The sequence below is a fragment of the Cognataquiflexum rubidum genome (assembly GCF_022538115.1).
Classification (GTDB): Bacteria; Bacteroidota; Bacteroidia; order Cytophagales; family Cyclobacteriaceae; genus Cognataquiflexum; species Cognataquiflexum rubidum.
On record NZ_JAKZAL010000003.1, the window covers coordinates 57,672 to 173,014 of the forward strand.

The 115,343-nt window shown below is 42.0% G+C and carries 93 protein-coding genes and 1 pseudogene (2 of these 94 cut by a window edge); 39 read left to right on the forward strand and 55 right to left on the reverse strand.

Translation table 11 applies throughout. The features are described from left to right. From MMU05_RS04440 to MMU05_RS04465, 6 genes are all read right to left on the reverse strand, one after another. Nucleotides 1-597: the beginning of a murein hydrolase activator EnvC family protein gene (locus MMU05_RS04440; RefSeq protein WP_241140468.1), read on the reverse strand. Its footprint begins 648 nt before the window's first position; only the first 597 of its 1,245 coding nucleotides appear in the window; it begins with the start codon at nt 595-597; the stop codon falls past the left edge of the window. A gap of 3 nt (nt 598-600) precedes the next feature. Further along, nucleotides 601-1,338, reverse strand: a complete 738-nt coding sequence (lolB1, locus tag MMU05_RS04445) for a lipoprotein insertase outer membrane protein LolB1 (RefSeq protein WP_241140469.1) — start codon at nt 1,336-1,338, stop codon at nt 601-603. After that, entirely contained in the window at nt 1,331-3,061 is a 1,731-nt protein-coding gene (locus MMU05_RS04450) for a tetratricopeptide repeat protein (RefSeq protein WP_241140470.1), read from the reverse strand. The genes lolB1 and MMU05_RS04450 overlap by 8 nt, the downstream gene beginning before the upstream one ends. A 203-nt stretch (nt 3,062-3,264) precedes the next feature. Continuing rightward, nucleotides 3,265-3,699, reverse strand: a complete 435-nt coding sequence (gene dut, locus MMU05_RS04455) for a dUTP diphosphatase (RefSeq protein ID WP_241140471.1) — start codon at nt 3,697-3,699, stop codon at nt 3,265-3,267. Next, entirely contained in the window at nt 3,696-5,219 is a 1,524-nt protein-coding gene (locus MMU05_RS04460) for a lipopolysaccharide biosynthesis protein (RefSeq protein ID WP_241140472.1), read from the reverse strand. The genes dut and MMU05_RS04460 overlap by 4 nt, the downstream gene beginning before the upstream one ends. Before the next feature lie 21 nt (nt 5,220-5,240). Continuing rightward, complete coding sequence (locus tag MMU05_RS04465) at nt 5,241-6,026, reverse strand: enoyl-CoA hydratase/isomerase family protein (RefSeq protein ID WP_241140473.1); 786 nt, start codon at nt 6,024-6,026, stop codon at nt 5,241-5,243. 225 nt (nt 6,027-6,251) lie between these two features. Here MMU05_RS04465 and MMU05_RS04470 point away from each other — a divergent pair, with 225 nt between their 5' ends. From MMU05_RS04470 to MMU05_RS04485, 4 genes are all read left to right on the forward strand, one after another. Continuing rightward, nucleotides 6,252-7,706, forward strand: coding sequence for an NADP-dependent isocitrate dehydrogenase (locus tag MMU05_RS04470; protein ID WP_241140474.1), 1,455 nt, complete (start codon nt 6,252-6,254; stop codon nt 7,704-7,706). 594 nt (nt 7,707-8,300) lie between these two features. Continuing rightward, nucleotides 8,301-8,996 carry a hypothetical protein gene (locus MMU05_RS04475; protein WP_241140475.1) on the forward strand — a complete coding sequence of 232 codons (696 nt, stop codon included), beginning with the start codon at nt 8,301-8,303 and terminating at the stop codon, nt 8,994-8,996. Further along, a complete protein-coding gene (locus tag MMU05_RS04480; protein ID WP_241140476.1) occupies nt 8,905-9,744 on the forward strand; it encodes a hypothetical protein in 840 nt (279 codons plus the stop codon). The genes MMU05_RS04475 and MMU05_RS04480 overlap by 92 nt, the downstream gene beginning before the upstream one ends. Before the next feature lie 128 nt (nt 9,745-9,872). After that, the gene (locus MMU05_RS04485; RefSeq protein ID WP_241140477.1) at nt 9,873-11,081 is read left to right on the forward strand and encodes an ATP-binding protein; all 1,209 of its coding nucleotides are present in this window, start codon (nt 9,873-9,875) and stop codon (nt 11,079-11,081) included. Nucleotides 11,082-11,269: 188 nt separating this feature from the next. Here MMU05_RS04485 and typA read toward each other — a convergent pair whose 3' ends face one another. From typA to MMU05_RS04510, 5 genes are all read right to left on the reverse strand, one after another. Next, entirely contained in the window at nt 11,270-13,075 is a 1,806-nt protein-coding gene (gene typA, locus MMU05_RS04490) for a translational GTPase TypA (protein WP_241140478.1), read from the reverse strand. Between the two features lie 192 nt (nt 13,076-13,267). Beyond that, on the reverse strand, nt 13,268-13,972 hold the full coding sequence (locus MMU05_RS04495) for a hypothetical protein (RefSeq protein ID WP_241140479.1): 705 nt from the start codon (nt 13,970-13,972) through the stop codon (nt 13,268-13,270). Further along, nucleotides 13,969-14,592 carry a hypothetical protein gene (locus MMU05_RS04500; RefSeq protein ID WP_241140480.1) on the reverse strand — a complete coding sequence of 208 codons (624 nt, stop codon included), beginning with the start codon at nt 14,590-14,592 and terminating at the stop codon, nt 13,969-13,971. Before MMU05_RS04500 ends, MMU05_RS04495 begins: the two co-directional genes overlap by 4 nt. Further along, nucleotides 14,589-15,275 carry a hypothetical protein gene (locus MMU05_RS04505; RefSeq protein ID WP_241140481.1) on the reverse strand — a complete coding sequence of 229 codons (687 nt, stop codon included), beginning with the start codon at nt 15,273-15,275 and terminating at the stop codon, nt 14,589-14,591. The genes MMU05_RS04500 and MMU05_RS04505 overlap by 4 nt, the downstream gene beginning before the upstream one ends. A 125-nt stretch (nt 15,276-15,400) precedes the next feature. Beyond that, nucleotides 15,401-15,745 carry a PadR family transcriptional regulator gene (locus tag MMU05_RS04510; protein ID WP_241140482.1) on the reverse strand — a complete coding sequence of 115 codons (345 nt, stop codon included), beginning with the start codon at nt 15,743-15,745 and terminating at the stop codon, nt 15,401-15,403. A 197-nt stretch (nt 15,746-15,942) separates the two neighbouring features. On the opposite strand from MMU05_RS04510, the gene MMU05_RS04515 reads away from it, so the two are divergent. The 3 genes from MMU05_RS04515 to MMU05_RS04525 all read left to right on the forward strand — a co-directional run bounded on the left by MMU05_RS04515 (nt 15,943) and on the right by MMU05_RS04525 (nt 19,975). Next, on the forward strand, nt 15,943-17,343 hold the full coding sequence (locus MMU05_RS04515) for a hypothetical protein (RefSeq protein ID WP_241140483.1): 1,401 nt from the start codon (nt 15,943-15,945) through the stop codon (nt 17,341-17,343). A 108-nt stretch (nt 17,344-17,451) separates the two neighbouring features. Beyond that, nucleotides 17,452-18,915 carry a hypothetical protein gene (locus MMU05_RS04520; protein ID WP_241140484.1) on the forward strand — a complete coding sequence of 488 codons (1,464 nt, stop codon included), beginning with the start codon at nt 17,452-17,454 and terminating at the stop codon, nt 18,913-18,915. 133 nt (nt 18,916-19,048) lie between these two features. Then, the gene (locus MMU05_RS04525; RefSeq protein ID WP_241140485.1) at nt 19,049-19,975 is read left to right on the forward strand and encodes a glutaminase; all 927 of its coding nucleotides are present in this window, start codon (nt 19,049-19,051) and stop codon (nt 19,973-19,975) included. Nucleotides 19,976-20,563: 588 nt separating this feature from the next. Here MMU05_RS04525 and MMU05_RS04530 read toward each other — a convergent pair. The 4 genes from MMU05_RS04530 to MMU05_RS04545 form a co-directional block, all read right to left on the reverse strand. Next, nucleotides 20,564-22,939 carry an OmpA family protein gene (locus MMU05_RS04530; protein WP_241140486.1) on the reverse strand — a complete coding sequence of 792 codons (2,376 nt, stop codon included), beginning with the start codon at nt 22,937-22,939 and terminating at the stop codon, nt 20,564-20,566. A gap of 2 nt (nt 22,940-22,941) precedes the next feature. Further along, complete coding sequence (locus MMU05_RS04535) at nt 22,942-24,105, reverse strand: hypothetical protein (protein WP_241140487.1); 1,164 nt, start codon at nt 24,103-24,105, stop codon at nt 22,942-22,944. Nucleotides 24,106-24,263: 158 nt separating this feature from the next. Then, nucleotides 24,264-24,557 (reverse strand): thiamine-binding protein, encoded by a 294-nt coding sequence (locus tag MMU05_RS04540; protein WP_241140488.1) that lies wholly within the window; start codon nt 24,555-24,557, stop codon nt 24,264-24,266. Nucleotides 24,558-24,771: 214 nt separating this feature from the next. Further along, a complete protein-coding gene (locus MMU05_RS04545) occupies nt 24,772-25,437 on the reverse strand; it encodes a GDSL-type esterase/lipase family protein (RefSeq protein WP_241140489.1) in 666 nt (221 codons plus the stop codon). Between the two features lie 275 nt (nt 25,438-25,712). Between MMU05_RS04545 and MMU05_RS04550 the strand changes: the two genes are divergently transcribed. Then, complete coding sequence (locus MMU05_RS04550) at nt 25,713-26,744, forward strand: DUF4407 domain-containing protein (protein ID WP_241140490.1); 1,032 nt, start codon at nt 25,713-25,715, stop codon at nt 26,742-26,744. Nucleotides 26,745-26,825: 81 nt separating this feature from the next. Here the strand turns inward: MMU05_RS04550 and MMU05_RS04555 are convergent, their stop codons facing one another. The 7 genes from MMU05_RS04555 to MMU05_RS04585 all read right to left on the reverse strand — a co-directional run bounded on the left by MMU05_RS04555 (nt 26,826) and on the right by MMU05_RS04585 (nt 34,397). Next, nucleotides 26,826-27,092 carry a Txe/YoeB family addiction module toxin gene (locus MMU05_RS04555; protein WP_241140491.1) on the reverse strand — a complete coding sequence of 89 codons (267 nt, stop codon included), beginning with the start codon at nt 27,090-27,092 and terminating at the stop codon, nt 26,826-26,828. Further along, entirely contained in the window at nt 27,089-27,313 is a 225-nt protein-coding gene (locus MMU05_RS04560; RefSeq protein WP_241140492.1) for a DUF2683 family protein, read from the reverse strand. Before MMU05_RS04560 ends, MMU05_RS04555 begins: the two co-directional genes overlap by 4 nt. 145 nt (nt 27,314-27,458) lie before the next feature. Continuing rightward, a complete protein-coding gene (locus MMU05_RS04565; RefSeq protein ID WP_241140493.1) occupies nt 27,459-29,885 on the reverse strand; it encodes a DUF5686 and carboxypeptidase-like regulatory domain-containing protein in 2,427 nt (808 codons plus the stop codon). Nucleotides 29,886-30,036: 151 nt separating this feature from the next. Then, the gene (locus MMU05_RS04570; protein WP_241140749.1) at nt 30,037-30,765 is read right to left on the reverse strand and encodes a VIT1/CCC1 transporter family protein; all 729 of its coding nucleotides are present in this window, start codon (nt 30,763-30,765) and stop codon (nt 30,037-30,039) included. A 69-nt stretch (nt 30,766-30,834) separates the two neighbouring features. Next, complete coding sequence (locus tag MMU05_RS04575; protein ID WP_241140494.1) at nt 30,835-31,995, reverse strand: dipeptidase; 1,161 nt, start codon at nt 31,993-31,995, stop codon at nt 30,835-30,837. Between the two features lie 226 nt (nt 31,996-32,221). Further along, nucleotides 32,222-32,629: a DUF779 domain-containing protein gene (locus MMU05_RS04580; RefSeq protein WP_241140495.1), complete on the reverse strand. Its 408-nt coding sequence runs from the start codon at nt 32,627-32,629 to the stop codon at nt 32,222-32,224. A gap of 241 nt (nt 32,630-32,870) precedes the next feature. Then, nucleotides 32,871-34,397 (reverse strand): aldehyde dehydrogenase family protein, encoded by a 1,527-nt coding sequence (locus MMU05_RS04585; RefSeq protein ID WP_241140496.1) that lies wholly within the window; start codon nt 34,395-34,397, stop codon nt 32,871-32,873. Nucleotides 34,398-34,619: 222 nt separating this feature from the next. On the opposite strand from MMU05_RS04585, the gene MMU05_RS04590 reads away from it, so the two are divergent. Together MMU05_RS04590 and MMU05_RS04595 are read left to right on the forward strand one after the other, a co-directional pair. Beyond that, entirely contained in the window at nt 34,620-35,540 is a 921-nt protein-coding gene (locus MMU05_RS04590; RefSeq protein ID WP_241140497.1) for an AraC family transcriptional regulator, read from the forward strand. A 1,805-nt stretch (nt 35,541-37,345) separates the two neighbouring features. Next, nucleotides 37,346-39,847 carry a cation-translocating P-type ATPase gene (locus MMU05_RS04595; RefSeq protein WP_241140498.1) on the forward strand — a complete coding sequence of 834 codons (2,502 nt, stop codon included), beginning with the start codon at nt 37,346-37,348 and terminating at the stop codon, nt 39,845-39,847. A 607-nt stretch (nt 39,848-40,454) separates the two neighbouring features. Here MMU05_RS04595 and MMU05_RS04600 read toward each other — a convergent pair. The 4 genes from MMU05_RS04600 to MMU05_RS04615 form a co-directional block, all read right to left on the reverse strand. Next, nucleotides 40,455-42,101, reverse strand: coding sequence for a SulP family inorganic anion transporter (locus MMU05_RS04600; protein WP_241140499.1), 1,647 nt, complete (start codon nt 42,099-42,101; stop codon nt 40,455-40,457). Between the two features lie 9 nt (nt 42,102-42,110). Further along, nucleotides 42,111-43,991: a proton-conducting transporter transmembrane domain-containing protein gene (locus MMU05_RS04605; protein WP_241140500.1), complete on the reverse strand. Its 1,881-nt coding sequence runs from the start codon at nt 43,989-43,991 to the stop codon at nt 42,111-42,113. A gap of 2 nt (nt 43,992-43,993) precedes the next feature. Continuing rightward, on the reverse strand, nt 43,994-46,486 hold the full coding sequence (locus MMU05_RS04610; protein ID WP_241140501.1) for a YbcC family protein: 2,493 nt from the start codon (nt 46,484-46,486) through the stop codon (nt 43,994-43,996). A gap of 87 nt (nt 46,487-46,573) precedes the next feature. Then, on the reverse strand, nt 46,574-46,990 hold the full coding sequence (locus tag MMU05_RS04615; protein ID WP_241140502.1) for a hypothetical protein: 417 nt from the start codon (nt 46,988-46,990) through the stop codon (nt 46,574-46,576). Between the two features lie 325 nt (nt 46,991-47,315). Here MMU05_RS04615 and MMU05_RS04620 point away from each other — a divergent pair, with 325 nt between their 5' ends. From MMU05_RS04620 to MMU05_RS04630, 3 genes are read left to right on the forward strand one after another with little or no spacing between them, the layout of a single operon-like run. Then, on the forward strand, nt 47,316-47,963 hold the full coding sequence (locus tag MMU05_RS04620; RefSeq protein ID WP_241140503.1) for a Crp/Fnr family transcriptional regulator: 648 nt from the start codon (nt 47,316-47,318) through the stop codon (nt 47,961-47,963). 7 nt (nt 47,964-47,970) lie between these two features. Continuing rightward, nucleotides 47,971-48,882, forward strand: a complete 912-nt coding sequence (locus MMU05_RS04625) for a DnaJ C-terminal domain-containing protein (RefSeq protein ID WP_241140504.1) — start codon at nt 47,971-47,973, stop codon at nt 48,880-48,882. After that, nucleotides 48,869-49,162 (forward strand): chaperone modulator CbpM, encoded by a 294-nt coding sequence (locus tag MMU05_RS04630; protein ID WP_241140505.1) that lies wholly within the window; start codon nt 48,869-48,871, stop codon nt 49,160-49,162. Before MMU05_RS04625 ends, MMU05_RS04630 begins: the two co-directional genes overlap by 14 nt. 51 nt (nt 49,163-49,213) lie before the next feature. On the opposite strand, the gene MMU05_RS04635 is transcribed toward MMU05_RS04630, so the two are convergent. Further along, nucleotides 49,214-50,146: a sugar phosphate isomerase/epimerase family protein gene (locus tag MMU05_RS04635; protein WP_241140506.1), complete on the reverse strand. Its 933-nt coding sequence runs from the start codon at nt 50,144-50,146 to the stop codon at nt 49,214-49,216. Between the two features lie 120 nt (nt 50,147-50,266). On the opposite strand from MMU05_RS04635, the gene MMU05_RS04640 reads away from it, so the two are divergent. The 4 genes from MMU05_RS04640 (at nt 50,267) to MMU05_RS04655 (ending at nt 53,910) form a co-directional block, all read left to right on the forward strand. Then, nucleotides 50,267-51,304 (forward strand): DUF481 domain-containing protein, encoded by a 1,038-nt coding sequence (locus MMU05_RS04640; RefSeq protein WP_241140507.1) that lies wholly within the window; start codon nt 50,267-50,269, stop codon nt 51,302-51,304. A gap of 382 nt (nt 51,305-51,686) precedes the next feature. Then, complete coding sequence (locus MMU05_RS04645) at nt 51,687-52,442, forward strand: LOG family protein (protein ID WP_241140508.1); 756 nt, start codon at nt 51,687-51,689, stop codon at nt 52,440-52,442. A 63-nt stretch (nt 52,443-52,505) separates the two neighbouring features. Continuing rightward, nucleotides 52,506-52,832 (forward strand): DMT family transporter, encoded by a 327-nt coding sequence (locus MMU05_RS04650; RefSeq protein ID WP_241140509.1) that lies wholly within the window; start codon nt 52,506-52,508, stop codon nt 52,830-52,832. Between the two features lie 409 nt (nt 52,833-53,241). Beyond that, nucleotides 53,242-53,910 carry a class I SAM-dependent methyltransferase gene (locus tag MMU05_RS04655; protein ID WP_241140510.1) on the forward strand — a complete coding sequence of 223 codons (669 nt, stop codon included), beginning with the start codon at nt 53,242-53,244 and terminating at the stop codon, nt 53,908-53,910. Between the two features lie 686 nt (nt 53,911-54,596). Here the strand turns inward: MMU05_RS04655 and MMU05_RS04660 are convergent. After that, the gene (locus MMU05_RS04660) at nt 54,597-55,877 is read right to left on the reverse strand and encodes a mandelate racemase/muconate lactonizing enzyme family protein (protein WP_241140511.1); all 1,281 of its coding nucleotides are present in this window, start codon (nt 55,875-55,877) and stop codon (nt 54,597-54,599) included. 232 nt (nt 55,878-56,109) lie between these two features. Continuing rightward, nucleotides 56,110-56,946: pseudogene (locus MMU05_RS04665) on the reverse strand (alpha/beta hydrolase); the annotation flags it as partial. A 428-nt stretch (nt 56,947-57,374) separates the two neighbouring features. Here MMU05_RS04665 and MMU05_RS04670 point away from each other — a divergent pair. Then, nucleotides 57,375-59,306: an SMP-30/gluconolactonase/LRE family protein gene (locus MMU05_RS04670; RefSeq protein ID WP_241140512.1), complete on the forward strand. Its 1,932-nt coding sequence runs from the start codon at nt 57,375-57,377 to the stop codon at nt 59,304-59,306. Between the two features lie 161 nt (nt 59,307-59,467). Here MMU05_RS04670 and MMU05_RS04675 read toward each other — a convergent pair whose 3' ends face one another. The 4 genes from MMU05_RS04675 to MMU05_RS04690 form a co-directional block, all read right to left on the reverse strand. Further along, on the reverse strand, nt 59,468-60,388 hold the full coding sequence (locus MMU05_RS04675) for an RraA family protein (protein WP_241140513.1): 921 nt from the start codon (nt 60,386-60,388) through the stop codon (nt 59,468-59,470). A 40-nt stretch (nt 60,389-60,428) separates the two neighbouring features. Beyond that, entirely contained in the window at nt 60,429-61,643 is a 1,215-nt protein-coding gene (locus MMU05_RS04680; RefSeq protein WP_241140514.1) for a cupin domain-containing protein, read from the reverse strand. A gap of 222 nt (nt 61,644-61,865) precedes the next feature. Continuing rightward, nucleotides 61,866-64,115 (reverse strand): outer membrane protein assembly factor BamB family protein, encoded by a 2,250-nt coding sequence (locus MMU05_RS04685; RefSeq protein ID WP_241140515.1) that lies wholly within the window; start codon nt 64,113-64,115, stop codon nt 61,866-61,868. A gap of 440 nt (nt 64,116-64,555) precedes the next feature. Beyond that, nucleotides 64,556-65,446 carry a glycoside hydrolase family 16 protein gene (locus MMU05_RS04690; protein ID WP_241140516.1) on the reverse strand — a complete coding sequence of 297 codons (891 nt, stop codon included), beginning with the start codon at nt 65,444-65,446 and terminating at the stop codon, nt 64,556-64,558. A gap of 260 nt (nt 65,447-65,706) precedes the next feature. On the opposite strand from MMU05_RS04690, the gene MMU05_RS04695 reads away from it, so the two are divergent. Together MMU05_RS04695 and MMU05_RS04700 are read left to right on the forward strand one after the other, a co-directional pair. Continuing rightward, entirely contained in the window at nt 65,707-66,045 is a 339-nt protein-coding gene (locus MMU05_RS04695; RefSeq protein WP_241140517.1) for a hypothetical protein, read from the forward strand. Nucleotides 66,046-66,253: 208 nt separating this feature from the next. Continuing rightward, nucleotides 66,254-67,147 (forward strand): hypothetical protein, encoded by an 894-nt coding sequence (locus MMU05_RS04700; protein WP_241140518.1) that lies wholly within the window; start codon nt 66,254-66,256, stop codon nt 67,145-67,147. A gap of 284 nt (nt 67,148-67,431) precedes the next feature. Here MMU05_RS04700 and MMU05_RS04705 read toward each other — a convergent pair whose 3' ends face one another. From MMU05_RS04705 to MMU05_RS04745, 9 genes are all read right to left on the reverse strand, one after another. Continuing rightward, a complete protein-coding gene (locus MMU05_RS04705) occupies nt 67,432-69,144 on the reverse strand; it encodes a glycoside hydrolase family 43 protein (RefSeq protein ID WP_241140519.1) in 1,713 nt (570 codons plus the stop codon). Nucleotides 69,145-69,300: 156 nt separating this feature from the next. After that, complete coding sequence (gene lepB / locus MMU05_RS04710; RefSeq protein ID WP_241140520.1) at nt 69,301-70,398, reverse strand: signal peptidase I; 1,098 nt, start codon at nt 70,396-70,398, stop codon at nt 69,301-69,303. A 228-nt stretch (nt 70,399-70,626) separates the two neighbouring features. Then, nucleotides 70,627-71,454, reverse strand: a complete 828-nt coding sequence (locus MMU05_RS04715) for a ZIP family metal transporter (RefSeq protein WP_241140521.1) — start codon at nt 71,452-71,454, stop codon at nt 70,627-70,629. Nucleotides 71,455-71,671: 217 nt separating this feature from the next. Continuing rightward, nucleotides 71,672-72,091: a DsrE family protein gene (locus MMU05_RS04720; protein WP_241140522.1), complete on the reverse strand. Its 420-nt coding sequence runs from the start codon at nt 72,089-72,091 to the stop codon at nt 71,672-71,674. A gap of 73 nt (nt 72,092-72,164) precedes the next feature. Next, nucleotides 72,165-74,573 (reverse strand): TonB-dependent receptor plug domain-containing protein, encoded by a 2,409-nt coding sequence (locus MMU05_RS04725; RefSeq protein ID WP_241140523.1) that lies wholly within the window; start codon nt 74,571-74,573, stop codon nt 72,165-72,167. Nucleotides 74,574-74,707: 134 nt separating this feature from the next. Then, a complete protein-coding gene (locus tag MMU05_RS04730; protein ID WP_241140524.1) occupies nt 74,708-75,970 on the reverse strand; it encodes an NAD(P)/FAD-dependent oxidoreductase in 1,263 nt (420 codons plus the stop codon). 164 nt (nt 75,971-76,134) lie between these two features. Further along, on the reverse strand, nt 76,135-76,611 hold the full coding sequence (locus tag MMU05_RS04735; RefSeq protein WP_241140525.1) for a nucleoside deaminase: 477 nt from the start codon (nt 76,609-76,611) through the stop codon (nt 76,135-76,137). 545 nt (nt 76,612-77,156) lie between these two features. Next, nucleotides 77,157-77,897 (reverse strand): LytR/AlgR family response regulator transcription factor, encoded by a 741-nt coding sequence (locus MMU05_RS04740; RefSeq protein WP_241140526.1) that lies wholly within the window; start codon nt 77,895-77,897, stop codon nt 77,157-77,159. Next, the gene (locus MMU05_RS04745) at nt 77,894-78,970 is read right to left on the reverse strand and encodes a sensor histidine kinase (RefSeq protein WP_241140527.1); all 1,077 of its coding nucleotides are present in this window, start codon (nt 78,968-78,970) and stop codon (nt 77,894-77,896) included. Before MMU05_RS04745 ends, MMU05_RS04740 begins: the two co-directional genes overlap by 4 nt. Nucleotides 78,971-79,237: 267 nt before the next feature. On the opposite strand from MMU05_RS04745, the gene MMU05_RS04750 reads away from it, so the two are divergent. Then, nucleotides 79,238-81,748 carry a TonB-dependent receptor gene (locus MMU05_RS04750; protein WP_241140528.1) on the forward strand — a complete coding sequence of 837 codons (2,511 nt, stop codon included), beginning with the start codon at nt 79,238-79,240 and terminating at the stop codon, nt 81,746-81,748. A gap of 504 nt (nt 81,749-82,252) precedes the next feature. Here the strand turns inward: MMU05_RS04750 and MMU05_RS04755 are convergent. Continuing rightward, entirely contained in the window at nt 82,253-83,230 is a 978-nt protein-coding gene (locus MMU05_RS04755) for a pyruvate dehydrogenase complex E1 component subunit beta (RefSeq protein WP_241140529.1), read from the reverse strand. A 116-nt stretch (nt 83,231-83,346) separates the two neighbouring features. Continuing rightward, nucleotides 83,347-83,772, reverse strand: coding sequence for a rhodanese-like domain-containing protein (locus MMU05_RS04760; protein WP_241140530.1), 426 nt, complete (start codon nt 83,770-83,772; stop codon nt 83,347-83,349). A 248-nt stretch (nt 83,773-84,020) separates the two neighbouring features. On the opposite strand from MMU05_RS04760, the gene MMU05_RS04765 reads away from it, so the two are divergent. After that, entirely contained in the window at nt 84,021-84,524 is a 504-nt protein-coding gene (locus MMU05_RS04765) for a metallophosphoesterase family protein (RefSeq protein WP_241140531.1), read from the forward strand. A gap of 507 nt (nt 84,525-85,031) precedes the next feature. Further along, entirely contained in the window at nt 85,032-86,405 is a 1,374-nt protein-coding gene (hisS, locus tag MMU05_RS04770) for a histidine--tRNA ligase (RefSeq protein ID WP_241140532.1), read from the forward strand. 129 nt (nt 86,406-86,534) lie between these two features. Here hisS and MMU05_RS04775 read toward each other — a convergent pair whose 3' ends face one another. After that, entirely contained in the window at nt 86,535-86,816 is a 282-nt protein-coding gene (locus tag MMU05_RS04775; RefSeq protein WP_241140533.1) for a hypothetical protein, read from the reverse strand. A 190-nt stretch (nt 86,817-87,006) separates the two neighbouring features. Here MMU05_RS04775 and MMU05_RS04780 point away from each other — a divergent pair, with 190 nt between their 5' ends. Both MMU05_RS04780 and MMU05_RS04785 read left to right on the forward strand, forming a co-directional pair. Beyond that, nucleotides 87,007-87,339, forward strand: coding sequence for a YbaB/EbfC family nucleoid-associated protein (locus MMU05_RS04780; RefSeq protein ID WP_241140534.1), 333 nt, complete (start codon nt 87,007-87,009; stop codon nt 87,337-87,339). Then, the gene (locus MMU05_RS04785) at nt 87,339-88,343 is read left to right on the forward strand and encodes a glycosyltransferase family 2 protein (RefSeq protein ID WP_241140535.1); all 1,005 of its coding nucleotides are present in this window, start codon (nt 87,339-87,341) and stop codon (nt 88,341-88,343) included. The genes MMU05_RS04780 and MMU05_RS04785 overlap by 1 nt, the downstream gene beginning before the upstream one ends. Here the strand turns inward: MMU05_RS04785 and MMU05_RS04790 are convergent. Continuing rightward, complete coding sequence (locus MMU05_RS04790; protein WP_241140536.1) at nt 88,340-88,558, reverse strand: PspC family transcriptional regulator; 219 nt, start codon at nt 88,556-88,558, stop codon at nt 88,340-88,342. The genes MMU05_RS04785 and MMU05_RS04790 overlap by 4 nt on opposite strands. Before the next feature lie 67 nt (nt 88,559-88,625). Here MMU05_RS04790 and MMU05_RS04795 point away from each other — a divergent pair, with 67 nt between their 5' ends. The 4 genes from MMU05_RS04795 (at nt 88,626) to MMU05_RS04810 (ending at nt 99,635) form a co-directional block, all read left to right on the forward strand. Next, nucleotides 88,626-90,413, forward strand: coding sequence for a TPR end-of-group domain-containing protein (locus MMU05_RS04795; RefSeq protein ID WP_241140537.1), 1,788 nt, complete (start codon nt 88,626-88,628; stop codon nt 90,411-90,413). Between the two features lie 475 nt (nt 90,414-90,888). Beyond that, nucleotides 90,889-94,143, forward strand: coding sequence for a SusC/RagA family TonB-linked outer membrane protein (locus MMU05_RS04800; RefSeq protein ID WP_241140538.1), 3,255 nt, complete (start codon nt 90,889-90,891; stop codon nt 94,141-94,143). Nucleotides 94,144-94,202: 59 nt separating this feature from the next. Then, nucleotides 94,203-95,954, forward strand: coding sequence for a RagB/SusD family nutrient uptake outer membrane protein (locus tag MMU05_RS04805; protein ID WP_241140539.1), 1,752 nt, complete (start codon nt 94,203-94,205; stop codon nt 95,952-95,954). A 159-nt stretch (nt 95,955-96,113) separates the two neighbouring features. Beyond that, entirely contained in the window at nt 96,114-99,635 is a 3,522-nt protein-coding gene (locus MMU05_RS04810; protein ID WP_241140540.1) for a CRTAC1 family protein, read from the forward strand. Between the two features lie 1,127 nt (nt 99,636-100,762). Here MMU05_RS04810 and MMU05_RS04815 read toward each other — a convergent pair. After that, a complete protein-coding gene (locus tag MMU05_RS04815; protein ID WP_241140541.1) occupies nt 100,763-101,524 on the reverse strand; it encodes a creatininase family protein in 762 nt (253 codons plus the stop codon). A gap of 433 nt (nt 101,525-101,957) precedes the next feature. On the opposite strand from MMU05_RS04815, the gene MMU05_RS04820 reads away from it, so the two are divergent. The 5 genes from MMU05_RS04820 to MMU05_RS04840 all read left to right on the forward strand — a co-directional run bounded on the left by MMU05_RS04820 (nt 101,958) and on the right by MMU05_RS04840 (nt 105,777). Further along, the gene (locus MMU05_RS04820; protein ID WP_241140542.1) at nt 101,958-102,944 is read left to right on the forward strand and encodes an isoaspartyl peptidase/L-asparaginase family protein; all 987 of its coding nucleotides are present in this window, start codon (nt 101,958-101,960) and stop codon (nt 102,942-102,944) included. A gap of 3 nt (nt 102,945-102,947) precedes the next feature. Continuing rightward, entirely contained in the window at nt 102,948-103,694 is a 747-nt protein-coding gene (locus tag MMU05_RS04825; RefSeq protein WP_241140543.1) for a copper homeostasis protein CutC, read from the forward strand. After that, nucleotides 103,691-104,275: a sugar O-acetyltransferase gene (locus MMU05_RS04830; protein WP_241140544.1), complete on the forward strand. Its 585-nt coding sequence runs from the start codon at nt 103,691-103,693 to the stop codon at nt 104,273-104,275. Before MMU05_RS04825 ends, MMU05_RS04830 begins: the two co-directional genes overlap by 4 nt. A 166-nt stretch (nt 104,276-104,441) precedes the next feature. Beyond that, the gene (locus MMU05_RS04835) at nt 104,442-104,900 is read left to right on the forward strand and encodes a CBS domain-containing protein (protein ID WP_241140545.1); all 459 of its coding nucleotides are present in this window, start codon (nt 104,442-104,444) and stop codon (nt 104,898-104,900) included. Nucleotides 104,901-104,967: 67 nt separating this feature from the next. Beyond that, entirely contained in the window at nt 104,968-105,777 is an 810-nt protein-coding gene (locus MMU05_RS04840; RefSeq protein ID WP_241140546.1) for an endonuclease/exonuclease/phosphatase family protein, read from the forward strand. A gap of 48 nt (nt 105,778-105,825) precedes the next feature. Here the strand turns inward: MMU05_RS04840 and MMU05_RS04845 are convergent, their stop codons facing one another. Then, a complete protein-coding gene (locus MMU05_RS04845; protein WP_241140547.1) occupies nt 105,826-106,092 on the reverse strand; it encodes a UPF0175 family protein in 267 nt (88 codons plus the stop codon). 59 nt (nt 106,093-106,151) lie between these two features. Beyond that, nucleotides 106,152-106,655, reverse strand: coding sequence for a DUF6265 family protein (locus MMU05_RS04850; protein ID WP_241140548.1), 504 nt, complete (start codon nt 106,653-106,655; stop codon nt 106,152-106,154). Between the two features lie 81 nt (nt 106,656-106,736). On the opposite strand from MMU05_RS04850, the gene MMU05_RS04855 reads away from it, so the two are divergent. After that, nucleotides 106,737-107,609 carry a 3-keto-disaccharide hydrolase gene (locus MMU05_RS04855; protein ID WP_241140549.1) on the forward strand — a complete coding sequence of 291 codons (873 nt, stop codon included), beginning with the start codon at nt 106,737-106,739 and terminating at the stop codon, nt 107,607-107,609. A 190-nt stretch (nt 107,610-107,799) separates the two neighbouring features. Here the strand turns inward: MMU05_RS04855 and MMU05_RS04860 are convergent, their stop codons facing one another. From MMU05_RS04860 to MMU05_RS04885, 6 genes are all read right to left on the reverse strand, one after another. Then, the gene (locus MMU05_RS04860; protein ID WP_241140550.1) at nt 107,800-108,687 is read right to left on the reverse strand and encodes a dienelactone hydrolase family protein; all 888 of its coding nucleotides are present in this window, start codon (nt 108,685-108,687) and stop codon (nt 107,800-107,802) included. Nucleotides 108,688-108,921: 234 nt separating this feature from the next. Further along, complete coding sequence (locus MMU05_RS04865) at nt 108,922-109,857, reverse strand: DUF4097 family beta strand repeat-containing protein (protein ID WP_241140551.1); 936 nt, start codon at nt 109,855-109,857, stop codon at nt 108,922-108,924. Nucleotides 109,858-109,870: 13 nt separating this feature from the next. Further along, the gene (locus tag MMU05_RS04870) at nt 109,871-110,668 is read right to left on the reverse strand and encodes a hypothetical protein (RefSeq protein ID WP_241140552.1); all 798 of its coding nucleotides are present in this window, start codon (nt 110,666-110,668) and stop codon (nt 109,871-109,873) included. 24 nt (nt 110,669-110,692) lie between these two features. After that, nucleotides 110,693-111,718, reverse strand: coding sequence for an outer membrane beta-barrel protein (locus MMU05_RS04875; protein WP_241140553.1), 1,026 nt, complete (start codon nt 111,716-111,718; stop codon nt 110,693-110,695). A gap of 28 nt (nt 111,719-111,746) precedes the next feature. Beyond that, nucleotides 111,747-112,499 (reverse strand): hypothetical protein, encoded by a 753-nt coding sequence (locus MMU05_RS04880; protein WP_241140554.1) that lies wholly within the window; start codon nt 112,497-112,499, stop codon nt 111,747-111,749. After that, entirely contained in the window at nt 112,492-113,061 is a 570-nt protein-coding gene (locus tag MMU05_RS04885) for an RNA polymerase sigma factor (protein ID WP_113925330.1), read from the reverse strand. Before MMU05_RS04885 ends, MMU05_RS04880 begins: the two co-directional genes overlap by 8 nt. Before the next feature lie 350 nt (nt 113,062-113,411). Between MMU05_RS04885 and vapB the strand changes: the two genes are divergently transcribed. From vapB to eutH, 4 genes are all read left to right on the forward strand, one after another. After that, nucleotides 113,412-113,615, forward strand: a complete 204-nt coding sequence (vapB, locus tag MMU05_RS04890; RefSeq protein ID WP_241140555.1) for a type II toxin-antitoxin system VapB family antitoxin — start codon at nt 113,412-113,414, stop codon at nt 113,613-113,615. A gap of 135 nt (nt 113,616-113,750) precedes the next feature. Then, nucleotides 113,751-114,296 carry a pyridoxamine 5'-phosphate oxidase family protein gene (locus MMU05_RS04895; protein WP_241140556.1) on the forward strand — a complete coding sequence of 182 codons (546 nt, stop codon included), beginning with the start codon at nt 113,751-113,753 and terminating at the stop codon, nt 114,294-114,296. 73 nt (nt 114,297-114,369) lie between these two features. Then, nucleotides 114,370-114,516 carry a hypothetical protein gene (locus MMU05_RS04900; protein WP_241140557.1) on the forward strand — a complete coding sequence of 49 codons (147 nt, stop codon included), beginning with the start codon at nt 114,370-114,372 and terminating at the stop codon, nt 114,514-114,516. A 76-nt stretch (nt 114,517-114,592) separates the two neighbouring features. Then, nucleotides 114,593-115,343, forward strand: partial view of an ethanolamine utilization protein EutH gene (gene eutH / locus MMU05_RS04905; protein WP_241140558.1) — the 5' portion only. Its footprint extends 338 nt past the window's final position; 751 of the gene's 1,089 nt are visible here — the first part of the coding sequence; the start codon lies at nt 114,593-114,595; its stop codon lies off the right edge, out of view.

A 115,343-nucleotide genomic window follows, 5' to 3' on the forward strand; every position in this document is an offset into this window, starting at 1 on the left:
CAGCTTTTGCTTCTGTTCCTGTTCTTTGGTCAACACGACCTGTTTTTCCTTTTTCTTGTCTTCCAAAAGGGTTTTTTGGTAGGCAAGCTCTGTCGTTTTTTCGGTGATCAAAGCTACCTGCTTTTTTCGCGCGTCTGAATATTGTTTGAGGTATTTCAACCTCATATAAAATTGCTTGAAAGTAGTGGAGCTAAAAATAAATGCGGTCATCGTAAGGCCCGAATTCAACTTGGAAGAAGTATATACCATGCCTGCATATTCTTCCTTGAGGTTTATGAGGTCTGATTCCAAGGAACTGATTGAGCTTTCAGTTTCTTTGATTTCTTTATTGATGAGCGTGACTTCGTTGCTTAGGGTTTTTATAAAAGTGATTCTGACCTGAAGCTTTTTGTTGACGGCGTTGAGTTGGCCTACAGAGGTTTTTTTTGTCTCTGATGTTTTCTTCAAGATCTGGTCAAACTCGGAAAGTCGCTTTTGAATATCTGCTTTTTCCTTTTCCAATTGTTCCCTTGATTTTTTTGTCTGTGCCATGGCTTCCCCAAAAGGGAATCCAAGAGCGATCATAAAAATCAGGATAAATGCAATTTTAATTTTCATTGTTTAAAAATGAAATGGAAAGGAAACGGCCTCATTCAGGTAATCAATCCGGCTAAACTCCAGATGAATGATGGCGTTTTGAACGCCTTCAGGGGAGTTGAAAGAGAGTTTCAACAACATCTTGTTTGGGAAGGGCTGACCATTGACTTCCTCAAAGGTAGGATAACTTGCCATAAATGACCCCTTATCGTCCAAAGTGTTGCTGGTAAGCTCTACCACTTTACCATGGGTGGTACTGACACGTGAATGGTACCTGACGCCATCCCTAATCTGGGTAAGTTCAAAGTATTTGCCAGCCCGGAGCAACCTGTCTCTATAACTAAACTCCTGCGGAACATTGGCAAAAATGAGGTTTTGCATCAGTGGCAGGTCTAATTTTAGGCCATACCTATCGAACATTTCCACAAAACTGATATTGATATCTTCGCCGTTGATACGGTCTTTGATGCGCATTTTTTCTTCCGTCACCATGCCGCGGATAGCTTCCACACCCAGTCCCGGCGTGATGCTAAACCATACTACGCTGTCTTTTTTTGCTCTCAGGCTAATGGTTCCTTTAGTAACCTTGCCGTTTGCTTCCTCCAACACAATCCTTCCTTTGGCACTGATATACTCAAATTCAAAAATGGTAGGGCTAAACTCCTCCATAATTTCATCTGAGGTGTAGAGAATGGGTTTTTTGGCACATCCGGCAAGAAAAATTGCCGCAATAATCAAAAAAGTGATTGACGGCTTAATCATAATATTTTTTGTCCTTGATTTTTTTCAATAGAAATTCAGAGGTCTCTTCGCCACCCTCAGCTTTTTTCCAATAGGCAATGGCCTCGTTGCTGTTTCCCAAGTGGAATAGTATGTCGCCATAATGCTCCAACATCACTCCGCTTGGAGATTCTTCGTACTTCAATGCCAGTTCCATGTAAGTTTTAGCACCTTCATAATCTTTTAATTGAAACAAAACCCATGCGTGGGTGTCAAGGTAGGTGGCGTTTTTTGGGAATCTTTTGACCAATTGGCTAGACATGGATTTGGCCTTTTCAAGGTCTTTTTTTGCAAGGGAAAGGTAATAAGCATAATTGTTAAGGACATGTTCATCATCAGGTCTTACTTTCAATACGGCCTCATAGGCTTCAAAGGCCTTTTCTGATTTACCAGTCAAATGGTAAGCATCTCCCAACTGTCCATTGATCAAAAGATCCAATTGGGGGTTTTTGCCATTGTTGATTTCAAGCGCTTTATTCAAAGAAGTTTCTGCTTCTTCTCCTTTTTTGACTGCAAGCTTGGCAGTCCCGTCAAAAAACCAGAATTCAGCTCTGTCGGGAAATTCCCCCACAGCCGTCGAAGTCAGTTCTTCGATCTCGGTAAACTCTTTCCCCAATTCAAACATTGTCGTAATGACGCCTTGCAAAACCTGGGCGTTTGCGGGATTGATGGTAAGAGATTGTCGGTACAATTCCAAAGCACCTTCTCTGTCCCCTTCAAATAATTTTTTGTCTCCCAAGATCGTCAGGATGTCTGCGTCATTGGGGTGATTGGCGAGCATACTTGCCGAAAGATTTTCAATAAGATCATCCCTTCTCGCGGATTTGGGTTCCTGAAGTATGCCTGCAAATGCCTGTGCTTTTACCGGCCCTTCCAAATCAGGATTGGCAAAGGCAGATTTTATGAGTTCTTCCGCTTTGTCTATATCTCCCTTGTCCTTGTAGAGTGCATAGGCCGCCATCTGCAGGTCCGGCTGATTGGGATAAGCAGCAAGTGATTTTTCTACTTGCTGAATGGCCTCATCGGTTTTTCCATTGTTAAAAAGTATTTCGACGAGGTTGATGACATACAGTGAATTGCCCGGTTGGGAATCAATCAATTTTTCACCTTCCTGAATCGCGCTTTTGAGGTCATTTTTTCTGAGAAATATCTTTTGTTTTTGAAGCGTGATTTGTGGTGCCAGGCCATAGTAATCTTCTGCGGCAGTCAATGCTTCCAATGCTTTGTCAAATTCATTTCCTGCCAGATACAGGGATGCAAGGTCAAGGATGTAATTTTGGTTTTCGTCGGTATTTGCCATCAGCTTCTCCAAGATCGCAGCGGCCTTTTTGGGTTGGTTCTGCTTGGAATACACTTCCGCCATGACCAGGTTGTAGTATTTGTTGTCAGGATCCAATTCCACGGCCTTCATCCCAAATTCTAAAGCCTTATCTACTTGGTTGGCCCGCAACAGGATCTCTGCAATTTTAAAATTGATAGCAGGCTGTTCGGGACTTAATTCTCTTGCTTTCTGAAAATAAAAATAGGCCCTGTCAAAGTCTTCCTGCATCAAATAACGCTGACCATCAATAAAAAGTCGGGAAGCTTGGGCTTCATTTAATTGCTTTTTTCTTTCTTTTTTTGAAAGTTTTTCTTGGGAAAATGCACCGAAGCTGATCAGCAGCAACAGCGAAATACTCAATATTTTTTTGATCTGTATAGTCACAGGGAGGGTCTTATTTCGATTTTGATTTTATTGATTAAGCAGCGATTGCGAAGAAGTGATGCGGAATATTGGCAGAATTCATTCCTTTGCTCTGAGCAATCATCTACTTAACGCAAACATAGTACCTTTTTGTTCTTTTTGATAAGAGTCAAATTTTGGAACTGTGTTATTGGCTACGCTTTTAAGCCCTTTTGATATTTTTCTTAGGCCTTGCCGGTACTGCCGTATCCACCTGCGCCACGTTCGGTTTCCGACAGGTTGTCGACCGAATCCCATTGGATTTGTTCATGCTTGGCGATGACCATCTGAGCGATCCGCTCTCCATCCTGGACCACGAAAGTTTCGTTCGAAAGATTGACTAACAATACCTTGATCTCACCCCTGTAATCCGCATCAACTGTACCGGGAGTATTGAGCACCGAAAGCCCGTATTTGAATGCCAATCCACTTCTCGGTCTGATCTGAGCCTCAAAGCCCGCAGGCAACTCGATAAAGAGTCCAGTCCCAATCAGTTTTCTTTCCAAAGGACCCAAAGAAACCGGTTCATCAAGGTTTGCCCTGAGGTCAAGACCTGCAGCCAAAGGAGTCTGATATTCCGGTAAAGAGTGTTTGGATTGGTTGATTACCTTGATTTTCATGGTTTTCTTTTTTTCAAAGGATTGGAGAACTTTCGGAGTTCCTCTTTTTCAAGCCACAAAACTACGAGAACAAAACCAATCACAAGGCTATTTCTTGTAATAAATTGAAGGACAGCCTGATCTATTTCCAAGAAAAATCCCAGATAACTCAATCCAAAAGCCAAAACCAGATAAAACGAATCCTTTCCTGTCTGGTAAGGAATCGGGAAATATTTTTGACCAAAAAAGTAACATACCACGGCCATAATCAAGTAACTCAACAAAGTACTCAGCGCTGCTCCCATATAACCGAGAATCGGAACAAAAATGAACATTACGAGAACAGTCACTACAGCACCGAGGGCGGTGATGTAAAAACTGTATTTGGTCTGATCGGTGAGCTTAAACCAAATACTGAGATTGAAATATATCCCCAAGAAAAGGTACCCTAGCAATAAAATCGGGACGATATATAGCGCTTCGCTGTAGCCTTCTCCACGGAGGAAAAAACCGCCAAGAAGATCCAAATTGACGGAAACCATCACCATCAAAAGCGAACAGAAAATCACAAAAGCATGCATCACTCTGGCGAATAGAGCAGGGCTGTTTTTGTCTGTGGATTGGTTAAAAAAGAAGGGTTCGGCAGCGTATTTGAATGCCTGAATGATCAGGTTCATGAAAATGGCCAAACGGAAATTGGCCCCAAACACACCTCCTGCTTCTCTTTGGGTCAGACCTTCGTAGAAGTTTTCGGGCAATACATATTCAAACAATCCTCTCGAAAACACCTCATTGGTCACACCCGCCAAGCCCATAAACAGCAAGGGAACTGCATAATGCCACATGGGCTGCAGGATTTCTTTGTCCATCCCAAAGGTAAATTTCCCGGAGAGTCTGAACAAAACCGGAATCATTAGCGCATTTGCAAGCAAATTGGCAAGCAGAATATATTCCACACCCCATTCTGGATTGTAAATGCTATTGATAAATGGTTGCAAACCTGGAAGGAGTTCACCATTCCAAACATGAAAGCAGAATACGATGAAGAAAATGTTGAAACCCACATTCAGCAAAATATTACCCAGCTTGGTCAGTGCAAAGGGAAGTGCTTTGTTTTCCTTCCGCAACTTCGCATAGGGTAAAGCCAAGACTGCATCTATTGCCAATATCCACGCCATCCAACGGAAGAGGTATTCCTGACCTTCGTAACCCAGCCAACTCGCCAAAGCCGGTGCGCTGAAATAGATGATCGCACCCATCGAAATGGAAGTTGTGATCAAGAGTGATTGGATTTGGGCGAATACTTTTTGTGGATCGAGCCCTTTTCCGGTGGCATATCGGAAATAGGTCGTCTCCATGCCAAACGTAAAAATGATATTCAGGAAGGCGATAAAGGCATAAATTGCTGTAAATGACCCTAAAGCTTCCTTATCTAAATAAGTGGTGTAGATGGGTAGAAGCAAAAAATTAATGGTCTTGCCAAGGATGCTGCTGATGCCATAAATGGCGGTCTGTCCTGCAAGTTTTTTGAGTTGGCTCATCTGGAAAAAGAAAAAGGGGAATTAAGCCCCTTTGAATACCGGTTTTCTTTTTTCGAGAAAAGCAGAAGTGCCTTCTTTATAGTCACCTGATTTGACACAACGGGCAAAGCTGTTGGCTTCTGTTTGATAGCCGTCTTCATCGGGTACAAAGACCGAATTGACGCAGTCCACGATCATGCCGATGGCCAAAGGCGCTTTACTCATTATTTTTTTGATAATTTCTTCGGCTTTCGCCATGGCTTCTTCTTTGGTAGGAAGGACATGATTGACCAGGCCGAGGGCTTTTGCTTCATCCGCTCCGATCATATCTCCGGTCATCATGAGTTCATTGGCTTTCCCTCTTCCGATCAGGTAGGTCAGTCTTTGTGTCCCACCATATCCGGGGATGATTCCCAGATTGACTTCCGGCTGTCCGAATTTGGCAGCGGCTACCGCTATTCGCATATGACAGGCCATCGCCAATTCGCATCCACCACCCAAAGCAAAACCATTGACGACGGCGATGACAGGCTTGTGGCAATTTTCTATCATGCTAAAAATATCCTGACCGTTCTCTGCAAATTTCCTTGCATTCAACTCGTTCAGATCAGCAATCTCACTGATATCTGCTCCGGCGATAAAGGCTTTGTCGCCCGAACCTGTGATGATGACTGCCTTGATGTCTTTGTTGTCGGAAACTTCCGTGAAGATTTCCCTGATTTCGGATAACGTAGCAAAGTTGAGTGCGTTCAGTTTGGCTTCCCTGTTGATAGTCAAATACAGAACGCCAAGTTTTTCTTCAGAGAGAATATTCTTGCTGTCAGGCATGATTAAAGGTAGATGTGGGTGTCAAATATACAAGCATGGCATTCATTCCCCAAGCTTTGACCGGAAAAATACCTTGAAGACCGGTTGGTTGTCACGGAATTACAACATGGCACAGCTGCGGTTTATGGTTGGTATTATGGTATTTTATGGAAAGTCGTCCAAGCCTTTCGGCTAATTTTCCTATTTTTGCAGGGTAATTCAAAACTAAACTAACTCTTTTTATATATGTCAGCTAAAACAAAAATCACCGTAGCCTACGGTGATGGAATAGGTCCCGAGATCATGAAGGCCACGCTCGAAATCCTCGAAGCAGCAGGCGCGCAGTTGGAATATGAGGTGATTGAAATCGGTGAACAGGTTTACCTTAAGGGAATCAGTTCGGGAATGGAGCCCGGCGCTTTTGATTCTTTGAGAAAGACAAAAGTATTTTTGAAATCCCCGATCACTACCCCGCAAGGTGGAGGATTCAAGAGTCTGAATGTGACGACCAGAAAATCCTTTGGATTATTTGCCAATGTCAGGCCTTGCAAGGCGTTTTCGCCTTTTGTGAAAACCTATTTTCCAAAAACTGACCTTGTCATAATCCGTGAAAATGAGGAAGACCTTTACGCCGGAATTGAGCACAGACAGACGCAGGAGGTTTATCAATGCCTGAAGTTGATATCCAAACCAGGATCTGAAAAAATCATCCGCTATGCCTTTGAATATGCGAGGAAATACGGACGCAAGAAAGTGACCTGTATGACCAAAGACAATATCATGAAGTTGGCAGACGGCTTGTTTCATAAGACTTTTTTGGAAGTAGCGAAGGAATATCCTGAGATTCAGACTGACCACAAGATTATTGATATCGGGTGTGCTTTGATTGCAGAGAGACCGGAGATTTTTGATGTGATTGTGACGTTGAATCTATATGGAGATATCATTTCAGATGTGGCGGCCCAAGTCACAGGTTCTGTAGGATTGGGTGGTTCGGCCAATGTAGGAGAAGAAGTCGCCATGTTTGAGGCAATCCACGGTTCGGCGCCTGACATCGCAGGTATGGACATCGCCAACCCGTCAGGTTTGCTCAATGGCGCCATCATGATGCTTGTCCATATCGGACAACCGGAAATCGCGGAGAAAATCTCCAACGCTTGGATGAAGACCCTTGAGGATGGTATCCATACCGGAGATATCTTCCAACCTACCCTTTCGTCCAAAAAAGCCGGCACAAACGAATTTGCAAAAGCTATCATCGAAAGATTGGGGCAAATGCCTTCAAGCCTTATTCCAGCGGTTTTCGATAAATCTGCAACTGCACCCATGCAAATCAAATTGAGTCCAGTCACCAAATCCAAGAAAGAACTGATTGGTGTGGATGTTTTTGTGGATTGGGATATAGAGGGAAGAAACCCTGATGTCATCGGGGAGAAATTAAGAAAAGCAAACGCTGATGGACTTGTTCTTCAATTGATAACCAACAGGGGGATCAAAGTATATCCGGGAGGGATGCGGGAGACTTTCTGCACTGACCATTGGAGATGCAGGTTCCAAACTGCGGGTCAGTCGGTAATCACCCACAAGCAGGTTTTGGATTTGCTTTCTCAGGTTGAAGCATTGGGATTTGATTTTATCAAAACGGAGCATTTATATGCTTTTGACGGGGTCAGGGCTTATAGTTTGGCGCAGGGGGAGTAAGGAGATTGGAAGATTTGAAAATTGAAAGATTGGAAAATTAGGTTGTAAGGTTGAAAAGTTATAATGTTTCAAGGTTCATGAACGCTTTAAGGGGCGAGAAGCGAGAGCCGAGAAACAAGAGCCGAGAAGCGAGAGGCGAGATACGAGAGACAAGAAGCGAGAAGCAAGAGACAAGAGCCAAGAATCAGGAATAGCTTTGCCTTGTCACCTTGACGTAGGAGAGGTCTTCTAGACTAATCTTCAAAATAAGAGCCGAGAAACGAGAGCCGAGAAACGAGAAGCGAGAATCTGAAACACCTTTGCCTTGTCACCTCGATGTAGGAAGGTCTTGGGATTAATAGTCAAAAAAACCGGGCAGAGATGTTCCGGTTTTTTGATTTTTATCAATTTGACCCGGGATACTATAACAGGATCTTACATAGGTAAAAAAATAATGTCGTTGATTTTCAGAGAGTTTAGTTAAAAAATGAATTGCTAATATTAAATAGTTCGGTTTTTATCTAGGTTTGAAATCTTAAGCCAAGATTTAAGATAAAACTTAATCCCCCAAAAATAAATGTCCTGGAAATATCCAAGTACTCCGGGTAATCCGATTTGAACAAAGCTATGGTTATTGATAAAATTTTAAGAGTGATCCCAAATTTTATTGGGATTATTCTTATAGGCGTTTTGAATTCATCTTGTAAGGATGAATTCAAACCAAGTATTCCTTTGGATTTTGAAATCCCTGTAAATGTTTATCCGCAAGATGAAAAGATAAGTTTGGGAGATACTTTTATTCTAGAAACGAAATTTCCAAAGGTAATTAATGACATTTCAGGTTCTATTGATCATTTATTCAAAATAGAAGATTTTGAAATAGGAATGGGAATCTATTCCTTGACTCAAAGGGATAAATCACTGATTGAACAAAATGGTGCAACAGGTCAAATGGAGCTTTTGTCTCAAAAAGGTAAGATTACAAAGATTAGTTCAGAATTTGCTGAAATCAAATTCGTCGAACTCGACAATTCAATAGGATTTAGAACTTTAATTATTCCTCAAATTAAGGGTGTTTATACACTTACTCTCTTTCAAGTGGATGAAACTTACGGAAAGACAAAAGAACGATTTGAAAATGATAAAATGGGAGGGTATTTTATTAACAAAATCAATTATAGTGTTAATACAAATGGAAAGACCAATTATCATTTGATTTTTGAAAACACCATACCCACTGACGGAAAATGGCTTGAGACTGCTGGGTATGATTATTTTAAAAATGGTACTTTCTCTTTTATTGTTGAATAAAGGAACTCCTTTGAAGCGTAAACAAGTAAGGCAAGACAATTTAATTATCATTATGAAATCATTCAAAATTATGAAAATTGATTCAAATCATTTATTTACTATCCGCGCTATCATTTGGGTTGGAATGGTTTTCATTATGGGTTTCAGTTGTTTATCTGAAGAAAAGGAATACCTAACTGTTGATTTTGAAATTCCGATTACTGTTAGTCCTGTGAAAGAAGCTTATCATATTGGAGACACTATTCACGTAGAAGTTGAGTTTCACAAAGAGTTGACTTCGTTTAACCAAGATTTTACATACTCTTTTGAGGATTTTAATTTCTTTGCTTGGATAAGATGTACTCAATTATTGGATAAGTCAAAGGATCAACCAGACCAGCCTGGTGGATTGGGTGGATTTAATATTGTTAATACAAAAGGGGGATTGTTTCCCTTTAGTTCTGCCGGTGCTGAAATGAATTATATCTTCGAAAATGACATGTATGTAATGAAAACCTCTTTAATCCTGAGAAGACCTGGGATATATTCTATATCGTTTCATACTAACAATGGGGCATATAATTTCGAATTTCAAAAACAATTGGATGTTCCTGGCAAAGTTGTAAAAATTGGGAATTTAGTCTATAAAGTCAATAATGGAATTGGAGGTAACAATCATCTGATTTTTGAAAATACGATTAATAATTGGGAGGAAGATCCTGACAAGTTTGGATGGAATAGTTTGTTTTCATTTAAAGTGGTGGAATAGACTTAAATTTTTAAATAAGAGAAGAAAAAAACCGGGCATAGATGTTCCGGTTTTTTATTGTTGTTTGGTAAACAACAATATTATTGTTTAGTAAACAACAATATTGTATTTTTACAAAAAACACTATTATGCTTTCGCAGATAATCCTTCAGGAAACATTGGCTTCCCAAAAAACCGACCTTCAAAAAAAGGCGTTTGGCTTGGAGCGGTTTGAAGTGATTGAATTGCCTGTCCTCAGCAGTCATGCCCTGATAGTATCAGGAATACGGCGATGCGGGAAAAGTACTTTTTTGTTACAAATGCTAAGCAAAAGATTTCCTGACGCCATTTACCTGAACTTTGAAGATCCGCGGCTATATGGGTTTGATTTGTCTGATTTTCAAAAATTGGATCTGCTCATATCGGAAGACAAAGGGAAAGTGCTCTTTTTCGATGAAATCCAGGTCATAAAAGGTTGGGAAATTTTTGTGAGGCAAAAATTGGATCAAGGATTCCAGATAATAATCACAGGATCGAATGCATCGCTATTGAGTCAGGAATTGGGAACCAAATTGACTGGAAGACATATTACAAAAGAACTTTTCCCATTTTCTTTTCAGGAGTTTTGCGAGTTCAGGAATCTGCCCATAAGTATCGAAAGTGTAAGTCAATATGTAGAACTTGGCGGGTTTCCGGAATTTTTGAAATCCGAAAGACAGGAAATCTTAAACCAGCTTTTGGATGACCTCTTGGTGAGGGATATTGCCCAACGGTACGGAGTAAGGGATTTAAAATCTCTACAGCAACTCACTGTGTATCTCATCACAAATGTCGGTAAGCCTGTATCTGGTAACCAACTGAAAAAAGTCCTGGAGATCGGGGCAACAAGTACCGTTTTGGAATATTTCTCTTATTTGGAAGCTTGTTGGTTGTTTTTCTTCGTTCCCAAATTCAGCTATTCTCAAAAAAAGCAACTCATCAATCCAAAGAAAGTGTATTCCATTGATACAGGAATGGTTGCTGCAAACTCCCGGTCTTTTTCCCAAGATTTCGGTAGGAGGTTTGAAAACCTTGTATTTCTCACATTGCGAAGGAAACACAATGAGATCTATTACTTTTCTGAAAAAAAGGAATGCGATTTTGTGGTTTTTGATAGAAGAGGATTGTTGGCAGTGGTACAGGTTTGTTATAAACTATCCTCTGAAAATATGGACCGGGAATTAGAAGGGCTTTGGGAAGCTATGTCTTTTTTTAGCCTAAAAAAAGGTTATTTGGTCACTCTAGACCAAAAGGATTATTTTGAAAAAGACGACAATAGGATAGAAGTTGTTCCCTTTCACGAATATGAAATCCCATAAAAAATCCCCTAAGCTTTCGCCTAGGGGATTTTCATTTTTTTTCAAGTTTTCAGCACCTTTTACCTCTTACTTCCAACCTCAATCGAGATTCTTCACTTCGCAGAAGGTATATCTTTAAGGACAAGAATTATCAAAGCTCGTTCAGAATGACGGAAGCTTCGTACTTCATACTTCCAACTTCCCACTTCTTAAGAATCCTTCTTCGCCATTCTTCCTCTTTCATTCTCATCCAGATAGATTTTTCTCATACGGATGGATTTTGGAGTGATTTCAAGGTATTCATCCTTTTGGATATATTCCATGGCTTCTTCTAGGGAGAATTTTTTGGCAGGAACGATCCTCACGTTGTCATCCGAACCGGAAGCACGCATGTTGGTCAGTTTCTTGCCTTTCTGCACATTGACCACGATGTCGTTGTCACGGGAATGCTCTCCGATAACCTGACCCATGTAAAGTTCGTCTCCTGGATCTACAAAGAAATTTCCCCTATCCTGCAATTTGTCAATCGCGTAAGCAGTACACTGTCCACCTTCCATAGAGATCAACGAACCGTTGATACGTCCCGGGATCGGGCCTTTGAATGGCTCATAGGCAGAAAAGTTATGGTTCATGATGGCTTCGCCTTGAGTTGCGGTTAGCATGTTGTTTCTCAATCCGATCAATCCTCTTGAAGGAATTTTGAATTCAAGATGCTGCAAGTCACCCTTAGGTTCCATGATCAGGAGTTCACCTTTTCTTTGTGTAGCAAGTTCAATTACTTTTCCTGAAGTTGTTTCGGGTACATCTACCACCAATGTTTCGATTGGTTCGCATTTGACTCCGTCGATTTCTTTGAAAATCACCTGTGGCTGACCAACCTGAAGTTCGTATCCTTCTCTTCTCATGGTTTCGATCAAGATGGACAAGTGGAGGATACCACGGCCATAGACCAAAAATTTATCTTCACTATCTGTATTTTCCACGCGAAGTGCGAGGTTTTTCTCAGTTTCTTTGAACAACCTGTCTCTCAGGTGGCGTGAAGTTACAAACTTGCCTTCCTTGCCAAAAAACGGAGAGTTGTTGATCGTGAAGAGCATGTTCATGGTAGGCTCGTCAATAGAAATCCTTACCAAAGCTTCAGGATTTTCGAGATCGGCCAAAGTATCGCCGATTTCAAAATCTTCGATGCCGGTGACTGCGCAGATATCTCCCGCAAGTACCTCTGTTACTCTTACCCTTCCAAGTCCTTCAAAAACCTGCAATTCTTTTACTTTCACTTTTTTGATGACACCGTCTGCTTTGCAAAGGGATAATTGAGCGCCTTCCTTGATGGAGCCTCTTTTTACCCTGCCGATCGCGATACGTCCCACAAAGCTGGAATAATCCAGGGAAGTGATCTGCATCTGTAATGTTCCTTCGTCGATTTTCGGTTCAGGGATATGTTCGATAATCGCATCCAATAGAGGAAGGATAGAGTCAGTCGGATTTTTCCAGTCAGGACCCATCCAGTTTTGTTTTGCCGAACCATACAGCGTCTGGAATTCCAGTTGCTCTTCGGTAGCATCCAAGTTGAACATCAGGTCAAATACAGCCTCATGTACTTCGTCAGGACGGCAGTTTTCTTTGTCTACTTTGTTGACCACCACGATCGGTCTCAGTCCAAGTGCCAATGCTTTGCCCAATACAAATCGGGTCTGCGGCATCGGTCCTTCAAAAGCATCGACTAAAAGGATGACCCCATCAGCCATTTTGAGTACCCTTTCCACTTCACCGCCAAAGTCGGCGTGACCAGGGGTATCGATGATATTGATCTTGTGGTCTTTGTACCTAACGGAAACGTTTTTAGAAAGAATGGTGATTCCTCTTTCCCTTTCTAGGTCATTGCTGTCCAGGATCAGGTCGTCAAACTGTTGGTTTTCACGGAAGATTTTGGAAACGTGTATGATCTTGTCCACCAGGGTGGTTTTGCCGTGGTCAACGTGTGCGATAATCGCGATATTCCGAATATTAAGCATTGTAAAATTGAATTAGGGTGCAAAGGTAGGGAGAATATTTGGTTTACTCTTGATACACTTCAAAAAGGAAATGAAAAGTTAATGTTGGAAAGTTTGGAAGGTTAAAAAAGTTGGAAGGTTTTTCTATTTGGATTGGAAGGTTGGGAAGGTTGAAAAGTATTAAGGTTGCGGAGATTGGAAGCCATAAGGAAATCAAACCAACTTATAAACTTCCTCTAGTTTTTTTGTGTCTTCAAGGGATTTTGTGAAAACTCCGGGAAGGGCAGTCAGGATGGTCAGGCCGGCAAAGACAAATAGAACCGCAAAAACCTGCCAAAAACCCAAAGTTGATGGGTCTAGCAAATTAAAGTTCCCCACGTATTTGTATCCCTGTATCATAAACTGAAGCGGAAGATAAGTGAACATCAAGATCCCTTGATTTCCCCTCCATGAGGCATAGTTTTTGTATTTCCGGAAACCTCTGCCAAAGGAATAAAACCACCAAACCATTACAAAAGCCAAGAATAACAAACCAATCAAAAATTCGCCTCCATCACCGAAACTGAAATACTTCTCTAAAACATACGCACTTTGGAAGTAACAAAAAGTCAAAAGTAAAGGAACCAATATCTTGATGCTTAGGAGATTGGATTTCAATTCTTGCCAAAAATATTTCGTCAGGCGGGTTTCTATCAGCTTTTTATAAGACTCCTCCAATCCACTGAATCCAAAAATCCCAAATGAAGCATGTACTTTTTGAAAGGCTTCCCCGATGTTAAGTTTCGGGTTTTCTTCAAGCATTGTTTCCACCTTGCAGGCCACATGGTCCAGGATTTCATATTGGACATCGATTTCAGGATATCCTTTTTTGGAAATCAGGTTTTTGAGTTGCTCGATTTGGGGTTTGGTGAGTTTCATTGTTTGGTAAGTTTCAATTTTTCATAAGTATTGCTGACCAACCTGATCCCGATGATCAGTTGCCCGGCTAAGATTCCCATAAAGGCGGGCATGAAGATTTGCTTTGGAATGGTTGAAAATTCCAGTAACAAGTCAAAAGAAAATGACATGCACACGTACAGTAAAAACATGCTGTTGATGACGGACATAAACTCACTGCTATTGCGCATGGGCTTTGTGAAAAGCTTATAAAAAAACGGTGCCGTATTTACAGTGATCATCACAATCAGGAACGTAGAATACGTGTGGCTTGCTTCTATGGAACCAATACGGATCAGGAAATAGGTCACGCAAAATGCGAGCAGGGCCAAACCAAAATTTTCCGGATTAAGCCAACCTGCCAATAATTTTTTGAATGCGGAAGAATGATGACTGATCAAAATCTGTCTTTGGAACTTGTCTAGATTCAACTTTGCGAGCTGTTGATCCAAAGCCAATTCAAATGATACCGTACTTTCTTCCATTTCCTGCTCGACGGCTGATGCCAAGTGATCCACCAATTCAGAGCGAATGTCTTGGTAGTAAATCCCCGTTTGGATGGATTGGTTTATCTTTTCGATTTGGGGTTTGGAGAGTTTCATATCAGAGATGTTTTGGATTTGATTTTCCAGACTTCGAAAAGGGAAATCCCATAAAACATAAGACCCATAGTAAGAACCAAACTGATCTGTGGAAGGAACGCAAAAGGAATTTCATGAATGTTCAAGAATATCTTTGACATTTGAAGCAATCCATTGAGAATGAGAACCGGCAAAGTAATCCTTAAGACCAAGGCTTCGGATAAATAGGATTTGATGATGTCTTTCTGTTCTGCGAAAATGCTTTTTGCGATCCGGGTTCTTTTTCGCCAATTGAATAGCACAAAAATGGAGAAAACAGCCAATAAAATTATCGGGACATACATCATCAAAAAGTATTGATCTTCAGACCTGAGGTTCATTGAGACAGTGAACAATATCAACAAAAGTCCAAGGCTGTATATCAGTTTGGAAAAGCAGAAGTAGTTTTTTATGATAAGCCATTGGCTTTTTGAAATGTCTTTTCTGAGGTTTTTCTGAAGATTTGCCTGCAAGGCATGGCAATAACCATAAGTGAATTTTTCTTCGAGTTCTGCCATTTGACCGTCAAAATCATCCTCCTCAAATTCCTGCAAGTGGCTGACATAATGGTCATAGACTTCCATGAGGATTTCAGCCGAAGAGATTTCTTTTCGGACGATGGCACATTTGATGGCTTGTAATTCTATGGCAGTCAGGTTTCGCATGTATTTGTTTTTATCCTTTGAGGTTTCTTTTTAAACCTCGAAGGATTCGGTTTTTAGATTTACTTTTTTCATTCAAAACATTGGGTTTCACAAACAAACCTTCGAGGTTCCAAAAAACTCAAAGGTTATGTCAATCCAGGATTCCAGGTGGGATTCAGGATTCTTTGGAGGTTTTCTACAAATCCCTGTAACTCGGCCATTTTGTTGTCCACTTCCTTTTGACCACCCTTGGTCAGGCTGTAGTATTTACGGACCCGGTTATCGACCTGCTCGATTTCTGTGGTCAGCAATCCATCAGCTTCCAACTTGTGCAGGGCAGGGTAGAGGGCACCTTCCGTGATTTTGATTTCCCCGGCGGTCAATTCCTTGACTTTTTGGGTAATTTCATAGCCATACATTCTTTCATTTTCCTCGAGCAGTTTGAGGATAATGGTCTGCAGGCTTCCTTTGATCAGGTTGTTGTTTGACATGTGAGTATCGCAATCAGGATAGAAAGCGAATATAAAAGAAAATTATATACATAAGAAATTTATGCATACAATTCTTTGAGTTCCATGACTAGGGGAGTTTAACATTGATTAACTAACATTTTAACAAAATTTTGAATTTGACTTAGACAGGGTTAGTTGGAACCAACTATCTTTGGATTAATAAAATCTATCCTGTCATGAAAAAAATTTACTTTTACCTACCTATCCTGCTCCTTTTCTCCATTTTCCAAAATTCTTATGGACAAGGAAAACTAAACCTGGAGCTCTACGGTGGACCTCAAAAGTCTCATAATGCTATTTCTGTCAGTCCGCAGTCCCCGGAGTATAGCGTTTCGACCCCATTCGATTACCATCTTGGAGCTAATTTCCTTTACAGGATCAAAGGTCCATGGCAATTGTCATTACAGGCTGAATATGTTAGAAATTCTCAGAAGACAATTTTCTATCCGAATTTTCCTGACACCAATCCAATGGTCAAATGGAGGTTCTCAGATTTTTTCGGTAATTATAGTATTGGTACAAGGTACAATTGGGAAAAAGAAAAGTATGCTCTTTTTGTTCAACCCTCAATCGGGGTAACAGTCAATAATTATTATGATTTTCCCCAGCAAGGTTCCGGTTCCGGTATTGTCTTTGGTTCCGAAGAAACAGCTTTCGCAGCAAACTTCAGGCTTGAAACCGGAATAAAATTCTATACCAAAAGGATGAATTATTTTGTATTTGGTCTTAGACATCACCAAGGATTAAGTGAATTGAATTCGCTTGACAGAGAATTTCCCTCTTCAAATTACAAAACAGAAATAGGTAGGAAAGGATCCTATACAGGGCTTTTCGTAGGTTACGGGATCAATTTTGGCAATAAAAGCAGCAGGGAACAATTCCGGTCAAACCGTCCTGACCGAAAAGATGAAAAAAGAGATCTAGCCTGGAAAAGTGGTCCGTATGTGATGGTTTCAGGATTTCTCCGCTTTAGGCCAAAGTCTGAAAGAGAGCCCAATCTTGAGTTTTCACATATTTCGGGAGGAAGTATTTTTGCGGCAGGCTACAGATTCAATGCTTTGAGCGTGGAAACTGGGTATGCACTATTTAATACCCGTACTAATGTATCTGTTGCAGGAACAAATGTTAACATGAATCTCAACAAAAGCTTTGTGGTAAATACTGTTCCTTTGACTCTCAAATATGACTTTCAGGTGGGTGATAAAAATAGGCTTCGATTTGGGCCCACTTTCTCTGCATTCTACGCTTTAGGTACCAATGGAGAAAGACTCCGAGAAGGAAGTTTCGGTGGTACAGGACCTGACGGAAAATTTAACCTGGATTTTAGAACAAATCCTACTGATCCGAAAGGTGCCATATTTTTCAATGCGGGCATATTTGCCGAAGTCCCGATCTTCAATTCAAGTTTATTGAATTTTAAGGTTTCCCAGAATTTTGGCAGTCCAAAAGTAGGCCTGATGGATGTGACAGGAGAGGTGAACGGTCAGCCTGTGAACTTTGAGAGTTCAGGCACGCTGAATGGTTTTATGCTGGAATTAGGGTATAAGTTGCCTTTGAATGTGTTGTTTAAGAAATAAAATTAGCTGATTTGAGATAATCCAAGTATTTTATTTTTTAAACTTCGTAAAATATTCCAACCAATTTTTAGTTAGTACAATATGATTTAACAATTATTCCCCTTTTCTATGAAATTAAAGTTTGTTTTGTTGGGATTGATTTTGATGATTTTTGTGACTGAATCCAAAGGACAGGGCAAATTCAATTTGGAGCTTTCAGGTGGGCCTTCAAAGTCTTTTTTGAATTTTGAAAATTCTGCTTTTGAACCAGTATTTCGATCCTATACCAGACTGGCATGGCATGGTAGTCTGGCGGGGTATTATGCAATAGGCAATGGCCTGGAGTTGGGACTTCAATTGGATTTGGTCAAGAGAAATCACTGGAGATCTTTTGGTGAAAATAATCTAAGTCCATTTACCTTTTTAGGTGAGAATGTTTTTCAAAGTGGACTGTTCATAAGAAAATCATTTCTCAATCTCCAAAATCGCGGATTTTACTTGGAATCCGGTCTCAGTGTGATTTTCCCACCAGCTCCTTTCAACCTTTTAAGCAAAGGAGAATCTAATGATGGGATTGAGACAGGATTGATCACAAGCAGATTAGGTCTAGGCCTGAATGCTGAAGTAGGCTATAAAATTTTAAATAGAAGGGATAATTATTTCCTTATCGGCCTTAGATACCAACAGGGACTTTATCGGATGGAACAATACAATATCCCGATTTATAATAAATTCGACCAAATGGCTGTTCACCAGGTCAGAAGTAATGGTTCCTTTGCATCCGCATTTTTGGGTTACGGCATCAATACTTCCAATTGGAGCAAACACTATAAGAAAATCCCCCAACGCTATTACAACCAAAATAAGATGATCAAAAATGAATTGGCCAATGCTGATGGTTTTTATCTAATGGCTTATGGAGGTTTTAGGATTAAAGATCCTATAACACCAAGACAGGACATTTATTTTAATAGCAGTGGTCAGTTCAGTACCGTCTTGGGGTATAAAATGGGCAGGTATTCATTGGAGACAGGATATGGACAATTTTCTGCGGGTAATAATATTTCATTTGATTATGGACCCCATCAGCCATTCTGGACGGATTGGGTGGTTTATGGAATCAATACGCCTTTTGTACCTTTGACTTTCAAATATGATATTCCGATTTCAGATCTCAAGACGGTAAGATTTGGACCGAGTTTCAGCTCTTACTTTTTGTTAAAAGACAACACCCATCAAAACAATTACATCTATCGGACCACAAGTGGAGCTAGGATTTTTGAGGATGGCAGTAGGATTGACGTGACAGGAGTGGTTAGGCCTTTGCCCATTGAAGCACGGAAGTATATGTTTTTCAATGCAGGTATGCACTTGGAGTTTTTGGTTTTCAATTCCAGTTTCATGAGTTTGAATGTTTCGAGGAATTTCGGGTCTCCTGTCATCAGCAGATTTGAAGCGGACTATCAGGTTGAGGCCACGAATATAAAATTTGAGCAGGAAGCCACTTTAGATGGATTCAGGTTTGATTTTGGCTGGAAATTGCCATTGAATATCCTTAATAAACAAAAGAAACTGGCATTGAAACAGTGGTAAGGATAGGATACCATTTAAGTTGCTACATAATTCCCTCATATTTTTTAAAAATAAACAACTATCAAGAGATTGATCGTTGTTTTATTCAACTTGCATTTTGATAATTGAAAGAAAAATTCATCACTTTGAAAGCATGAACTACCAAGCAATCATTGACGACATCTACCATGAATTAAAGGACCAGGATTTTAGAGGAAAAGTCGCTGACTATATCCCCGAATTGGCAAAAGTCAATCCCGATTATTTTGGGATTGCCTTGGTGGATCGGGAGGGGAAAGTGTATGGAGCGGGAGATTTTGAGATTCCTTTTTCCATTCAAAGTATTTCCAAAGTCCTGACCCTGACAATGGTCGCCCATGTTTTCAAAGATAAACTTTGGTCCAGAGTCAATGTCGAACCAAGCGGTAATCCTTTCAACTCGATTGCGCAACTGGAATTCGAAAAAGGAATCCCAAGAAATCCCTTTATCAATGCCGGGGCATTGGTCATCACCGATGCGCTCAGCACATTACACCAAAATCCCTTGGAAGAAATCCATGCTTTCATCAATGAAATCGTGGGAAGAACCTGCGTCCAAATCGATGAATCGGTGATGAACTCGGAGATCGCCCACTCGGAAAGGAATACGGCTTTGGCCTATTTTTTAAAAGCTTATAACAACTTCGAAAATGACATCCAAGAAGTCATCAGGACTTATTGTGGCCAATGTGCCATCGAATTGTGTTGTGCGGACTTGGCAAGATCGTTCTCCTTTTTGGCCAATCATGGATATTCAATTTATGCCAAAAGGGAAATCCTCAGCCCGATCGATACCCAAAGGATCAACGCATTGATGCTCACTTGTGGTTTTTATGACGAGTCGGGGGAATTTGCTTTTCGTGTGGGCTTGCCCGGAAAAAGCGGTGTGGGTGGAGGAATCGTCGCCGTGATGCCAAACAAATTTTCTGTCGCCGTCTGGAGTCCGCCGCTCAATGGAAAAGGCAATTCTCCAAAAGGAGTCAAAGCCCTGCAACTGCTGAGGGAAAAATTGAAATATTCTCTATTTGAAGAAAGAAAGTAGGAAGTATCAAGATTTTAGTATCAAGTATCAAGACAGAAGCGCGAGACGAGAAACGAGAGGCGAGATTTTTGGACAAAGTATGATGTGCCAAGACCAAGCTTTGAAAATGGATTGAAAAGAATCAAAGAAAATTTTCCTTTTCTTTTCGAATCGTCAACATTTTTTAAAATGCTCAGAATACGGAATGATATTCAGACTATTCTATTTAGGCCTCGTCCACGATAGCGATCGGGATCGGCCACCGGAATCTTGTTGAAGAAGAGGTGGAGATGTGAAAAGCGGCAGAGCCGCTTTTCACATCTCCACCTAATAAACCCAATATCCCTGTTCCCCGAGCCTGCCGAGGGGTAATTTAAATTTATGTCATTTGTAAGTAAGGAGGTACGACTGGGAAATCTGTTTGAGAATCAAGATACTTGGTCCAGAAGATATTTTTAATGGCAATAAATTCGGGTATTAAAAATCAGTTAACCAGTTAATCAAATAACCATTTAAACAATCTCCCAACAACGCGCAGCAGACAACAATTAAAACAATTACAACCACTACAACATTGATAACCAAATAACCAATTAACCTTTCACCCAATCACTTCCTCTCCAACCTCACTTCCACTCTTCGGTCAAGTTCATTGGCAGTTTGGCGTGTTCCTCGGATGACCTGACCGCCGGTTTCCAGTCGGAGTTGCTCATCTTCCAACCCAAATTCATTTTTCAGAAAATCTGCCACGGAATTCACACGTTCTTCCGCCAGCCTGAGGTTGAAATTCACATTTCCGGTATTGTCTGCAAACCCTGTTACCACCAGTAGATACCCTTCATTGTTTTTCATAAACTGGCCTAAACGGCTTAATTTTTCGGTTTCTGAGGCATCAGGGATCCTTTGGTTCAGCTTAAAATAGACGATTTCCTTGGATTTGAATAGCGGTACTTTGGGTTCTTCATTGGATAGCGAGTCAACGGGGATTTCCAAAGCCATTGATGCTGAATCTCCCTCCAAAGTTATTCCGCGTAGATCCACCCCAATCATGGCGGAAGAAATTGCCAATATCGTCTCTTGGTTCTCCAGAAATGCCTGTGCAACAGCTGCAGAGTCAATAGAAGTATTGTCATTATCTCTGTTGTCTGACAAAGCCACCACCGTGGCTACTCCTCCTGCTGCAGCAAAAGGCCACCACCATCTTTTTCGTCTTTGTCCCTCATCCCTGGCTGCGACTGTGTTTTCTTTTTGGATGGTTCTGGTATTTTCAATGTACTGGGGTTTTTGCTTTTTGGGTTTATTGGCTTTTTGGTAGTCACTATACTCCCTCAAAATCCTGTCCCGCTCAGATTTCAGATATTTGTTTTCCTCTTCTATTTGGATTCTTCTTGCCTCCGAGAGAGTTTCCTGATTTGACGCGGCCATGGACATCGGGGCTGCCTGGTTATCGGTGTTTTCCCCGTTTTCTTGTGTATTGGTTATTGTGGATGAAGTAGCAAGATCCTTTTTTTCCGAACTCAAGGCTGAATCACGGAAAACAGAATCTGAAACCGCGACCTGCTTTTGAAAAACACTATCCATATTTGGGAGAACCAAAACCATTTGCTCCAGAGGAAGGTTTCTTTTGAGCTCTGCTAGCGAGTCAATTTCCTGAAAAAGTTCCCCCTGCCTGCGGTAAAGGCTGTCCATACTGTATCTGATATTGAATCTGGCTTTTTCTGAAGCAAGCAATAAATCCTGCTTTTCTTTTGGATCCAACCTTGTGTCCTTCTCCAGATTTTCATATTGGCTGTCAAAAGTCCGGGAAAGATCCAAAAGCCTTCTTTCTGTTGTTTTTCCCTCCAGGATCCGGGTTTCTCTTTTTTGGATTTCCTGCTCAAATGCCAGGATTTTTGTGGCATAAGCCAAACTGTCTAACCTTTCAGTTTCGATCAATTGGAAAGTATAATTAAAATTATTGGTGATTTTGACTTGTCTTTCAGGCAATGAATCGAGTTTGTTTTCCGGTTGAAATTTTGAGGTTTCTTTTTGGTTTATAGGACTATATGGATGATAAGAGCTCAGTCTTGGTGCTTTAAAAGTCTTTTTGCTTGCCCCGAAATTGAATTTCAAACCGATCCCATGGTAAATGATCCAATCTTTGGCACCGTCAGGATGGCCGCGATAGGGGCTTTCAGGATCAATTACATTTGTCCCCGGTTTGGCTGCATAAGCCTGAAAATCATTGTCATATTCCATCCTGTACCTGCCGCTGACATCGTCAAGGAAATCAGTGAAAGTATGCAGGAAATCAGATTGGGCAAAAAACTCAACCCTTGATCCTAATCGGACCCTGAAACCCAAACCAAAATTAGCATACCATGAATTTTGGTCATAGCCATTGACCAACTCGGTATTCCAATCCGGAAGGTTTGTCTCATAAATCCCATCATGGATTATCCCCGGCAAATTCTGGTCATAGCGTTGGCCATCACCATCCAACAGGTCGCCTTTCACCTCAAAATGGATATAACCCAAACCGATTGTAAAATAAGGGGCAATCAATGAATTGGCAGAAAGTAGCCTGTCATTGTCTGATTTGAAAACAAATGAAAGCCCAAGATCACGGGTATGGTTTTGAAAATTCAATCCCCGGGCAAAGTTGGGGTTCTCTAGGTACAGATCCCCGTCACGTTGAATATACCTGTCACTCATCCCAAAATGGTAATTACCAAAGTTCAGCATGAGTCCAATGGTCTGATTCAGCTGCTTCTCCAAAAATATCTTATAGGAAGGCCGGTCAGCATAGTTTTCATTATAGTAAAACAAATGCCTGTTTGCATCCCAATTATGCAGCCCGTCGAGCCTGTAAGGGGTGAGGTCACCATAATAATTAGTGAATCCGCCGCTTGCCCCGATCCTCCACTGAAATTCCTTTTGCTGGGAATATGCTCTCCCAAAAATGCAAATGAGGCCAAGCAATAAAAGAACGGTTCTTGTTTTCATCTTTACCGTAATTTATTGAGTCCCATCCAAAGGTTAAATTCCAAGCTGATTCCAGTAAAAAACTGCACATAATCATTGCTGATTCCGGTATTGATTTCTTCTTGGTTGACCAAAACAGCCCCAACATTGAACCTCATAATCCGGAAAAACTTATACCCTATACCGGCATACATCGGTACCCCAATAAATTGTCCGGTGATTTTGTCTCCTTGTTTTGTTTCAAAGTTTTGGATAAATACACCTGCAGAAAAGGAGGTATTCCCAAGGAACTTGGTGAATGTCCTGTTGCCCAAAGGAATGGAAACTCCCGTGTAAAATCCATGTAGATATTGGGTATCCGGCAAGTACCTTTTGAAAGGAATAGTCGCATATCCAAAATTCAACGGCAAGGTTGAAGGTTTCTTTTCAGTCGGGAAACTATCTATCCTCCTGATTTCGACCAAGGTCAGCAAGCTGTTGTCTACAAATTGATCCGATTCGTTTTGGGCTGCGGCAATGAGTTCATTGATGTATTGGTTGGCATACACCGCTTTGTCGTTGTCTTCTTTGTTTTTGCCGGTGATGTTAAACCTTGCTTTCCTGAGCTTCAGGCGGTCTCTCTGTTCCAGTTTTTGACGGAATATTCCGCTAAATCCTTTGAATTCTTTTCCTAAATAATGCCGGTAATCTTCCAAAGCATCGATCACGATCTGATCCATCTGGGCCATCATGACATGGTTTGGGTGGTTGGCCCTGATACCTCTTGAGGAAACCTCGAGATTGGCCCTGATGTAGGATTCAAGGTTGTTGTTGATGGATCTTTTTATGGCTTCAAGCTGGACAGGTTCTGCTTTTTTGAAAAAGCTGAACTCAAAGAGGTAATTTTCATTACTTCTCAATGGGTCAGAGACGAATAATTCAAATTGGGAAATTTCAAAATCAAATGGTTTTTCCCAGGAATAGGTTTTTTCTATGTTGGACGATCTTCCTCCCCTCAGCACCTTGACTTCTACGAGTTCAATATTCTTAGGCAAAGTGCCTTTTACAAAGAAAATATCCTCAGAAGGCATCGGCATGTTTCCATTGATTTCATTGGAAAGAATATCGTAATTGACTATTTTGATTTGTGCAGCTACTTCATATGAAAAGAGTATCAGGCATAGAAAACAGATAAAAATCCGGATCATTTTTCGGGCTGGTTTAGCAGTTGTTTCCACGGAATATCGGTTGATTTTTTTCTAAAATCAAAAAAATAAAAAAGTTTAAAGTTCAAGAATAAAAAGTCAAATCCGACGGTTTGCCAATATTTGATAGTGTAGGTTTCAGGTCGTAAAATCCTGCTTTCCTACTTGAATTTAGCCGTTTTTTCTTCCATGGTTACATTGGAGTTATTTCTGATTTGCATCCGGTAATATACCAATACTTCATCCGCACCGGCTGCCAATACGGCCTCTTGTGCAAGTAAAGCTATCGCCATCAGCTTGTCCTGTGGGCCTTCCATGACGGTTTCAAATGGAGTGACTTCATATTTGACGCCTGATTTTTGGATGACTTCAATGGCTTTGTCCACCAAAGCATAACTGTCAAGGGTTTTGCTTTTTGGGACGATCTGAATTCCGAGGTTGATGGTTTTGGACATGGTTTAGATTTGAGATTTGAGACGTGAGATTTGAGAAAGATGCGAGAAACGAGGGAGGTCTCCGTCACTCTGAGTGAAGCGAAGAGTCTCTATCCGAATTTGTCACTATGATAATAAGTGAGACCCTTCGTTCCTCAGGGTGACGAACCTGGTAACGCAGAGCAGACAACCCTTACAACAAATAGAACAATTACAACCAATACAACTTTTCCCCCTACCTCAAGTACTCCTTCACCGCTTTCTTCCAGATTTTGTAGCCTTTGGCATTCATGTGGAGACGGTCTTCGACAAATAATTCTTCATTTGGACTTCCTGACTTGTCAAGCATTGGTGTCCAAACATCGATGTAAGTTACCTTTTCCTTGTTTTGGGCCAGCATCCTGACTTCCTCATTAAGGGCCATCATTTGACCTCTTTTCTCCCAACGGCTTGGACTTGGCTTGGTTCCGATAAAATAAAATTCTGTCTCCGGAAATTTCGTGCTTACCCTTTCCATCAGTACCGCATATTCGCTGAGCACCTGCCTGACAGGTTTGCCGGCATTGATGTCATTCTCCCCCACATAAATAAAGATTTTTTTGGGTTCAAAATTGATGACCAGTTCATCAAGGTAAAGCAAAAGGTCATCTGTCTGTGATCCTCCAAATCCGGTATTGACGATTTTCGATTTTGGAAAGTCTTTTTCCAATGTTTTCCATAAACGGATACTTGAGCTTCCGGTAAAGACAATTCCGCCTCTATAAGTTGGAATATCTGCGTATTTGACGACCAAAGCCGCAACCTCACCTGCGAATCTATTTTCCTGTGCCTGGATATTTGCCGAACTGTAGGAAAAAAAGAAAACAAGCAGAAGGATCTTTGTGCCAAAAGGATTTTTCATATTCAATGGTTTTTCAATAATTGCTTTAAACTTATGATGTGCCAATTTCGGACAAAAAATGAACACTTTTCTAAAGTTTTCCAGATTCGGACAGAATATTGGAAGTCATTACCTCCCCGTGGTTTGAGAGATTTTTTTACCCAAATCTTGTTTCTAAACCTTATTTCCCTGATTCTATCCCATTTTTATCAAGTGAAACCAAAAACTCCATACTTTCGCAGGTTCTAGTTCGTTTTTTGTTAGCAGTTTTGTATTCCAAGCAATCCCATCCGATTATGAATAAAATCACCAAATTCTTTTGGTTCTGTTCCGGTGCGTATGCGCCCCTGTTGGCCAAAACACCGACCGAAACACACAAATATGTCGGCATCGGCGGAACTGTATTTTTTACAGGACTTTTGGCAGCGATTTCTGCGGGATATGCGCTCTATACGGTATTTGAATCTCCCTGGTACGCTATCGGATTTGGGTTGGTTTGGGGTTTGATGATTTTCAACTTGGACAGGTTTATCGTGGCAAGTATGCGCAAGCGCAACAATGCTTGGGCGGAATGGAAGATGGCTTTGCCAAGATTGGTGTTTGCAGTGCTGTTGGCCATCGTGATCTCAAGACCATTGGAACTTAAGATTTTCGAAAGGGAAATCAACAGGAAATTGGATGAGAAAAAAACTGCCATGATCGCCCAAAGCAAGGAAGCTTTGAAAGCTGGATTTTCTGAAATCAATGGATTGGAAGCCAAAAAAGACAGCCTAAAATCTGAGGTTGCTACCGCTACAGCTTTTCGGGACAAAGTCCAAAAGGAATATGATTTCGAGCGCTTCGGTACCAAAACCGACGGAACCAGCGGAATAGTCGGATTGGGAAGCAATGCCAAGAAAAAAGAACAGCAACTTGACGTAGCGCAAAAAGACTTGGAAGCACTTCGTGCCGGTCATCAGGTTAGAATGGATACTTTGGATTCTGAAATCAAAAAACTGACTGCTTTGAGAAAGGCGGAATTTGATAAGATCCAACCCAATATCGACGGATTTGATGGATTGGCAGCGAGATTGGATGCTTTGGAGATTTTGACCAAAGAGAGCAATGCCATGTTTTGGGCCAATATCATGATCATGCTGCTTTTTGTGGCAGTGGAGACCGCACCGATTTTTGTCAAATTGATATCCCCTAGAGGACTTTATGACGAATTGTTGGACTTGGCAGAATTGAGGGTTCAGGTATATGCCAATGAACAAACTGTCAAAACCCGGGAAAAGAGCGAGCAGAATATTCAGGTATTCAGAACTGCAAATGGGGTGAGGGTTTGATTTAAAAATTTGTTTGAAGTCCGAAGTTGGAAGAAAGCATTTTGGCGAAAAACCATTCGGAAAGCTGAGGTTTTAAGCAATCTAAAGATAATGTCCTTTTGCAGAATAAATAAGAACTTTCTCCTTCCCAACCTGATACACCAATCTATGTTCTCGGTTTATTCTCCTAGACCAAAATCCTGCTAATTCATACTTTAATGGTTCCGGCTTGCCTGTACCTACAAATGGATGATCAGAAAGTTCATTTAATAAAACCAAGAGTTCTTTCAAAATTGCCTTGTCCCACACCTTTTTATGGAAGGCAATATCTTCATTGGCTTGATTTGAAAAATCTAATGTGTAGCTCATTTAAGCCCTAAAAATTCCTCAAGTTGATCCTTTTCAACGCTCACAAATTCCCCATTAGCAAACTGCTTTCCGCTTTTTTCAATTTTTACCAAAAAATCTGGGTTATAATTACCATCCTTTGTAACCTCAAATTTGATTTTTAGAGCATTCATAAAAGCTTTCAATACAGTTTCTTCCTCCTTGTTTTGAGGATGTACAATGAAAATATCTTTAGATTCCATTCTCTTGATTATCTGTTTATTATCAAATTTAACGTATCTGCCCCTATTTAACAAAACCAATTCTAATCACCTTGAGATGTGATTAGGAATGTGGATGCGCAATCTGGATTTATTTTCTGTAGGATTTGTTTTGTAATTCTTCACATCAAAATGAAGCAGTAATCGACAAAGTGATGGTCAGGTTTTCTTTAAATGTCGGATTTGCATAAGGTCCATATCGGTAAAAAGCACCGAGTCCCCATCCCCGGTATTGAAGTCCTGATTTTTGTTTGAGTATATTGTTTAATTCAATGCCCGATTCGAGATAACCTTTTTCCATGGTTTTGAAATCGACAAAATCATAAAACTCTGGATTACTCAAACTACCGATAGCAAAGCTTTGGTGAAATTTGAGTTGCGGGGCAAAAATTGCTTTCCCTGCTTTTTTGTAAAACAAAGGACCTGTCTGATGGGAATAGCTCGCATGCATACTCCTGTCAGAAAGGAATTCATACAGAAACATGGTCTGTAAATATCCCGGAAACGACAGTGCAAAGTCCAAAGCGTTCCTCTGTCCGACATTGATACCATAACCTGTATTGAGGTAGGAAATCGGCAGGTTATCTCCCCATATGCCATGTGCCGAAAGGTGGAATTGATTCAGAGAATTGCCGGAACTCCATTGGTGTTGGAATTTGAACTCGGTATTCCAAAAATCCACATTTCCTCCAATCGCATCCGGAATGGCTTTGGACGCCCGCAAGCTGACGACAGGATAGGACATTGTCCATGATATCAGGTTGTTTCCGATTCTCGACACACTTTCTCCCCCAACAAAACGGAAGTCGATGCCTGTTTCCGTTGCCGTGAATACTCTCGGAAAATCATCCGAAGGAACTCCTGTAGCATAATTCAATACATTAGCCCTGTTTTCTACTGATCCGAAAAAGCCCAATCTGACGCCCTTTAAGGGCATTTGGGAAAATTCTACAGAGTAGCGTTCCACTTCATCCATGCGGTCTGCAAGGAAATTTCTGAAGATGTTACCTGTGGAACTGAACGAATTTGTTTTGGGCAACAGCATTTTTCCCGGTTCGGAGATGTCTTGGCTGTAGTAAAAAAGTAATTTGGAGTCATATTTTTTATCCAACCTGAGTTCTGTTCCTGCTCCATATTTCCAGCCTTTGTCTCTGAATCCATACCTAAAATACCCTTCAAATCTAACAACATCGGACAGGGTTTCATTGGAGGACATGCCCAACCCTAATCCCACACTTTCAAATCTATTGAATCTCAATACCCTGTTTGGAATCAGATCAACAGGGCCCAATGGAATTCTTCCCGAGCTCAGTTGGGTCAATAACTTGGAGGCCATATTGAGACGTCTTTTGTCTTTTTCGGGCATATTGTCAAACCTTACATAGGTGAGATACTCCCGGGAAGTAAGTGAATCCAAACGGAGATTACTCCAATCATAAAGGTCATTTTGAATGTCAAAATTGAGTGCAATCGGTCCGAACTTCGTACTCCGATCGAGCTCATTGATTTGTACTTCGGAGAGGAAAGTCTGGTTGGTGATTTTAAAAGCTTTCCCCTCAAATTCCATTTCCGGTGCAAGGTAAATACTGTTCAGTTGCTCAGGAAACCAATTTTTGCCATCCCAACGGTTCTTTTGTTGCAATTCAAAAAGCAGGTTTGTATCTGGGTCGGATGGTTTGATGACCATATTTTCCAAGGCATATTGCAGAGAGGAGATGTACATTAGTCCTTTACCCAATTGGTAGACTTTGCCTTCTTTGGGTTGGTAGCTGATGATGTAAGAAGTGCCGATTTCATTTTGGATACTGTCTTCGAGGAAGTAATCGTATTTTCTCAATCCGTCATTGGAAAGTGGATTGACATAAGGGACTTCCAGGATTTTGATATGGTCTGTGTAAAATGAAAAGGGTTGAAAACTGCTGGAGGCCATGGTAACCAGAGGGTTTTCTATACCCGACATTTTGGAGGCTTTGACCGTTTCGTTCCTTTTTCCCGGCTTTTTGAATACCACTTCGGAGAAGCTTTCAGTCATAAAAATGTGCCCTCCTTTTAGAAAATTTACTGTGGTATCATCCACTTCAGGCTGTTCGTTAAGTCCATCCAAAGTCATGACCATTTTATTGTAACTGGTAAATCGATATGAATCCAGCCTGTCAGGATTGTTCAGGTCTTTGTTGGCAATTGCCTTGCGGATGATGGGCAAGGCAGGGTTTTCACCTGCAAGGATTTGTACCTCGCCCAATTCAACAGTCCTTGACACCAAGAAAATATCCGGCTGGGACATTAAAGCTTGGAGGGTAATTTCTTGTGGAAAATATCCGACATGTGAAATGATCAAAACCTCATTGTCTACAAACGGATCCAGTCTAAACAAACCCCTCACATCTGTTGTCGTCCCCTTTCGTTCTTTTCCTTTGACCTGGATATTGGCAAAAGGGATCGGTTGGTTTGTTTTTTGGTCGTAAACATGACCTGAGAGCAAGGTTTGCCCAAAAATGGTTAAGGGAAATAAAAATAGCAGGTTAATCAAAATTAGTATGTGGCTGATTTTCATAGATTGAATCTCTAAACTAATTCTTATACCCGTCCTGCGTGAAAATGTTTTCCTATTTACACCAAAGCAGGTTTTAAGTGACCGAAATAGAAGTTTTGGAGGCTTTGTCCTGTTGGTCCAAGCGTAAGATTACCTGATCGATTGTTTCCATTTAAAATTTTGTGAGAAGAGATTCCAAAAAGTCACCTACAAAATATGCCACCAATGCAGCAAGAAAGCCCAATAACAAGGTTTCTGAAATACTTTTGAGAGTATTGGTCTGATTGACAAAACTCTTCAGCCAACCCACCACCAAGAATGCCAGACCCGTAAATAAACTTGTCCAGAAAAAGAGGTCAATATCAGTTTTCCAAATCAAATCATATACATAAACTATCAAAGGGATAAGCCCTATCAAAATGAAGGAAGCAAGAGTGGCCAATCCGATTTTGAAAGGGCTTTTGGAATCTTCCATCATGTTGAGTTCATCTTTCATCATCTCATTTACCCACCGGTCTTTGTCAGACACGATGACGTCGACGACTTTCTCCAGTAATTCACCCTCAAAACCTTTGGCTTGGTATATCTCGACGATTTCCTGCCTTTCTTTGTCAGGGATATTTTCGACTTCCCAATATTCAATATTCTTGTGTTTCTTGTAATTTTCTTTTTCAGACTTGGCAGAAAGGTAAGCGCCGACAGACATCGAAAATCCATCGGCAAGGAGATTGGCAAATCCCAAAATGATGATGATCGAAGTATCCAGATCCGCCCCGACGGCACCTGCGACCACCGCAAAAGTTGTCACCGCGCCATCGATTCCTCCGTAGACAAATTCACGTAGGTAATTTTGTATGTTTCCTGCAAAACTGATTTCCTTATGAATTTTGGCTTCTTGCATCATATTGTTTCAAACAACATCCATTCATTGATTTTTTCTTTCTCAGAAAGTAACCAAAGGCAATGGAAATTACAGGTTTTCCATCAAAAATCTCTTTACATTCTCTCCCATGATGGCTTTGATTTCGTCATCAGAAAAACCCTCTTTCATCAGGGCCTCGACGATGATGGGCAGGCCTGTGATATCAAAAGGAACACCCACACTGCCGTCATAATCCGACCCAAGGGCCACATGCTCGATTCCGACAAGGTTTTTGACACGCTTCATGCAGGCCACGATTCCTTTGATTTCATCTTCCCCTACAGCCATGTCAAAAAAGGCAATTCCGATAATCCCTCCCTTGGATGCCAGCCTTCGGATCTGATCATCGGAAAGGTTTCGGGGAGAATTGAGTACTGCCCGGATACCGGTATGGGAAACCATCACCGGCTTGGTAGAAAGAGCCAATATATCGTCAAACATCTTTGGCGAAGCATGTGCCAAATCAATGATCATGTTCAGTTCATTCATCCGTTTGACTACGGCTATGCCAAAATTGGTCAAGCCTTCCCCGCTCATACCATGCGCAGAGCCACCTAGTTCATTGTCAAAAAAGTGGGAAGGCCCGATAAGCCTGACTCCTGCTTCATAAGCTTTGTCCAGGTTTTCTATTTTTCCTTCAAGTGCATGACCTCCTTCGATTCCCAATAGCCCCCCAATGATGTTTTTGTCTGTTTTTCTGGATTCTGCCAGTTGCTGAACATCCTCTTGTGACTTGATGATCATGAATTGCCCATCGAAACCATCTGAAAATTCCTGTAGTAAGGCAGATTGGTATAGCGTTCGCTTCATCAGGCTAAACCAGTTGGATACAGGCCTGCCCTGGGCGATATTGAGTAGGGTGATGTTGTCAGTGGCATCGGCAGTGTTGGCTTCCATATTTTGGCCTTTGGGAGATTTGGAGACAACCGTAAATACCTGCATCGCAACATTCCCTTCCTGCATTCTCGGAAAATCCACATGTCCATGGTCAGACCTCTTGGTCAAGTCTCTTCCCCACAGCAAAGCATCGCAATGCAGGTCTGCGACAAACTCGAAGGAATTGAAAAGTGCCAAAGCTTCGGGTGAGACTTTGTATGGTGGGAGGGATTTGACAGGATTCCCATCTTTTTCTATAATTCCCGGTACGACCATCGTTGCAATCCAATAGATTAAAAAAAGGCTTATAAATGCAACAAGTGCCTGCTTCATAGGTATAGGTGGTTTGGCTATTAAGATAAGCAAAAAATGAAATATGATTATCCGCTGCTTTGCCGCTAACTCAAAATTTAATAAAAAAGCTGCGGTTAATCTGATAAGTCCACGGTTGACAGTCCATAGCCTGTGCAACGGATCTTCGATCCGTGTTTTTAGGGTTAGTAGTATGAAATCAGAATTACAAAAAGAAATTACAGGAGCAATGTATTTTTTCAGCCTGTCAGTTTTCCTCCAAAACCTCTTCCCCGGTTTTTACCGGAATCAGGTTTTCAAATTCTTCCATCGTAAAAATCCTTGACCTGATCAAAAAACGGATTCCCATCGGTATTTCAATCGAAAAACTGCTGCCTCTTCCCGGTGTCACGTCCAAGGTAAGTTCGGTATGCTTCCAGTATTCAAATTGATCTGCACTCATAAAAAAATCGCAGCCATAGACTTTTCCCATCCAAATGTCACTGGCGCCTACTTTAAAATCACCCTTTTCGAAGCACATCGGCGATGAACCGTCACAGCAGCCTCCGCTTTGGTGAAACATCAGGTCTGTTCCAAAGCGTTTTCTTAAAGTGTCAATCACCTCCATCGCAGCTTCTGAAATCAGGACTCTTGGTAAATTGGTCGCTTGTGTCATGGTTTTTTGGTTTTATTTTTAAAGCTACTTTGACCATAGACAAGGTCCACAGTCCATACCTGTCCGCCGTGGCGGAGCCGCTACAAATGCGCTTCGATCCGAGTCTTATATGGCTGGCGGCAAGGAACCACATAATTATCTATAATAATTATTTTTTGTAAAAAATGAGAAGTTTCCTCCTTTCAAAGGAAACCTCTCAAATCTCACGTCTCACGTCTCACGTCTCAAATCTGACGTCTCCTTAAAAGAAGCCGAGTTTTTTCTTATCATAAGAAATCAGCATGTTTTTGGTCTGACGGTAATGGTTGAGCATCATGAGGTGGTTTTCTCTTCCAAAACCTGATTTTTTGTACCCTCCAAATGGTGCATGGGCCGGATAGGCGTGGTAGCAATTGACCCAAACCCGTCCTGCAAGTATCGCTCTTGGTACCTGATACAATTCATGGGCATCTCGAGACCAAAGTCCTGCACCCAATCCATACATGGTGTCATTGGCTATGGCAATGGCTTCCTCCGTGGTTTTGAAAGTAGTCACGGAAACGACTGGTCCGAAAATTTCCTCCTGGAAAATCCTCATTTTGTTATGGCCCTTGAAAATCGTCGGCTGGATATAGTAGCCGTTTTCCAATCCCGAATTCAGTGACGCTTTTTCACCGCCGCAAAGTACTTCTGCACCTTCCTGCTTTCCGATATCTAGATAGGATAGGATTTTTTCGAACTGGTCATTGGAAGCCTGCGCACCCATCATGGTATCTTCAGCGAGAGGATGTCCCATTTTGATGGCTTTGGTGCGGGCGATTACCCTTTCCATAAATACATCATAGATGTCCTCATGGACCAGAATTCTGGATGGACAGGTACAGACTTCACCCTGGTTCAAGGCAAACAAAACAGCACCTTCCACGGCTTTGTCGAAGAAATCATCATCTGCATCAGCTACTGATTTCATAAAGATGTTCGGCGATTTTCCGCCAAGCTCCATGGTGACAGGGACAAGGTTTTCGGAAGCGTATTGCATGATCAATCTTCCGGTGGTCGTCTCTCCGGTAAAGGAAACTTTGGCAACCCTACTTGATGAAGCAAGAGGTTTTCCTGCCTCGACTCCAAATCCGGTTACGATATTCAGTACTCCCGGAGGAAGGATATCCCCGATCAGTTCCATAAGGACCATGATGCTTGTTGGGGTTTGTTCGGCAGGCTTCACTACAGTACAGCATCCAGCTGCTAGGGCAGGGGCGATTTTCCATGTCGCCATCAATAGAGGGAAGTTCCATGGGATAATTTGGGCTACCACGCCAAGTGGTTCGTGCAATGCAATGCTGACCGTATGCTCGTCATGCTCAGAAATGGAGCTTTCATCCGCACGGATCACACTTGCAAAGTACCGGAAGTGATCTATAACCAATGGCAAATCAGCCGCACGGGTTTCCCTAAGTGCTTTTCCGTTGTCTATTGTTTCTATTCTTGCCAACATCTCAAGATTCTCTTCGATGACATCGGCTATTTTATTCAATAATTTGCTTCTTACGGCTACTGAAGTTTTGGACCAAGAGGGAAAAGCCGCATGTGCTGCGTCCAATGCTTTTTCGATATCTGCTTTGTTTCCTCTTGCAGCTTTTGAAAAAACCTTGCCATCGATCGGGGAAATGTTGTCGAAATATTCTCCCGAGGAAGGTGCTACCCACTTTCCACCGATAAAGTGGTCATACTTTTCTTTGATGTGAGGCCGCTCTACCGGCTTTGCCTCGGATAAGGTCAATGTTGTCATGATTTAGATTATTTTGGATTTATTCAAATTTCCCCAATATTTTATCCAAAAAATCCACCAATCCAATCAAGTCATCCACCTGGATTGATCATTTTGTTTTATCTGCATAAATAGATAACCAAAATATGGGACAAGACTTATCCAATTCTGTCGTTGTATGGAATGATTGCTTTTGTAAATCATTCTTAATTACTAACTTTAACATTACCCAAAATACCCAAAATGCAAAATAACTTTATCGCCGGTGTGCCTTGGAGAAAGGAAAAAGACCTGAAAACCCTTGTGGAAAACAGGACTACCTACACTTTGGACAACTGCGAACTCAATATTTTTGAAACCCACCAAGAAGCAAAGAATGTCAACCTCAGTTTTGGCGATCTGGTATTGACTACTATGCTCAAAGGAAAAAAGGTCATGCATCTCTTCGAAAAACCGGGATTTGATTACCTGCCGGGTGAATCCGTGATTGTTCCGCCCAATGAAATGATGAAGATTGACTTTCCTGAGGCAAAATTTGACAACCCTACCCAATGTATTGCCCTGTCGATTTCCAAAGAAATGATAGAGAATACCTTCAACCTCCTCAATGAAAGGCTTCCCAACAAAGAAGTCACCAAAGATTGGGGTTTGGACCTTTCTTACTTTCACCTGATCAATACCCAAGACCTTTCAGAAATTATTAACAGATTTATCAGAATAGGGGTAAAGGAAAGGTCCAAAGAGAAAGATTTGATTGCCTCTTTTGCCCTCAAGGAATTATTGATCCGTCTTACACAGACACAAGCGAGGGACATGTTGGAAAAGACTTACAAAACACTGTCTTCCTCCAACAGAATGGCATTTGCCATTGATTTTATCAAGACCAATATCCGTGAAAATCTAAATTTGGATGAACTCAGTGCAAAGGCCTGTATGAGTAAGGCCCATTTTTCCAGAACTTTCAAAACAGAACTCGGTCTTTCCCCCATGGAGTATATCCTGAAGGAAAGACTCAAACTTGCCAAACACTATCTACAAATTGCAAATTATCAGATCCAGGAGGTCTGTTTCATGTCTGGTTTCAACAATATCACTTACTTTATCCGCGCATTCAAAAGTGAATTTGGTGTTACGCCGAAGGTTTTTCAGTTAACAAAGAAATAACCAAACATCCTTTGGAAATTCAAAAATTGTTAAAAAATATTTTATGGTTTTTATGGTCTTTTGATATGCTTTTGTTAAGTTTAAAAAATTTTGGTAGCGAAAAAACTTTAAAAGTTTGCCATTTACCAAAGTTTATACGGCTGTAGTCAGTTACAAATAAACCCACACTTGGAGTCTTTTACAGAGACTCCTTTTTTTATGCCTAAATTTTTAACCTGTTTTTTAATATTTTACAAAAAATTTCAAAAATATGGTTTAAAAATAAACCTATTTTTCATTTTCAAATATTTTTATTTATTGCCTATCGTTATAAATACCCAACATTAAGAAATTGAGATATAATTTTCTGTATTTCAGGTGAAATTTGAACTTGGTCCCACAAAATCTCTACGAAAACCAATATTTTTTAATAATAAGTGGAAAAAGAATTAAAAAGGGCTTCATTTTAAGCGTGAAATTTTAGTAATGCCAATGATTGTCTTGTAACTCGTGATTTGGACGGAATTTCAAGTAAGTCTGCCACAAAGGAGTCAAAGAGACTGGAATTAGAAATGATAAATATTGGTGGAGTCACAAATGTTGGCGGTGAAGATCGACCACATAGTGGTCAAATATGGGTAGCCCCGAGTGATCCCGGTAGCTATCGGGAGAAACCCGGGGTAAAAAACGAGACCACGATTCCGGTTTTTGGCCGAAACAATGGAAAAAGAGAAAAATTCTTCCCGCCAAAAACAAGGAAGGATTGAAGCCATCTCTCCCATTGAGAAACCTTCTTCCTGCGCGGTAAAAAATATTCCTCACGCAGAGAGGTAGAGCAAAAAAAGAAAAGAAAGGAAAATGACAAAAGAGAAGAGCTCAGAAATATTTTCCCGCTGATTTCGCAGACCTTCGCAGAAGGAACAGACAGATCAATTATTACCTGGAATATTTCACAGAATTGATCTGCGCCAGTCTGCGTGATCTGCGGGACCAAAAAACGGAAGCCGACTTTTGATGATTTTTCTCTGAGTGCGCTGTGCCCTCTGTGGTGATAAGATAGGTGCTGAAGAGATAACCTTCTCTCTTTGCGCCCCTAGCGATGCCTTCTTTTCCTTTGCGGTAAAAAATACACCTCTCCCTGGGACGCAGAACAAAAAAGGAGAAAAAAAAGAAAAATGAAAGCTAAGAAGAGCTCAGAAATATTTTCCCGCTGATTTCGCAGATCTTCGCAGAAGGAACAGAAAGATCAATTAGTCCCTAGAATTTTTCATAGAATTGATCTGCGCCAATCTGCGTGATCTGCGGGACCAAAAAATGGGAGCCAGTTATTGAAGTTTTTACTCTGAGTGCGCTGTGCCCTCTGTGGTGATAAGATAGGTGCTGAAGAGATAACCTTCTCTCTTTTAGCCCCTTGCGAAACCTCAGCGTCCCTTTCAGTAAAAAATAATATACCTCATGCAGAGACGCAGATAAAAAGGAGAAAAAAAGAAAAATGAAAGCTAAGAAGAGCTCAGAAATATTTTCCCGCTGATTTCGCAGACCTTCGCAGAAGGAACAGACAGATCAATTAGTACCTGAAATATTTCACAGAATTGATCTGCGCCAGTCTGCGTGATCTGCGGGACCAAAAAATGGGAGCCAGTTATTGAAGTTTTTTCTCTGAGTGCTCAGTGATCTCTGCGGTGATATGACACGTGTTTAAGCAATAAACTTCTCCCTTTGCACCCCTTGCGATACCTTCTTTTCCTTTTCAGTAAAAGAAAAATTACCCTGCGGTAATAGGCCATTAATGTTTAAATTAGAATTCTCATACATTTTTAGATATTATGGAATACAAAGGACTCAGTGATCATGAAGTGATCGCAAACCGAAAAGCTTTTGGAAGCAACGTTTTGGTGGATGAAACCAAAAATCCCATTTGGGGAATTTTGCTGGAAATCATCAAAGAGCCTTTGTTCGTTATTTTACTCGTTGCGGCTTCCGTGTACTTCATTCTGGGAGAAACCACGGAAGGAATCATCATGTTGGTGGCCATCGGGTTGGTTTCTGGCATTTCCATTTTTCAGGAAAACAAAAGTCGCAATGCCGTCAATGCCCTCAAGAAACTTTCAAGCCCTCAAGCCAAAGTTTACCGCAACGGGAAAGTCGTCAGCATTCCCACCGAGGAAATCGTTGTCAAAGACCTGATCCTGGTCGAAGACGGCAACTTGGTTCCTGCTGACGCCAAGATCATCGAAGCACATGATTTTTCGGTCAATGAAAGTATACTGACAGGTGAGTCTCTTTCGCTGTCCAAAGACCATCTTTCGGAATCCCCCATAATTTTTCAGGGAACAATGGTAGACACCGGCAACTGTGTCGCCGAAGTGCAGGCAATCGGGAGAAAAACAGAACTGGGAAAAATAGGCACCAGCCTAGGAGAAATCGAGCAGACCAAAACCCCGTTGCAGACGCAAATCAAGAGCTTTGTGAAGTCGATGGTCATATTTGGCGCCATTGCTTTCTTGTTGGTTTGGGGCATCAATTATTACATTTCAAGAGATATTTTGAATGCCTTACTTCAGGGGCTGACTTTGGCGATGTCGATTTTGCCGGAAGAAATTCCCGTCGCCTTTAGCACTTTTATGGCATTGGGTGCTTACCGGCTTTACAAAAGCAAAGTCATCACCCGCAGCCCGTACACAGTCGAAACCCTCGGTGCCGCTACCGTTATTTGTACCGACAAGACCGGAACGCTCACCGAAAACAGGATGGAACTCAAAGTAGTCTTTGATGTAAAATCTGGCACGCTGCAGGATTTTGCAAAAGACAGTCCGGTATTCAATGAGACATTGGAATATGCACTTTGGGCGTCCGAGATTCTTCCTTTTGATCCTATGGAAAAATCCATTCATACTTTTTATGAAAAGATGGCGCCAAAAGATGAAAGGAAAGCGGCTAAAATGCTTCATGAATACCCGCTTGGAGGAAAGCCGCCGTTCATGACGCATATTTTTCAGAAGGAAAATGGTGAAAAGATAATCGCCGTCAAAGGAAGTGTTGAGGGAGTCCTTGGGCAAAGCCACTTGTCGGAGGCGGATTCCAAGGTGGTGGCTGCACGATTAGAGGAGTTCACCCAAAAGGGTTTCCGGGTCTTGGCTGTAGGCAAAGCAGATCCTTCCATTCAGGCATATCCCAAAACCCAACAGGAATTCGAATTTGAGTTTCTGGGTTTGGTGGCATTTTATGATCCTCCAAAGAAGAATATTCAGAAGGTCCTGAATTCATTTTATAAGGCTGGAATCGAAGTGAAAATGATAACGGGAGATTATCTCCAAACCGCAGCAGCAATAGCTGTTCAGGTGGGTTTGAAATCGGATGGGTCCATCATGACCGGAGATGAAGTGATGGCGATGGAGGAATCTGGTCTTCAGCAAAAGGCCAAAGAGACCCACGTCTTTGCAAGGATGTTTCCTGAGGCCAAACTCAAAGTAGTCGAAGCTCTCAAACAAAACGGGGAGATCGTCGCCATGACCGGAGATGGTGTCAATGATGGTCCTGCACTCAAAGCCGCTCATATCGGCATTGCGATGGGCAAGCGGGGCAGTGAAGTGGCCAAATCAGCCGCGGCACTTGTGCTGATGGATGATGACCTTGGACACATGACCGAGGCGGTTGCTTTGGGAAGGAGGATCTATGAAAACCTCAAAAAAGCCATCCAATACATCATTTCCATCCATATTCCCATCATACTGATTGTCCTGTTGCCTTTGGTGTTGGGTTGGGAATTCACTTTGATCTTTACGCCTATCCATGTCATATTTCTCGAATTGATCATGGGACCGACCTGTTCTATTGTATTTGAAAATGAACCCATCGAACCTGATTCAATGACCAAATCTCCGCGCAAGATGTCCCAAACATTCTTTTCTTGGGCAGAACTTTCCATGAGTGTGGTTCAGGGATTGGCCATCACAGGGGCATGTTTGGGTTTTGGGTTTTACCTGATGGATTCCGGTCAGCCTGAAACTACAGTCCGGACCTTGATTTTCACCACTTTGGTATTCAGCAATATCTTCCTGACTTTGGTCAACAGGTCTTTCTATTTTTCGGTTTTCAAGACGCTGACTTATCCCAACAAACTTATTCCCATCGTATTGGGAATTTCATTTGGATTGTTGGTTATGATTTTGACCGTTCCGGCCTTTATGAAGGTTTTTGATTTTGAACCTGTAAGCTTCAATTTGTTGCTCTTTTCATTGCTGATTTCTTCTATCGGGGTATTTTGGATAGAAATTTGGAAATTTTTTAAAAGGAAAAAGGAAGGGAAATTAGTAATGATGAATTGAAAATTCAGAATGAGAATGTTTGTGGGGATACAAAAATCGAAGGCGCCCGACCACGTAGTGGTCATATATGGGTAGCCCCGAGTGAGGCACGAAACTCGGGGTTAGAAACGAGAATAGCGATTCCGGTTTTTGGCAGAAACAAGGAAAAGAGAGTTAATTGCTTCCGCCAAAAACAGGGAAATTCAAAATCCTTTGCGCCCCATTGCGAAACCCTCTTTTCCTTTGCGGAAAAAAATATACCTCACGCAGAAACACAGAGGAAAATGGGATTAATGTTTGTGGAGACACAAACATTGGCGGCGTCGACAGACCACGTAGTGGTCAAATATTGGTAGCCCCGAGTAAGGAACGCAACTCGGGGTAAGAAACGGGAATAGCGATTCCGGTTTTTGGCAGAAACAAGGAAAAGAGAGTTAATTGCTTCCGCCAAAAACAGGGAAGATCAATTCACAAAATTAAAATTCACACCATTTTCCCAAAACCAATTTAACCCTGCCAGTTCTTGGCGGGAATCAATGATCTCTATGGATCCTGCTGATATACATCCCACTTTTTCTCTGTGGCCTCAGGGGGCTCTGTTGTAAATCAATTTAGTCCTTTCTTTCAATCAGTGAACGGCCTTATCATAATTTTTTCTTGTTTTGAGTTTCCTGCCTGACAAGTGGTGGTCTGAATTTTTCTTCAAATGGCCCATCCCACAAAGCTGAAACTTGCCACCTTCATGTTCATAGTCATGTTGGTAGTGGTGCAGGTTTTCCAGTACAGTATGGTCTATCATATTGGCATTGGTAAAATCTATCCGGATGCTTTTTTCCCTTGGAAGTGCATCCAATGATTGTTTCAATTTGATATAATTACTGAATACCGCTGAGTGAAAAACATCCACGGTATAGACATCCTCAATGAGCGATACCGTAAACAATGGCTTGAAAATGTATTTTATCGGAAGTCCATTGATCAGGTGGATGATAAATTTGGTCAGGATACCCACCCCAATACCGATCAGTAAGTCGGTGGCAAGGGTAAATACTATCGTAATCAAAAAGACAGCAAGCTGTTCCTTACCGATTTTGTAGGTACTGTAGAATGACCGGGGAGCAGCCAATTTGAAACCGGTATAGACCAACATCGCCGCCAGGGCAGCCAATGGAATCTGATGGATCAGCATCGGGAAAAACGCAACAAAGATCAGGAGAAACATGCCGTGGAAGAAGTTTGACCAGGAAGTTTTACCTCCGTTGTTGATATTGGCCGAGCTACGGACGATTTCCGAAATCATGGGAAGGCCACCGATAAATCCTGCAAGCGTATTTCCTATTCCGACTCCCACGAGGTCTTTGTTCATGTTGGACTTTCTTTTGAATGGATCCAATCCATCAATGGCCTTAGAACTCAAAAGAGATTCAAGACTGCCCACCAAGGCAAACATGATAATGTACTTGATCGATACCATGGAAAACACTTGGGAGAAATCAGGGAAAGTGATGGCAGAAAGCAGGTTGTCCGGCAAGGTCACCAGGAACTTCGGTCCAATGGTATATTCATGTCCATCCAAAAACAGGTAACTGTGCTCATGCTCCAAGTCAAAATACCTTCCGATCGGTATGGCAATCAAAATGACGAGCAAAGGGGCCGGCACCATCTTGAGGTATTTGTTTTTGAGCAAAGGAAAAGTAAACAGGATGAGCAAACTGATGAACCCAATCAGGGCAATTTCCGGATTCAGTTCACTAAAGGCATGCGGAAGCTCTGCAAACAATTCCAAAGTTTCACTTGCCTCGGGCTTGACCCCGATCATGGTAAACAATTGCTTGGCGATAATGATAATCCCAATCGCTGCCAACATTCCGTGGACAGCGGCTGAAGGGAAGAAATCTGCAAGAACCCCGGACTTTACCCATCCGAAGATGACCTGTAATATTCCGGCGACCACTACTACTGCTAGGGTGAGTTTGTACCCAAGCATTGCATCACCCTGTCCGAGTTCGGTGACTGCACCGAGGGCAATGATGATAAGCCCTGCTGCGGGACCTTTGATCGTCAGTTGTGAACCGCCAAGAAAGGTGACCAACAAGCCGCCGATGATCGCTGTAAATATCCCAGCTACGGGAGGAAAACCGGAAGCCATCGAAATGCCGAGACAAAGGGGCAATGCGATAAGAAATACCAAGAAACCGGAAGTGAGGTCTGCCCTCCAGTTTTGTTTGAGTCCGGCGATACCGGTCAAAGGGATTTGAAATTTGTGAATTTTCATGGTAGTGACTTAAGTAGATTTGAGGGCTTTTTCGTGGTAATTTTTGATGTGTGGACCTAGGTATAGGCGGGAATATATCCGGATCAGGGCAATGCCCCCGATGATAAAACTCACCGAGTCAAAGAAGGCAAGGAAGTATTGGTCTTCATGGATATGGCTGAAGATCAAGTCTACCCCGATGAAGGTGGGTGAGATCGGAAAAGCCATCAGTCCCAAAGTGGCAAGCAGGAAGAACAGCGCTTGCCTTGGATACTCATAGACATGACCGTAGTATTGGTTCAAGTCAAAATACTTAGGCTCTTTGGTTTTGAGATATTCCAATATTCCATACCCAACAATCCCAAATACTGTTACCCCGCTGAGATAGATCAAGACTTGGGTGATGTCAAAGGTCTCGTTGAAAGACACTGCAAGGGCAATCCAAAAATGATTGGCCATGACGAGCATCCATGCCAACCTGGGATAATTCCTCTCTGAAAATGCCTTAAAAACCATCATCATTCCGATAAAGGCAAATGTCCCTGGAATAAACTCCTGAACTCCTTCTGGTAAGTATTCCTGATTGAAATAGAGGTAAATACCGATGCCATACGCGGGTAGGAAATAGATAAGGAGATTTTTTGGAGTCAGGAAATCCAATTTGCCACCGACCTTTTTGATGGGTGAAAAAACCCATTTGTTCATAAAGGAGTCCAGGTTCCATTCTTTGAGAGAAAGGATAAACAGACTGTATTCCAACCGCTTTGGAAAGGTGTCTTCCACAGTCACTTCTTTAGGTTTGAAATGGTAAAACTGATCACGGATCATGTAGCTGACCACTGATGGGGATACGAGTAGTTGATAGGTTCTCAGGAAGGCATTCCCGGCAAAGTGGATCAGCGCCAATACTTGCAGCCCCAAAGCAACTTCAATAAACATGATGCCTATCTGCGCGATGGATGCATAGGCAATCTGTGACTTGATCGAGGACTGAACCCGTGCAATAGGATATGCCACCAAGGCCGTAGCCAATCCAAGAAGCCCGATCAAGATCCTGACTGTCAATTGGTGCTCCCAAAATGGAAAGGTCCTGAGTAGTAAGAATACCCCAAAATGGACTGACAATGACCCATAGAAAATCGCACTCGAAGGGGTAGGTCCTTCCATCGCCCGGGGAAGCCAGGAAGAAAACGGAAGTTGGGCGGACTTCGCAGCTGCCGCAACGAGGATCCCCAAAGCAATGAACAAACCTATTCCGCCATGTTGGGAGAGATGCTCCAATACAAGCTGTTCATTGTTGAGCTTGAGGAAGGTGATGTTTTCATTCCATAAATGATGGCTTGCCCACATCGCCAAAATGATCCCGATATCCCCGATCCTATAAATGGAAAATACCCTCACCGCATTTCTGACTGGCAGATACCTGTTGCGGTAAAATGCAATCAACAAAAACGAAGATATTCCCAACATCTCCCAACCGATGAACAGCGTCTCGAAATTGCCCGCAAGAACAGTGAGATTGTAGGCGAGATAAAAGAAAAGGATAGAATTGAAGAAGCGCTTATATCCTTCCTCCAAGTGCAGGTAATACCTGCTATATCTGGTAATGAGGAAAGTCACAAATGCCCCTACAAATAGGTAAACAGCGGTGACTTTATCAAAGTAGAAGTCTATCAGGAACTCGTAGTCATGATGGCTGTATAAGGCAAATTCTGAGATATTGACCGGCTGTCCCCGGAGGACAATAATCCAATACCCAATGTATCCCAAGATGGACGCAAGCTGCACACTGATGGTCAGGAATGCCATCCTGGAAAGGTTGACCTCATTTTTTTCCGGAAGCAAAAGGGAAAGCAGAAATCCCAAAAAGGGAATGACCACAAAGCTGCTGATGATGATTTGGTTTTCCATAATTAGCTCAGCAGGTAGACAGGTAAATTTTCAGAAGTTGAAACCAACAGTTCGTCCAGATTTTTGATCTTTTCGATTTGCTTTGTCAATGGCTTGTAAGGAACAAATTCCCCTGATTTAAATAGAAATGCAGCTTTGGTTTCCGGATGGATAGCAACCAGTCTCACCCAATCATTGGCAAACCACTCATAGGTGGCTTCATGGGTTTTGATGGTTTTGAGCACCGTTTCGGGGTAGTGCTCTACGGTTATGAGGATGCGGAGGGGATCATGGATATTGATCATTTGCCTTGGCAATCCCGGTCTAAGGTCGCCGTCCATACCGTTGGCGACACCGATGAGCCCCATGACATTATGGGGAAGTTTGCTTCCCGCGCCTAGCCTTTGGTTGTCTACCCTTGAGAAATAATACTCCAGGTTAATCCCGCCACAAACAGGTGCCACAGCTTTGACGATATTCAACAGGTATTTTCCTTCCGGATCGATGCCATAGTCATAGGAATTGAGAAAGGCTCTTTTGTCCAAAAACAAGTGTTTGTTGGATTCCCTTTTTCCGATCACACAGAGTGCATTCGTAGCATGGTTCCATTCAGGTCTAGGCTCGAAAAGCGACAAAGCCCTGAGCTTTACCTTCTCGTGCACTTTGGCAGCTTCTTGGGTGGAATCCACCGTATCAAATCTCCTAGACCTTTCTTTGGAGTTGTAATCCAGGGCGATTTCAAAGGTTTGAAGGTTATGGGTATGGCGGAGCAGATTGGCTTCAGTCAGCACATCGGTGTCATAAAATTCCATTTCGTCCCGGGTGGTGTCATGTAGTCCTCCTACAAATTGGGTACTGTCAGGAATGAAAATCCCACGTTCTTCCAAAGCTTTTCTGACCTTGGGATGGTTGCCAAAATAGGCGCCTACTCTTGCATTGACTGAACCCGAGCGTCCGCTGCAGGCACCACAATCGTACCCTGCATAGTGGGTATTGTTGACCGAGCTGGCTCCGTGTCCAAAGATGTATACCAAGGGAGCAAAGTCTTTGACAAGTCCGATGCCTTTGAGCAGCCCTTCCAGACTGTTTGTCATTTCTTCCAGCGTAAAACCCACCTGTAGACCATGGTACTTTTGATCCGTGGATTTACATTCGATACTCAGTTTTCCTTTGGGATCCATATGGCTAAAGGATGACACCATCGCGGGTGTCGGGCCCGGCCACAGGATGTTTTTGGCCATTTTTATTGCTGACCAAAATCCCATGGTCTGGGAAATAGCCCATCCGCCAAATATCCCCTTGGTGTGCTTGCTGAAATGGGTGTCTTTCTCATGTCTGAGTTTGGCCTCTGATTCACGGATGACATGGTTGGGAGTGACTGGTGCAGGACACACTTTGGTCATAAACTTGCTGTGCTCGGGCTGGAAGAAAAACGGGATGTTGAAAAATCCCGCAGTGCCAAATGTCTGACAGTCCGGAGCAAAACGCTCGATGTACCTTCGGATGGAGCAACATCTGTCATCAATACAAAAGACTGCCTGGAAAGATGTGGCTTCTTTCCTGAAATCCTCTTCATGACTGAGTTGAAGTCCGCGGATAACCTGGTCAAAATAAGTCCATTCAAAAGCTTCCTGCCAAAGTCTGAGGACTTCGTAGTATTCTTTTTCTTCTGGTTTCTCCATAATCGGAGTCAGGTCCTCGGGCAGATGCTTGGCCAATGGATCCCAATTTTCACCCAATCTCCTGTCGAGCGCATCTATTTCCAAGAGGCACTCCACAAAGATCAGGTCATGGAGACTAATGGTTTTTTTGTCCAACAGGCTCTGTGGCTGGTGTTCCAACACCGATACCATGCCTGACCAACCCGGATGGGCAAACTGCTGGTCAAAGAGGTATTGTCTGAAATAGGCTTTGTTTCCCACCAAAAGATCAAGCAACTGATCCAAACTGGTTTTGGTGTCGAAAAGCATGTTTTTGGCCCTGTTGGTTTTGAAGATATTGGTAAAACTATTGGATTCGAGGTTTCGGATGGCAGAGACAAATCCCTTGGAGGGTACCGGAAACTTCCAGATGGCAATACCTTGATCCAGATAGCTACCCAACAACCTGAAAAGTGCGGAGTGGGTTTCCTTGTCCAGGTTGACATGGTGGTGGCTTTTCCAGACTTTTCTCAACCTGCCTACGATGGCCTCCGGCTGGTTTTTACAGTCTTTGTGGACCATTGCCTCTTTCCATTTGGCCGATTCTTTTTGGCCTTTTTGCTCAAGGATAACCCTGTCAAGAATGAGGTCATTGATTTTGTTTTTGGTATACAAGTCCCGGAAGGACTCCACGGAGAGATAGGTTTTGTATCCAAAGTTTTCTGCCGCAGTCTGCAATGCCTTGTGAAAAGGAAGGTGCTGAAAGGCATGCAGGGTATTATGATGCACAAAATCCTTCAAGGGAGCTTGTGCAGGCAAGAAATGACCCAGTTCATGAATGACATGATTGAGGTCAGATGACACGTGTGGCGTCATTTGTCTGAATTTAGATGGGTAATAAAATAGAAAGTGGGGGCAGGTATAAAGTGTTGCCCGGATAAATTGCCTAGTAGGGCGAAAAACTTATGCTAAATGTACTCGGAGACTATGGAATAATATGTAAAGCGGGGCTTTTCCTTCAAGGGAAGGGATTTTCAAAGATTGACCGGCAGCCCCTGAAATCAGAAAAAAGCTGCGCACCGAGAGAAATTTATTGCTCTCCAGGGTAAGGTCAAAGTGTGATTCAGATTCGGATTCTGTTTTTTCCTCTTTCTCTTCCTTTTCAAAAGTGGCGAGGTCTGCAAAATGTAGGTTTTGAAACGAAACAAGTGGAGTGGATACCTTGGTGTTGTTTATTTCATAAAAAGTACCTCCATTTTGTGAATGGCTGATGTCAAAGTTAACAGTTAAATGAAATCCGATTACCAGAAACATGGCAAACAGAAAAGGCTGCAATGAGCTTTTTCTGAAGGCTGAGCTAGAATTGGAGTTCTTTAACATTATTTTCAAAATCAAGCTTGAAATTTAGTCTAATCTGAAATCAAATCCATTGAAAGTTGAATAAATAATAACCAACATTATTTCAATATGTAAAACTACACCAATTGGATTTTCAGATCTGTATCAAAAATTACATTGCCGGGGATTTGCTTTTTATTTCTTTACCTTAATTTTTTGATCCTGATATCCGGGAAAAAGCTGTTTTTTTTACCAAAATCGGGCTATTTTATTGCGATGTTTCATGTTATTTTGGAATGGAAAGCGTTAAATTACATAAGGAAAAACGGAAAGATTAACGCATATCAATCTTGAAAAAATTGAAATTATGATGGGTGCAAAAGGTGACTTGAAAGGACTGTTGGCTGCCAATTTTTCTCAGTTTGAAAAAGAATTGTTTGAAGAAATTGTCAAAGAGGGACAGCTCATCCTATTTCCGGAAGGTGAATTGATGATGGATATCGGACAGCGGGTCGAGCAGATTCCCCTGATAGTGCAGGGGACAGTGAAAGTTTTCCGGGAAGATGAAGACGACCATGAGATTTTCCTTTATTACCTCAAAGAAGGCGAAGCATGCGCCATTACGCTGATATGCTCCGAGCGGGAAGGGTATTCCAAGATCAAAGCCATACCCGTTGAGGACACAATTGCCATTACCCTTCCTATCAAAAAACTTGACGAATGGATGTTCAAGTACAAATCCTGGTACTACTTTGTCATGGACAGCTATCAGGACAGGTTCGAAGAACTCCTCAAAGTCGTAGAGGAAATCGCCTTCCACCAAATGGACGAAAGACTGCTCGCTTACCTTCGAAAATGGGTCGAAGTCAACCATTCCCCCACAGTCAAAGCCACACAGCAGCAGATTGCCAATGAATTGAACACCTCCCGCGAGGTGGTGGGGAGATTGCTCAAAAAACTGGAGCAAGACGGAACAGTCAAAATCGGCAGACATCAGATTGAAGTCATAAAATAAACTAAAAATGGAATTTATAGATTATTATAAAATCTTGGAAATTGATAAAAATTCCTCTCCCGAGGATATCAAAAAAGCCTACAGGAAGCTTGCAAGGAAATATCACCCTGACCTAAATCCCAATAATAAAGAGGCTGAATCTAAATTCAAACAGGTCAACGAAGCCAATGAGGTACTCAGTGATCCTGAAAAAAGAAAGAAATACGACCAATACGGAAAGGATTGGAAGCATGCCGAGGAGTTTGAAAAAGCAGGTCAGAGACAGTCCCGCCCAAGGGGACAGGCAAGTAGCAAGGCATATTCAGGACATTATACAGAAGAAGACTTTTCGGATTTTTTCAGTTCTATGTTTGGAGGCGGTGGCTTCCAAAGTTCGGGTAGGGAAAATCTAAAATATAAGGGAGCGGATTATAAAGCCGAACTCCACCTCAGGCTCTCGGATGTCTACCAGACCCAAAAGCAAACATTGACAGTGGATGGGAAAAATATCCGCTTGACCATCCCGGCAGGAGTGGAAGACGGGCAGACGATCAAGATCCGTGGCTATGGAGGGGAGGGAATGAATGGTGGACCATCCGGGGACCTGTATGTCAAGTTTGTGATCAAGAATGACACCGGCTTTGTCCGGGAAGGGAATGATTTGTATGTAAAGGTCAATGTAGACCTGTACACAGCGATCTTGGGAGGGGAAATCACCGTGCCTACTATAACTGGCAAAGTCAAACTCAAACTGAGCGCCGGAACGCAAAACGACACCAAAGTCCGACTCAAAGGCAAGGGTTTTCCTGTTTACAAGGAAGAAGGAAAATTTGGAGACCTTTATGTGACCTACAAGGTAGAAATCCCAAAAAACATCACGGAGCAGGAAAAATCACTTTTCGAACAATTAGCCAAACTCAGAGACCATGGCACGATCTAACCACATCAGCATCCACACTTTCTGCCAATATCATGGCATAGAATCCAGGTTGATTTTCACCTTTCAAGAACTTGGCCTGGTAGAAATCGTCGAAGAGGAAGCCGGTTTTTTTCTGGAAGAGGAGGCCCTTAGCCGGATGGAACAAATCGTAAGGCTGTACAAAGACCTTGACCTCAGCCCCGAAGGAGTGGAGGTTGTGATGGGGCTTTTGGGCAAAATCGAGCAATTGCAGGAAGAAAACCTCTTCCTGATTAGAAAATTGAGGAAATGGGAGAAATAGGCATCTTCCCCTTTCAAATATTAAATCATTCCTTTCAGGGAGAAACCCAAGCTACCTGATTTCTTGCTCCACTTTCAGGATATACTCCGCCCCGGCTTTGTATTCTTCCGCAGTCTGCAGGTGCTCCATCATCAAGGGGACCTCTGGAAATTTTTTCATTTCTGTTAGAAATACCCTATAATCCATCTGTCCAAGTCCAGGCCTAACTTCATTGAATTCGGGCATAAAAGTCGGTTCCTTAAGGATCAGGTCCTTTGCATGACAACTCTTGATATTGGGACCAAGTTTTTTGAAACAGTCTTTGATCAGGTCACCGTTGCGGTAGAACACAGCAGGACTGACGACCATATTTACCGGGTCAAGGTGGACTGCAAAAGCTTTTCGGTCGATGGCTTTGATCAACCTAAGGTAAGCATCTGCTGACTCTGGGAAGACCCAAGGCATGGCTTCCAAAGTGTAAAAAGTGTTTTTTGGCTTGACCTCATCGATGATTTTTCTGGTGGTCTCCACGATCAGGTCAAAGGTATCGTCTGAAAAATTATCGGCGTGGGGCCCCGCCCAGTTCGTCACGTTTTTGGAACCGGCGATGTTGACGCAGCATTTGGCCTCGATCTGATCGGCGAGGTCCAGCGATGCGACACATTTTTCAAAGGCTTCTGTGGCGGTTTTTTTGTCAGGACTGATGGGATTGGACCAGGCACCCACTTCCGCAATGAGGATATCCGCCTTGTCGGCTGCTTTTTTGTAGGCTTTGATGTCATCCCTACCGGCATTCAATCCAACAGGGCAATAAGCCGCTCTATAGCCGGCGTTTTTCACAGCTGCCACCCAACTTTCGGGGGAGTCAAATTTTTCGAAGATCGGCCCTCCAAGCCGTAGTTTACTTTTGGCTTTGAGATCGGATCCTATAGAGGGAAAAGCAGCCAATAATCCCGATCCAAGCAGGGTCAGGGAAGTGACTTTGGAGAATTTGCGTCTGTTCATGGTTTTTTGCTTTATTTCAAATTGAAATCATGATTTATTCTCAGGAAGATTCCTTTTCAATTTTCCTTAAATTAACTTTAAATCAACTTTATTTGAATGAATTAATTTATAATTTGAAGCATGAATCGGAGGTTTTTTTTTGTTTTTATATGTTGTTATCTGTTCGCCGTCTCCTTCAAGGCCGTGGCACAGGAAAAAGACACCCTTTTTCTCCGAAATGGGCAGATCATGATCGGGAAACTGAACAGCATCAGTCTCGGCATTATCCAATTTGATGACATGGACCTTGCTGTCCAAAATGTAAAGTACCACAAAATCAAAACCATCAAGGCAGGCATGGCCACTTACCGGATTCAGACCATAGACCAAGCGGTGTATTATGGTGTGCTAAAGCCATCTAAGAACTATGGAGAAGTGATTGTGGATGACGGAGTGGTGACAAAGCCCTATCCAATCGTAAACATTTTCAACCTGGTTTCTTTAGAGAAAAAATTCATCAAAAAAATCAAGGGAACCATTGCCTACGGTTATTCCTATACCAAATCAAGTGACATCGGCAGGACGAATATTGATTGGAATTTAAATTTTACAGAGCAAAAATATCAGGTAGAGTTTGTTGGGTCCTTTATTTATACCAATAACCAGAGTGTAAAAACAAGAGACCGTGAATCTGTGGGCCTTGGCGGTTATTATAATCTCAATACGGTGCTCGTGGCCGGATTGGGATTGAATTACCAGAGAAACATAGAGTTGGGATTGGCAAGCCGTATCCAACAGGTGGTTGGGTTTGGCCGAAGGTTTTTATTTAGACCCAACCTTCAGGGGACGTTGATTTCGGGATTTGTAATCAACCAAGAAAGGAGTTTAGAGGGCAATTCATCTGGTAGTCTTTATGAGATTCCTCTCCAATTCAAGTTGGATTATTTCCATTACGCCGCACCCAACCTTTCCTTTACAGTTTTTCCTAAAGCATTTTTTGGATTGAAACAGGATGGAAGAAAAAGATTTGACGGGGAGACTAGGGTCAATTGGGAAGTAATCAGAAATTTGGATTTGGGGCTTCAGTTTTACGCCAGTTATGACAATCAGGCATTGGCAGGAAGCACTACCAATTTTGACTACGGTATTGTTTTTAATGTGGGGTATAAGTTTAAGTAAGATAACTTTTTCTTTTTTCCGTCGCCAATGTTTGTGTCTCCACAAACATTCTTAATTCTGAATTATTCATTCTTTTCGGCTAAAGCCCAAATGCCTCTTTCTATTCCATAAACCACCAGCTAAAGCAGGTGGCAATAAAAACCAATCACACGCTGCTACTTGAATTTCTCATTCATCATTCTGAATTCTTCACTTTTTCTTACTCCGCCAATGTTTTCATCACTACAAACCTTATCCTTTTTAATTCATACTGTCGAGGTATTGTCGTAAAGTCATGCTCCTAAGAGAAAAGGCATAATCCTTTTAGCATAAATTTTTTTTACTGCAAAGGGAACCATAAATTTCCCGTGTCAATTTTCACAATTGTAATTAGGTTTACCCCATGATCAAAGAAGATGTTAAAGGGTTTTCACCCTTAGTCAATCCCGAAGAAGAGGATTTTTATGCAGGACCCCAGACCAGGTGGAAAGATTTTAAATTTGTCATCAAAGTGATGTTGGAATTTATCAGGGGATTTCGGATGCTGCACTTTGTGGGGCCTTGTGTCACTGTTTTTGGGTCGGCAAGATTTGAAGAAGACGACAAATTCTACAAGCTCGCCGTCAGGGTAGGGGAAAGTGTCAGCAGATTGGGATTTACAGTCATGACAGGCGGCGGTCCCGGCATCATGGAAGCCGCTAACCGGGGTGCAAAAAATGTCGGAGGTAAATCCATCGGTTGCAATATCATCCTTCCCTTTGAGCAAAAACCGAATCCATACCTGGACAAATGGATGGATTTCAATTTCTTTTTTGTGAGAAAAGTGCTGCTTTCCAAATATAGCTTTGCCTTTGTGGTCATGCCGGGTGGATTTGGGACTTTGGATGAATTCTTTGAAGCTTTGACCTTGATCCAGACCAAGGTCATGCGCAGGTTCCCGGTGGTGCTGATGTGCAGTGACTTTCACCATGACCTGTATACCTACATACAGCACCTTGCCGAGTACGGCACGATCAATAAGGAAGATTTGGAATTATTTTTACTTACTGATTCTGTGGAGGAGATGGAGGAACATATCCGCAAATACGCCATTGTTGAATATAAACTCCGCAGAAAGGAAGTCATCAAGCCTGCCGCTATTTTGGGGGAGAAAGGGTAATAATGTTTCAAAAATAATTTTCCTGCCTTTGCATTGACCACATTTGCACAAAAACATAGACAGATGAGTTGGATCATATTAATCATAGCGGGATTGTTTGAGGTGGCATTTGCTTTCTGCTTGGGAAAAGCAAAAGGCTCCTCAGGAAATGAAATGTACTTATGGTATGGCGGTTTTGTGATTGCCCTAGGTATCAGCATGATCCTCCTGATCAAAGCCACGCAAACGCTGCCTATCGGCACCGCCTATGCGGTATGGACCGGGATTGGCGCAGTGGGAACGGTAATCGTTGGAATCTTTATTTTTAAAGAACCTGCTACTTTTCTGCGGATATTTTTTCTGATTACTTTGATCGGGTCCATTGTGGGCCTCAAAGCCGTTGCGAATTGAGGAATCTGCCAATGTTGGTGTCACTACAAATATTCTGTTATCCCGCTTCTCCTGAAGCTGGATTTAACATTGCCAATGGTTTTGTACCCACAACATTCATTAGTCATCTTTCTTTTTTTTCGCGAAAGACACTAAGGTTTCGCAAAGTGGGAAGATTGGGAACCTTTCTGTTTTTTTGTCTATCGATTATTTAATTTTTCCTGTAGACATCCCGGACTGCACAGATAAGAAATTGCTGCCCTAGGTAGATGGTTTTTTTTTGATAAATTGGCAGGCATTAAGAATCCCATCACTCTTCGAAAATAAAATGATAGATGATATTGGTAATCCTCTTTTGACGGATTTTAAGGTTGACGAATCACTTGATTGGCAAATGTCCAGGTCGGAGAAATACTGCCTTATGGGGCTAATGAAAAAGCTATCTCCGGACGTTTCTATTGAAATCGGTACCTTTAAAGGAGGAAGCTTGCAGGTGATCAGCCACTATTCCCAGAAGGTTTATTCCATAGATATCAGTGATTCATCAAGAAAATTTTTGTCTCCCAAATTCCCAAATGTAGATTTTGTGGTTGGAGATTCTGTCCAATGTATCACTGACATTTTTCAGCAGATAGAAAAAGAGGGAAGAAGACTGGATTTCATCTTGGTGGATGGTGACCATACCCGTAAAGGGGTCTACCGTGATTTAGAAGCTATTTTTAAATATCCGCACAAGCATCCCATCACCATTTTGATGCATGACAGTTTCAATCCCGAATGCCGGAAAGGAATCCGGACATTTTTGGAAAGCCATACGGAGTTTGTGACTTACGCGGAATTGGATTATGTAACCGGGTCCTATTGGCATAATGGCACTTATAGGGAAATGTGGGGAGGGTTGGCATTGATTAATTACGATCCCCAACATGCAGGTCAAAAATTACATATCAATCAAAGTCAGCGGCACCTCTTCGAAAGCACCTACCTCCATTCCGCACACCTTCTCAAAGACAGGTTGGCGTTTCTTTTTCCTTTGAAGCGAAGAATTTTCAAAACCTTGGGCCTGAAAAACAGGGACGATATATATTATGATTTTTAGCTTTGGTTTTCATGCTTATAGTTCAAAATTTTAGAGGTCTCTACTTAAGTACACTTAATTTTTTGATACGAAGAAGGATTAGCCTTCACCATTCTAGAAAACAGGTTTTGGAAAATTGTTTCTTCGAATATTGACCTTGAAACAATGTTCAGCCAAGATAGCTGCCTGCATAGCTTTTGGCGATAAAAAAATGTATTGCTCTGACTATGCCTTTTATTTGGTAAATCATTGTATGCATGGCCTTGAAGTTTTGCCTGGAATTAATTGGGACTTGTTCAATGGTAAAGCCTTTCTTTATTGGCTTGTACCCTTTCCATATTCCTGCTAAAAAATTCTAGCAGGATTCATCACTACCAAACCTAGAAGTAAACTCAAAATGATTCTTGCCTTAAAAAATTTCCACAGTAAGTCAGTATGGGTATTTAAAATATGTATAATGTATGTACACAATTATGCCAGTAGATTGGATATCCATTTAAATTTTTGTCTGCAGACTGAAATATCCGGTACATCCCTGCCCGACGACAGGCGGGGGTCTTCCGACTTCCGTCTTCCGTCCCCATGAAGAAGAAAATAGGGTTACTGGCAAAGAAGCGTATATCCATGATATGTATTTAGGTTTAACTTTAAAATCTTTTTTATTTATTGGTAAAAAATCTCCACTGAAGAAGCCTAATAAAACACCTTTATTTCCCGGCTATGGTTTCAACAATTACATCCTTGCTTTCAAATAATCCCGGTCTGAACTGAAGCCCAAGACCGGGCAATTCGGGTGGGGTAACCATACCGTTTTTGACTTGCGGTGAGTTGGCAAAGAAGTAGGAATCCCGCTCTTTCCAATATGGATAGACGCTTTCTACAAAGTACAGATTGGTGATTGCGGCAGCCAAATGTGTGGAGGCGTACCACAAGATCGGCCCACCTGCAGTATGCATCATTGTGGGGATGTAGTGAGTATTCGCCATATCTGAAATTTTCTTTCCTTCAGATAATCCCCCACACCAGGTAAGGTCATACATGGCTATTTCTGCTGCTTTGGACTCAAACATTTCCCTAAAACCAAAACGCGTGGCAAGGCGCTCACTAACGACCAAAGGAATACTTGTCTCCTGATTGAGCGCTACGGAAGCCTGAATATTATCTTGGAGCAGCATGTCCTCGAGAAAAATGACGTTGTAGGGTTCAAGGGCCTTAGCGATACGAATGGCACTCGGGAGATTCCAAATACTATGAAATTCGCAGCCTATTTCAAGATCATTACCCACCGTATCCTGCACCCGCTTGATCCAGGTCAAAGATTGATCTATTTCTTTTTGAGATATATACTCACCTTTATTTCTAATTCCAACTATATCGAAAGGACAATATTTGATGGCAGGGATACCTTGGTCCACGAGAAACCGGGCGATTTTTTCCATATCAGTTTCGAGTTTCCAACCGTTTATGTTTCTCGAATCGGTGTAGGTGTTATATACCCGTATTTTTTTATTTTTTGAGCCCCCAAGCAATTGATACAGTGGCAAATTACTTACCTGCCCGAGAATATCCCATTGGGCGATATTGATTGCTGACAATGCGCGCATCTCGGCACCGCCGGTCACATGAAAGGCATTTTGTCTGAATATCCGTTCCCAAGTTTGTTCAATTTCCAGCGGATTCGTTCCAATTAGTTTACCTGCCCAGCTGTGCCATTCCAGGTCTTTTATTGCAGAAGAACTCGCCTCATTAAAGGGATAAGTTTCACCCGTCCCGATAATGCCTGCGTCAGTATGCAGCCGCACCCACATCCACTGCACTTCTGAACCTGCCACTCTCAGGTCCTTGTTGAATCGCACAATATCGATTTTGGTGATCTTAAGATCGGGGGCATTTGCCATGGCTTTGACTCCCAAGTCAGACAAGGCATTGAAGCCCATCAGACCGACAGTGCTGAGGGCAGTTTTCTGTATAAAATCTCTTCTGTTCATATTTGGTCCAGTTGGGTGTGTTCCAAGCCGTGTGTATGCCTTATTGTCACCGTATCGACGGGACAGCAAAGCGCTATTCCTGACTAGTTAAATATAGAAAAATGCGGGATTAGATGTATATCCTAATAGAAAAGTGGGAAGGGATAATTACAATTACCCATAATTAGATTTTTCTATGACAGAGATGCAGGTGGCGGCGGATGTAAGGTGTTTTTTATAAATGCTTACTGCCCATGCTGTATTCTTTGAATTCCGCTTGGTCCACAGGTTTGAACAAAAGCTTTGAAAACATGTACAACCCGTTTTTCCATACTTTGAAATCATGGACTCCCGGTTCAATATAATAGATGTGCGGTACGTCATTTTCTACCAAATATTCATGGGTTCGCTCACTGAATCGGATGAGGTTGTCTGCATCACCACATGATATAAAGAGCAATTTCAATTTGTCTTTGGCGGCCTGAGGATCGGGGACGAGAACTGACGGCTCTTTGGTATTGGGGGCTGAAGAGAATCCACCTACCCAGGCAAATTTGTCAAGATTGCCGAGTCCGAAATTCAGGGATTGACCGCCTCCCATCGACAACCCTGCAATTGCGCGGTTTTCCCGGTCTTTGAGAACAGGATATTTCTTTTCGATAAATGGAATCAGGTCATTCAACAAATCCTTTTCAAAAGTCGCAAAGGCTTCGACTTTGTCAGGAGCCATGATATTGCCGGTAGCCCTGTCATCCTTCATGGCGCGGCCGTTTGGCATGACCACAATCATGGGTTCAAGCTTCCCGTCCGCATACATGTTGTCTAGGATTACCTGCGGCTGTCCGTGGGTAAGCCACTCTTTTTCGTCTCCACCGATTCCATGAAGGAGATAGAGGACAGGGTATTTTTTACTTTTGGAGTAAGAGGGAGGGGTATAGATGATTGCCTTTCGGGTGACCCCGACTGTTTTGGAATTATAGCTGATGGTATCGATTTTTCCTTTGGGGATGTCATTTCTCACAACGTCAAAGCCTTGTGGTGCTTGTTTTTCCAAGTTTTGGGCAATCCCATTTCCGAAGGTGATTATCATGCAGATAAAGAGATAAAGAGTTTTTTTCATAGGATGGAGGTTTTGGGAGGTGTTAATTGGTCAAAGTTTTTGAAGTCAATGCAGGTAATATTTTATCGATTTAGGCCTGAGAAAATATATTTGTATATAGATCAACCTCGATAGTCCTGCAAATCAATTGTGGAACTGAACTTTTCCGGCCTTGTCGAATATATTTAAAGTTAATTCGGTTGTAAGTAATTTAAAATTAACCCAATTTAAATAGCAAGATGCGCTATGAAATAGAGAAAAAAATACCGAACACCATGGTTACCCAAAATCCATGATAGATATGAAATGTTTACCAAATCCTTTCAAAACTTACCAAAGCAGTTTTTCGGAATTGAGATTGCTGCAATAATTAGATTTTTATAGCTAATTTTTGGATTCCAAATAAACCTGTTAAACCCATGACCTTCAAAATAAATCCGAAAGCTATTTTTTGGGGACTGTCAGTCCCTTTGGTATTTGTCATGATGCGATGCACTTCCTCTGCTCCTGATTGGGATCAGAAAAATAAGGAACTCATTCAACAGTATGGTTTGACAGAAAGAAATCTTACCCTTCCGGAAACCACCATAGCATCCAATCTTGAGGCTGCTCAGCCAAAAAAGATTGAAAGCATTGAATCCGTTGAACTCTATCCCGGTGTGATGGCAAAAGTGTTTTGGGGAAGCGGTGCGATGGGAAGTTTTGTAGAACTTGAGCCTAAAGCAGTCATTCCTGAAGAAATTCTTACTGCCGATAGGATCATGATGGTCATGGAAGGCGAGGTTCAGCAATTAATCAATGACTCACTTACAGAAATGGTAGCTATCAAGAGGCAAGCTCCTGATGGGGTGAATGGAGGTACTCCAAGAGCGGATATTGTCTATTTGGAAAAGGGTAGTAAAAATGCCCTGACAGCAGGACCAAATGGTGCCAAATTGCTCGAAGTCTACAGTCCATTCCGTATTGATTATCTTCAAAAAGCCGGTGCAAAAGACCTTCCTGCGGAAATGGCAGACATAGAATCCCCGCAAAATTCCAACCTGAGTCCAAACAAAGTGTATGACCTCTATGACATACAGCTTACTGAACTTGCACCCGGAGCTTTTACGAGATTGATTTCCGGCAAGAACATGTTGCTGAGCTTTGTATCCATGGATCCTGATTCGGTATTTGCCCAACATATCCATCCCGAGGAGCAGATGATGATGGTACTTAGGGGGTCTGTGAATCAAATTTTGATGGATGAAAAGAAGCAGATGGGAATCAATGAGATCGTCCGAATCCCGGGAAATATGGTGCATGGATCTGAAATCGGTGAACTAGGCGCTGATGTGATGGATATTTTTTGGCCTTCCCGAGCTGATTATCTGGAAAAAGAAAAAGAGAAAATTGCTGCCTTTCGGGCCATTATTCCTGAAGATGCAAAGTTGGAATTGCTGATTGATGGAAAGAAAACCCAACCTGAACTGTTTTTTACCGAAGGACCAAAATGGATGAATGGCAAAGTCTATTTCTCCAATATGTTTTTTGACAAGGATTTCAATGCAGACCCAAAAAGGAGTTCGACAGTAGAAATGGATCCTGATGGAACTTACCGCAACATCACAGCAGGCAAGATGCAGACCAATGGACTTTATCCTTACAAAAACGGAAACCTGATCGTCTGCGACATGATGGGACATCAGGTTGTCGAAATGACCACAAAAGGGCAGGTGGTCAGGGTTCTTGCAGACAAATTTGATGGAAAACCAATCGATGGACCCAATGATGTCATCACGGATTCCAAGGGAGGTTTTTACTTTACTGATCCGCAATTCACCATGGAACCTGAGAAATTCCAACCCGGACGTGCAGTATATTATGTGTCTCCAAAGGGAGAAATCTCAAGGATTACAGAACCCAATGAATTTGCCATGCCAAATGGGATATTGTTAAGTCCTGATGAAAAAACACTTTATATCAACAACTGCTACGACAAAGAATCTTGGTTTCCGGTCCAAAGTGAAAAAGATAATTTTATCTGGGCTTACGATGTGAATGAAGACGGTTCGGTCAGCAATGGACGGAAATTCGCAAAAGTATTGCTCAATGGAGATGTGCTAGACAGGAAAGGGAGATCTTCAGGTGCAGATGGGATGGCTATCGACAAAGAAGGGAATGTCTATGTCGCCACTTATAATGGCGTGCAGATTTTTAACAACCAAGGCACCTATGTCGGTATGATCAATTTGCCATCTTTTCCGGTCAGTCTTTGCTTTGGAGGAGATGATATGAAGACACTGTTTATAGTAAGCTTCAGTAAAGTCTACAAGATCAAGACTAACAAGGAGGGGTATGTGAATTATCTGTAATTGGTAATCGGATGTTTATTTATGTTGAATAGATATTAATTGATACTGGATATTTATGGATATTAACCACAGCTGAAACGCTTATTTCTGAATCAATATCTACTAATATCAATTAATATCATTTTAAATATCCATCAATATCATTTCCAATATCCTTTCAATCACCAAGTCCTCTTACTCATCACCTGATCCAATTCTGCGGCAGTCATGGTTCCTAGTTCAGGATGTTTTTTTAACCAAGCCAGAAATGCTGCTTTGATTTCAGGAGTCCATTGGCTGTCGATTTCACCCGTGCTATAGATACCCTCGCGAACCATTTCGAAACCAAACTGGTCTTTGCGGATAACAAACTCGGCTGTGCTGACCACCTGCTCCGCCATGTGTGCCGGAACAAACAGCACGCCTTCAATGGTTGCGATAACCAAGTCACCCGGAAGTACAATGGCATTTCCTATTCTGATTGGGGTATTAAGTCCCATCAGGACCATTTCCTCTGTAAATGATGGATGGAAGTCACGGACGAAAGCATTGAATCCTTTGATATTCCGGATTTCCTGAAGGTCTCTCGCAGCCCCATCAAAGACAACACCATTGCCTGATTTGCTTAATATAGAATTTGCAAGGGTAGCGCCCATGATACCTCCTCCGGAAATTTTGCCAAAGGCGTCTGCTACATACAGGTCACCTTTGGTTAGGATATCGATGGGCCATGCATTGGTATTTCCTTTTCTGCCTTGGGAGGCTCCATGGGCTTTGATATTTTTTTCTACATCCGGACGGCTTGGCATATACATGGCCGTTACTGCCCGCCCGGTCATCAGGGTATCGTTGACCGTTTTCCAACCTCCTTCATATTGGTTGAGATAGCCTTCGTTTTTCAGAACAGTCCATGCATCGTCCACCATGATGTGTTTTGCCCGCTCCAAAAGGTCATCGGAAATCTTTGGCCGACCATCAGCAAACCGTTCCCCTTTCCATTCTGAGGTTAGGAATATGATTTCTTCTTTAGAGATAGTTTGTGCCGAAACGGGTTTTGTCAACGAGACAATTACCATTGAAAAAAGTAATAAATAGAATTTCATAATTAACTTGGTTTATGTTTTTCTTAGAAATGTAAATATCTCATTTCTGATCATCATCCCCCATTACCTCATAGCCTTTCCATTTGAAACTTGTGGCAAGACCCGATGCGGCAGGCCACGCAATTTGGTGCTGACCGCTTGCAACCCATTTTCTGCGGCTTGCTTCTGTATCAAACTCAATCATGATCTGATAATTGTGGGAGGTCTGTTCTGCTTGGATTTCCTTAGAAATGGTTTCAGGGAATATCCTCAGCAATTTGGAACTGAGGTAACCCTGCTGCACTGTCATGGCAGGAACATAGATCGAATAATACATCTGCTCAAAGGCCTTTGCATTTTCGGCTGGCACGACAAATTCCATCTGAAGGGCAACGGATTTTGGTTCGACCAGTGGTTTTTGGATCGCCAATCCTTTTTGTTTGGAAGGCGCAATTCCGATCACCAAAAGTTCCAGGTCTTGCGTTCCGGTATTAGATAAGGTCAGGCTTTCACCCAACAGGCCATAAAATGCATCATTGGCTTTGATGTTTCCATTTTCCCCGCCCAAAGCAATTGTTCCGGTTCCTTTGGTTACATAATATACTTCTTCAAAACCTTCCAATTTTCTGCTCACCCCTTTACTCCCGGCAGGAATCACCACATGATCGACATGGTTCCAGTCCGTGCTAAATACTTCAGAACCTAGAATCCTGCGGTACAAGACGTTCTCTCCAGCATAGGCAGGATTGTTTGGTTTCATTTTTTCCTTTTCCAGCCTTCCATTTACAAAAGTCGGAACAGGATCCAATGTGGCTCCGACTCGGGTATCTCCCAAGTCAAAGGCATCGGTTTTTCCTTTGGTGCGGCTTACAGCAAAGTTCATCCAAGTCAGACTTTTGTCAGTGGAATTATAGATCGCATGTGAATCACCCATTTTGCAGGGAACGATGGCGGGGGCTTTGATTTTTGAGGTTTTACCATTGACAGTAAATTCGGCTTCACCATCCAGTATGACAAACATCTCCTCAATCGAATGGTGGAAATGGTGTCCTATTCCGGATTTGGCTTCAATCTTTCCTGCATGGAGGTAAAGGAAGTTGGTTGAAAGCTCAGTTCTCCCTATCAATTGGGTAAATCCCATTTTGCCTGCACCTGCATGGACCCCGGTTAATTCCCGGTATTTGGCAGGATCATTGGGGATAATCCGGTCCTTAAGTGATTGCGCCGCTACCTGAAATGTCAGGAAAAAGGAGATTAAATAAACAAGTTTCTTCATAGTATGTCTGGGTTTTGATGGCGTCGTTGAAATGTTAATTATTTAATTAAAGAAATTTAGAATTAACTTCTAAAATATGAAAGCTAGGTTGCCGATAAAGCGGTAATCCAATCAATTCTTGCTTAAAGTATGAAATGTCCGATACATCCGTCTTCCGTCTTCGGTCTTCCGTCCTGTTTGAATTTGTATTTCAGGTTACCGGCTAATTATAGGATGATCTTTTTATTTTTCATTCGGAAGTGCATAGACAATATAGCCCTTCGGCAAAGCACCCTCCTTCTTGGAATGGTTATAACTGTCCTTTGCGAAATTGGATGTAGCATTGATGACAAGGTATTGTTTACCGTTTAGGGTGTACATACTTGGCTGGGCATTTGATTCGTGGCTAAGGGTTTCCTCCCAAAGGATATTTCCATTCTCCCCATCGAATGCATACAATTTCCCTCCTTTTGCGGTAGCAAATACAATACCTGTGGAAGTGACGACCATGCCTTTTCTCAATACACCTCCCGGAGCGCCTTTGGACTGATCGCCCTGCACATAGAGCGAATCCTGACCGACCGGTTTGCTCCATTTGATGGTGCCATTATTTAAGTCATAAGCCAATAAGGATGACCATGGAGGTGCTGCCAATCCTGGCCATTCTAGTCCATATTCGGTAGTATAGCGAACATCAGGGTGCTCAACTCCTTCAGGATAGTCTGACATCGGAGCTCCTTTGACTGAATCTGGTGTTATCTTTGCACCACCAGAAGCCACCACATTGCCTTCCGGTGTTTTGGTTTCTGTATTTCTTCGGAAATTGAAAGTGGCTGGATTTCCTCCTAGATACCGGTAAAGTGCCTTTAGCGTCTCTTCATCCACATGCACAAAACCCGGCATCTGCCCACGGCCATTGATGACTGTACTTCTGAATTCATCATAGATCACGTGTTGGCCTACATTCATTAGCGAAGGTCCGACACCTCCCGACATATCTTCACCATGGCAGGTTTTGCAGGTAGTGGCATACATGGTTTTTACCCTTTTCAGTTCATCGTCTGATAAGTTTATTTTGGGAGGTTCAACTTTGTTGAGCTTGTATATCGAGGCATGCTCTTGGGTCAGGATGTACATGATCCCATTTTCAGGATCAGCAGCCGTATTTCCATAATTGGAACCACCCAAGGCCCCGGGCATCATGACTGTTTCATATCTGTCAGAAGGAGGGATGTATAAGCCCGATTTTGCGGCCGCAAGTTTGTTGTTCCAAACTTGTTTGATGCTATCAGGAAAATATGGATTTAGAGTCTCTCTCGTGACCTCATGCTTTGTAAAGCGTGGAAGTGATGAGATAGGTTGGGTTGGCCAAGATTCCTCACCCGGCATTTCACTTTTTGGAAACGGTTTTTCTTCGATAGGAAATACGGGTTCACCTGTTACTCTGTCAAAAACAAAGACAAAACCATGTTTGGTTGCCACTGCGACTGCATCGATCTCTTTTCCATCCTTCTTTACAGTCATCAACTGGGGTGCCGGCGAAAGGTCATAATCCCACAGGTCATGGTGGACGGTCTGGTAATGCCAGATTCTCTCCCCAGTTCGTGCATTGATGGCTACCAATGAATTTGCAAATAAATTGCTGCCGATCCTGTCCGCGCCATAATAATCATAAGTCGGTGAACCGATGGGCAAATAAGCAATGCCTCGCTCTGGGTCTACAGAAATTTCGCTCCATACATTGACGCCACCTACGTATTTGTAAGCGTCTTTTGGCCAGGTTTCATACCCGAATTCTCCCGGATGAGGGATGGTATGAAAAGTCCAGACTTGTTTGCCCGTGACAACATTATACGCGCGGATATGGCCAGGAGGGGAAAAGTAGCTTTCTCCCGGCGCTGAACCCAATATCAAAAGGTCATCAAATAAAACACCGGGCATCATGGCCTGCATTCTCCTGATGGAAGTCGGGTCCCTGTCAAGTCCTTCCCTTAGATCCACATAGCCGTTGGTGCCAAAATTGAGAATAGATTGGCCGGTAACTGCATCGATAGCCTGAAGGGTATTGTTGATGGTGAATAATAAGCGCTTGTCAGTTTTATCCTTGCTTTCCCAATAGTTGATCCCCCTTCTTGTGATGCCATTCAAGTTGGCATGGATCCAAATTTCTTTTCCTGTGACCACATTGACAGCAATCAGGGAGGAGTTTTTTCCCATCAGGTACATAGTAGTGTCGACGATGATAGGGCTGAAGAAATAGGGTGTTTCGTCTCCCGTAGGAAACATCCATGCTACTTCGAGTTCCGATACATTTTCTTTGGTGATTTCTTTGGCATTGAAAAATCTGGATTGGTCGGGAGATCCTCCATAATGCGTCCAAGAGGTATGGTGATCTGAATCTTCTTTTTTACAACCGGAAAATAATCCGATAGCCAAAAGAATGGCAAAAATCAATAATGATAAGTAGCCTGGTTGTTTTGGGTTGTGTAACATTTGGAAATAAGGTTAATAGGCACTTTGTATTTTGATTTCACAAATTCCTTTTATGGAACGTTTGGATTTTGTGACAATATGCAGGATTAAATATATGTTCAGAATCAATTACAGCAAAGAAGGTCAAAAGGAGTATTGACCGCTTGTAATTCTTTTAGTGTAAAATTGACACTAAATACCTGATTTAGGGGGATTATGGATTAAAATTCAGGATGCTGAGGGGTATGTTGTAGAAAATACAGTCCCTTTAGGGACAATATATGGGTAGGATGAATTTTAATTTTGGTGTTTTTCCGTGCCTTTAGGTACGGAATACATTTTGTAACTAAAGGCTCAAAAGCCATCCTTTGGATCGGATTATTTTACCGAGATTATTTCCCATAAAGGGACTTTGGCCATAATTGTTGAAGAGAAAAATTCCGAAACATGCCAAAGTAGTTTTATTTTGTACTGCCTTTAAAAGGCTCATAAGTCATCCAATCTACCTCCAGTTCGAATGGCTGAATAGGCTTTTCAAGAGAACTTGGATTGGTTTCCACAGCCCAATCTTTGGTATGCCAAAAGTTCATTCTGTACTTGGTACGGTGTTGAGGTATTCCTATGGTAGTGCCGTGATAATCCCATAACACTATCTTCTCACTACTGACAGGATGAATCATCCACCAAGTGATGCGGTCCTCATACCAATCAAAACCATAAGTATAAAATTTTGCCGAAGCGTCATAATCCTCAATGGCCTCAATGGTTGCAGGCTGATTTTGGATTCCTGATAATGGGGTCCTAAAGCCTGTATCGCTTTCCCTGCAAATCGTCTCATAGACAATTCCTTTGGCAAGGTTGATGATGCGACCAACTCTCCTCAGCGCACCGGATTGACCGGTCCATGTGCCAACATATATGATCGTGGGATCGGCAAGCAGCCACTCAAAGTCAATCTCACTCAAACCGGGAGCGCTATCTACATGGTAGGTGAAATAGCCGACGACTGCACCCACGTTAGGCTGAATGGATTTTGCCTCAGGAACTTTCAGACGCGCAGAGTAAGTCCCAAAATGCGTGAAGTCATTTGAGATGATTTCCGGTCCCCGACCTGCTCCTGCATTTTCTTCTGGATCCAATTTAAAAGAAAGGATTTTGGTACGGGGCTCTGAAGGAGAGTTTACCCCAAGTTTATATTTGAATTCAGATTTGTTTCCGGTTGAGCCATATCTAAAGTGGACAGAAGTAGAATCCGAAAAATCCTCCTTAAATGAACTGTGATACTTGTCTGTTTGGGAAATGGCAATGAAAGGAATTAAAAATATAAGTGTTGAAAGGATATGTTGTTTCATAATGGCTTCCTGATTGCGGTATATCCAAATCTACAAATAAAATGTAAGAGGTGTTTTGGCTTATCTTCCGCTAGGTGAAGATTGTTCCTTTACCTTTTTATTTAGTGGGATTTGTAATTCAAATGGCAGGGAATTACCTTTCGAATAGAGCTTTTTCTTAGAAAATAATTGAAAATTGTTTAAATAGAATAGTGAATTAGATCCCAAGCGCTAGCAAAACTAAATGGTAACCAATACTATAACGAGGCAGAATAAAAGAAATGAAGGTTACGAAACTTGTTGAATGGGTTTTATTAATTCCGGTAAATCTCATCGCCTGGCTTTTACTAATTATTATTGGGTTAGGGAATATTGCAGTAATCGTTGTAATTTTCCTTTTAGCTCCCCTTTCAATTTTAAACTTGATTAGGAAGATTTTTCCTGAAACCGGACAAGAGGTGGTAATTAGGTTTTTCTTTAGTTGGTATGATTTGGTATTCTATCTACCAGGTGCTGCATTGTCGTATTTTTTAATTGTTAAACTGGTTTATCCATTTTCAAAAATGGCATTTCTTAATTTCGTGATTTGGCCGATGAAGGATTTTTTTAAAAAGCAGTAAATCTACGGCTATGCGTAATTTGCAATTACGTCTTATTATGAATTTGAATTTGTAATTCAATAAACTAGGATTATCTTTCGATAGAGGGTGTTTTATAATACACCAATTTTAAATTGGTTAGGATAAATGGGTGTAATTGCAAATTACACCCAGTCCACCAACAATCGCTATACTACATCTAGGTGGGTTAAAATGAAAAGAAAATCAAATGGTTGAAAAAGGAATGTATCGTCCAGAGAATGTCGAACAATTTAGAATCATAATAATTAGGATATGCACAGTAATAGATGCTTTTTCTAAAGAAATGATTTCAGCTGGAATATCCTTAAATTTGCCTCAAAAAGTAGCAAATAAACTCTTGCTAAGAACCCGCTCAAACTTAGAAGCAATAATTTGTCTTTTAGATGTTTATAAAGAACAAACATTTATATTTCATTCTATAGCACACATTTATAGAACACTTCTAGTTGATTTTCTGAATTTTTGCTATTTGATGTCGTTTCATGATTCTAATGAGCTTAGTTTTTCTTCATTCAAGAACGAATATGATTTCTTCAATAGAGATTATTTGAATGCCCTTTTAGAAATGGATGAATTAGAAAAGCAAATTCCTCAAGAATGCCCAATGTATAATTATGTAAATAAGAGTGAGGAAAAAAGATCAGAAAACTTAGTTCAGCTAAAGACTTTTTTTGCTCATTTGTTTAGAAATGATGACATAACCCAAAAGCTAAAAACTGCTGAAGAGCTAAGGGCTACCTCCAAAAATAATTTATTTGAAAATAATGATGTTAGAAAAAGCCCAAAAGAATCTATGTTGAGTGAAAAATATAAGTTCCGTCGTATTCTAAGATCAAGTTTCAAAGAGTATGCAGATATATTTATTTACTACAAATATTTTACTCAACAACATCATTTCTCTGATCATTCAAACTTACATGCAGGACAAAATTCCTCAGATGAAAATTACCACAATCTCGTTTGGTGTACCTTTAGGATATTGGATTTTGTGAAATTTCAAATTCAAATAATTGTGGGGGATGATAGGTATGAAGAATCAATACTCAAAATAAAATTACAAATGGAAAATTGCATTCGCTAGGTGCAGTTTTTAAGTACACCTTTCTAGTTTTTGAACTATTAATTCAACTCGGGCATGTCTTTTTTTTAATACCTTTCTAAAATCCAATTTCGAGATTAGAAAATGCGGACTACTTGTCGAAAGTAGTTTCTGTTTTAGACGAATTTGTTAATTCGACTCCTTTTAATTTTTATCAGGTAGGTCGGTTATTTGGATAGCCAAATAGCATCCCAATACCATTAATAGAAAAAAAAGGGAGGAATTTGAAATCCACCCTTTTCGGTAAAATAACCCACAGCAATCACTTACTTCGGCACCGCATCATTTGCCGCAGTGGCATACAATCCGAGCAGGGTTCCGGTAAATCCGCCTGCGACATTGGTGGATAAAATATCTCCCGAAACCACACCTCCAAGATTTTTCATTGCGCCGCCATCAATGCTATAGCTGAATTCATGGTCATCTCCTTTTGCTTTTACTTCAAGTTGGATGGGTCCTTTTAACTCAATTTTTTGGCTGGCGATGATAGTTGAAGTTCCTTTTTCAGTCCTTTCAAGGACGATAAAGATGTCGCTTCCTTTTTTGGTGACCCCAAAGACATAATGGAATTTCTCACTTTGCAGACAGGTAATTCCTGCCAGATCTTTTTCTGAAGCAGGTTTATAATCCATGGTGGTGGAAAAAGAGAAATCTTTATGTTGCTGCCGGTAGAATAAGGTAGAGATGGGTTTTACCTCTTTGATGTTCACTGCAAATGGTTTGATCTCTACACCAGTTTTGGTAATGGTCATAAAATCCTCTCTCGGACCTCTCAAACCGATCCATCGGTAATCCAGCTTGTCTGATTTGAATTCTTCGGTGTAGGTAAAATTGCCATTGGGAAAATAGCCATCCTTTCCTGTTTTGTTTTCTGTCACGCCTTTAGGCATTTTGATTTTGGGTTCCATCGGAATCAGGCCATTCTCAAATACCGGAAATTCTCCTGACCAATCCACCGGCAAAATGAAAGTCTCACGGCCTGAATTCACCCTATCTTTGGTATTTGGTCTGATTCCCAAAAAGACTCCGTAGTATTTGTCATCCGGTCCCAAAACCAGATCCGCATGTCCTGCCCAATCCACTTTGTTTTTTCGGTCTTTGGCAAAATACCTTTGGGTTAAGATCGGATTGCTTGGAGCGGGAATGTAAGGTCCTTTTGGATTGTCACTTACAAAAATCACTTCGCTGTGCCAGCCACCTGTTCCGCCTTCAGCGCACATCAAGTAATATTTTCCGTTCTTCTTATAGATATGTGGCGCTTCGATCCAAATCGGTTTTTGTTTGATATCCACCCCACCATCAACAATGATCTTGTCAGTTCCCTGGATGACTTGGTCAGCAGCCATATCATATTCCCAAATTTTGATCACGCGGTGACCATTGTAGAGTTCTTTTCCTTTGTCGGGGGCATCATTGTGGACGACATATGCTTTTCCGTCCTCATCAAAAAATAGGGCAGGATCAATTCCTGAAAAATTAAGTTTGTTGGGATCGCTCCACCCTTGTTTTGGGTCTTTTGTTTTTACGACGATATTCCCCATTCCTCCGGAAAACTGGGTAGTAATCATGTAAAAAGTGTCGTTGTATTGGTTGTATAGAATATCAGGAGCGTAAATACCGGCACTGATTCCTGAATCTTCTACTTTGAGTTGGGATTTTCTGTCCAGTACGTGACCGATTTGGGTCCAATTGACCAGGTCTTTGGAATGGAAAATCGGTACTCCGGGAAACATGGCAAAGGAAGAATTGACCAGGTAATAATCATTTCCTTTTCTGGTGATGGAAGGATCCGGATAGCAACCTTGAAGTATGGGATTGTAAAATTCATCTGCTTCCAATGGATAATCTTTGTACACTTGGTCATTTCCCTGATAGACTGCTTGGGAGAAAATTGGCGAGTTGCTTTTCTGGCTGAATGCCCCCGAAAAAGTCAGCAAAACTGTCAATAGAGATAATAGAATAGGTTTTGGGTTTTTCATATGAATAGGTTTAAGGTTAGAAACTGTTTTGGAATACTACTTGGTCAAAAATTCAAATACTCTTCAAGTATTCAAAAATACCCAATATCCCTCAATATCTTATTGTTTGAAAATCATTGCTCACCATTTCAGGATTTTCAAAACTTCCCAAAATCCTCATTCAATTCCCATAAATAACCTTTCCCATCTGATCCGATCCAAACCTGTCGATTCTACATTTTTTGAAAACAAAACCATGACCGGTTTGCCGACGATATGGTCCTCCGGGGCAAATCCCCAATACCGGGAGTCGATAGAATTGTCCCTGCTGTCTCCCATCATAAAGTAATAATCCTGATTGAAGGTGTAATTGGTTATAGTTTTTTCACCGATTTCCAACTTCCCGCCAGATATTGCCACTTTATCCTGACCTTCATACTTCTCGATCAATTCCCCATAAAGGTCCAAAGTCGTTGCATTGATTGGTATTTGCATTCCTTTTTTCGGAACTGTCACAGGGCCGTAGTTGTCTTTGGTCCAAAGATTTGCCATGGAGGAGGGGAATAATTCCAAACCTGATTGGGTGTCGGAAGGAGGGTGAATGGAAATATTGAAGGGAGCTGATTCTATTTTTTCCAACTGTTCCGCTGTCAGCAACAGGCTGTAGACGGGTGTATTTTCTTTAGTATATCCGAGGAACCAATAATCTTCGCTATCCAAACCGAATGCCTCTAAGTGGTGGGATTGAAGCGGATATTCGGTCAACATTTCATAGCGGAATTTCATACCGGGAGGATTGGGCATCGCTTTTCCATTGACAAAAATCTGTTTGTCCCGGATTTCAAGTACATCACCGGAGATGGCCACACAGCGCTTGACCAGGTAAGTCATGAGGTCCATCGGCCTTTCTGTGGGGTCAAGCAGGTCTTTGGGAGCGTTGAATACTACTGTTTCGCCTCTCTGTACCCCTCTCATTCCCGGAAAGCGAAAAGTGGGGAGTTGGATCCAATCCAGGTAAGAGGGAATTTCTGTTCCCCAAATTTTCTGATGGGTTAAGGGTACCTGCAAAGGCGTGGTGGGGGTTCTTGGACCGTAATGGACTTTGCTCACGAGGATATAATCGCCTACCAAGAGGGAATTTTCCATTGAGCTGGTCGGGATTACAAATGCTTCCGCCAGGGACCAACGGACCAAAGTGGCGAATACAACTGCAAAGACTATGGCATTTCGCCATTCAGTCAGGATAGGTTTTTTTTCTGTCGTAGAGGATTTCATGGCAGGGGAAAATTTGTTGGTTGAAAATGTTAAAGACTAAAAATAGGAAGTCAAAAAGTCAGATGCTATTCCAAAACCCTGATTTAAGGCTATTTAACAATTGACAATCGGGGGTAACCCAATATGGGAATTCCTAAACATCCAAGTTGAAAGCAGCGAAGTGTCTCAAGATTAAAAAGTACATGTTGTCAAAATCCGAATCTGATTTCCCAAAATTCTAATCAATCCTTATCCCAAGGCCACATCCAAAATCATCATGACGGTAAATCCCAACATGAATCCCAACACTGCCAAATCAGTGTACTTGTCGCGCTGTGTTTCGGGAATAACCTCTTCGACTACAACATAGATCATCGCGCCTGCAGCAAAGGAAAGTGCATAAGGCAATACATTCTGCATGTGGATGACCGCAACAGCACCCAAGACACCGGCAACAGGTTCTACGACAGCGGATAACTGTCCGTACCAAAAGCTTTTTCTCCGGCTTACTCCCTGTCTTCTCAAGGGTGCAGCGACAGCCAAGCCCTCGGGAAAATTTTGGATGCCTATACCGATAGCCAAAGCCACTGCTGCAGAGATACTCGCCCCTTCCATGCCGTTGGCTGCTGCGCCAAAAAGAATTCCTACCGCCAATCCCTCAGGGATATTGTGGAGTGTGATTGCCAAAAGCAGCAAAGTAGACCTGTGCCATTTGGTGGCGACACCTTCGGTCTCTTCTTTGTTGAAGTTGATGTGGAGGTGGGGCATGAGCTTGTCCAGCCCAAATATGAAAAACCCGCCCAAAAGGAAACCGATCGCAGCCGGCAACCAAGGCATAGTCGGATACATTTTTTCAGAATGCTTGATACTCGGAGCCAAAAGTGACCAAAAACTCGCCGCAATCATCACCCCTCCCGTAAAACCGAGCATGGTGTCAAAAACCGCCCTGTTGATGGTTTTGAAAAAAAAGACTAAAGATGCGCCTAAGGCAGTCAAAAACCAGGTAAACAAAGTCGCAAGCAAGGCGGCTTTGACCGGTCCAATCTCAGTTGCATAAATTTCAATGGATTCAAGCATTGGAAATTGTTTCCACAAAATTATCCAAGTTTTTTGAATAGTAAGAAAAAAAGAAAAAGGTAGTAAAGAATCAATTCTCCCCGATAATTAAACCTTGGTACATATTAATATTTTGAATGGCTCCAATCATTAAAATCCGGACTGAAGTTCGCTTGAGCCTGCTGTCGTCTGTGGACTATGGACTGAGGACTAATTGGCCTTGATATGGCCTTCTCTCTTATCCCCCTGCTTTGATATAAATCCAACCTGCTTCCTGCTTCATGACAAGTTCGATGATGGCAGCAGGGACAAATCCCGCCAAGGGCAGAAACTGCTCTTTTTTCATTTCCCTTTGCTTCAAAGTGTTTTCGCAGATAACAAAGACCACTCCTTTGTCCACCAATTTTTGCAGATCGCTTTCAAATGGGTTGTCCGTTTTGCTAAGCAAATCTATACCCATTCCATGGGTGACGACTTCGATTTTTGCATTTGGAGCTGCAGTGAGGACGTTATTGAGTTGTCTGATAAATTTCTTGTGGACTTCCTGTTCACCGTCCGTCAGTTGATAAAGGATTTTATGTTCAGCCGTGGAGACAACCTGCGCGGAGGCAATGGCGGTAAATACCATCAAAAGGAGCAATGTGAGGGAAGTTCGCATGTTTTTTTTCTGTTAAGCTACGGTTTATCTTGTTATTACTTCGTGATTTGAGTCACGGATTTGGGAGTTAACCTCAGAAATTGGCCATCAGACTCAGGATAAAATTCCTGCCCGGAGCAGCAATTCCCGAGCTGTAAGTCCTAAACCTGATATCGGTGATGTTTTCAAATCCGGCACTGATGGTCAGGAGCTTATGGGCTTGGTACATTCCTTTAAGGTTCAACGTTGCCCAAGAAGGACTATATGGGTTTCCATTGGCGTCGATAGCGTATAATTCGGGTTTCCCCCTTTCCTCAAGGGGAAGCTGTTCGAAAGAAAACCCACCGGAATATTCAGAAAATAGCTGAACAGTCAGTTTTTCCTTTCGGTATTCCAACCGGCTTACGCCAAAAGTCGGCGGGGCATGTCGGGTGGGACTTTGGCTTCCATCATCGGTTTCTTCTGTTCCTTTTTGGAGATTTAATCTTGAGGAAAAGGTCAGATTCATCGGTAATTTGATTTCCAAAGCTGCCTGTAATCCAAGGATTCGTACGAAAGCCGCATTTTGCAAAGCCAACACTTTGCTCATTTCCCCATCATACAGGATACTATCCATGCCATTGAGGGTGTACGCCCTTCTTACCAAGGCATTGTCCAAATGGGTATAATATCCGGTGAGGTCGATCATCATCCAATCCCCAAAAACCTTTCCCACATTGGCTTCCAGGTTATAGGCATATTCCGCGGTGATATCAGGATTTGGCACCATGACAGTTCCCGGCTCGGAATCAAAAACTTTTCCAATATCGTCTACATTCGGTGCGCGGAAACCAGTGGAGGCATTGACATGGACGGTCCAGTCCGGCGCTGGGGTGTAGACCCAGCCTGTACTTGCGGTGAGCGCGCCTTCCCTGTTGTTGCTTTGTTCAAAAGGAAAGGGATAAAAATCCAGGTTGTTACTGAAGTCGGCTTTCAATCCAAAGTAATTATACCTCAGTCCTGCCTGAATGAGTGATTTTGCTGTGAGTTTCTTTTGGTAGGAACCATAGGCGGCATAAGATTTCCATGTCGCATCGGGATACCTCGCAGGCCCTACCGAAATTTCCCCGGAACGGATATTTTCATCCTGCCCGGTCGATAGAACATCATTTTGAATCAGTTCCAGGCCGTAAAAAAGCTTAGCGTTTTTTGGGAAGGTCTTCAGAAAATCAAGGTTGACAGAATAAGCCATGACCTCTTCTGTTCTTGTTCGCCGGATAGGATCGTTGAAGTTCCGGTCAATCCTGCTTTCACCGAATTTTTGGAGGGCAAGATTCAAGGTCACCTGATCAAAGGCTTTGGAGTCAGAAGTGTATGAAATCTTCAGGTGGTTCATCATCCAAGACTGGGGCCCATATTTCCATTCTGCACTGCGGGGTTGGCCATTTGGCCTAAACCGGATCAACCTGTCATACCTCGAAAACGTGGAAGTCTCCGAATAATGGAATCCATATTGAAAATCCCATTTTTGATTGGGAGCGAATCTAATTTTTTGCATCAGGTTGAGTTGGTTGTAGCCTGAAGGTACCTGGATTTTGGGATTGGGATTTTCTACCAAAAGGTCTTGGTTGTTTTCGGTGACGACATAAGTTTGCCGCAAAAATTCCTCGGGACCATGGCTTCCCATCTTGAGGTCGTCAAAATTATGGCTACTCAGACTGGTGACGCCGGCCCATTTTTTAATTCCATATTTCAGGTGGACATGTCCTGTTTTTTCTTTGTTGGCAGTGCTGGTCCGGAGGGTAACATTGCCTGAAAGGTATTTTTTTTCTGCGATTTGGGCCTGCAGTGTTTGGAAGCCCATCACTGCCCCGATTGCATCAGAGCCATAGATGATGGATCCCGGACCAAAAAAGACTTCCGTACTTTCCGTAGCAAATGGATCCAAGGAGATCACGTTGTGGAGGTTACCGCTTCTGAAAATGGCGGTATTCATCCTGACACCGTCGACGGTATACAAAAGGCGGTTGGTCGAAAAACCCCTAATCATCGGACTTCCGCCTCCCTGTTGGCTTTTTTGAACAAAGACCTCACCCGAAATACCCAATAAGTCGGCGGCCGTTTGGGGGTTGAGGAGATTTCTTTCTTCGGTCGTAATGGTTGTAATTCTTGCAGGAATTTCCTGACGGGATTGACTCCATTTGGTGGCGGACACTACTGCTTGTTGCAGGGTAATTTCCGAGTGTTCTAGAAAAACCTGAAAACCTGCACTTTCAAGTTGGCTGTAGCTTTTGGAAACCGGGATATAGCCAAAAATCCGGATGTCAATTTTTTCCTGACCCTTGAAGGAGCTTATGTCGGCCTCACCCTGAGCATTGGTATGTACCATGAGTTTTGCTTTCGGGGAAGCGATGCTCACAAATTCCATCGGGATCTCAGAACCTGCCTCCCGGACCGAAAGTACCTGACCAAAGGCCGTATTGAATTGAAATAAAAACAAAAGCAATAATCCTGTTCTGAGCATTCTTATTAAAAATTCGCTCGGGAAGTTAGGTAACTTTTGAAAAAAATGAAGTGTAAATTATGTGAATGAAAATCTGTGACGGATTGGATTTCTTATAAATGAAGATGGCCCGGTGTCTCTCCGGGCCATCCCTATCAGGCTCTTCCTCTGAGCATCATGTCCCAATACATTCTTGGGAGTACATATTTTTTGAGCAGCCACATGCTGTATTGCTCTTTGCTGGTATCTACAAAAGTGGAGATGAGCGGGTCACTGTCTCTGACGTTGTCATATTTGAATTCTGCCAATACCATTTTGCTGTAGCCCGTTACCAAAGGGCAAGAGGAATAACCCTCATATTTCATTTCGCCTACTTTCTTGGTTTTCATCAGGTGGATCAAATTGCCTACCACCACAGGAGCTTGCTTTCTCACGGCAGCACCGGTTTTGGCAGTCGGCAAGGCGGCTACATCGCCTAAGGAAAAGACATTGGGAAATCTCAGGTGCTGAAGTGTATTGATGTCCACATCCACCCAACCTTTGCCCGGGCCTTCTTTCATGGAGATGGGGGAGTTCCTCACAAAATCCGGAGCCTGCTGTGGCGGGGCAATGTGAAGCATGTCATAATGAATGGTGATTTCGGTTTCCCCACTCATTTTTTCCATGATTCTGGCATCGAGTTTTTTGGAATATTCATTAAAGTCATCTTTGATATACTTGAATGTTATTTCTTGTTTTGCTCCGTCTATTTTGACAGGGGCATAGAATGTTTTGAGGATGATATCCCTGTCGGCGATGATTTTGGTGAGTGTTTTGGCAAAATCCGGAACTCCAAAGATTACTGTCCCGGGAGTAGCAAAGACCACCTTGGTCTTGTCCCGTACACCGGATCTCCTGAAATATTCCTCAGCCATGTACATGATTTTTTGTGGAGCACCTCCGCATTTGATTGGAGTGGTAGGCTGGGTAAATACGGCATTGCCGCCTTTGAAATTTTGCAGTACTTCCCAAGTATGGTTTGGATTGGTGTAATTACTACATACCACACCTTTGTCCATCACTTCAGATAGTCCGGGCAACAATTCGGGAGCCATGATCAGACCCGGTGCCAAAACCAAAAAATCATAAGTCAAATCTCCAGACTTGACTGTTTTCACAGTATTTTTTTCCGGGTTAAGATCGGTAGCCTTGTCTTTGACCCAAGTGACTCCTTTGGGAATATACCTGGCTTCTGACCTTTCCGTGTCTTCAAATTTGTATGTTCCCGCTCCCACCAAAGTCCAGGCAGGCTGGTAATAATGCTTTTCGGAAGGTTCTAGAATGGCTACCTGAAGGCTTTTATCTTTGTTTCGAAGCTGTGCAGCAACTGTGATTCCTGCTGTTCCTCCCCCAATGATCAATATCTGATAGTGGCTCATGGATATTTTGGTTTTGTGTACAATAAAAGTAGTATCCAAAAAAAATGGAAACAGTGATTTTAATCACATTTATCCAATGGGTTAATTTTTTTTTTCGGAGAAAAATCAAAACCCCAATCCATAAAAAGTCTATCAAAAACCAATCCCAAATTTGATTTTGGCCTTCAATACAAGGTTTTGTTGTCCAGCAAAACCCATTCTTTGAAAACCTGATTGGCTTCTTTCTTAGAAAGTTGGGAAAATGGGATTTTCCTTTTATTCAGAGGCAACTCCAATTCCTCATAAATAAACTGGTCATCGAAGCCTATTGCGGCAGCATCCTTCTTGGTATTGGCAAAAAATACCCTCTCCGGTCTCGCCCAATAAATGGCTCCAAGACACATAGGGCAAGGTTCACAGGAAGTATAGAGGTAACAGCCTTCCAATTGAAAACTTCCAAGGTTTTTGCAGGCATCCCTGATGGCGACCACTTCCGCATGGGCAGTAGGGTCATTGGTGTCCAAGACGGAGTTACATCCCTGACCGACTACCTTCCCGTCTTTTATAATAACACAGCCAAAAGGACCTCCTTTTCCCTGCACCATTCCTGTACGGGACAAGTCAATGGCCATTTTCATGAATTTTTCGTGGATTTCTTCCATGGGGATTTTTTTAAGTATCAAGTATCAAGTATCAAGAACCGAGAGGCAAGATCTGAGTACAAAGTATTAAGTACCAAGTATCAAGTACCAAGTACCATGATTCAAAAGTAGAGGATCAAGATTTCATTTCCGACCTGGTATCAGTTAACCAAATAAACAATTAACCAATAACCGAGAAACGAGAACTGGGTACCAAGTATCAAGAACCTAGTATCAAGTACCAACGGGATAAGATCAAGATTTCATTTCCGACCTGGTAACCGTTAACCAAATAACCTAATAGCCATTAACCAAATATCCGAGAGCCGAGAGGCAAGATCTGAGTACAAAGTATTAAGTACCAAGTATCAAGTATCAAGTACCAAGATTCAAAGGTATAAGATCAAGATTTCATTTCCGACCTGGTTTCAGTTAACCAAATAACCCAATAGCCAAATAACCCATTAACCATTAACCAAATAACCCATTAACCATTAACCAAATAACCCAATAACAATGACAACAATTACAACCACTACAACAATTACAACCCAATAACCCACCCCTCACCCAATCCACTTGCCCAAAAACTCCATAAAGGCATCTTTGTAATTTTCGCTGACGACAATCTGGGAATTTCCTATGTGGATGACGTTTCGCGAGACAGAGTCAATATGGTCAAGGTTGATGATAAACGAACGGTGGACGCGCATGAAGTTGTCGGATGGCAAAAGTTCCTCCATGCTTTTCATGCTAGTGAGGGAGAGTAGGGGATTTGGCTTGTCTTTCAAATGTACCTTGACATAGTCCTTGTAGGCTTCGATATGGGTGATGTCTTTGAGCATCACTTTGACGAGTTGGTATTCTACTTTGAGGAAAATGTAATCGACTTGTTTTTCGGATTCGACCTTGGCGATAGTGTTTTTTTTCTGGTTCTCAAAAAACTGGTACGCTTTGGTCGCTGCTTTTAAAAACTCTTCATAACTAAAGGGTTTGAGCAGATAATCCAATGCATCGACTTTGTATCCTTCGACAGCAAACTGGTTATAGGCCGTGGTAAAAATTATTTTTGGTTTTTTGGAGGTGGTCTTTCCGTCAAGAATCCGGGCCAATTCCATTCCTGAAAGGTCCGGCATCTGGATGTCCAAAAAAATCAGGTCAACCTCATTTTGATTGACATAACCCAAAGCCTGGATGGCATTGTCAAATTTGGATTGCAGGCTGAGAAATGAAGTCTGCTCTATGAATTTGGCAACCAAATCCAAAGCCAGAGGCTCATCATCTACCGCAATACATTTGATGGTCATGAGAGGTCAATTTTCAAAGTGATCCTAAATTGGTTTTCGGTGTTTTCCTGGTCAATGTCCAGTTTATATTTGCCCGGATAGAGAAGGTCAAGCCTTCTGATTGTATTGGTCATCCCGATTCCGCTTGCGCTTCCTTCGGGCGTATTTTCTGTTGATTTGAAAATCGTATTTTCAGTGTGTAGGACAAGGTAGTTTTTCTCCCTTGAAAGTGAAATAAGAATAACACTTTCTTTTTGCGAGCTGATGCCGTGCTTGAAGCAGTTTTCAATAAAAGGTAACAGCAGCATGGGTGCGATTTCGGCTTCTTCGATTTTTTCAGGGATCTGAAGGTCCAATTTTACTTTGCCTGTCAGCCTCAGTTTCATCAACTCGATAAAGTCTTTGATAAACTCATTTTCCTTGGTCAGAAGGGTTTGGTTTTTTTCGGTTTCATAGAGTACATACCGCATCATCCTGCTCAGTTTCAACAACGCCGTTTTGGCCTTTTCCACATCGATATTGGTCAGGGCGTAGATATTATTGAGTGTGTTGAAAAAGAAGTGTGGGTTGATCTGTGCTTTAAGGTAGGAAAGTTCAGAATTGATCTGCTGCTGCTGGAGTTCAAGTCTGATTTTTTCATCAGATTGCCATTTTTGGACCGCTACGATACTTGTACTGATCCCTACAGACATACTGAAAATCATAAAACTGAACAAATCATAGCGACTAAAGAAACTTGTTTTGGCTATATATGGGACGCCTGGTCTGAAAGCTTTGTGCATCAATTCAGGCATATTGGTGTATTGATCATATAAAACAAAAATGACCACATAGAACAATCCACCAAGAAGATTCAAGAATAAAAAGAGTGAAGTTTTGTTTTTGAACAATACTTTGGGGATCAGGTAGAAAAAATTGAAATAGAAGGTCAGTACAAGGGATGCAAACTGCAATACTTGCTTGATCCAATACTCATTGGGACGCTCAACCTCTGAGGTTAGTGGTGAAAGCAAAAAGATAACTGATCCAAATAGACTCCAACCCAATATATGGATGAGTAGAGGCAGACTTTTTTTGATAGTGATCTCCGGCATGATACAGATATTATGTAAATGTGATGTAAACTAATGGAAAGTTTTGCGGTTAAACCACAACAATCTACCAATCAGGCTATTTAGTCGCCCAAATGGGAGATTTGGAGGTTAAGTGCCAAAAATGAGTAAATAAATGGGTTTATCAGGCTTTCTATGCCTTTGGTCGATGCATTTCCACTCCCTATCTATTTGATTTTTTTTTGATTTGAATCAGATATTCCTTTGTTGGGTAATCTGTCCAAAAGACAACCACAAAATTTTAAATTGATGAAAACTGCAATCCAACTATTATTTGTTCTTCTCCTTACCATAGGAATCAATGTCTCCCCAGGACATGCCCAAGGATCAAAGCCTGAATATAAAATATCAGGAAAGGTTCTTGACAAATCCAACAACCAGCCTGTAGCGTATGCGGCAGTTTCCTTGTTAGACGCCGAAACACGTCAGAATGTAGCCGGTGCTGTTGCCGATTTTGACGGGGTATTCATTATCTCCGGTTTCAAAAACGGAAACTACCTTGTCCAGGTAACTTTTATGGGTTTTCAGGCCATTACTTCTGGACCACTAGCAGTGACGGATGAAAAAACGTCATTTGATCTTGGGTCTCTTTCCTTGGAACAGGAAGCTGTTGCCCTTCAGGAAGTCACTGTCATGGGACAGCGTGACCTGATTGAGGAGAAAGTGGACAGGACCATTTACAATGCAGAAAATGACAAAACCCTTATCGGCGGAGATGCCTCTGATGTATTGAGAAGAGTTCCTATGCTTTCAGTGGACATGGACGGAAACGTCTCTATGAGAGGAAGTTCAAGCATATTGGTCTTGTTAAACGGTAAGCAATCTGCTATAGTAGCAACCAACGTGGCTGAGGCATTGAAGCAGATTCCTGCCGAAGAAATCAAATCTGTGGAAGTGATTACTTCCCCATCTGCCAAATATGATGCAGAGGGTACAGGTGGTGTCATCAACATCATCACTAAGAAAAACAACATTCAGGGAGCTTCTTTGAACATCAATAGCAGTGTAGGATATAGAGGTTCTAACCTTGGATTGAATGCAAGTTTGAAGCAAAAGAAAATGTCTTGGACATTGGGAGGTTTTGGTAGATCAGGATACAATATCCTTGGCTTTTTCGAAAATCAACAATACATCACCAATGCCGATGGAACAACAAGAAACATTTCCCAATACGCCGACACCAGAAGCAATATGCTTTTTGGCAGGTATAACTTGGGTTGGGATTATGAAATCAACAAATATAACTTCTTGACTGCCTCAGTGAGTTATGGAGTCAGAAACATGAGAAACAGACAGGATGGTTTGTTGACAGATACTTATTTGGATGAGGTGTTGCAAAGTTCATTGTTAAGAGATGTCAATACAGACAACCTTTCAAACAACGTGGACCTGAACTTCAACTACACCAAGTCTTACGAGAAAAAAGGTAAGGAATTCAGTATCTCCGGTTTGTTCAGCCAGAATAACCTGACCAACGACTTCATCAACAGCCAATTCGATAGCAATTTTGAAAACATATCAAGCAGGATCAAAAACCTTAACTCCGGTACCAACCGTGAATTTACACTCCAATTGGATTATGTAACTCCTTTGGCTGAAAATCAGATTCTGGAATACGGAGCAAAAAATATCCTGAGAAAAGCTGTCAGTGACTTCGCTTATTTCACAGCCGAAGGTGCAGATGGTGAATTTGTAGAAGTGGATGACGTGACCTTCTCCAACGAATTCAGCTATGATCAGAATGTGACTGCGGCTTATGCGTCTTACACCACTAATTTCCTCAAGAAGTATGCCTTCAAAGGAGGTATGAGGTATGAATACACCAGCATTGCTGCGGATTTCTCTAACTCAGAACTTGACGGTGAGATTCCTTCTTTTGGCGTTTGGGTTCCAAGTTTGAACTTGAGCAGGAAATTGGAAAAAGGAAATATGATCAAAGCGGCCTACAACAGAAGGGTGCAGAGACCATCTTTGAATTTCCTGAATCCCAACATCAATGCCGCAAACCCGCAGCAGGTTTCTCAAGGTAACCCGTTGTTGGAGCCTGAGTTGACAGATAATTATGAAATGTCATATAGCACCTTCTTCAAAGGCTCAAACTTGAATTTCACTACCTACTTCAGAAATACAACAGGTTCTATCCAGCCTGTGAGGACGGTGAGACAGGACGATATCATTTTCACAACCTATGAAAACATCGGACAGGAAAAAGCCTACGGATTGTCAGTGTTTGCCAATGTCAACCTTTCAGGCAAGTTTTCTGTCAACGGTAGTGTGGAAGGATATTTCGCACAATTGGATAACGGTCTGACCGATCCCTTGTATGCAGCATCCAATGACGGTTTTGTATTCAGCGGAAGAATATTTGCAAACTATACATTACCAAAAGATTGGCAGGTACAGGCTTTCACTTTCCAAAGAGGAAGAAGGGTTGAATTGCAAGGAACTTCAGGCGGATTCGGTGTATATGGTTTGAACTTCAACAAATCATTCAATGAAAAAAGAGGTTCGATCGGTTTTGGTGCTGAAAACTTCTTTACCAAAGTATTTACCATCGACAATGAGTTGATCACGCCAACAATCATGCAACAGAGTACAGTTGGTTTGAAAAACATGAATTTCAAGATCAACTTCAACTATAGAATAGGGAAACTGTCAGTCGACGGACCTTCAAGAAAAAAGAAAAGAGGAGTGACCAACGACGATCTTAAAGAAGGTGGCGACGGCAACAGCGGTGCAGCCACCGGCGGAAATAATTAATAATAGTTAAATGATTGGGTAATAGTTATTAATTAACCGCTAGGTTTTGCCTAGCGGTTTTTTTGTTTTTTTTGATATTATGTAAATCCGCTCTTTTGCCACCATCGCTATTTAAAAAATAACCTCGACTTCGCTCGGCCACCGGATATTGAATGAGGACTAGGAAGGGAGGAAAATGCGGCGCAGTCGCATTTTCCTCCCTTCCTCTAAAAACAAAACCATCGGGCACCGAGCGAAGTCGAGGTGTAAATCAAAATAAAATTAGGCCATTGGTGTCATTGCAGACAATCATATTAGATAGAATGGTCAGAAACCATTTGGCATTGACTTTCCCCAGAGATTTTCAAAAGAAACAGACATAAAAAAACCACTCGGTCTACCCAAGTGGTTTTTATAATTTTATTTCTCTTCTTCGAACTTCCTACCTCTTACTTTCTACCTTTTACCTCCAACTTCCTAACTTCCCAACTTCCTAACTTCCCAACTTCCTAACTTCCCAACTTCCTACTTATACATCACCTTCTTCACAGCCTCGATGGTCCTCTTTACATTTGGCAAGGTTGCTTCAATATAAGTAGGGGAATAGCTCAAAGGGATGTCCATGGAGTTGACCCTGATAACAGGCGCATCAAGATAGTCAAAGGCATTTCTTTGGATATGGTAAGCGAGTTCTGAAGAAAGCCCTGCAATTGGGTTGGCTTCTTCCACAACTACACACCTGTTGGTTTTCTTTACAGATTCCAGGCAAGTAGCATAATCTATCGGCCTGACAGTTCTCAAATCTATGATTTCTGCTTCGATACCTTCTTTTGCCAATTCATCAGCAGCTTCAAATACCACTTTCATCATTTTACCAAATGAAATGATCGTGACATCTTTTCCTTTTCTTTTGACGTCAGCGACACCGATAGGCAATAAATATTCTCCTTCAGGAACTTCACCTTTGTCACTGTACATCAATTCAGATTCCATAAAGATCACAGGATCCGGATCCCTGATGGCAGCTTTCATCAAGCCTTTTGCATCATAGGGATTAGAAGGAACAATCACTTTCAGTCCAGGAGTATTTGCAAACCAGTTTTCAAAATTTGAAGAGTGAGTGGCACCAAGTTGACCGGCATTTCCTGTTGGTCCTCTGAATACGATCGGAACACTATAGGCTCCACCTGACATGGAAAGCATCTTGGCCGCAGAGTTGACGATCTGATCTATCGCAACCAACGAAAAGTTGAATGTCATGAATTCGATGATGGGCTTGAGGCCATTCATGGCTGCTCCTACTCCCAAACCCGCAAAACCAAGTTCTGCGATCGGGGTATCAATCACCCTATCCGGACCAAACTCATCCAACATTCCTTGGGATACCTTGTAGGCGCCGTTGTATTCTGCCACTTCTTCGCCCATCAGAAACACGTTTTTATCGCGTCTCATTTCTTCGGACATGGCTTCTCTTAATGCTTCTCTAAATTGAATAACTCTCATTTTAAACAGTATTTGCGCTCGCAAAAATAGGAAGTAATCCCTCAAATCCAAAACAACCTTTGGTTTGAGGACCTATATTTTAAGAATGGTTTTTTGGTAAGGAATCGGCTCTTGGATTATTGTTTTTCAGGCTTGGTGACAGGCTTGCCGGATTCTACCCAATTATTCAAACCGCCTTCGAGCATGTATATCTTTGTGAACCCAAGTTCTTTCATTTTCTCTGTAGCTGGAATGGTTCTCTTTGCAGACCTGCAATAGACATAATAGGTTTTCTTTTTGTTGAGTTTGCCGACTTCTTCCTCAAAGTTACCTCCTGTCCAATTGATGAAAGTTGCCCCTTCGATATGCCCCTCTGCGATTTCTTCCGGGGTTCGGATATCCAATATCACTGCCTTTTTACCTTTGTGGCCTTTGATGTCAAATTCAGCAGGGCTGAGTTTAGGAGCTCCTTCCTGAGCATGGGATACTTTCGGTAAAGCAAGGAAAAGGGTCAGGACCATCAGCGTCCAAACTGATTTTACCCAAGTGGTTTTATTGTTCATGAATTTTTGGTGTTTGATTTTTTAGGATTTCTTTAGGTATGTGCGCTATCTTGCCCCTAGCCATTATAGAACTCGGAAGGTCTACAATTGATTGGCTCCGCCTCGGCGGACAAGTGTGGACTGTCGACTTTGGTCTAATTATCCGTAGCATTGATCTTGAACATAAGCCTGTGTCAAAATAGGGATAATCATATTTCTTTATTTCTTTAGCAACGAATTTACTGATTAAAAAATTTAAATATTCCAAAATGAAGAAAATCGGCCTTATTTCCGATTCCCATGGTTACCTGGACGAGATTGTGACCGGCCATTTGGCGGATGTCGATGAAATATGGCATGCCGGGGATATCGGTGACCTGTCTATTTTGAATATCCTTCCGCGGGATAAGGTATTGAGAATCATCACCGGAAATATTGATGACCAAGAGGCAAGAAGCGGATATCCTGAAGAATTATGGTTTGAAGTTGACGGCCTCAAAGTAGGAATGATTCATATCGGAGGAAAACCTCCTCAATATGCTAAAGGAGTCAAAAACCTCATCCGACAGCACGGTGTGCACCTGTTTGTTTGCGGGCATTCCCATGTCTGTAAGGTGGAATTTGACAGAAACCTGAATTGCCTTTACATGAATCCCGGGGCTGTTGGTCAGTCAGGTTTTCATATTGTGAGGACAATGTTGCTTTTTGAGATTGAAAACGGCAAGATTCAAAACCTCAGGGTGGTGGAATTGGGGAAAAGAGGACGGGGTTAAAGGTTTATTGGTTATTTGTTTAACTGTATTGCAGAAAACTTGTCTTATTTCATGAAGAAAGGTTCAAATAAAAAAACATTCATGTTAAGAGTACATTCCATTTATCAGATTTAAACAATTAACCCTTTAACCAAATAACCAATAACCATTAACCAAATAACCATTAACCAAATAACCAATAACCAAATAACCCTTTAACCAATAACCATCCAATAAAAAAAGGCAACGAGTCCATCGTTGCCTTTTTTATTTCTTGTGAAAGAAAAGTAAAATAGGATTAAGCGAAGTTCTTTTTCAATTCTTCGATGTCAACATTTTTGATTACCGGCTTGGCACTCAACTGTTTGATCTTAATCACTCTTGTATTTTGCTTAAGTCTCTTTCTTTTCAATTTTCTTTTTAAAGCAGTAACTCCCATCGTCTTATTCTTTATGTGAACGCAAATGAAGCGCAAAATTAAGATAAAAATTTGATTTTGCTTAACTTTGGTCAAAATTAATGTAAAAGATGGCTGTCCAAAAACCAAGTTTGCCAAAAGGAACCCGTGATTTCGGTCCGCTCCAAATGGCAAGGAGAAATTTCATTTTAGATACAATCAAAGATACATTCAGGCTTTTTGGTTTTCAGCAGATCGAAACTCCCGCCATGGAAAACCTCAGTACGCTGACAGGAAAATATGGCGATGAGGGAGATCAGTTGCTTTTTAAAATATTGAACAGTGGAGATTTCATCAAAGATGTCAATGCGGAAGACCTCCTGTCCGGAAGTTCCCAAGTATTGCCGAAAGTAGCTGAAAAAGGCCTCCGGTATGACTTGACGGTTCCTTTTGCACGGTACGTGGTGATGAAAAGAAATGACATTTCTTTTCCATTCAAGCGTTTTCAGATCCAGCCTGTTTGGAGAGCGGATCGGCCACAAAGAGGGAGATACAGAGAGTTTTACCAATGTGATGCCGATGTGGTAGGCACGGACAGTTTGGTATGTGAGCTTGAAATCCTGTTGATGATCAAGCGGGTATTTGGGAAACTTGGTATCACAGATTATGATATCAAAGTCAACAACCGAAAAATCCTGACCGGAATCTCTGAAGTGATCGGTGAAAAAGGGAGAGAAGGAGAATTGTGCGTCGCCATCGATAAATTGGATAAAATAGGTTGGGAAAAAGTACAGGAGGAGTTGGCACAAAGGAATTTTGGGCAAGATTCCATTTCCAAATTGGAGCCGATTATCAGTCTCAAACAAAACAATGCAGACAAACTCAATTTTCTAAAGGATTTTTTGAGTTCCTCCGAAACCGGATTAAAGGGAATCGCCGAACTCGAAGAAGTTTTGGATTTGTTGCATAAATACGGAGAATCCGAAGCCCATGTAGATTTCGACGTGGTGTTGGCTAGAGGCCTGACTTATTATACAGGCGCCATATTCGAAGTCAAAGTTAATCATGTCACTATCGGATCGGTAAGTGGAGGAGGAAGGTACGACAACCTTACCGGGGTTTTTGGTTTGGAAGGTGTATCAGGTGTGGGATTCTCTTTTGGAGTGGACAGGCTATATGATGTAATGGATGAGCTTGGGATTTTTCCTGAAAGCAATTTGGATAAAACCAAAGTGCTGATTACCCATTTTGACGAAAAAGGATTTGAATACGGGCTTCAAATCCTTCAAAAATTAAGGTCAGCTGGTGTTTCTTCAGAATTGTTTCCCGAAATCGGGAAAATCAAAAAGCAACTGACCTATGCGGACAAAAAGCAGATTCCTTTTGTCATCATTTTGGGGGATAACGAAATCCAACAGGGAAACATCAGCCTTAAAAACCTAAATTCCGGCACACAGGAGACTATCAGTATAGATAGAGCCATCGAAATCCTCATCAACAGTTAACCCAACAACCAAATAACCAACAACCAAATAACCAATAACCAAATAACCAATAACCCCACAACCAATAACCAAATAACCAATAACCAATAACCAACAACCAAATAACCAATAACCAAATAACCCAAACCCCTAATTCACTTCCAGGATAGAATTGATAGGGATATGGGTATTGCATTTCAATGAAATAAATCTGTCTCCGACCGCCCAAACGGTCGTGCTGACCTGATAGGTATTTCCCACAGCATCTTCAAAAACAATTGTTGATTTGCTGCGGAGAAGATTTCCTATAGCCTGCGCCCGCATGAGATCAAAAGTCCTTCGCCTTCTCGCCATGTCATCCTCTAGAACCTCCTTACCGGAGAACCGGAGTTCGCTTATTTTTTCTTTTTCTATTTTCTCGATTGTTTTCATAGGAATAAGAATAATAATGTGAATATACAGACTATCAATCGATCAATTCTTCCAAAATGTTTCAAGCTGTTCATTTAATTTGTTAATCGTTAAGATTAAAAGAATTAAATTTTGTACATGCTGCTCATAGCTTTCATGCACCCAAATGGCCTGATTTCTTTTATATTTGCAACCTAAAAAAACAAATTCTATGTTTGATTTTATGAGTATCATGAATAAGGTAAAGGAAGCCCAGGCAAAAATCAAAGATGCCCAGGCCAAATTGGTCCACCTTACCGCAGAGGGAGAATCCGGGGCAGGATTGGTAAAAGTGACTGTAAATGGAAACAGGAAAGTCATGTCTATCGACATGGACGATTCTTTGGTAAACCTTTCGGATAAAGAAATGCTCAGCGACCTGATTGTGGCTGCCACCAATAAAGCCCTTGAGGCCATAGAAATCAAGATCAAAGAAGAGCTCAAATCTGCTACCGATGGCATGATGCCCAATATTCCGGGAATGGATCTTGGAAGTATGTTTTGATGCAACTTGCCGCTATAGTCATATTGAATTACAATGGAGTAGAGATGCTCCGCAGATTTCTACCCTCTGTTATCGGGTTTTCTGCATTTCCGATTATTATCGCTGATAATGGAAGCGCTGATCAATCTGTAGATTTTCTTCAAAGAGAATTTCCCCAAATCCGTCTGATTCAGCTAGAATCAAATTTTGGGTTTACCGGAGGATATAACCGCGCCTTGGAAATCCTGAAAGGAGATTTTGAGAATTATATTTTGCTCAATTCTGATGTTCAGGTCGAACAGGATTGGGATGTAAAATTGATCCGGTTTTTGGATGAAAACAGAGAGGCAGCAGCGGTTCAGCCAAAAATCCTGTCGTTTCCCCATCCCGGATTTTTTGATTATGCCGGTGCGGGTGGTGGATTTTTGGATAGCCTTGGGTATCCATATTGCAGGGGAAGGATTTTCAATACCATAGAAAAAGACAGCAACCAATACGATGATATTGTCAAGGTGCATTGGGCTTCCGGGGCATGTATGGCCATCCGATCACAGATTTTCCATACTGCCGGTGGATTTGATGAAAGATTTTTTGCCCACATGGAGGAGATTGACCTGTGTTGGAGAATCAGGAAAATGGGATATTCCATCCATTATTTGGGAACTTCAAAAGTTTGGCATGTCGGTGGCGGGACACTTGACAGGACAAGCCCATGGAAAACATTCCTTAATTTCAGAAACAACCTATTGATGCTCCATAATAATGAAAGGCCTTCGCGCTTTGCTTTGATTTATTTGATTAGACTTGGGTTGGATTTTTTGGCCGCATCAGTATTTTTGGTCAGGGGTAGCTTTGAAGATGCAAAGGCTGTATTCAGAGGACACATTGAATTTCATAAAATGAAATCAAAATTTCCTGACATCACTTCCGCTGAATACATGCCATTTAAGGAAAAAGGGATGTTCCGAAGATCGATCCTTTGGGATTACTATATAAGAGGAAAGAAGAATTTTAGCGAACTTTAGTCAAAAAGGACAGGATTGTTCATCTTGCGGAGATACTTTCTGATTTTCATCATCATGGCAAGACTTACATATAAGATGACCGGAGATCCTAAGGTGACAAAAGAACTGTAAATGAAGAATAACCTGATGCTATCTATGGGGAAATGGAAACGTTCCCCGAGCTTGTAACAAACGCCAAAAGCCCTATCTTGAAAAAAAAGCTTAATCTCGTTCATATATAGTTGGTTTTGGTTAGCGGGATAAAAGTACTAATTTAAAATCATTAATCTAATTGAATGCCAAATGTTTAATAATCTGATAAAATCAGCAGCCTTTTTTTTGCTAATCCATATTTTAGGTTCCTGCAGTCCAAAGATAGGGAGGTACGACACCCTTATGGATGGAATCGTGGCCAAGCCGGAAGTATTGCAATTACATAGAGATTCTGTTCGTGTTACTGTTCAGGGAGCGATTCCTCTTTCATTATTGAACCAAGATTCAAAAATTTACCTCTATCCCGAATACATCTATGGTGAAGGTTCCTTGAGATTGGGTGAAATCATTCCCTTTGACGGGGCCTACACCAAAAACCTCGTGGAGGCCAAAGTGGCGGAGACCATTGTATTTCCCTATTTGCCTGGGATGGAACAAGGAGAATTGGTCATCAAAGGAGTTGTCGAAAGGAAAAAGGGAGTCTTTCAGGCTCCAAATAAAGTAATAGCAACGGGTTTGGAGATTACGCCTCTATTGACACGGTATGGTCAGGTCCTTTCAGACCAACCGATACCCGATATCGGGATTTATATGACCAAAATTTTTCAGGATATGAATCAAACCGAAACCCGGGACTTTTATATTCCTTTTGAAATGGGGAGTGGGCAAAAACAAAATCCTGTTTTCCAAGTCTCTTTCACGGATTACTTGATAAAGGGAGAACCGGGGATGAAAATCAATAAGGTGGTGGTTACCGGATTGTCCTCTCCGGAATCAAAAGACAATATCATAGGCTTAGCAAAAAAGAGAAGCGATTTTATCTCCGAAAGATTGAAAGCCAACCGTTCCTTGAGGAACACACCTGTTGAATCGATGTACCGGTCAGGGGATTGGTTTGACCTCAGACAGTTATTGACAGATTATGAAGGGATCACACAGGAACAAAAAGAAGAGGTTTATACCATATTATTGAATGGAAACAGCTTCGCCTCACAATTGGCTTCACTGCAAAAACTACCGGGCTACAGGAATATTTCAAGGGATTTATTTCCAATGTTGAGGTCAGCCAAAGTTTCTTTTGAACTTGAAAACACCCGTCTTAATGATGTGGAAATATCAGCCGGAGTTTTTGCCCTTCTCAAAGACCAAAAGCCTTTGGAGGGTTTTGGCGAGGAGCATCTGACCTATGCCGCTCAGAATGCCCTGAAATTAGATGAAAAGGAAGCTATTTATAAGAAACTCGCAGAACTCTATCCCAGTGAACATGCATTTAACAATCTTGGGGTGGTATACTTAAATATGGCACAAAGGGAATTGGATGTACGCAAAAGAAATATTTTAATCACCGACGCCATTTCCAATTTGACCCAAGCCAACAAAATAAAAGCAAGCTCGATAACCTTACATAATTTAGGCAGAGCGTATTTGTTGAGGGAAGATTATTTTGAGGCATACATAGCTATTTCTGAGGCCTCGGCATTGGAAAAGGAAGAGACCAATGAGTTTCTAAACTACAATGAAGGCCTACGTGGGGCATTGGACATCCTCAACGGAGATTATAAACTTGCCACCATCAGGTTTAATAGAACCATGGAAAACGAAAGTAATTTTTTCAACAAAGGGCTTGCCTATTTTTTATCAGAGGATTATTTGGCGGCTTCAGAAAACTTTGAAGCTGCTGTTCAGGCAGATAGAGAAACAGGTTATGGTTTTTATGGAATCGCCCTTGTGGCTGCTGCAAACGGGGATAAAGAAGCATTAATGGAGAACCTTGGCAAAGCGGTGGAAAGAAGTGAATTCCTAAAAGAGAAAGCACTCAAGGATATAAATTTCAAAAATTACAGAAATGAACAAGAATTTATTAACCTGTTTAGATAGTATGTAAAAAGGAGAATATTATGTGCCTACTGACCAAATTTCATTTTTCTAGAAAAACTTTTGAATTTGTGTTTTATCATTTATATTAGTTCCTGTGATAGGAGTTTACAATAGAAAACTTCAATTCCTGAAATGGTTGCCAAATAATATATTTTATATATATTGGCACCCAAAGAAATTAACATCTCTTAACATTAACCCAAAATCTCGATGCCTATGAGTCCATTCTTTTTTTTTGAAGAGTAAAATAAATCGATTTAGCACCCCTTAAATTGGCGTTTTGGATCACTTATCCAACACGAAGTAAAGACAGAATCCCTGTCGAGGTATAATCAGCAATAGTTTCGGAAATCAAATCTACTTCCTTAAAACTGTTGCAATTATTTTAAAGATACTTGCAAACGATTGCACTATCGGTTGAATTGATGAAAAACTTTAAAATCTTATCAATTAATAATTATTACCCAATCAATCTATGTTTATGGAAAAACTCTACAAAAGCCTAAGTGTATTCCTACTACTCTTAGTACTTTCCAGCGCCACGGCGTTGGCACAAAAAACGGTCACAGGAACCATCTTGGATGAGTTCGGTGACGGATTGCCGGGCGTTACCGTATTGGTAAAAGGAACCACTACAGGTACGGCCACTGATATTGACGGAAAATTCTCCCTCAATGTACCAAGCAACGAAAGTGTGCTTGTTTTCTCTTTTATTGGCTACAGGGCTGTCGAGCAGGTAGTGGGCAACCGTTCCGTGATCGACCTGTCTATGGCACCAGATGAAAGACAATTATCCGAATTGGTTATCACCGGTTATACCATTGATAGCCGAAGAGAAACTACCGGTGCGATATCCACTGTCAACCCAAGAGACTTGACCATCATACCTACAGGTAACGTGGAGCAGGTTCTTCAAGGTAGGATTGCGGGTGTTACCGTTGTTACTAACGGTCAGCCTGGAACTGCTTCTCAGGTTAGGGTGCGTGGTTTCGGTGCATTTGGAGGTAACAACCCTTTATACGTTGTAGATGGAGTACCTGTGGAAAGCACTGACTTTCTTAACCCTGACGATATCGAGTCCACTACTGTATTGAAAGATGCAGCTGCGGCTTCTATCTATGGTGCAAGGGCAGCCAACGGTGTAATCATTTACACTACCAAAGGTGGCAACAAGAAATCTCAAAAATTAAGATTTACCTATGACGGTATGTATGGTTTTACAGATCCGGGAGCAGGTTTGAGTATGGCTAATCCACAGGATTTCGCTGATTTAACTTGGTTGGCTGAAACCAATCAGGCTAGAATTGACGGAAGAGCCCCAAATTATGGACACCCTCAGTTCGGCACAGGTTCTTCACCGGTTATGCCTTATTACATCAATGTCGGCGGCGCTGCAGGTGTTGCAGGTCCATTGAGCCAAGCGCAATTGGATGAGCAGAGAGCACTTTACAATATTGACCCAAGAAAAGGTCCTGTGCACCAATTGGTGAGAGCAGCTACCGGCGAGGGTACTGATTGGTATGAAGCTGTAACAAGAAGAGCTCCTATCACAAGGCACTCTTTGGGCTTCTCAGGAGGAAATGGTACAAGCAGGTTCTTTATGGGCTTGGGTATTCAGGAGCAGGCAGGTATCTTGACCGGAAACGACTTCAGAAGGATAACTTTAAGAGCGAATTCTGAGCATAACCTTGGATCAAAAGTAAGAATCGGTCAAAACTTCCAGGCTACTTACCGTTCTGTTCTTGGACAGACAGGTGGTAATAATGGTCAGGGTGTATCAGGTGATGAAAATGATATCCTTCAGGCATTCAGGATGCCATCAATTATCCCTGTCAGGGATGAATTCGGTGGCTATGCAGGTACTGCAGCAAGAGGATTCAACAACCCAAGAAACCCTGTAGCAAACAGAGAAGGTTTGGAAGATAACAGAAACTTCAATGCCAATGCTTTCGGTAACGTGTATTTGGAAGTTGATCCAATTCAGGATCTGACATTCAGAACTTCCATCGGTGGTCAGTATGACAACTTCTACGGAGTAGGTTTCAGCAGATTGCAGTATGAGAACTCAGAAAACAATTCCGCTTTTGGATACAATGAGTTTTCGGGATATGTTATGCGTTGGACATTTACCAACACCTTGACTTACACCAAAAAATGGGGTCAGCATGCAGTTAGGGCATTGTTAGGTCAGGAAGCCTTGAATACGGGTGCAGGAAGAAACATTTCAGGTTTGGGTCAAAATCCTTTCTCTGAAGATCCTAACTTTGTGAACATTTCTAACTTGCCTGTTCCTACAAGACAAGTTAACTCCGGTCAGTTCAAAGGCGTGAATTTCTATTCCCTGTTTGCTACAGCGAGGTACACATTCAATGACAAATATATTGTTGACGCCGTTGTACGAAGAGATGGTTCATCTAGATTTGGTGAGAATAATAGATACGGTGTTTTCCCTGCATTCTCTGCAGCTTGGAGAATCTCTGCTGAAAGCTTCATGGCTTCTGCCACTTGGTTGGATGATTTGAAAATCCGAGGTGGTTGGGGTCAGATGGGTAACTCCAACAACGTAAACCCTGATAACCAGTTCAGCTTGTTCGGCGGTAACGTAGGTGCTTCTTCTTATGATATCAGCGGTACCAACAGTTCAGCAATCATTGGATTCAGAAGACAAAGATTGGGTAACCCTGATGGGAAATGGGAAACTTCTGTAACCAAAAACATCGGTTTCGACGGTACTGCTTTTGGTGGTAAATTGGATGTGATCGTTGACTTTTGGCAAAAGGACACCAGGGATCTATTATTTACAGTTCCGGTTCCTTCCACAGCAGGTTTCAATGCTGCTGCCCCTTCAGTCAACATAGGCGAAATGATGAACAGAGGTGTGGACATCATGGTCTCTACCAGAGGTAACTTCAACAAGGACTGGAGATACGAATTCCAAGTAAATGGTGGTTTGTTGAAAAATGAGATTGTGTTCTTAGCACCGGGATTGAATTTCATTACTTCTGGCAACCCAAGTTTCAGGGGTATTGAACCGATCAGAAATGCAGTGGGTCAACCACTTTCCTCTTTCTTCGGCTATCAGGTAGAAGGTTTGTTCCGTAATCAAGAAGATGTAAATAGCCATGCCACCCAGCCGGGTGCTGCTCCTGGAAGATTTAAATTCCAAGATATCAACGGAGACGGTGCTATTACTCCTGATGACAGAACTTTCTTGGGAAGCCCTGTTCCTAAATTCTCCGGAGGCTTTAACTTCATCATCGGATACAAAAACTTTGACATGGCTGCTTATTTCTACGGAACAGCAGGCAACAAAATCTGGGCACAATGGAGATGGTTTACCGACTTCTTCCAGACTTTCGAAGGTGCTGCTATCTCGACCAGGTTGAACGATGCTTGGACTCCAAATAACCTTGGTGCCACAGTACCGGTTGTTGAGAAAACCGCAAACTTCAGTACTTCTAACGTTGCTAACTCTTATTACGTAGCTGATGGTTCTTATTTGAGATTGCAAAACCTAACCATAGGTTACACGCTTCCAAACGAGATCCTTCAGAGATGGAAGATAGAAAGATTAAGAGTATTTGCATCAGGTAATAACCTGTTAACCTTAACAGGCTATGATGGATTGGATCCAATGGTAGGTGGTAATGTGGATACTGCCTTTGGTATAGATGTGGGTAACTATCCTGTAACAAGAGGATATACCATGGGTTTGAATCTTGCTTTCTAATCAAACAATCTGTTTAACAAACTGTTATTGTAAAAAAAATTCATAAATCAATTTAAATTATGAAAAACATAAAATTTCAATTCGCGGCAATGCTGACAGCGGGAATGATGCTGTTTGCTACAAGTTGTGACGATTCCTTTCTGGAAGTTCCTCCGGTGGGTCAGTTAAGTGAAGCGCAGTTAAGTTCACTTGCCGGAATAGATGCAGTCCTAATCTCTGTCTATTCTCAAGTCAATGGCCGATTTCAAAGATTAGCTTCTCCTTCCAACTGGGTTTGGGGAAGTATCAGAGGCGGGGATGCCAATAAAGGCACTGACCCGGGTGACTTTTCTACCATCAACCCTATCCAGAGATTTGAGACGGATCCTACCGTTTCTATTCTTGAAGAAAATTGGAATGGTAACTTTGAAGGTATTGCGAGAGCAAACCAGGTATTGAGGTTATTGGACGTAAAAGGTGCTGATGTTTCTGATTCCTACGCTAAAATTGTTGAAGCGCAGGCGAGATTCCTAAAAGCACATTTTTACTTCCAACTTTGGAGAAACTTCAACAAAGTGCCTATCATCCCTAAAGATGCTGATTACAAAAAAGGCTTGGAAGAAATCAAGAATGACCAAGAAATGCTTCCATACATTGAGGCTGAAATGAGATTTGCGGCAGATAACCTCCCTGCAACCCAACCTCAAGTAGGAAGAGTTAACTCTTGGGCAGCTAAAGCTTATTTGGGTAAAATCATCCTTTACAAAGCAAATCAAACCGGCGCTGCTGCTGATTATCAAGCTGCAAAGGCTTTGTTTGACGATGTGATCGCAAATGGTGTAACAAGCAATGGCTTGAAATATGGTTTGGTTCCTTATTATGACAATATGTTCAGAGGAGCTAATGACAACCACCAAGAGTCTATTTGGGCTTATCAGTCAGCAGCGAATACAGGTTCTGTAAACAATGCAAACCCTGAGTTTGACTTGAACTTCCCATACAATACCGGACCTAATGGTCCAGGTAACTGCTGTGGATTCTTTCAGCCTAGCTTTACATTTGTAAACTCTTTCAGAACTAGCAATGGTCTTCCTTTATTGGATGGGTCATTCAATGCCCCTGCAAACAGAGTTGCAAATGACATGGGTATCGGTTCAGCTGCTCCATTTACTCCGGATGCAGGTCCACTTGACCCTAGGCTTGACCACACTGCAGGAAGAAGAGGTATCCCTTATTTGGATTGGCAAGATCATCCAGGCGCAGCTTGGATCCGTAACCAACCTAATGCAGGTCCTTATGCGCCTAGAAAATATGTGTACACTAGAGCTGAGAGAGGTTCATTCCAAGATAACTCTTCATGGACTCCGGGTTATACAGGTATCAATTTCATGATTATCCGTTTTGCTGATGTTTTATTGATGTCTGCTGAAGCAGATATCGAAGTCGGTAGTTTGGAAACAGCAAGAGCTAAAGTTAACTTGGTAAGGACAAGAGCTAAGAATTCTCCTTTATTAAGAGCTAACGGAACCCCTGCTGCAAATTATGTGATCAATACCTATGATGCTGCTTGGACAGATGCCAATACCGCACGTTTGGCTGTAAGATTTGAGCGTAAGTTAGAATTGGGTATGGAAGGTCATAGATTCTACGACCTGGTAAGATGGAAAACTGACAAGGCTGAATTGGATGCTTATTTTGCATTGGAAGGCGTATTATTGGCTGCTGCAATGGGAAGTACTTCTTATGACATCAAACATCGTTTGTTACCATTGCCTCAAAACCAAATTGACTTGGTAGGTTCTGATATCTTGACTCAGAATCCTGGATTCTAATCAATAATGTTAGAATAATCTTTATAAAAAGAGGCAGCTGAAAAGCTGTCTCTTTTTTTTTGATACTGCTGTCATTTTTCACTTTTCTTTTTTTGGGAGAAGATAATATCATGTAAATTCAAACCCTGACCCGATTGCAATCTAACCCATGCCTGCCCAATGAAATCAGAAATCTATTTGAGTGTTATTATTTTGGTTTTTCTTTTTTCCTGTTCGAAAAAAGAGGAAACCCTTTTCAACCAGCTTTCTCCCAATGAGACAGGAATAGATTTTAACAACCTGATTGTGGAATCTGATTCCTTTAACATCCTCACAGATGAATATATTTTCAACGGAGGAGGAGTAGCGACAGGGGATTTCAACAATGATGGACTCCCGGATTTATTCTTCACCGGAAATCAGGTAGCCAATAAACTTTATTTGAATGAAGGCAAATTTAAATTCAAAGACATCAGCGCCACCGCGGGCATTGAAGCAAAGGACAGATGGAGTACGGGAGTTACAGTCGTAGACATCAACGGGGACGGATTCTTGGATGTCTACGTGTGTGCGGCGATGTTTAAGGAAGTGGAAAAGAGAGCGAACATGCTTTTTGTAAACCAGGGATTGAACGAAGATGGTGTACCCACTTTCATCGAATCTGCTGCACAATATGGCATAGCAGGGGCCGATAACAGTATGATGGCTACCTTTTTTGACTACAACAACGATGGACTTCTTGATCTTTATGTCCTCAACAATGAGCAGAATAAGTCAATTCCTTCTAATTACAGAGAAAAAATCACCGATGGTTCGGCCATCAACAATGACCGGCTTTACCGAAACAACGGAAATGGTTCTTTCACAGATGTGACCATAGAAGCAGGTATTACCATCGAGGGATTTGGGCTGGGGCTAGCCGTTGCAGACTTGAATGGAGACGGATGGTCTGACCTGTACATCAGCAATGATTACACGACCAATGATATCCTGTATATCAATAACCAAAACGGTACTTTTTCCAACCGATCCAAAACCTTTCTCCGACACCAAAGCATGTTCTCGATGGGTTCTGATATCTCCGATTATAACAATGACGGCTTTCCGGATATTGTCACTTTGGACATGCTCGGTGAAAACAACTTCAGGAAGAAAACCACGATTTCCAAAAATTCCTACCAGACTTATATCAGCAACGAACAGTGGGGCTATGAATACCAACATGTACGCAACATGCTTCATGTGGGCAATGGACCAAATATTCCCTTCAGTGAAATCGGGTTTATGGCAGGAATGTACCAGACTGATTGGTCTTGGTCGCCACTATTTGTGGACATGGACAATGATGGAAACCGGGATTTGTTGATCACCAACGGCTTTCCAAGGGACATTACGGACAAGGACTTTGCCAATTACCGGGCAGATGTTGGTGGAGTTGCTTCGGTCAGGCAATTGTTGGATTCTATACCGGTAATCAAAATCCCGAATTATGCCTACCAAAATAAGGGAGACTGGACTTTTGAAAATGTCGGAGTCAATTGGGGACTCAGCAAGCCTTCCTTTTCCAATGGAGCTGTTTTTGCGGATTTGGACCTAGATGGTGACCTTGATTATGTGGTCAACAACATCAATGACCCGGCCTTTGTTTTTGAAAATACATTGAATACAAAAGAGATCAAACCCAATTACCTCAGGATAAAATTGAAAGGCCCTGCTTCCAATCCCTTTGGAGTCGGCGCAAAACTGGTTCTCAGGTTTGGAGAGGGAAAATTCCAATACCATGAACAGCAACTTTCCAGAGGGTACTTGTCTGCGGTGGAAGACGTAGTTCATTTTGGCTTGGATACAATAAATGAAGTCAATTCCTTGGAAATTCTTTGGCCGGATGGACGATACGAAAAAACAGATGGCCTCAATGCCAATCAGGTCATTGAACTGAAACATGCCAATGCTGCTTCACAACCTACCCTATTGCCTTTTCCTTTTGGACCAAAATCGGTTTCCCCGATGTTGGAAGAAGTTTCAGCAAAACTTGGGGTAGAATTTGTCCATCAGGAAATGGATAAAATCGACTACAATGTCCAAAGAACACTCCCTCACAAACTCACCCAATATGGTCCAAGCTTGGCGGTAGGGGACGTGAATGGCGACGGATTGGAGGACTTTGTCATTGGAAGTGCTTCGGGTTATTCTCCTGTGGTAAATTTGCAGAAGCCTGATGGGACTTTTTCTTCGAAGGAAATGTTTGCAACTGACCTTGAAAAATCCTTTGAGGAAATGGGAATGCTGCTTTTTGACCTCGACAATGACGGAGACCTTGACCTATACCTCGTTTCCGGCAGTTCGGAGTTTATGCCCGACGCAGCCGAATACCAAGACAGAATATATACCAATGACGGCAAAGGCAACTTTTCTGAACAAAAAGATATCCTTCCTTCCTTTAGGTCGAGTGGTACCGTAGTCCGTGCAGCAGACTTTGATGGGGATGGATTCATGGATCTTTTTGTAGGAGGAAGGACTCCCATCGCCCAATACCCGCTGCCCGACCAATCCCTTATCTTGAAAAACAACCAAGGCAAGTTGGAAGATGTCACAGACATTGTAGCGCCTGGATTGCGCAGGGTCGGTATGGTGACAGATGCGCTGTGGACGGATGTGGATGGAGATGGCCGGCTTGACCTGTTGGTAGCGGGCGAATTGATGCCCATCACGGTTTTCCTCAACAAAGGGTCCCAATTGGAGAAAATGACGGGTTCAGGTTTGGAAAATCATCTGGGTTGGTGGAACAGCCTTGTTTCAGGTGACTTTGACGGAGATGGGGACATGGACTATGTCGCTGGAAATATGGGGGCAAACAATTATTACCACCCGACAATGGACCGCCCGGTGAAAATCTATGCCAAAGACTTTGACGATAACAAAAGCATAGATCCTGTCACGATCACCTATTTCAAAGACAATGAAAACAAATACATCCCTGTTCCTGCCCACTATTGGGATGACTTGTATGGACAAAGCACCCTTTTCAGAAGGAAATTTGAAAGGTATAAGGAGTACGCCAGGATTACTGAAGCTGATTTGTTTACGGCCGAAGAATTGGAGGGCGTCACCATCCTGCAAGGGAATTACGACCGAAGCAGCTACATTGAAAACCTCGGAAACGGTAAATTCAAAATCCATGAATTGCCGCTATTGGCCCAGATTGCTCCGGTCAACGGCTTGGCGGTCGATGACATCAACGGCGATGGAAACCCCGATGTCCTCATGATAGGCAATGACTATGGCAATGAGGTATTCTCAGGCAGGTATGATGCCATGACCGGATTGGTTTTGTTGGGAGACGGGAAAGGTGGCTTTGAACCTGTAAGGAGCTTGGAAAGTGGATTTGTAGTACCTGGAGATGCCAAAGCCATGGCGGTCTTGACCATGGCTGATGGTAAAAACATCTACCTCTCTACCCAAAACAGAAGCGCAATGAAAGTCAATGCAGCATTGAAGGCAAGTCCGGGAAAGGCTTTCAAGGTTCCCGCCGGAATCCACACCTTGGTATTGGAATTGGAAAATGGAAAAACCCAGAAAATAGAGATTTTCAATAGATCAGGATTTCTTTCCAATTCAGGAGGCACTATTTCCTTGCCTTCAAATTTGAAGAGCTTGAAAGGGATTGATTACAAAGGGGGAGTGGTAGAGGTTGAATTTTAATTGGAATTAATCATTGCATTCTCTGTTTTGGCAGAAAGCGAATCCCTCCCATTGCATATCAAATTTGTCAAAACCTACACGGGTTTTTTCTAATTCCATGCTATAAACATATCACCCTTTCAGGGTTTTCACTTATCAAAAACTTGGATTCTTGACAACATAAGAATTAGACAACAAATAGAACCACTACAACAATTAGAACCAATCCAACCCTATGTTCTCTATGACCCTATGTGGTAAAAAATTCATATTTTTCCACCTGTGAAAATCCCGTTCATCTGTGGTTAAAAAAATCTCCAACCCTGTTTTGGCGGAAAGCCTTCCTCACAATTGCCCATCAAATTTGCCAAAACGCAAACGTTATTTTTTTCTAATTCCATGCTATAAACATATCATCCTTTCCGGATAATTGCTTATCAAAAACTTGGATTCTTGACAACATAAGAACTAGACAACAAATAGAACCACTACAACAATTTCAACCAATCCAACCCTATGTTCTCTATGACCCTATGTGGTAAAAAATTCATATTTTTCCATCTGTGAAAATCCCGTTCATCTGTGGTTAAAAAAATCTCTTCCCTGTTTTGGCGGAAAGCCATACTATCAATTTGCCCTAAAATTAGCCAAAACCTAATCTGGATTTTAATCCATATTTTCTTCTATAAACATGTCACCCCTTCGGGGTTTTTTCCTATAAAAGACTTGAATTCTTGTTCTTGAGAATTTAACAACCATCACAACCATTACCACTTTTTTAACTGGAAAATCTGAAAACAGGACAACCCAAAGCAGGTGACCAGACAATAGTTCCCTCCAGACTTCCCTTCATCCCTTCATCCTTACTCTCCCAGATTTCCACAAAAAATGCAATCCTAAAAAACTTAAAAAAAATCAATTTTATAAAAAATAATGCAATAAATAATCTCAAAAACAGGTATTTCTCCCCACTTTCCCCTATACTTCTCCTAACCCTCTCCTATGGACCCGTTATACCCTCCCCCACCATTCGTTAACTTTTGACCAATTTCTAAGAAACCATATAATTATTTCGATATTTTTTACAATTGTACATTTCCAAAATGGAAACTTAGGTGTCTTCTTAGTAGGAGTGGTACCTAACCACATTACTCATAAAGCTTCTTTTTATCCACCCTACATAGGTCAATAATCAGTTGACCGACTTTGGCGCAGACATCGTGGAAATACCTTTCCCCTTTTTCAGCAGTGGATTTTTTGGGATTGCCGATACCGGTGTCCTCGGTGACTTCAGACCATTTCCTTTCGGCCCAAGCCCACTTTTCCCTGATGCCGGGGATGACGGATTTTTTCTCTTTGCCTTCTCCGGCTTCTTCCAATGGCAACACCAATCTTGGATGCAGGTACATGATCAGACTTGTTTCCATCTCGTCGGCATGGTCTCCCGCTTCCTCAAAATACAGACTCTTATCCAAGGCCTGATACCAATTGCAGGTGACGAGCAACATCTCAGGAAATTGGAGTCCAAGTTCACGCAGCATGGTCTTAAAATCATTGCCGCCGTGACTGTTAAGGATCAAAAATTTCTTCACCCCCTGTCTGTTCAATACGGTCAGGATATCCTTTAATATGGCCATTTGGGTACTGGGATTCATGTTAATGTCTAGGTAAATGTCGCTTTGACCGGTATTTACCCCAAAAGGCAAAGCAGGCAACACAATTGCTTTGGCACCTTTTTCCCATGCAAATTTTCCCGCACCGGCGGCAATGGACTCCGCCTCAAAAATATCCGTCCCATAAGGCATATGGTAATTATGCGCTTCTGTGGCTCCCCAAGGCAGGATGGCCAATTCAAAGCGTTGGTGTTCTAGGTTTTTCCAGTTGTTTTCAGCAAGGATATAAGGTCTCATTTTTTTAGTATCAAGTAGCAAAATTAAAGTATTCAGAAGCGAGATTCAAGAGCCGAGAAACGAGACTCTGGAGTCGCAGAAGGCAGTCTCAATCATCAGTTGGTTGGTTTGAGTATTGAATTTTAAGTTCACGTGTCAAGAAATGAGAATCTAGAGCCAAGAAACTCTGGAATCGCACTTTGCATTTGCTTTCAGGCTCAGTTTAAAATCTGGAATCAGTTAACCATTAATCAATTAACCAAATAACCAGGTAACTACCCACCAATGCGAAGCAGACAACCATGACAACAATTACAACGACTAGAATCATTACAACCATTAGATCACCCCCAACTTCCCCAAAAATTTCAACGATCCCAAATATATTTATCCGAATTTTTTTGAATCTTTAATCTTCAATCAATTTAATGTTTTTTGCACAAACCAAACCACCATGTCCAATAGAAGATCATTCATAAAGAAAACCCTTGTTTCGACCTCATTACTTTTGCCCGGCGGAATTATCCAAGCATGTGCCAATCCTGTAAAGGAATCTACTGGAGAAAAATTCAAACCGCTTATCCTCTCCACCTGGAACCATGGTATGCCGGCTAATGACCGAGCTTGGGAGGTTTTGGAGAAATCCGGTAATCTTGTTGAAGCAGTGGAAGAAGGGGTGAAAGTGACCGAATTGGACATGGACAACTTATCAGTTGGACTGCAGGGACTTCCTGACCGGGAAGGGATCCCCACTTTGGATGCCTCCATTATGAAAGGAGACGGAAGCTGCGGATCCGTGGCTTTTGTCAGACAGGTGAAGCATCCCATTTCTCTGGCGAGAATGGTCATGGAAGAAACTCCCCATGTGATGTTGGCCGGTGAAGGTGCGAGACAGTTTGCGATCTCAAAAGGATTCCCGATGGAATCCGAGACCCTCAGTCCAAAAGCAGAAGAAATGTACCAGGAATGGAAAAAGGAATCCAAGTACAAGCCCATCATCAACATCGAAAACCATGATACCATTGGCATGATTGCCTTAGGTCCTGACGGAAAATTGGCAGGTTCTTGTACTACCAGTGGCTTGGCATTCAAAATGCACGGCAGGGTAGGAGACAGCCCGATCATCGGAGCAGGGCTTTATGTGGACGATGAAGTGGGTGCTGCCACAGCCACAGGACTTGGTGAAACCATCATCCGGATCTGCGGCAGCTTCCTGATTGTGGAGCTTATGCGTCAGGGCAGAACACCCCAAGAAGCCTGTGAGGAAGCGGTGAGAAGACTGATAGCCAAAAACTCCGCCAATATCAAAGACATACAGGCAGGATTTCTTGCCATCAACAAAGACGGTGAATACGGTTCCTATGCTGTCCATCCCGGATTCAATTTTGCCAGGCACCACAGCGGGGGTGGTCTTTTGATTGATTCAAAAAGTAAATTCTAAGCGATGGAAAAGATCTTGTTGGAAGCTCCTGTTTTTACAGTGGAGGCAGCTTTGAAAGCAGCGGAATATGGAATAAACAGGCTGGAACTTTGTTCTGATTTTGGGGAAGGTGGCGAGACTCCAAGTGCCGGCATGCTCGCATTTCTCAAAGAAAAAGTAGATATCCCGATTTTTGTCATGCTGAGACCGAGAGGGGGAGATTTTGTCTATTCTTCCGAGGAGCTTTATGTCATGAAAAAAGACATCGCCATTCTCAAAAATCTAGGAGCTGATGGATTTGTTTTTGGGGTATTGGATCAGAACGGACACGTCGACAGAGAAGCCTGCAAATACCTGATCAATGTCGCCGGGGAACTGCCCTGTACTTTCCACAGGGCTTTTGATATTGCCGCGGACAAGAAAAAAGCTTTGAGTACGATCATTGACTTGGGTTTCCAAAGAATATTGACTTCCGGGGGAGAAAATGACGTAACCCAAGGTTTGGAGACCATTTTGGAGTTGTTGGAAATGGCCAAAGACGATATCATTATCATGCCGGGCGGAGGTTCCAAACCTGAACATGTCTCGCAATTGAACCGAAACGGGCACCTTCGCGAAATCCACGCCTCCTGCAAAAGCTATAGGCCTACCCAAAGCAGTTACTTTCATCCTTCCGTCTCCCTTTCCTCTGACCCTTTGGCATTCAAACAGGTGTTGACTGTGGATCAGAATATGGTCAGTCTGTTTAGAAAAGAAATTGCAGCCCAATGACAGAAAGAGAAAAACTCCTTGCAGGCGAATTCTATAATTCCCGGGATCCGGAATTGCTCGAAATGTACCACCAAGCCAAAGAGTTGTTAAAGCAATGGAGCGATGAATCTTCCCGGAATGGAGAGGAAAAATCCCGGATTCTTCAGAAGCTTTTGGGGAAAGTAGGTAAAGGTGTGTGGATAGAAGCTCCTTTCTACTGTGATTATGGCAAGAATATTACAATCGGTGAAAATACCTTTATCAATGCCAATGCTGTTTTTTTGGATTGCAATAGGATTGACATCGGGAAAAATGTGCTGATTGGACCCAATGTACAGATTTATACGGCGACTCATCCGATTTCTGCCTCAGACAGGATTAACCCAAACCCCGAATCCAATCAGGCCCCCTACAAAACCAAAGCACTTCCCGTAAGGATAGGAGACAATTGTTGGATTGGTGGTAATACCGTAATTCTTCCGGGCATCACCATCGGAAACAATGTGACAGTGGCGGCTGGTTCTTTGGTCACCAAAGATATTCCTAACAAAAAGCTCGCAATGGGCAGTCCTGCACGGTTGGTACGTGATTTGGAGAGATAATGAGTGAAAGTATAATGTTTTTTCATTTTTGATTATATTTTAATATTGTTTTTTTAATATTATATAATTTAAAATAATATATTGAATTTGATTTTTTTATATCTATCTAATTTGTTTTAGATTTTTAATTTCTTAAATTATTAATCTCAAAATAATCAAAATAGCTATGGTAAAAAGTTTTCAAGGCGTGCGGGTGGTCGAACCCAAAAAAGCAGCAGCTCCGATATTGGTCAGTGACCATATGAGCACCAATTTGGTCACCTTCCGTCCTGAGGACTCGATAGATCACGTATTGGATATGCTTACCAAAAAGAAGATCTCCGGTGCGCCGGTTTTGGATGCCAATGGCAATCTCGCCGGTATCATATCCGAAGTAGACTGCCTGAAGGAAATCATCAAAGGTAAATATTCCAATACGCCTACTTTTCCGGGTACGGTTGGTGAACACATGACAAAAAATGTGATGACGCTTTCTCCTGACCTTTCTCTTTTTGACGCCGCTCAGAAGTTTTTGGACAACAAAATCAGAAGATTCCCTGTCATGAAGGAGGGGAAATTAGTCGGTCAGATCAGTTTGAGCGATGTCATCAGAGCCTTTCCCAAACTGAAATCCACGACTTGGTAGTCCTAACAAAAGCCTTGAATTGATTTTCAGGGCTTTTTTTATTTACATGCCTTTTTTACTTTGAGCCATGAAAAAGTTTTACCTGTTCCTGCTTTTTGCGATGATTTCTGATTTCGCTGTATTTGCCCAAAGTGGCATTGTCAAAAAGGAAATCACCCTGATGACCTATAATATCTACCATGGTGAAGATCCATACAATCCCGGAACGGGTAATATCAGGGAAATCGCAGACCTGATCAACAACATCAAACCTGACCTTGTTGCCCTTCAGGAAGTGGACAGTATGACCAACAGGACAAAAAATTTCAATCGGGAAGGAAAAATGGATGTGGTACATGAATTGGGGAAATTGACAGGGATGACACCGTTTTTTGCCAAGGCAATTGACTTTTCAGAAGGGGGATATGGAGAAGGAATTCTGAGTAGACTTCCTGTCACTTTTCATGCCTATTCTTTGCCAATTCCAAACGGTGGGGAGGAAAGAAGTCTCGCTGTTGCTAGTGTAGATTTGGGAAATGGAAAAACAATCACATTTGCCGCAACCCACTTATGCCATGAATTTGCTGAAAACAGGACTGCACAGGTAGTCGCCATCAAAAATATCCTTTCAGAATTCAAGGGTGCAAAGGTATTGACAGGGGATTTCAATTTCACTTCGGAGGAAACAGGGTATTCAATTCTTTCAGAAGATTTCTTAGATGTCGCATTGAAACATGGAAATCCTCAAAACACCTATTCCTCCAAAGATCCAAAAATCAGGATCGATTACTTTTGGTTAGAAAAAGAAACGGATTGGGAAATTGTTTCCGTAGAGGTTTTGGATGTGGAATATTCCGACCATAAACCGGTTTTGATTAAAGTTAGGTTACTGAATTAAGTTTTCAAATTGGATTTTCTCCAAATTTCTAACAGATGTTGCAATTGATTAAAGATTCTTGATATTTTCGATATCGTTAATGACCTGTTCAAATTCAATTTCTGAAACAAGGACCTGGATTTTCTGAATTTCTTTTTCAAACTCAAATCGGGAAAGTCCTGAAATCTGAATTGCCTTACCCTTTGTTATTTTCTGGTCTTTATATAGAGAAACCGCAATCGCAAGTTGGAAATCCGATTTCAATTCCTCACTTGTTTTGTTCAATGCAATAAGAAGTTCAGAAGGGATTTCTACGGGGATGGTTATCGTTTTCATTTCTAAATCTTTTGATTAAATATATGTAGTTTATCAGAAAATGCTCTAAAACTTATCGATTACAAATCCTTCCTCCTTAATCTGAATTCCTCAATGCTTTTTTTGCCCTCATTGGTCATCGCCAATCTGATCATCAATTCATCACCCGTGCGGTGAAAAGTAATCCCGCTGAAATAGGCTGTTTGGCCTTCGGATTTGATAAACTTAAAAATCGTCCAGTCTTCTTTTTCTTCCCAAGGGGTGAGGTCTCTGTTGAAATGCTTGATTTTAAGGGAAAGTTTGCCGTCTTCTTCCACCATGTTCATGTATTCAGAGAATATCAAGCTCCCATTCATCATAAACCTAAATGTACCCACCATATTGTTGTCCCTTGGAGGCAACCAAAGTTCTTCGCAGTCTCCGCCCAAACCCGTTCCTGTCCAATATCCTGCGATCCAATTTAGGTCTTGAATTGATCCGTTTCCTGAGGGCTGTTCCTGATCTAAGTATAAGACTTCTTGGGCATACCCCTTAATCGAAAAGAGAAAAACCAACAGAAGGGGAAGCAGTGATTTATTTGTCATGGTCTAAGGATTTTTTGTTCCAATCTATCAAATATTTCCCTATTTTCCAGTTCAGTTTGTGCTTCTAAATCCAAAAATACTATGATCTATCAAAGACAAAATCCGGTTATTGCCGCTTTCATTCTTTTTTCATTGTTCTTTTTCCCAAGCTGCGGCACATCCCAAACAGAGGCTGAAAGTAAAGAAGAAGGAGAATGGGTACAGCTATTCAATGGAAAGGATTTAGATGATTGGACCATCAAAATAGCCAAGCATGAGCTCAACGAAAATTTTGTCAATACTTTCCGGGTGGAAGACAGTCTGATGAAAGTCAGGTATGATGGATACGAGGCCTTTGACCAGCAATATGGCCATATCTATTTCAATACGCCTTTTTCTTATTATTTGCTGAATGTGGAATACCGTTTTGTCGGTGAACAAGCAACAGGTGGTGAAGGATGGGCATTGAGGAATTCCGGAGCGATGCTACATTGCCAAGACCCCAAGACAATTCTGAAAGACCAGGATTTTCCGATTTCAATAGAAGGACAGTTTCTAGGCGGTGATGGTACCAATCCAAGGACCACGAGCAACCTTTGCACTCCAGGCACCCATGTCTATATGGATGGGGAGTTGTTTACGCCGCATTGTGTCAATTCTACATCCAAGACCTACCATGGCGAGCAATGGGTAAAAGCCCAGTTTTTGGTCTTAGGAGATTCTTTAGTATATCACATTTTGGAAGGGGATACCGTGGTAAAATACAGCAAACCTACAATTGGGGGAGGTAATGTCAATCCCTCGGATCCTGCTGTCAAGATTGACGGAACTCCTTTGACCTCAGGATTTATCGCCCTTCAAAGTGAAAGCCACCCAATCGATTTTCGAAAAGTGGAATTGTTTGACCTTGAAAGCTACAAGGGAAATAAAGAAAAACTGAAAAATGTCCTTGCTCGCTTGGCAAGGAAGGAATAGTCCCAAAGGAGTTTAGAAAAGCAAAAAGTCAGCGAATCCGCTGACTTTTTGCTTAACAGGGAAATTTTGTTTGTCGCAATATTGATAGTAAAATGGTAAATCGAAAGAATTTTAGGCAGCAGAAAGTAATGTCCGCTACATCCGACATCCGTCATCGGTCAAAATTTCTCTTCATACCGAAATTTCAATCTTACTTCAGATTTTTCTTAAAGAAATCAATAGTCCTTCCCCAAGCCAAATCGGCGGCAGCTTTGTCATATCTTGGAGTGGAATGGTTGTGAAAGCCATGGTTCACTCCCGGATACATGTGCATTTCATATTTCTTTTTATTGGCTTTCAGCGCTTCTTCATAGGCCGGCCAACCTTCATTGACCCTTGTGTCCAATTCTGCAAAATGAATCTGAAGCGGGGCTTTGATGGTCGGAACATCCGCCGCTGTGGGTTGACCGCCATAGAAAGGAACAGCTGCTTTCAGGTCAGAAACCCTCACAGCCATCATGTTGGAAATCCAGCCTCCAAAGCAAAAACCGACTACCCCGACTTTTCCGGTGCAGAGGTCATGCTCCTTCAAAAATTCATACCCTGCAATAAAATCCTGTAACATCTCTTCTCTGTCACGCTTGGCCTGCATGGTCCGGCCTTCATCGTCTGTACCGGGATAGCCGCCAAACGGCGTCAAGGCATCCGGGGCAAAAGCAATAAAGCCATCCAAAGCTGCCTGATGGGCAGTATCTTCTATGTACGGATTCAATCCTCTGTTTTCGTGGACCACGATGACACCCGGGAGTTTCCCCTTTTTGTCAGCAGGTCTTGTCAGCAGACCTTTCATTTTGCCGGCACCTTTCGGAGAATCATACTCCACATATTCTGATATCAGGCGTGGGTCATCTTGGGTAAATCTCTTGGCTTCAGCATAATTGGGTAATAAAAATCCCAAAATCGCTGATACTGTCAGGCCTCCCACGGCAAATACCGAAAGGCGGTTTACAAATTCTCTTCTGTCGATTTTACCATGTACATAGTAGTCATACATGTCAAAAATTTCTTGGCTTAAATCTTCTTTTTTGATTGGTTCCATATATTTGGATTTTGAATTGGGTTAAAGTAAGGATTAAAATATCACCATAAGTTAGACATAAACTTGGTAACCCTTAGAACTTTGAGGAGGAGAAAAGTTTAAACCGCTCGTGTAATTACATAGAATTATTTAATTCTTGGAACAAAATAACAGGCGGAGGGCGAGGCTTCTTGCAGTTTCACTGACTGCATTGGCCTTGCCCTCCGCCGGGAAGTATTGTGGTTTTGGTAGAATTTATTGGTTCACAATAGAGATATTTCCAGAGGTGATATTGCCCCGGATTTCAGTGCTTGCACCGTTATCAATATTTAGGTTTCTGCCACCTTTGGAATTTCCGACAGTGATGTTTCCGGAAGTGGCGTTCAGGTTGAAATTGAACTCCCGTAGATTGGAAGGGGTTTGGATTTTAAAATTCCCGGATGTTCCGCTGAATCGGGTTTCAGTTCCCAATCCTGCATTGGTGGCAGAGACATTCCCGGAAGTCACTTTCAAATCTCCCAACTCAGATACATTTTCCAATTTTGCATTGCCTGAACTCAGACTCACATTGACGATGCCTTGGACACCCACCACGCTGATTCCACCGCTTCCTGAGGAATAATTGATGTTTCCGTTGATGTCCTGCATGTCGGCCGATCCTGATCCGACCTGACCCTTGACATTGCCTTGGATTCCATACATTTTGATGGATCCCGAACCCGCATTTGCAGAAACATCACCCCGGATATCTTTAGCCGACACACTTCCGGAGCCAACAGCCAAGTTGGTGGTTTCAGAAGAGACATTTTCTACATAGACTGAACCTGACCCGCCCTTCATATCCAGACTCATACCTACAGGTCCTTTGATTTTGATATGGCCTTTGGTTTTGTTGTTCCAGTTATTGTTGTTGCTGACTTTGTGCGAGATTTTCAAAACATCCCCTAGTGTAACAAAAACGATGTCCTGATCGGCATTCGTTGATTCTAAAAATGCATTTACGGAAACATCGGTTTGGGAGCCTCCGATGTATTCCACTTCTAACTGACCTCCCGAAACCTCAATTTTATTGATTCCGGAAAAGGATTTGGTGACATCGACGAGAGTTTTGACCTGTGCAAAAACCGGAGAAACAGCTGCCATAGAAAAGAAAAAAAGCAGCAGGGTTGATAATTTTAAGTTTGTTTTCATAGTAGGTTTGTTTTTAAAGGATAAAGCCAAAGCTCAAAGCATTCAGCTTCGGTCCTTTGTTTTCTTGGAAAGTTTCGTTTAAATCATAATTGAAATAGAGGGTTACATCTGCCACACAAATCTCAGCCCTCAAGCCATATCGGAAATTGCTGGCAAACATATTGCCCATCTGAAATTCTTTGATTTTGTTGCCTTGCGGATCACGGTAGACAAATTTACCTCTACCTCCAAGCCTATAACCTGCATAAGGACCCACACCGAAGCTAAAGTTGCCGTTGCTTGTCTTCACTGTCGGCACAACGGTAATGTTGGCATAGGAGGCCGAAATTTTGGATTTGGTACCTGCACCGGATGGATGCTCGACAAAAACCAAACCCTCATCTCCTCTCAAAGCCTGCAGGTTTCGGTCTTCAAATTTGAAATTGTACCAGCTGACGCCAATGGTGGATTTCAGGTTGAAGTTTTTACTTGGCTTATAGGTGTAATGGTAATTGATCGCAGGATTCCAGCTGCCCCAAGGTTTGACCACAGGAGCGGAATCATCCCCAATCCAGGTATTGATACCGATGTCAAAGGTTAGGCCGTTGCTTGATTTGTTACTTTTGGAATAGTATTCTTTATACTCGTCATCTTTGGAAATGAATTCCCAGGTATTGGTGCCATCTGCATTTTTGTAAACAATGACATCGGTATTGAAAAGTGTAAAGTTGGTGGTTTTTAGGGATTCTTGCTTGGCCGAGTCTGCTTCCTGGGCAAAGCCCAGAGAAGTCAGAAACAGCAATGGAATCAAAATCAGTGTGGTCGTTTTCATTGGCTTAGTATTCAAAAAAGGGACTTAGAAAATAATACCGAAGGAAATTGGATTCAGTTCAGGTCCTTTGCCGTCTTGGAACAGCTGGTTGAAATCGTAGGTAGTAAAGAAATTGACCCTACCGAATCCTACCTCACCACGGATTCCGTAGCGGAAGTTGTTTAAGAAGATACCTGTATTCAGGTGTTCTTTTCTCCTGTTACCACCTTCTAGAGGTCGGTAGACATATTTGCTGGTGCCACCCAATCGGTAGCCTGCGTATGGGCCCAAGGCTATTCTCATCCCTTTTCTTCCTTGGTCATTCATCCTGCCGAAGTCTAATTTGAAGAGACCCATCGTGGTGAGGTAAGAGGCAGAGATTTTACTTTTGAATCCAGCCACATCATTCCTTTGGACAAATTCAATGCCTTCGTCTCCTCTGACAGCCTGAAAGTCCCTGTTTTCAAATTTGAAATTATACCATTGGACGCCCATGCCGAGGTCAAAGCGGAAGCCTTTGCTGATTCTTTGACTGGCAAAGAAGTTGAGGCCTACATTCCAGCTTCCCCAGCCACGGACTGCATAAGGTTGTGTGGTTTTGGGGAATTGTCCATTGTTGTCCAGGTAATTGTTGAGGCCAAGGTCCACTGCAAAATAGGTCCTAAATGGTGGATCACTTTTTTTCTTCACCCCAGTTTCAATTTTGACTTTGGTATTGGGACTTGTTTCATCTACCAATATCCTAATGCCGGCGACAGATACTTCGGTTTTGTTCCAGTCTTCAGTCACTTTGACGATTTCCCGTGTTCCTTTTTGACCTGAAACTTCCACGACGACAAGTTCTCCTGTCTTTTCATCGATTTTAAGATCAAGTTCGGAGATGATCTGGTTGATGTTCATTTTTTTGAGCCTTTCAAAATCCTCTTTGTTATCAATGACAAGGACGATTTTTCCCGAGGTTCCAAACTCCACGATAATGGTGTCTTTCGGAGCCAAAAACTCTCTTTCCGTACTCCCGAAGGCAAACTGCACCAGTCCGAGGAAGCAAAATAATAGCAGGTATTTTTTCATGATGGTCTATGTTTTCAATTTTGGTGGGTTACTTTCTTTCTTTTTTGGGGGTATTGTTGCTTACAAATAGGTTGTCTTTTGCATCCTGCAGGTCTGCAAAACCCTGTTCTACTTTGCTGAGCAATCCTCCGATTTTATCTACTTTATTTTCAATTCCGGCAATGAATCCCTGATTTTCAGGTTTTTCTGTGATTCCGTTGGACTTGATGGTAATCTTATAGGTCATCACTTCCTCTTCTTCTTCGATGTTGTTTTGGGCAATGGCTTCATTGACATCAAGGTCAGGAATGATGATTTCCGGCGTATCAAATGTGGCTTCATCTATCCTTTCCTCAGGTTGTGTCACTTCAGCCAGCAATTCCTTTTGTTTTTCTGTATTGATTGGTTTTGAAACGGTTGCTTTTTTCAGAGGAGTCTGCGCAGGTTTTGCTTCTTGTTTGGTTTGCTCTTCAGGCACCATTGTAGATTCTTCCAAAGATTTTGATGGTGCAGCTTCCGTTTCCTCTGTGATTTCAGAATTGGAATCGTTCTTTTCGGTAGTTACCTCTGCTGTCATCGGCATGTTGGCTTCGGTTTCACGGTTGAACTGCCAAACTACATACCCTACTGTGAGGAAAAGCAACAAGGTGGCTGCGATGCCCATCAAAGGAAACCAGATCCCTTTATCTTTTTTTGGCAACTGACTTTCAAGCTTTTCCCAAGCGAGTTGGGATGGTTTTTCTTCATGTTTGACCAGCCTTTCTTTGAAGTACTGGTCGAAGTTTTTATCTGTATTAGCCATTGATTCTCCTTTCTTTGATTTGTTGATCGGCTATTTTTTGTTTCAATGTATTTCTTGCCCTGTTGAGTTGGGACTTAGATGTTGATTCTGTGATACCGAGAAGGTCAGCGATTTCGGCATGGCTGTATCCTTCGATGGCATAGAGGTTGAATACTGTTCTGTATCCCACCGGCAAACCCTGTATCAGGTCCATTAGCTCTGCCGTCTCCAAGTGGTTGAGTTCATAGTGAGAATCAGCCGTTTCAAGGTGACTTTCCATGTTCACTTCCATACTCAGGTTGCGGTTGTTGCGAAGGGTGAGTAAAGATTGGGTGACGACGATCCGCTTCATCCAACCTTCGAAACTGCCCTTGGCTTCATATTGAGGTAATTTTTCAAAGATCTTCATAAAGCCTTCAATCATGACATCCTCTGCGAGATCGCGGTCTTTGACATACCGTAAGCAGATTGCAAAAAACTTTTTGGAGTAGGACTCATACAGATGCTGCTGGGCTTTTCGCTCACCCTTTAGGCAACCTTTGATGATGTCCGACTCTGTGGTAAAAGTTTTTCTAAATAACATTACTGTTGGCTTTCAAATAGGTAGATACAGGTTGGTAAAAATAGGTTGCACAGGAATGTGAAAAATGGTTAAAATATTTTTATAAATGTTTGAGATTAGCCTACAGACTTGGTTTAAACATAGAAAATGGAGTGTGGGTAGGTGTAAACTTCCATTTTCATTGAAAAGTGGTTATTTCTTTTGGTTACCATAGGAAGGGAAAATCAAATTAGCTAAAAAAACAAAACAGGAGTTTGCGATTTTTTTTGGTTAAGAGTCAAATACCAGAATCTCATTTGAATGAGGCTGAAACCAATATATCCTTCTAAGATTTCGTTTGATTGATCAATGAATTTCTTTAAATTTGATCTATGACCAATATAACACTTAAGCTGAAAATCAACTCCTTGCCCAAAGAAATGAGGGATGAAGTGGCTGATTTTGTTGAATTTTTGAGCAAAAAAGCAAAGTCTAAAACTAAACTTAAAGCTCGGGAATTTGGATTTGCCAAAGGTAAAATTACGCTTTCTCCGGAATTTGATGAGCCGTTTGACGACTTTCATTTGGAAGACTAATCATTTCACAGGCAATATCAGAGGACTTAACTGTAATCACCCGCGACAAACTTTTTAAAATGTATGATTTAAAGCAAATCTGGAATTAACAAAACAACTAAATTGGCTGCATCCAAATAGTTGCAAACATAACCCATGGGAAAAAAACTAGAACACATCACCCCTGAGTTAGCTGACTTTATCCAACAGCAGAAAATATTTTTTGTCGGTACGGCAGCCGAGGAAGGAAGGGTAAATATTTCTCCCAAAGGAACAGACACCTTCAGAGTCTTGGGGGAAAACAAAATCGTATGGCTCAACCTCACCGGCAGCGGTAATAAAACTGCCGCCCACCTCCTCAAAAACAACCGGATGACCATCATGTTTTGCGCCTTTGAAGGCAAGCCCATGATCCTGAGGTTGTATGGTACAGCTCAGATTTTTCACACTAGGGATGAAAAATTCCAAGAATATTTCCGGCTTTTCGAGGACTTTACCGGCGCAAGACAAATTATCGAAATGGATGTTGATTTGGTTCAGACTTCCTGTGGATTTGCGGTTCCCCTTATGGATTTCAAAGAGGAAAGAACAATTCTCACTAACTGGGACGACAAACAGGGAGAAGAAGGCATTAAGAATTATTGGGCAGAAAAAAACGTAAGAAGTATCGACGGCTTTGAAACCAAGATCTTTGTTGAATAAGTCCCCCATTTTTCAAACCTCCGCCTAGTTCAAGTCTTCAGACTTGGACTCTCTCCATATCTGATACTTAATTATGCCAGTAGATAAGATCGCTATTTTAATTCTTGTCTGCGGACTGAAATGCCCGGTGCATCCCTGCCCGACGACAGGCGGGGGTCTTCGGTCTTCCGTCCTGACTGAAGAAGAATTTAGGGTCACTGGCAAAAAAGCCGATAATTGAATACATAATTTCCCCCATTTTTTAAATTTCCATCTCTCTTTTCTTATCTTGATTGCCTCTACTCAAACCTGCCTTTATGGGAATCAATGACATCATCATCTACATCATGTTGTTTTTTATGGTGTTGGGTGCTCTGGATAAAATTTTTGGTAACAAGTACGGTCTAGGCGAAAAGTTCGACGAAGGATTTATGGCCATGGGACCGCTTAGCATTGCGATGTTAGGGATCATTTCGATTGCTCCGGTTCTCGCGGATGTGTTGGGCAAAGCTGTCGTTCCCGTGTATTCTTTTTTGGGTGCAGATCCCGCTATGTTTGCCACAACGCTCCTCGCCAACGATATGGGCGGCTATCCCCTAGCGATGGCAATGGCGCAGACCGAGGAAGCCGGATTATTTGCCGGGCTGATATTGGGTGCCATGATGGGTCCGACGATCGTCTTTACCATTCCTGTTGCTTTGGGAATTCTCCAAAAGGAAGACCAACACTATTTCGCCTCCGGCATCATGATCGGCATGGTCACGATTCCATTGGGATGTCTTGTGGGCGGCTTGACAGCAGGTTTTTCATTGGGTATGATATTGGCCAATCTTGTCCCAATCGTAATTTTCTCCCTTCTGATTGCCGCAGGAATGTATTTTGCCCCGACCATGATGATCCGTCTTTTTGACTATTTCGGGAAAGGGCTGATGGTATTCATCACGATTTGCACGGTATTGATTGTGGTAGAGACCTTGGCCGGAATCGTGGTTATCCCCGGAATGACTCCCATCTGGGAAGGGATCAAAATTGTAGGCTCCATCGCCATTGTCCTGATAGGGGCATTTC

Excerpts from the sequence above, each read along its gene's own strand:
- MMU05_RS04540 (WP_241140488.1), bottom strand. The coding sequence starts at position 24,557 with ATGTCCAAAACCATCAACCTCGGAATTCAGATCGTCCCAAAAAGCAAA.
- MMU05_RS04555 (WP_241140491.1), bottom strand. The coding sequence starts at position 27,092 with ATGAGCTACACATTAGATTTTTCAAATCAAGCCAATGAAGATATTGCC.
- MMU05_RS04655 (WP_241140510.1), top strand. The coding sequence starts at position 53,242 with ATGAAAAAGCTATCTCCGGACGTTTCTATTGAAATCGGTACCTTTAAA.
- MMU05_RS04705 (WP_241140519.1), bottom strand. The coding sequence starts at position 69,144 with ATGAAAAACCCAAAACCTATTCTATTATCTCTATTGACAGTTTTGCTG.
- MMU05_RS04830 (WP_241140544.1), top strand. The coding sequence starts at position 103,691 with ATGACAGAAAGAGAAAAACTCCTTGCAGGCGAATTCTATAATTCCCGG.
- MMU05_RS04805 (WP_241140539.1), top strand. The coding sequence starts at position 94,203 with ATGAAAAACATAAAATTTCAATTCGCGGCAATGCTGACAGCGGGAATG.
- MMU05_RS04620 (WP_241140503.1), top strand. The coding sequence starts at position 47,316 with ATGATGGGTGCAAAAGGTGACTTGAAAGGACTGTTGGCTGCCAATTTT.
- MMU05_RS04585 (WP_241140496.1), bottom strand. The coding sequence starts at position 34,397 with ATGACAACATTGACCTTATCCGAGGCAAAGCCGGTAGAGCGGCCTCAC.
- MMU05_RS04785 (WP_241140535.1), top strand. The coding sequence starts at position 87,339 with ATGCAACTTGCCGCTATAGTCATATTGAATTACAATGGAGTAGAGATG.
- MMU05_RS04840 (WP_241140546.1), top strand. The coding sequence starts at position 104,968 with ATGAAAAAGTTTTACCTGTTCCTGCTTTTTGCGATGATTTCTGATTTC.
- MMU05_RS04715 (WP_241140521.1), bottom strand. The coding sequence starts at position 71,454 with ATGCTTGAATCCATTGAAATTTATGCAACTGAGATTGGACCGGTCAAA.
- MMU05_RS04845 (WP_241140547.1), bottom strand. The coding sequence starts at position 106,092 with ATGAAAACGATAACCATCCCCGTAGAAATCCCTTCTGAACTTCTTATT.
- MMU05_RS04765 (WP_241140531.1), top strand. The coding sequence starts at position 84,021 with ATGAAGAAAATCGGCCTTATTTCCGATTCCCATGGTTACCTGGACGAG.
- lolB1 (WP_241140469.1), bottom strand. The coding sequence starts at position 1,338 with ATGATTAAGCCGTCAATCACTTTTTTGATTATTGCGGCAATTTTTCTT.
- MMU05_RS04815 (WP_241140541.1), bottom strand. The coding sequence starts at position 101,524 with ATGAGACCTTATATCCTTGCTGAAAACAACTGGAAAAACCTAGAACAC.
- MMU05_RS04755 (WP_241140529.1), bottom strand. The coding sequence starts at position 83,230 with ATGAGAGTTATTCAATTTAGAGAAGCATTAAGAGAAGCCATGTCCGAA.
- MMU05_RS04485 (WP_241140477.1), top strand. The coding sequence starts at position 9,873 with ATGCTTTCGCAGATAATCCTTCAGGAAACATTGGCTTCCCAAAAAACC.
- MMU05_RS04895 (WP_241140556.1), top strand. The coding sequence starts at position 113,751 with ATGGGAAAAAAACTAGAACACATCACCCCTGAGTTAGCTGACTTTATC.
- MMU05_RS04775 (WP_241140533.1), bottom strand. The coding sequence starts at position 86,816 with ATGAAAACAATCGAGAAAATAGAAAAAGAAAAAATAAGCGAACTCCGG.
- lepB (WP_241140520.1), bottom strand. The coding sequence starts at position 70,398 with ATGAAATCCTCTACGACAGAAAAAAAACCTATCCTGACTGAATGGCGA.
- MMU05_RS04565 (WP_241140493.1), bottom strand. The coding sequence starts at position 29,885 with ATGAAAATCAGCCACATACTAATTTTGATTAACCTGCTATTTTTATTT.
- MMU05_RS04835 (WP_241140545.1), top strand. The coding sequence starts at position 104,442 with ATGGTAAAAAGTTTTCAAGGCGTGCGGGTGGTCGAACCCAAAAAAGCA.
- MMU05_RS04800 (WP_241140538.1), top strand. The coding sequence starts at position 90,889 with ATGTTTATGGAAAAACTCTACAAAAGCCTAAGTGTATTCCTACTACTC.
- MMU05_RS04570 (WP_241140749.1), bottom strand. The coding sequence starts at position 30,765 with ATGCAAGAAGCCAAAATTCATAAGGAAATCAGTTTTGCAGGAAACATA.
- MMU05_RS04590 (WP_241140497.1), top strand. The coding sequence starts at position 34,620 with ATGCAAAATAACTTTATCGCCGGTGTGCCTTGGAGAAAGGAAAAAGAC.
- hisS (WP_241140532.1), top strand. The coding sequence starts at position 85,032 with ATGGCTGTCCAAAAACCAAGTTTGCCAAAAGGAACCCGTGATTTCGGT.
- MMU05_RS04795 (WP_241140537.1), top strand. The coding sequence starts at position 88,626 with ATGTTTAATAATCTGATAAAATCAGCAGCCTTTTTTTTGCTAATCCAT.
- MMU05_RS04515 (WP_241140483.1), top strand. The coding sequence starts at position 15,943 with ATGAAAAAAATTTACTTTTACCTACCTATCCTGCTCCTTTTCTCCATT.
- MMU05_RS04865 (WP_241140551.1), bottom strand. The coding sequence starts at position 109,857 with ATGAAAACAAACTTAAAATTATCAACCCTGCTGCTTTTTTTCTTTTCT.
- MMU05_RS04780 (WP_241140534.1), top strand. The coding sequence starts at position 87,007 with ATGTTTGATTTTATGAGTATCATGAATAAGGTAAAGGAAGCCCAGGCA.
- MMU05_RS04790 (WP_241140536.1), bottom strand. The coding sequence starts at position 88,558 with ATGAACGAGATTAAGCTTTTTTTTCAAGATAGGGCTTTTGGCGTTTGT.
- MMU05_RS04530 (WP_241140486.1), bottom strand. The coding sequence starts at position 22,939 with ATGAAAACAAGAACCGTTCTTTTATTGCTTGGCCTCATTTGCATTTTT.
- MMU05_RS04560 (WP_241140492.1), bottom strand. The coding sequence starts at position 27,313 with ATGGAATCTAAAGATATTTTCATTGTACATCCTCAAAACAAGGAGGAA.
- MMU05_RS04885 (WP_113925330.1), bottom strand. The coding sequence starts at position 113,061 with ATGTTATTTAGAAAAACTTTTACCACAGAGTCGGACATCATCAAAGGT.
- MMU05_RS04525 (WP_241140485.1), top strand. The coding sequence starts at position 19,049 with ATGAACTACCAAGCAATCATTGACGACATCTACCATGAATTAAAGGAC.
- MMU05_RS04625 (WP_241140504.1), top strand. The coding sequence starts at position 47,971 with ATGGAATTTATAGATTATTATAAAATCTTGGAAATTGATAAAAATTCC.
- MMU05_RS04605 (WP_241140500.1), bottom strand. The coding sequence starts at position 43,991 with ATGGAAAACCAAATCATCATCAGCAGCTTTGTGGTCATTCCCTTTTTG.
- MMU05_RS04670 (WP_241140512.1), top strand. The coding sequence starts at position 57,375 with ATGACCTTCAAAATAAATCCGAAAGCTATTTTTTGGGGACTGTCAGTC.
- MMU05_RS04595 (WP_241140498.1), top strand. The coding sequence starts at position 37,346 with ATGGAATACAAAGGACTCAGTGATCATGAAGTGATCGCAAACCGAAAA.
- MMU05_RS04520 (WP_241140484.1), top strand. The coding sequence starts at position 17,452 with ATGAAATTAAAGTTTGTTTTGTTGGGATTGATTTTGATGATTTTTGTG.
- MMU05_RS04500 (WP_241140480.1), bottom strand. The coding sequence starts at position 14,592 with ATGAAACTCTCCAAACCCCAAATCGAAAAGATAAACCAATCCATCCAA.
- MMU05_RS04860 (WP_241140550.1), bottom strand. The coding sequence starts at position 108,687 with ATGGAACCAATCAAAAAAGAAGATTTAAGCCAAGAAATTTTTGACATG.
- MMU05_RS04810 (WP_241140540.1), top strand. The coding sequence starts at position 96,114 with ATGAAATCAGAAATCTATTTGAGTGTTATTATTTTGGTTTTTCTTTTT.
- MMU05_RS04870 (WP_241140552.1), bottom strand. The coding sequence starts at position 110,668 with ATGAAAACGACCACACTGATTTTGATTCCATTGCTGTTTCTGACTTCT.
- MMU05_RS04575 (WP_241140494.1), bottom strand. The coding sequence starts at position 31,995 with ATGAAGCAGGCACTTGTTGCATTTATAAGCCTTTTTTTAATCTATTGG.
- MMU05_RS04700 (WP_241140518.1), top strand. The coding sequence starts at position 66,254 with ATGGTTGAAAAAGGAATGTATCGTCCAGAGAATGTCGAACAATTTAGA.
- MMU05_RS04735 (WP_241140525.1), bottom strand. The coding sequence starts at position 76,611 with ATGGAAGAAATCCACGAAAAATTCATGAAAATGGCCATTGACTTGTCC.
- MMU05_RS04610 (WP_241140501.1), bottom strand. The coding sequence starts at position 46,486 with ATGACGCCACACGTGTCATCTGACCTCAATCATGTCATTCATGAACTG.
- MMU05_RS04730 (WP_241140524.1), bottom strand. The coding sequence starts at position 75,970 with ATGAGCCACTATCAGATATTGATCATTGGGGGAGGAACAGCAGGAATC.
- MMU05_RS04460 (WP_241140472.1), bottom strand. The coding sequence starts at position 5,219 with ATGAGCCAACTCAAAAAACTTGCAGGACAGACCGCCATTTATGGCATC.
- MMU05_RS04695 (WP_241140517.1), top strand. The coding sequence starts at position 65,707 with ATGAAGGTTACGAAACTTGTTGAATGGGTTTTATTAATTCCGGTAAAT.
- MMU05_RS04725 (WP_241140523.1), bottom strand. The coding sequence starts at position 74,573 with ATGCTCAGAACAGGATTATTGCTTTTGTTTTTATTTCAATTCAATACG.
- MMU05_RS04535 (WP_241140487.1), bottom strand. The coding sequence starts at position 24,105 with ATGATCCGGATTTTTATCTGTTTTCTATGCCTGATACTCTTTTCATAT.
- dut (WP_241140471.1), bottom strand. The coding sequence starts at position 3,699 with ATGAAAATCAAGGTAATCAACCAATCCAAACACTCTTTACCGGAATAT.
- MMU05_RS04600 (WP_241140499.1), bottom strand. The coding sequence starts at position 42,101 with ATGAAAATTCACAAATTTCAAATCCCTTTGACCGGTATCGCCGGACTC.
- MMU05_RS04750 (WP_241140528.1), top strand. The coding sequence starts at position 79,238 with ATGAAAACTGCAATCCAACTATTATTTGTTCTTCTCCTTACCATAGGA.
- MMU05_RS04505 (WP_241140481.1), bottom strand. The coding sequence starts at position 15,275 with ATGCGAAACCTGACTGCCATAGAATTACAAGCCATCAAATGTGCCATC.
- MMU05_RS04660 (WP_241140511.1), bottom strand. The coding sequence starts at position 55,877 with ATGAACAGAAGAGATTTTATACAGAAAACTGCCCTCAGCACTGTCGGT.
- MMU05_RS04645 (WP_241140508.1), top strand. The coding sequence starts at position 51,687 with ATGATCAAAGAAGATGTTAAAGGGTTTTCACCCTTAGTCAATCCCGAA.
- MMU05_RS04740 (WP_241140526.1), bottom strand. The coding sequence starts at position 77,897 with ATGACCATCAAATGTATTGCGGTAGATGATGAGCCTCTGGCTTTGGAT.
- MMU05_RS04495 (WP_241140479.1), bottom strand. The coding sequence starts at position 13,972 with ATGAAACTCACCAAACCCCAAATCGAGCAACTCAAAAACCTGATTTCC.
- MMU05_RS04640 (WP_241140507.1), top strand. The coding sequence starts at position 50,267 with ATGAATCGGAGGTTTTTTTTTGTTTTTATATGTTGTTATCTGTTCGCC.
- MMU05_RS04550 (WP_241140490.1), top strand. The coding sequence starts at position 25,713 with ATGAATAAAATCACCAAATTCTTTTGGTTCTGTTCCGGTGCGTATGCG.
- MMU05_RS04820 (WP_241140542.1), top strand. The coding sequence starts at position 101,958 with ATGTCCAATAGAAGATCATTCATAAAGAAAACCCTTGTTTCGACCTCA.
- MMU05_RS04465 (WP_241140473.1), bottom strand. The coding sequence starts at position 6,026 with ATGCCTGACAGCAAGAATATTCTCTCTGAAGAAAAACTTGGCGTTCTG.
- MMU05_RS04685 (WP_241140515.1), bottom strand. The coding sequence starts at position 64,115 with ATGTTACACAACCCAAAACAACCAGGCTACTTATCATTATTGATTTTT.
- MMU05_RS04615 (WP_241140502.1), bottom strand. The coding sequence starts at position 46,990 with ATGTTAAAGAACTCCAATTCTAGCTCAGCCTTCAGAAAAAGCTCATTG.
- MMU05_RS04675 (WP_241140513.1), bottom strand. The coding sequence starts at position 60,388 with ATGAAATTCTATTTATTACTTTTTTCAATGGTAATTGTCTCGTTGACA.
- MMU05_RS04680 (WP_241140514.1), bottom strand. The coding sequence starts at position 61,643 with ATGAAGAAACTTGTTTATTTAATCTCCTTTTTCCTGACATTTCAGGTA.
- MMU05_RS04635 (WP_241140506.1), bottom strand. The coding sequence starts at position 50,146 with ATGAACAGACGCAAATTCTCCAAAGTCACTTCCCTGACCCTGCTTGGA.
- MMU05_RS04690 (WP_241140516.1), bottom strand. The coding sequence starts at position 65,446 with ATGAAACAACATATCCTTTCAACACTTATATTTTTAATTCCTTTCATT.
- MMU05_RS04470 (WP_241140474.1), top strand. The coding sequence starts at position 6,252 with ATGTCAGCTAAAACAAAAATCACCGTAGCCTACGGTGATGGAATAGGT.
- MMU05_RS04880 (WP_241140554.1), bottom strand. The coding sequence starts at position 112,499 with ATGGCTAATACAGATAAAAACTTCGACCAGTACTTCAAAGAAAGGCTG.
- MMU05_RS04630 (WP_241140505.1), top strand. The coding sequence starts at position 48,869 with ATGGCACGATCTAACCACATCAGCATCCACACTTTCTGCCAATATCAT.
- MMU05_RS04875 (WP_241140553.1), bottom strand. The coding sequence starts at position 111,718 with ATGAAAAAATACCTGCTATTATTTTGCTTCCTCGGACTGGTGCAGTTT.
- MMU05_RS04900 (WP_241140557.1), top strand. The coding sequence starts at position 114,370 with ATGCCAGTAGATAAGATCGCTATTTTAATTCTTGTCTGCGGACTGAAA.
- MMU05_RS04510 (WP_241140482.1), bottom strand. The coding sequence starts at position 15,745 with ATGTCAAACAACAACCTGATCAAAGGAAGCCTGCAGACCATTATCCTC.
- vapB (WP_241140555.1), top strand. The coding sequence starts at position 113,412 with ATGACCAATATAACACTTAAGCTGAAAATCAACTCCTTGCCCAAAGAA.
- MMU05_RS04760 (WP_241140530.1), bottom strand. The coding sequence starts at position 83,772 with ATGAACAATAAAACCACTTGGGTAAAATCAGTTTGGACGCTGATGGTC.
- MMU05_RS04825 (WP_241140543.1), top strand. The coding sequence starts at position 102,948 with ATGGAAAAGATCTTGTTGGAAGCTCCTGTTTTTACAGTGGAGGCAGCT.
- MMU05_RS04850 (WP_241140548.1), bottom strand. The coding sequence starts at position 106,655 with ATGACAAATAAATCACTGCTTCCCCTTCTGTTGGTTTTTCTCTTTTCG.
- MMU05_RS04545 (WP_241140489.1), bottom strand. The coding sequence starts at position 25,437 with ATGAAAAATCCTTTTGGCACAAAGATCCTTCTGCTTGTTTTCTTTTTT.
- typA (WP_241140478.1), bottom strand. The coding sequence starts at position 13,075 with ATGCTTAATATTCGGAATATCGCGATTATCGCACACGTTGACCACGGC.
- MMU05_RS04580 (WP_241140495.1), bottom strand. The coding sequence starts at position 32,629 with ATGACACAAGCGACCAATTTACCAAGAGTCCTGATTTCAGAAGCTGCG.
- MMU05_RS04650 (WP_241140509.1), top strand. The coding sequence starts at position 52,506 with ATGAGTTGGATCATATTAATCATAGCGGGATTGTTTGAGGTGGCATTT.
- MMU05_RS04745 (WP_241140527.1), bottom strand. The coding sequence starts at position 78,970 with ATGCCGGAGATCACTATCAAAAAAAGTCTGCCTCTACTCATCCATATA.
- MMU05_RS04720 (WP_241140522.1), bottom strand. The coding sequence starts at position 72,091 with ATGCGAACTTCCCTCACATTGCTCCTTTTGATGGTATTTACCGCCATT.
- MMU05_RS04855 (WP_241140549.1), top strand. The coding sequence starts at position 106,737 with ATGATCTATCAAAGACAAAATCCGGTTATTGCCGCTTTCATTCTTTTT.